At 67.2% G+C, this 113,458-nt stretch carries 102 protein-coding genes, 3 tRNA genes and 1 pseudogene (2 of these 106 cut by a window edge); 54 read left to right on the plus strand and 52 right to left on the minus strand.

The window, feature by feature from the left end; translation table 11 throughout:
• Window positions 1-902, plus strand: partial view of an 8-oxoguanine deaminase gene (locus tag HWX08_RS16715; protein ID WP_069256932.1) — the 3' portion only. It extends 511 nt beyond the left edge of the window; only the last 902 of its 1,413 coding nucleotides appear in the window; its start codon lies beyond the left edge, outside the window; it ends in the stop codon at window positions 900-902.
• Window positions 903-954: 52 nt separating this feature from the next.
• Here the strand turns inward: HWX08_RS16715 and HWX08_RS16720 are convergent, their stop codons facing one another.
• Both HWX08_RS16720 and HWX08_RS16725 read right to left on the minus strand, forming a co-directional pair.
• Entirely contained in the window at window positions 955-1,884 is a 930-nt protein-coding gene (locus HWX08_RS16720) for a LysR substrate-binding domain-containing protein (RefSeq protein WP_006762467.1), read from the minus strand.
• A gap of 232 nt (window positions 1,885-2,116) precedes the next feature.
• Window positions 2,117-2,326, minus strand: a complete 210-nt coding sequence (locus HWX08_RS16725; protein WP_174920501.1) for a dodecin — start codon at window positions 2,324-2,326, stop codon at window positions 2,117-2,119.
• A 135-nt stretch (window positions 2,327-2,461) separates the two neighbouring features.
• Between HWX08_RS16725 and HWX08_RS16730 the strand changes: the two genes are divergently transcribed.
• Window positions 2,462-3,355, plus strand: coding sequence for an NAD(P)-dependent oxidoreductase (locus HWX08_RS16730; RefSeq protein ID WP_174920502.1), 894 nt, complete (start codon window positions 2,462-2,464; stop codon window positions 3,353-3,355).
• Window positions 3,356-3,421: 66 nt separating this feature from the next.
• On the opposite strand, the gene HWX08_RS16735 is transcribed toward HWX08_RS16730, so the two are convergent.
• The 4 genes from HWX08_RS16735 to HWX08_RS16750 form a co-directional block, all read right to left on the minus strand.
• Window positions 3,422-3,868 (minus strand): hypothetical protein, encoded by a 447-nt coding sequence (locus tag HWX08_RS16735; protein ID WP_006488003.1) that lies wholly within the window; start codon window positions 3,866-3,868, stop codon window positions 3,422-3,424.
• Window positions 3,869-4,199: 331 nt separating this feature from the next.
• Window positions 4,200-4,631 (minus strand): large conductance mechanosensitive channel protein MscL, encoded by a 432-nt coding sequence (gene mscL / locus HWX08_RS16740; protein WP_069256930.1) that lies wholly within the window; start codon window positions 4,629-4,631, stop codon window positions 4,200-4,202.
• Between the two features lie 237 nt (window positions 4,632-4,868).
• A complete protein-coding gene (locus tag HWX08_RS16745) occupies window positions 4,869-6,032 on the minus strand; it encodes a tetratricopeptide repeat protein (RefSeq protein WP_069256929.1) in 1,164 nt (387 codons plus the stop codon).
• A gap of 88 nt (window positions 6,033-6,120) precedes the next feature.
• Window positions 6,121-6,801, minus strand: a complete 681-nt coding sequence (locus HWX08_RS16750) for a PspA/IM30 family protein (RefSeq protein ID WP_069256928.1) — start codon at window positions 6,799-6,801, stop codon at window positions 6,121-6,123.
• Between the two features lie 455 nt (window positions 6,802-7,256).
• Between HWX08_RS16750 and HWX08_RS16755 the strand changes: the two genes are divergently transcribed.
• Entirely contained in the window at window positions 7,257-9,773 is a 2,517-nt protein-coding gene (locus HWX08_RS16755; protein WP_174920503.1) for a penicillin-binding protein 1A, read from the plus strand.
• A 292-nt stretch (window positions 9,774-10,065) separates the two neighbouring features.
• On the opposite strand, the gene HWX08_RS16760 is transcribed toward HWX08_RS16755, so the two are convergent.
• Window positions 10,066-10,500, minus strand: a complete 435-nt coding sequence (locus tag HWX08_RS16760) for a DUF3574 domain-containing protein (RefSeq protein ID WP_069258022.1) — start codon at window positions 10,498-10,500, stop codon at window positions 10,066-10,068.
• 304 nt (window positions 10,501-10,804) lie between these two features.
• Between HWX08_RS16760 and HWX08_RS16765 the strand changes: the two genes are divergently transcribed.
• Window positions 10,805-11,812, plus strand: a complete 1,008-nt coding sequence (locus tag HWX08_RS16765; RefSeq protein ID WP_174920504.1) for a hypothetical protein — start codon at window positions 10,805-10,807, stop codon at window positions 11,810-11,812.
• A 143-nt stretch (window positions 11,813-11,955) separates the two neighbouring features.
• On the opposite strand, the gene HWX08_RS16770 is transcribed toward HWX08_RS16765, so the two are convergent.
• From HWX08_RS16770 to mfd, 3 genes are all read right to left on the minus strand, one after another.
• Complete coding sequence (locus HWX08_RS16770; RefSeq protein ID WP_069256925.1) at window positions 11,956-12,975, minus strand: threonine/serine dehydratase family protein; 1,020 nt, start codon at window positions 12,973-12,975, stop codon at window positions 11,956-11,958.
• A gap of 60 nt (window positions 12,976-13,035) precedes the next feature.
• Window positions 13,036-14,256 carry an acetylornithine deacetylase gene (argE, locus tag HWX08_RS16775; RefSeq protein WP_069256924.1) on the minus strand — a complete coding sequence of 407 codons (1,221 nt, stop codon included), beginning with the start codon at window positions 14,254-14,256 and terminating at the stop codon, window positions 13,036-13,038.
• 105 nt (window positions 14,257-14,361) lie between these two features.
• Entirely contained in the window at window positions 14,362-17,832 is a 3,471-nt protein-coding gene (mfd, locus tag HWX08_RS16780) for a transcription-repair coupling factor (RefSeq protein WP_069256923.1), read from the minus strand.
• Window positions 17,833-17,939: 107 nt separating this feature from the next.
• Here mfd and ispD point away from each other — a divergent pair, with 107 nt between their 5' ends.
• Window positions 17,940-18,650 carry a 2-C-methyl-D-erythritol 4-phosphate cytidylyltransferase gene (gene ispD / locus HWX08_RS16785; RefSeq protein ID WP_069256922.1) on the plus strand — a complete coding sequence of 237 codons (711 nt, stop codon included), beginning with the start codon at window positions 17,940-17,942 and terminating at the stop codon, window positions 18,648-18,650.
• A 28-nt stretch (window positions 18,651-18,678) separates the two neighbouring features.
• Window positions 18,679-19,164, plus strand: a complete 486-nt coding sequence (ispF, locus tag HWX08_RS16790) for a 2-C-methyl-D-erythritol 2,4-cyclodiphosphate synthase (RefSeq protein WP_069256921.1) — start codon at window positions 18,679-18,681, stop codon at window positions 19,162-19,164.
• Window positions 19,165-19,289: 125 nt separating this feature from the next.
• Here ispF and HWX08_RS16795 read toward each other — a convergent pair whose 3' ends face one another.
• From HWX08_RS16795 to ompR, 4 genes are all read right to left on the minus strand, one after another.
• Window positions 19,290-19,817, minus strand: coding sequence for a carboxymuconolactone decarboxylase family protein (locus tag HWX08_RS16795; protein WP_174920505.1), 528 nt, complete (start codon window positions 19,815-19,817; stop codon window positions 19,290-19,292).
• A 76-nt stretch (window positions 19,818-19,893) separates the two neighbouring features.
• The gene (locus HWX08_RS16800; protein ID WP_006478563.1) at window positions 19,894-20,442 is read right to left on the minus strand and encodes a peroxiredoxin; all 549 of its coding nucleotides are present in this window, start codon (window positions 20,440-20,442) and stop codon (window positions 19,894-19,896) included.
• 189 nt (window positions 20,443-20,631) lie between these two features.
• Window positions 20,632-21,993, minus strand: coding sequence for an ATP-binding protein (locus HWX08_RS16805; protein WP_174920506.1), 1,362 nt, complete (start codon window positions 21,991-21,993; stop codon window positions 20,632-20,634).
• A 40-nt stretch (window positions 21,994-22,033) separates the two neighbouring features.
• The gene (gene ompR, locus HWX08_RS16810) at window positions 22,034-22,768 is read right to left on the minus strand and encodes an osmolarity response regulator transcription factor OmpR (protein WP_006478565.1); all 735 of its coding nucleotides are present in this window, start codon (window positions 22,766-22,768) and stop codon (window positions 22,034-22,036) included.
• A 258-nt stretch (window positions 22,769-23,026) separates the two neighbouring features.
• Between ompR and HWX08_RS16815 the strand changes: the two genes are divergently transcribed.
• The 3 genes from HWX08_RS16815 to HWX08_RS16825 all read left to right on the plus strand — a co-directional run bounded on the left by HWX08_RS16815 (window position 23,027) and on the right by HWX08_RS16825 (window position 26,192).
• On the plus strand, window positions 23,027-23,305 hold the full coding sequence (locus HWX08_RS16815; protein WP_059729638.1) for a hypothetical protein: 279 nt from the start codon (window positions 23,027-23,029) through the stop codon (window positions 23,303-23,305).
• A 129-nt stretch (window positions 23,306-23,434) separates the two neighbouring features.
• Window positions 23,435-24,904 carry a DUF1800 domain-containing protein gene (locus HWX08_RS16820; RefSeq protein WP_174920507.1) on the plus strand — a complete coding sequence of 490 codons (1,470 nt, stop codon included), beginning with the start codon at window positions 23,435-23,437 and terminating at the stop codon, window positions 24,902-24,904.
• Between the two features lie 67 nt (window positions 24,905-24,971).
• Window positions 24,972-26,192 carry a DUF1501 domain-containing protein gene (locus HWX08_RS16825; RefSeq protein ID WP_174920508.1) on the plus strand — a complete coding sequence of 407 codons (1,221 nt, stop codon included), beginning with the start codon at window positions 24,972-24,974 and terminating at the stop codon, window positions 26,190-26,192.
• Between the two features lie 10 nt (window positions 26,193-26,202).
• On the opposite strand, the gene hpnD is transcribed toward HWX08_RS16825, so the two are convergent.
• Window positions 26,203-27,036 (minus strand): presqualene diphosphate synthase HpnD, encoded by an 834-nt coding sequence (hpnD, locus tag HWX08_RS16830; RefSeq protein WP_069256917.1) that lies wholly within the window; start codon window positions 27,034-27,036, stop codon window positions 26,203-26,205.
• A gap of 236 nt (window positions 27,037-27,272) precedes the next feature.
• Here hpnD and HWX08_RS16835 point away from each other — a divergent pair.
• Window positions 27,273-27,359 (plus strand) — tRNA-Leu (locus tag HWX08_RS16835).
• A gap of 304 nt (window positions 27,360-27,663) precedes the next feature.
• On the plus strand, window positions 27,664-27,957 hold the full coding sequence (locus tag HWX08_RS16840) for a hypothetical protein (RefSeq protein ID WP_174920509.1): 294 nt from the start codon (window positions 27,664-27,666) through the stop codon (window positions 27,955-27,957).
• Window positions 27,958-28,062: 105 nt separating this feature from the next.
• Here HWX08_RS16840 and HWX08_RS16845 read toward each other — a convergent pair whose 3' ends face one another.
• From HWX08_RS16845 to HWX08_RS16860, 4 genes are all read right to left on the minus strand, one after another.
• Window positions 28,063-28,293: a hypothetical protein gene (locus HWX08_RS16845; RefSeq protein WP_107310595.1), complete on the minus strand. Its 231-nt coding sequence runs from the start codon at window positions 28,291-28,293 to the stop codon at window positions 28,063-28,065.
• A gap of 112 nt (window positions 28,294-28,405) precedes the next feature.
• On the minus strand, window positions 28,406-29,515 hold the full coding sequence (locus HWX08_RS16850; RefSeq protein WP_174920510.1) for a class II histone deacetylase: 1,110 nt from the start codon (window positions 29,513-29,515) through the stop codon (window positions 28,406-28,408).
• Window positions 29,516-29,531: 16 nt separating this feature from the next.
• A complete protein-coding gene (locus tag HWX08_RS16855; RefSeq protein ID WP_174920511.1) occupies window positions 29,532-30,740 on the minus strand; it encodes an MFS transporter in 1,209 nt (402 codons plus the stop codon).
• A 34-nt stretch (window positions 30,741-30,774) separates the two neighbouring features.
• Complete coding sequence (locus HWX08_RS16860) at window positions 30,775-31,818, minus strand: porin (protein WP_174920512.1); 1,044 nt, start codon at window positions 31,816-31,818, stop codon at window positions 30,775-30,777.
• A gap of 302 nt (window positions 31,819-32,120) precedes the next feature.
• Between HWX08_RS16860 and HWX08_RS16865 the strand changes: the two genes are divergently transcribed.
• Together HWX08_RS16865 and HWX08_RS16870 are read left to right on the plus strand one after the other, a co-directional pair.
• Window positions 32,121-33,263, plus strand: coding sequence for a helix-turn-helix transcriptional regulator (locus HWX08_RS16865; protein WP_174920513.1), 1,143 nt, complete (start codon window positions 32,121-32,123; stop codon window positions 33,261-33,263).
• A 112-nt stretch (window positions 33,264-33,375) separates the two neighbouring features.
• Entirely contained in the window at window positions 33,376-34,374 is a 999-nt protein-coding gene (locus HWX08_RS16870; RefSeq protein ID WP_174920514.1) for a 2-dehydropantoate 2-reductase, read from the plus strand.
• 171 nt (window positions 34,375-34,545) lie between these two features.
• Here HWX08_RS16870 and HWX08_RS16875 read toward each other — a convergent pair whose 3' ends face one another.
• Together HWX08_RS16875 and HWX08_RS16880 are read right to left on the minus strand one after the other, a co-directional pair.
• Window positions 34,546-34,995 carry a MarR family winged helix-turn-helix transcriptional regulator gene (locus HWX08_RS16875; RefSeq protein ID WP_069256909.1) on the minus strand — a complete coding sequence of 150 codons (450 nt, stop codon included), beginning with the start codon at window positions 34,993-34,995 and terminating at the stop codon, window positions 34,546-34,548.
• Between the two features lie 62 nt (window positions 34,996-35,057).
• Window positions 35,058-36,203: a glycerate kinase gene (locus HWX08_RS16880; protein ID WP_069256908.1), complete on the minus strand. Its 1,146-nt coding sequence runs from the start codon at window positions 36,201-36,203 to the stop codon at window positions 35,058-35,060.
• A gap of 391 nt (window positions 36,204-36,594) precedes the next feature.
• Between HWX08_RS16880 and tig the strand changes: the two genes are divergently transcribed.
• From tig to HWX08_RS16915, 7 genes are all read left to right on the plus strand, one after another.
• The gene (tig, locus tag HWX08_RS16885; RefSeq protein WP_069256907.1) at window positions 36,595-37,941 is read left to right on the plus strand and encodes a trigger factor; all 1,347 of its coding nucleotides are present in this window, start codon (window positions 36,595-36,597) and stop codon (window positions 37,939-37,941) included.
• Window positions 37,942-38,081: 140 nt separating this feature from the next.
• Window positions 38,082-38,735 (plus strand): ATP-dependent Clp endopeptidase proteolytic subunit ClpP, encoded by a 654-nt coding sequence (clpP, locus tag HWX08_RS16890; RefSeq protein WP_006408392.1) that lies wholly within the window; start codon window positions 38,082-38,084, stop codon window positions 38,733-38,735.
• A gap of 163 nt (window positions 38,736-38,898) precedes the next feature.
• Window positions 38,899-40,170 carry an ATP-dependent Clp protease ATP-binding subunit ClpX gene (gene clpX, locus HWX08_RS16895; protein ID WP_006489345.1) on the plus strand — a complete coding sequence of 424 codons (1,272 nt, stop codon included), beginning with the start codon at window positions 38,899-38,901 and terminating at the stop codon, window positions 40,168-40,170.
• A gap of 197 nt (window positions 40,171-40,367) precedes the next feature.
• The gene (gene lon, locus HWX08_RS16900; protein ID WP_039367161.1) at window positions 40,368-42,791 is read left to right on the plus strand and encodes an endopeptidase La; all 2,424 of its coding nucleotides are present in this window, start codon (window positions 40,368-40,370) and stop codon (window positions 42,789-42,791) included.
• A 202-nt stretch (window positions 42,792-42,993) separates the two neighbouring features.
• Window positions 42,994-43,069, plus strand: a tRNA-Val gene (locus tag HWX08_RS16905).
• Window positions 43,070-43,092: 23 nt separating this feature from the next.
• A tRNA-Asp gene (locus HWX08_RS16910) sits at window positions 43,093-43,169 on the plus strand.
• A 353-nt stretch (window positions 43,170-43,522) separates the two neighbouring features.
• Window positions 43,523-45,460: a SurA N-terminal domain-containing protein gene (locus tag HWX08_RS16915; RefSeq protein WP_174920515.1), complete on the plus strand. Its 1,938-nt coding sequence runs from the start codon at window positions 43,523-43,525 to the stop codon at window positions 45,458-45,460.
• 78 nt (window positions 45,461-45,538) lie between these two features.
• Here HWX08_RS16915 and HWX08_RS16920 read toward each other — a convergent pair whose 3' ends face one another.
• Window positions 45,539-46,222, minus strand: a complete 684-nt coding sequence (locus HWX08_RS16920; RefSeq protein ID WP_174920516.1) for an arylesterase — start codon at window positions 46,220-46,222, stop codon at window positions 45,539-45,541.
• On the opposite strand from HWX08_RS16920, the gene HWX08_RS16925 reads away from it, so the two are divergent.
• Window positions 46,221-46,934 carry an ABC transporter ATP-binding protein gene (locus HWX08_RS16925; protein WP_174920517.1) on the plus strand — a complete coding sequence of 238 codons (714 nt, stop codon included), beginning with the start codon at window positions 46,221-46,223 and terminating at the stop codon, window positions 46,932-46,934. The two genes, HWX08_RS16920 and HWX08_RS16925, sit on opposite strands and share 2 nt — an antisense overlap.
• Before the next feature lie 68 nt (window positions 46,935-47,002).
• On the opposite strand, the gene pgi is transcribed toward HWX08_RS16925, so the two are convergent.
• The 3 genes from pgi to HWX08_RS16940 all read right to left on the minus strand — a co-directional run bounded on the left by pgi (window position 47,003) and on the right by HWX08_RS16940 (window position 51,631).
• A complete protein-coding gene (pgi, locus tag HWX08_RS16930; RefSeq protein ID WP_069256903.1) occupies window positions 47,003-48,625 on the minus strand; it encodes a glucose-6-phosphate isomerase in 1,623 nt (540 codons plus the stop codon).
• A gap of 111 nt (window positions 48,626-48,736) precedes the next feature.
• Window positions 48,737-50,278 (minus strand): NAD(P)H-hydrate dehydratase, encoded by a 1,542-nt coding sequence (locus HWX08_RS16935; RefSeq protein ID WP_174920518.1) that lies wholly within the window; start codon window positions 50,276-50,278, stop codon window positions 48,737-48,739.
• 51 nt (window positions 50,279-50,329) lie between these two features.
• A complete protein-coding gene (locus HWX08_RS16940; RefSeq protein WP_174920519.1) occupies window positions 50,330-51,631 on the minus strand; it encodes an FAD-dependent oxidoreductase in 1,302 nt (433 codons plus the stop codon).
• Between the two features lie 332 nt (window positions 51,632-51,963).
• Here HWX08_RS16940 and purL point away from each other — a divergent pair, with 332 nt between their 5' ends.
• Both purL and HWX08_RS16950 read left to right on the plus strand, forming a co-directional pair.
• The gene (gene purL, locus HWX08_RS16945; protein WP_069256900.1) at window positions 51,964-56,028 is read left to right on the plus strand and encodes a phosphoribosylformylglycinamidine synthase; all 4,065 of its coding nucleotides are present in this window, start codon (window positions 51,964-51,966) and stop codon (window positions 56,026-56,028) included.
• 4 nt (window positions 56,029-56,032) lie between these two features.
• Entirely contained in the window at window positions 56,033-56,578 is a 546-nt protein-coding gene (locus tag HWX08_RS16950; protein ID WP_174920520.1) for a GNAT family N-acetyltransferase, read from the plus strand.
• A gap of 176 nt (window positions 56,579-56,754) precedes the next feature.
• On the opposite strand, the gene HWX08_RS16955 is transcribed toward HWX08_RS16950, so the two are convergent.
• The 5 genes from HWX08_RS16955 to HWX08_RS16975 all read right to left on the minus strand — a co-directional run bounded on the left by HWX08_RS16955 (window position 56,755) and on the right by HWX08_RS16975 (window position 60,570).
• On the minus strand, window positions 56,755-57,537 hold the full coding sequence (locus HWX08_RS16955; protein WP_069256899.1) for a peptidylprolyl isomerase: 783 nt from the start codon (window positions 57,535-57,537) through the stop codon (window positions 56,755-56,757).
• Window positions 57,538-57,555: 18 nt separating this feature from the next.
• Window positions 57,556-57,864 (minus strand): BolA family protein, encoded by a 309-nt coding sequence (locus tag HWX08_RS16960; RefSeq protein ID WP_069256898.1) that lies wholly within the window; start codon window positions 57,862-57,864, stop codon window positions 57,556-57,558.
• A gap of 1 nt (window position 57,865) precedes the next feature.
• A complete protein-coding gene (locus HWX08_RS16965) occupies window positions 57,866-58,396 on the minus strand; it encodes a septation protein A (protein WP_069256897.1) in 531 nt (176 codons plus the stop codon).
• A gap of 129 nt (window positions 58,397-58,525) precedes the next feature.
• Window positions 58,526-58,957, minus strand: coding sequence for a peptide-methionine (R)-S-oxide reductase MsrB (gene msrB / locus HWX08_RS16970; RefSeq protein WP_006478590.1), 432 nt, complete (start codon window positions 58,955-58,957; stop codon window positions 58,526-58,528).
• Window positions 58,958-59,001: 44 nt separating this feature from the next.
• The gene (locus tag HWX08_RS16975; RefSeq protein WP_069256896.1) at window positions 59,002-60,570 is read right to left on the minus strand and encodes a protein adenylyltransferase SelO; all 1,569 of its coding nucleotides are present in this window, start codon (window positions 60,568-60,570) and stop codon (window positions 59,002-59,004) included.
• A 147-nt stretch (window positions 60,571-60,717) separates the two neighbouring features.
• Between HWX08_RS16975 and HWX08_RS16980 the strand changes: the two genes are divergently transcribed.
• From HWX08_RS16980 to HWX08_RS17000, 5 genes are all read left to right on the plus strand, one after another.
• The gene (locus HWX08_RS16980) at window positions 60,718-62,361 is read left to right on the plus strand and encodes a 3-(methylthio)propionyl-CoA ligase (protein WP_069256895.1); all 1,644 of its coding nucleotides are present in this window, start codon (window positions 60,718-60,720) and stop codon (window positions 62,359-62,361) included.
• Between the two features lie 190 nt (window positions 62,362-62,551).
• Window positions 62,552-64,636 (plus strand): 3-hydroxyacyl-CoA dehydrogenase NAD-binding domain-containing protein, encoded by a 2,085-nt coding sequence (locus tag HWX08_RS16985; protein WP_069256894.1) that lies wholly within the window; start codon window positions 62,552-62,554, stop codon window positions 64,634-64,636.
• Between the two features lie 43 nt (window positions 64,637-64,679).
• Complete coding sequence (gene pncA, locus HWX08_RS16990) at window positions 64,680-65,312, plus strand: bifunctional nicotinamidase/pyrazinamidase (RefSeq protein WP_174920521.1); 633 nt, start codon at window positions 64,680-64,682, stop codon at window positions 65,310-65,312.
• A 48-nt stretch (window positions 65,313-65,360) separates the two neighbouring features.
• Window positions 65,361-66,539 carry an acetyl-CoA C-acyltransferase gene (locus tag HWX08_RS16995; protein WP_174920522.1) on the plus strand — a complete coding sequence of 393 codons (1,179 nt, stop codon included), beginning with the start codon at window positions 65,361-65,363 and terminating at the stop codon, window positions 66,537-66,539.
• Window positions 66,540-66,800: 261 nt separating this feature from the next.
• Window positions 66,801-68,201, plus strand: coding sequence for a sensor domain-containing diguanylate cyclase (locus HWX08_RS17000; protein ID WP_069256891.1), 1,401 nt, complete (start codon window positions 66,801-66,803; stop codon window positions 68,199-68,201).
• A gap of 166 nt (window positions 68,202-68,367) precedes the next feature.
• On the opposite strand, the gene HWX08_RS17005 is transcribed toward HWX08_RS17000, so the two are convergent.
• Window positions 68,368-70,494: a glucosidase family protein gene (locus HWX08_RS17005; protein WP_174920523.1), complete on the minus strand. Its 2,127-nt coding sequence runs from the start codon at window positions 70,492-70,494 to the stop codon at window positions 68,368-68,370.
• A gap of 779 nt (window positions 70,495-71,273) precedes the next feature.
• Between HWX08_RS17005 and HWX08_RS17010 the strand changes: the two genes are divergently transcribed.
• Window positions 71,274-71,804: an isochorismatase family protein gene (locus HWX08_RS17010; protein WP_174920524.1), complete on the plus strand. Its 531-nt coding sequence runs from the start codon at window positions 71,274-71,276 to the stop codon at window positions 71,802-71,804.
• Window positions 71,805-71,875: 71 nt separating this feature from the next.
• On the opposite strand, the gene HWX08_RS17015 is transcribed toward HWX08_RS17010, so the two are convergent.
• Together HWX08_RS17015 and HWX08_RS34770 are read right to left on the minus strand one after the other, a co-directional pair.
• Window positions 71,876-72,796, minus strand: a complete 921-nt coding sequence (locus HWX08_RS17015; RefSeq protein ID WP_174920525.1) for a recombination-associated protein RdgC — start codon at window positions 72,794-72,796, stop codon at window positions 71,876-71,878.
• 231 nt (window positions 72,797-73,027) lie between these two features.
• Window positions 73,028-73,342, minus strand: a complete 315-nt coding sequence (locus HWX08_RS34770) for an Arm DNA-binding domain-containing protein (RefSeq protein WP_367648826.1) — start codon at window positions 73,340-73,342, stop codon at window positions 73,028-73,030.
• A 117-nt stretch (window positions 73,343-73,459) separates the two neighbouring features.
• Here HWX08_RS34770 and HWX08_RS17020 point away from each other — a divergent pair, with 117 nt between their 5' ends.
• The 4 genes from HWX08_RS17020 to HWX08_RS17035 all read left to right on the plus strand — a co-directional run bounded on the left by HWX08_RS17020 (window position 73,460) and on the right by HWX08_RS17035 (window position 75,902).
• A complete protein-coding gene (locus tag HWX08_RS17020) occupies window positions 73,460-73,774 on the plus strand; it encodes a Dabb family protein (protein ID WP_027787175.1) in 315 nt (104 codons plus the stop codon).
• The gene (locus HWX08_RS17025) at window positions 73,771-74,250 is read left to right on the plus strand and encodes a PaaI family thioesterase (RefSeq protein WP_069256887.1); all 480 of its coding nucleotides are present in this window, start codon (window positions 73,771-73,773) and stop codon (window positions 74,248-74,250) included. Before HWX08_RS17020 ends, HWX08_RS17025 begins: the two co-directional genes overlap by 4 nt.
• Window positions 74,251-74,460: 210 nt before the next feature.
• Window positions 74,461-75,420 (plus strand): alpha/beta hydrolase, encoded by a 960-nt coding sequence (locus HWX08_RS17030; protein ID WP_069256886.1) that lies wholly within the window; start codon window positions 74,461-74,463, stop codon window positions 75,418-75,420.
• 41 nt (window positions 75,421-75,461) lie between these two features.
• A complete protein-coding gene (locus tag HWX08_RS17035; RefSeq protein ID WP_069256885.1) occupies window positions 75,462-75,902 on the plus strand; it encodes a GNAT family N-acetyltransferase in 441 nt (146 codons plus the stop codon).
• Between the two features lie 20 nt (window positions 75,903-75,922).
• On the opposite strand, the gene HWX08_RS17040 is transcribed toward HWX08_RS17035, so the two are convergent.
• Together HWX08_RS17040 and ygfZ are read right to left on the minus strand one after the other, a co-directional pair.
• Window positions 75,923-76,768, minus strand: coding sequence for an NRDE family protein (locus tag HWX08_RS17040; RefSeq protein ID WP_069256884.1), 846 nt, complete (start codon window positions 76,766-76,768; stop codon window positions 75,923-75,925).
• Window positions 76,769-76,844: 76 nt separating this feature from the next.
• Window positions 76,845-77,879, minus strand: coding sequence for a CAF17-like 4Fe-4S cluster assembly/insertion protein YgfZ (ygfZ, locus tag HWX08_RS17045; RefSeq protein WP_174920526.1), 1,035 nt, complete (start codon window positions 77,877-77,879; stop codon window positions 76,845-76,847).
• Between the two features lie 77 nt (window positions 77,880-77,956).
• On the opposite strand from ygfZ, the gene mltG reads away from it, so the two are divergent.
• From mltG to HWX08_RS17090, 9 genes are all read left to right on the plus strand, one after another.
• Entirely contained in the window at window positions 77,957-78,976 is a 1,020-nt protein-coding gene (gene mltG, locus HWX08_RS17050; RefSeq protein ID WP_069256882.1) for an endolytic transglycosylase MltG, read from the plus strand.
• Window positions 78,976-79,596 (plus strand): dTMP kinase, encoded by a 621-nt coding sequence (tmk, locus tag HWX08_RS17055; protein ID WP_039367036.1) that lies wholly within the window; start codon window positions 78,976-78,978, stop codon window positions 79,594-79,596. The genes mltG and tmk overlap by 1 nt, the downstream gene beginning before the upstream one ends.
• Before the next feature lie 19 nt (window positions 79,597-79,615).
• A complete protein-coding gene (locus tag HWX08_RS17060) occupies window positions 79,616-80,644 on the plus strand; it encodes a DNA polymerase III subunit delta' (protein ID WP_069256881.1) in 1,029 nt (342 codons plus the stop codon).
• A gap of 141 nt (window positions 80,645-80,785) precedes the next feature.
• Window positions 80,786-81,565, plus strand: coding sequence for a TatD family hydrolase (locus tag HWX08_RS17065; RefSeq protein ID WP_069256880.1), 780 nt, complete (start codon window positions 80,786-80,788; stop codon window positions 81,563-81,565).
• Between the two features lie 43 nt (window positions 81,566-81,608).
• Entirely contained in the window at window positions 81,609-82,319 is a 711-nt protein-coding gene (locus HWX08_RS17070) for an ankyrin repeat domain-containing protein (RefSeq protein WP_069256879.1), read from the plus strand.
• A 118-nt stretch (window positions 82,320-82,437) separates the two neighbouring features.
• Window positions 82,438-82,794 (plus strand): Rap1a/Tai family immunity protein, encoded by a 357-nt coding sequence (locus tag HWX08_RS17075; protein WP_006485939.1) that lies wholly within the window; start codon window positions 82,438-82,440, stop codon window positions 82,792-82,794.
• Window positions 82,795-82,883: 89 nt separating this feature from the next.
• Entirely contained in the window at window positions 82,884-84,056 is a 1,173-nt protein-coding gene (locus tag HWX08_RS17080; RefSeq protein ID WP_069256878.1) for a mechanosensitive ion channel family protein, read from the plus strand.
• A gap of 30 nt (window positions 84,057-84,086) precedes the next feature.
• Window positions 84,087-85,262 carry an AAA family ATPase gene (locus HWX08_RS17085; protein ID WP_174920527.1) on the plus strand — a complete coding sequence of 392 codons (1,176 nt, stop codon included), beginning with the start codon at window positions 84,087-84,089 and terminating at the stop codon, window positions 85,260-85,262.
• Between the two features lie 273 nt (window positions 85,263-85,535).
• Entirely contained in the window at window positions 85,536-86,600 is a 1,065-nt protein-coding gene (locus tag HWX08_RS17090) for a glycosyltransferase family 4 protein (RefSeq protein WP_069256876.1), read from the plus strand.
• 95 nt (window positions 86,601-86,695) lie between these two features.
• On the opposite strand, the gene HWX08_RS17095 is transcribed toward HWX08_RS17090, so the two are convergent.
• The 3 genes from HWX08_RS17095 to HWX08_RS17105 form a co-directional block, all read right to left on the minus strand.
• A complete protein-coding gene (locus tag HWX08_RS17095) occupies window positions 86,696-87,283 on the minus strand; it encodes a BPSL1445 family SYLF domain-containing lipoprotein (protein ID WP_069256875.1) in 588 nt (195 codons plus the stop codon).
• A 227-nt stretch (window positions 87,284-87,510) separates the two neighbouring features.
• On the minus strand, window positions 87,511-87,960 hold the full coding sequence (locus HWX08_RS17100; RefSeq protein ID WP_107313960.1) for a hypothetical protein: 450 nt from the start codon (window positions 87,958-87,960) through the stop codon (window positions 87,511-87,513).
• A 258-nt stretch (window positions 87,961-88,218) separates the two neighbouring features.
• On the minus strand, window positions 88,219-88,509 hold the full coding sequence (locus tag HWX08_RS17105; RefSeq protein WP_069256873.1) for a PsiF family protein: 291 nt from the start codon (window positions 88,507-88,509) through the stop codon (window positions 88,219-88,221).
• Window positions 88,510-88,749: 240 nt separating this feature from the next.
• On the opposite strand from HWX08_RS17105, the gene HWX08_RS17110 reads away from it, so the two are divergent.
• A complete protein-coding gene (locus HWX08_RS17110; protein WP_174920528.1) occupies window positions 88,750-89,772 on the plus strand; it encodes an asparaginase in 1,023 nt (340 codons plus the stop codon).
• Between the two features lie 99 nt (window positions 89,773-89,871).
• On the opposite strand, the gene lysM is transcribed toward HWX08_RS17110, so the two are convergent.
• From lysM to gcl, 4 genes are all read right to left on the minus strand, one after another.
• Window positions 89,872-90,342, minus strand: a complete 471-nt coding sequence (lysM, locus tag HWX08_RS17115; RefSeq protein ID WP_069256871.1) for a peptidoglycan-binding protein LysM — start codon at window positions 90,340-90,342, stop codon at window positions 89,872-89,874.
• A gap of 485 nt (window positions 90,343-90,827) precedes the next feature.
• Window positions 90,828-91,718 carry a 2-hydroxy-3-oxopropionate reductase gene (locus HWX08_RS17120; protein ID WP_069256870.1) on the minus strand — a complete coding sequence of 297 codons (891 nt, stop codon included), beginning with the start codon at window positions 91,716-91,718 and terminating at the stop codon, window positions 90,828-90,830.
• 71 nt (window positions 91,719-91,789) lie between these two features.
• Window positions 91,790-92,569, minus strand: a complete 780-nt coding sequence (gene hyi / locus HWX08_RS17125; RefSeq protein WP_174920529.1) for a hydroxypyruvate isomerase — start codon at window positions 92,567-92,569, stop codon at window positions 91,790-91,792.
• Window positions 92,570-92,612: 43 nt separating this feature from the next.
• Window positions 92,613-94,388, minus strand: a complete 1,776-nt coding sequence (gene gcl / locus HWX08_RS17130) for a glyoxylate carboligase (protein ID WP_174920530.1) — start codon at window positions 94,386-94,388, stop codon at window positions 92,613-92,615.
• A 172-nt stretch (window positions 94,389-94,560) separates the two neighbouring features.
• Here gcl and HWX08_RS17135 point away from each other — a divergent pair, with 172 nt between their 5' ends.
• The 10 genes from HWX08_RS17135 to HWX08_RS17180 all read left to right on the plus strand — a co-directional run bounded on the left by HWX08_RS17135 (window position 94,561) and on the right by HWX08_RS17180 (window position 102,219).
• Window positions 94,561-95,472: a LysR family transcriptional regulator gene (locus HWX08_RS17135; protein ID WP_069256867.1), complete on the plus strand. Its 912-nt coding sequence runs from the start codon at window positions 94,561-94,563 to the stop codon at window positions 95,470-95,472.
• Between the two features lie 176 nt (window positions 95,473-95,648).
• Complete coding sequence (locus HWX08_RS17140) at window positions 95,649-96,290, plus strand: RNA polymerase sigma factor (RefSeq protein WP_174920531.1); 642 nt, start codon at window positions 95,649-95,651, stop codon at window positions 96,288-96,290.
• Complete coding sequence (locus tag HWX08_RS17145) at window positions 96,280-97,194, plus strand: anti-sigma factor family protein (protein WP_174920532.1); 915 nt, start codon at window positions 96,280-96,282, stop codon at window positions 97,192-97,194. The genes HWX08_RS17140 and HWX08_RS17145 overlap by 11 nt, the downstream gene beginning before the upstream one ends.
• Window positions 97,195-97,436: 242 nt before the next feature.
• Complete coding sequence (gene rpsF, locus HWX08_RS17150) at window positions 97,437-97,811, plus strand: 30S ribosomal protein S6 (RefSeq protein ID WP_006402295.1); 375 nt, start codon at window positions 97,437-97,439, stop codon at window positions 97,809-97,811.
• 40 nt (window positions 97,812-97,851) lie between these two features.
• A complete protein-coding gene (priB, locus tag HWX08_RS17155) occupies window positions 97,852-98,151 on the plus strand; it encodes a primosomal replication protein N (protein ID WP_006486250.1) in 300 nt (99 codons plus the stop codon).
• A gap of 4 nt (window positions 98,152-98,155) precedes the next feature.
• Window positions 98,156-98,431, plus strand: a complete 276-nt coding sequence (rpsR, locus tag HWX08_RS17160; protein WP_006486248.1) for a 30S ribosomal protein S18 — start codon at window positions 98,156-98,158, stop codon at window positions 98,429-98,431.
• Between the two features lie 27 nt (window positions 98,432-98,458).
• A complete protein-coding gene (gene rplI / locus HWX08_RS17165) occupies window positions 98,459-98,911 on the plus strand; it encodes a 50S ribosomal protein L9 (RefSeq protein WP_021156519.1) in 453 nt (150 codons plus the stop codon).
• 139 nt (window positions 98,912-99,050) lie between these two features.
• Window positions 99,051-100,433 (plus strand): replicative DNA helicase, encoded by a 1,383-nt coding sequence (locus tag HWX08_RS17170; protein ID WP_006486249.1) that lies wholly within the window; start codon window positions 99,051-99,053, stop codon window positions 100,431-100,433.
• A gap of 138 nt (window positions 100,434-100,571) precedes the next feature.
• Complete coding sequence (locus HWX08_RS17175; RefSeq protein WP_069256864.1) at window positions 100,572-101,198, plus strand: DUF47 domain-containing protein; 627 nt, start codon at window positions 100,572-100,574, stop codon at window positions 101,196-101,198.
• 10 nt (window positions 101,199-101,208) lie between these two features.
• Entirely contained in the window at window positions 101,209-102,219 is a 1,011-nt protein-coding gene (locus HWX08_RS17180) for an inorganic phosphate transporter (protein WP_069256863.1), read from the plus strand.
• Window positions 102,220-102,372: 153 nt separating this feature from the next.
• Here the strand turns inward: HWX08_RS17180 and HWX08_RS17185 are convergent, their stop codons facing one another.
• Both HWX08_RS17185 and HWX08_RS17190 read right to left on the minus strand, forming a co-directional pair.
• Complete coding sequence (locus tag HWX08_RS17185) at window positions 102,373-103,479, minus strand: C40 family peptidase (RefSeq protein ID WP_174920533.1); 1,107 nt, start codon at window positions 103,477-103,479, stop codon at window positions 102,373-102,375.
• A gap of 237 nt (window positions 103,480-103,716) precedes the next feature.
• Window positions 103,717-105,519: a PhoH family protein gene (locus tag HWX08_RS17190; RefSeq protein ID WP_069256861.1), complete on the minus strand. Its 1,803-nt coding sequence runs from the start codon at window positions 105,517-105,519 to the stop codon at window positions 103,717-103,719.
• Here HWX08_RS17190 and HWX08_RS34390 point away from each other — a divergent pair.
• Window positions 105,415-105,656, plus strand: a pseudogene (locus HWX08_RS34390) (hypothetical protein); the annotation flags it as partial. The gene HWX08_RS17190 and the pseudogene HWX08_RS34390 overlap by 105 nt on opposite strands.
• A gap of 198 nt (window positions 105,657-105,854) precedes the next feature.
• Here the strand turns inward: HWX08_RS34390 and HWX08_RS17195 are convergent.
• The 8 genes from HWX08_RS17195 to HWX08_RS17230 all read right to left on the minus strand — a co-directional run.
• Window positions 105,855-106,316 (minus strand): peroxiredoxin, encoded by a 462-nt coding sequence (locus HWX08_RS17195; protein WP_014896859.1) that lies wholly within the window; start codon window positions 106,314-106,316, stop codon window positions 105,855-105,857.
• Window positions 106,317-106,426: 110 nt separating this feature from the next.
• A complete protein-coding gene (locus HWX08_RS17200) occupies window positions 106,427-107,323 on the minus strand; it encodes a polysaccharide deacetylase family protein (RefSeq protein WP_069256860.1) in 897 nt (298 codons plus the stop codon).
• 13 nt (window positions 107,324-107,336) lie between these two features.
• Window positions 107,337-108,392, minus strand: a complete 1,056-nt coding sequence (locus HWX08_RS17205) for a bifunctional UDP-4-keto-pentose/UDP-xylose synthase (RefSeq protein ID WP_006482864.1) — start codon at window positions 108,390-108,392, stop codon at window positions 107,337-107,339.
• Window positions 108,389-109,336, minus strand: coding sequence for a formyltransferase (locus HWX08_RS17210; RefSeq protein ID WP_069256859.1), 948 nt, complete (start codon window positions 109,334-109,336; stop codon window positions 108,389-108,391). Before HWX08_RS17210 ends, HWX08_RS17205 begins: the two co-directional genes overlap by 4 nt.
• On the minus strand, window positions 109,333-110,355 hold the full coding sequence (locus HWX08_RS17215; RefSeq protein WP_174920534.1) for a glycosyltransferase: 1,023 nt from the start codon (window positions 110,353-110,355) through the stop codon (window positions 109,333-109,335). Before HWX08_RS17215 ends, HWX08_RS17210 begins: the two co-directional genes overlap by 4 nt.
• 6 nt (window positions 110,356-110,361) lie before the next feature.
• Window positions 110,362-111,513: a DegT/DnrJ/EryC1/StrS family aminotransferase gene (locus HWX08_RS17220; protein ID WP_174920535.1), complete on the minus strand. Its 1,152-nt coding sequence runs from the start codon at window positions 111,511-111,513 to the stop codon at window positions 110,362-110,364.
• Window positions 111,514-111,642: 129 nt separating this feature from the next.
• Window positions 111,643-112,014, minus strand: coding sequence for an EamA family transporter (locus tag HWX08_RS17225; protein ID WP_044847242.1), 372 nt, complete (start codon window positions 112,012-112,014; stop codon window positions 111,643-111,645).
• A gap of 17 nt (window positions 112,015-112,031) precedes the next feature.
• On the minus strand, window positions 112,032-113,458 hold the 3' portion of the coding sequence (locus HWX08_RS17230; protein ID WP_174920536.1) for a glycosyltransferase family 39 protein. The gene runs 250 nt beyond the window's last position; the window shows 1,427 of its 1,677 coding nt (coding positions 251-1,677); the start codon falls outside the window, past its right edge — the gene reads right to left on this strand; the stop codon is at window positions 112,032-112,034.

The following is a 113,458-nucleotide window of genomic DNA, read 5'->3' on the forward strand; positions in this document are numbered from 1 at the left end:
GCCGCGGCGCGATGAGCGTCGGCCAGCGCGACGGCGGGCTGCCGCCCGATTCGGTCGTCGAGCGCGAACCCGACATCCTGCGCGACACGCAGCGGCTGATCGAGACCTATCACGACGAAGGCCGCTACGCGATGCTGCGCGTGGTCGTCGCGCCGTGCTCGCCGTTCTCGGTGAGCCGCGACCTGATGCGCGACGCGGCCGTGCTCGCGCGCGAATACGGCGTGTCGCTGCACACGCACCTCGCGGAGAACGTCAACGACATCGCGTACAGCCGCGAGAAGTTCGGGATGACGCCCGCCGAATATGCGGAAGATCTCGGCTGGGTCGGCCACGACGTATGGCATGCGCACTGCGTGCAGCTCGACGATGCGGGCATCGGCCTGTTCGCGCGCACCGGCACGGGCGTCGCGCACTGTCCGTGCTCGAACATGCGGCTCGCGTCGGGCATCGCGCCGGTGAAGAAGATGCGGCTCGCGGGCGTGCCGGTCGGCCTCGGCGTCGACGGTTCCGCGTCCAACGACGGCGCGCAGATGGTTGCGGAAGTGCGTCAGGCGCTGCTGCTGCAGCGGGTCGGCTTCGGGCCCGACGCGATGACCGCGCGCGAAGCGCTCGAGATCGCGACGCTCGGCGGCGCGAAGGTGCTGAACCGCGACGACATCGGTGCGCTGAAGCCCGGCATGGCTGCCGACTTTGCCGCGTTCGACCTGCGCCAGCCGCTGTTCGCGGGCGCGCTGCACGATCCGGTTGCGGCGCTCGTGTTCTGCGCGCCGTCGCAGACGGCGTACACGGTGGTGAACGGGAAGGTGGTGGTGCGGGAAGGGCGGTTGGCAACGCTCGACCTGCCGCCCGTCATCGAGCGTCACAACGCGCTCGCGCACGCGCTGGTCGAGGCGTCGCGCTGAAGGCGGGCCGGCGCTGTCCGGCGGCGGTGTTGCCGCCGGGCGGCGCGAGCCGTTACGCCTCGATCAGCGTGCGGGTCGCTTCGGCGACGAGGCTGCGCAGCCAGCGCACTTCGTCGGAGTAGTGGCAGCGCTCGTGCCACAGCTGGTAGTACTGCATCGGCGGGAAGTCGAGCGGCGCCGGCACGACCGACAGTGGCAGGAACTTCGCGTAATGATCGGCGAACAGGCGCGTGGTCGTGAAGATCAGGTCGGACTTCACGAGCACGTACGGTGCGAGGTTGAAGTACGGCAGCGTGACGACCACGTGGCGCTTGAGGCGTTCGCGCGCGAGATGCACGTCGATCGCGCCGCGCTGGCCGACCGAGTACGGCGTCGGCGCGAGATGCGGCGCGTTCAGGTACTGGTCGAGCGTGAGCCCGCCGCGCTTCGCGAACGGGTGCGTGTTGCTCATCAGGCAGACGATTTCGTCGACGAACAGGTTCGACAGGTGCAGTTGCTCGGGCGGCTCGGGCCAGTTGCCGACGACGATGTCGAGCTTGCCGTCTTCCAGCGCGAGCTCGTAGTCGAACGCGGGGCCGAGCGAATGGAATTCGAGCGTCGCGTTCGGCGCGGCCTGGCGGAAGCGCTCGACCACCGTCGGCACGAACAGCACGTTCAGGTAGTCGGGGCAGCCGATCCGGTAGCAGCGGATCGACGTGGCCGGGTCGAAGTTGTGCTGCTGGAACTTGATGCGCTCGATTTCACGCAGCGCGTTCTGCACCGGCTCGAGCAGGCGCAGCCCATATTCGGTAGGCACCATGCCGGATTTGCCGCGCACCAGCAGCGGATCGCCGGTGATGTCGCGCAGGCGCCGCAGCGCGGCGCTGATCGCCGGTTGCGACTGGTTCAGTTTGACGGCCGCGCGCGTGACGCTGCGCTCCATCAACAAGGTGTGCAAGACGCGCAAGAGGTACGTGTCGATCGCCTCGCGTTGCTGACTCATGATATCTCCGTTTTATATGTCCGGGCTGATCGAGGGGGCAGGGGAATATATCGTTTTTAATATGAAGCCGGGCCAGCGTCAAGAGATGGATACCCGCAGACGTCCGCCGGCCGGGCCGCGGCAAGCGGTCCGAACGGGGTGAATGGCCGTGCGCGCGCGGCGCCGCGCACAAACGCGTTGCACGTGTGCGGTTCGCGGCGCCGCGTGTGAAGCGCGCGATGCGGCGTGCGCGTCAGTCGTCGATGCGCATGCCGACCTTCGGCGTGACCTGCCAGTGCACGACCTGGTCGCCCTCGATGTGGCCGCGCGTTTCGGTCACCTGGAACCAGTGCAGGTTGTGCAGCGTCTTGCCGGCTTTCGAGATCGCGTTGCGGATGGCGTCGTCGCTCGATTGCCGCGACGAACCGGTCAGCTCGATCATCTTGTACACGTGGTCGCTCATGATGCACTCCCTGGGATATCGGTCTGTATCGCCGGTGCAAGACGCGGTCCCGACGCGGCGCCGCGCGTGCCCGGCTTCTTGAGTGATAGGTATGATGGGCGGCAAGTGCAACCCATATCGGAGACGAGGAACATCGTGGAAGTCGGATTTTGCGGACCGGGATTGATGGGCGCGCCGATGATTCGGCATTTGCTGGCGGCCGGGCATCGGGTCAGCGTATGGAATCGCTCGCGCGAGAAGGCCGAGGCGCTCGTGAAGGACGGCGCGCAGGTGGTCGGCACGCCGCGCGAACTGGCCGAGCGCGTCGACACGGTATTCGTGTGCGTGCTCGACGGCCGGGCGGTGGGCGACGTCGTGTTCGGCGAGCACGGGCTGCTCTCCGGCGATGCCGCTGCGCGTCGCCTGCTGCGCATCGTCGATCATTCGAGCATCCCGCCTGCCGCGACGCGTGATTACGCGGCGCGCGCGGCCGCGCTCGGCGCCGGCTGGGTCGATGCGCCCGTGTCGGGCGGCGTGCCGGGCGCACAGGCCGGCACGCTCGCGGTGATGGCCGGCGGCCGCGCGGCCGATCTCGATGCGGTGCGGCCGCTGATCGACACGTACGCGTCGCGCATCACGCACATGGGCGACGCGGGCGCGGGGCAAACGGCGAAGCTGTGCAATCAGGCGATCGTCACCGCGACGGTCACCGCGATCGCCGAGGCCGTCGGTCTTGCGCAGGCAAGCGGCATCGATGCGGCGCGCCTCGCCGAAGCGCTGGCCGGCGGCTGGGCCGATTCGGTATTGCTGCAGACGTTCGTGCCGCGCATGACGTCGGGCGGCCATCCGCCGATCGGTGCGCTCGGCACGTTCCAGAAGGACGTCGATGCGATCGCCGATGCCGCACGCGACACGGGCGCGGTGATGCCCATAGCGGGCACGGTGCAGCAGGTGTTGCGGCTCGGCGCCGCGCAAGGGCTCGCCGGTGCCGATTTCGCTGCGTTCATCGACATCGTGCGGCCCGGCAACGGGCGTCGGCAGGCGTCGTGACAGGCAAGCGGCGCGCGTGAATGGCAGATGGGCCGCCCGGAGGCGGCCCATCGATTGGCAGGCGGATCAGCCGAGGGAGCGGGGTGTCGTGTCGCCGGCGTTCTGGCGGCCGAGCCCGCCGCGCAGGCTCGCTTTCGTGCCTGCACCAAACTCGGGCAGGATGCGTGCGCGCGCACGGCTGGCGAACACGAGGAAGCCGAAGCCGTTCGCTTCGTACCAGTAGCCGCCGTTCTCGAGGCCGTCCAGCGGCTGCTCGAGCGCGTTCGCGATCGATTCGATGCAGCGCTTGCGCAGCTCGGCGATCGCGGGATAGGGCGGCTGGGCGCCGCGTACGCTGCACAGGAGCACGTCGAGGCCGGGCAGCACATGCGCGTACAGGACGGGTTCGTCCTGCGCACGGGCGCGGGCAATCTTGGTGTCGAGCTGGGCGAAAGGTTTCGAGTGGCGCAATACCGCGAGGAATGACTCCTGGCCATCCTGCGGGGCACGCCGACGTTTTTTCGGGAAGGACATAAACACTCGCCTCAAAAACAATTGCAAGAAATGCGGCACTTTCATGCGACCCACTCCCGGCTATGTACGCCGCATGTCGATCCTTTATAGCACACGAAAATGCTGCCTTCGTGCAGTACGACGATCAATGTCTCCCGTCGACCTGCTCGCCATGATCGACACAGTCAGCGTCTCGGCGCCCATACTGTCGTTTAGTCTCCATCATAGACCTGCTTTTCCCGCGCGTGCATTCGCCCGTCACAAAAAAGTGAGATAGGCCGCACGCGGCGCTGCATCGCGCGCAATAAAAAGGCCCGCACGGGGCGGGCCTGACGGGCGGAGCGCTCGGCGATCAGCGCTGTTTCAGCGAATCGCGGATCTCGCGCAGCAGCACGACGTCTTCGGGCGTCGCGGCCGGTGCGGCTTCTTCCGGCTTGCGCAGCTTGTTGATGAATTTCACCATCAGGAAAATGATGAACGCGAGGATGACGAAATTGATCGCCACCGTGATGAACGAACCGTAACCGAACGCGGCCACACCGGCGGCCTGCAGATCCTTGAACGAATCGGGATTACCCTTGAACGTCGGGGGGATGGTGCCGAGCAGAACGAACTTGTTCGAGAAATCCAGACCGCCCGTCAGCACGCCGATGACCGGCATGATCAGGTCTTTCACGACCGAGTCGACGATCTTCGAGAACGCGCCGCCGATGATCACGCCGACGGCGAGATCCATGACGTTGCCCTTGACGGCGAATTCCTTGAATTCCTTGATGATGCTCATGAGCGGCTTTCTCCTGGTTGGGGCGAGAGGAGGCGTGCCGCGACGCGCAGGGATACTGAGCGTCGAATGAGGGTCGGTGGCACGCCGATGGCCGCATGATAGCGAACGCTCCCCATTGCCGGTAGTCCATCTTGAAATGATTGACAAATCCGCGCGTCGGCGCGGCGGGCATGCCGGGGAGCGTGTGCAGGCGTGCCCGGGCGCCGACGCGGACGTCGATGCCCGGTGCGCGGGGACTCAGGTGTTGTCGTCGGTCCAGCCGTCGTCGTTGCTGCCGAGGTCCATGCCGCCGCCGCCGTTGCCGTCGCTCCAGTTCGAATCGTCGCCGCGGCCGAGGTCGAAGCCCGGATCGTTCTCCTGGCGGCGGTGCTCGCCGTCGACGATCACGTCGCGCTCGACCACGCGTTCGCGACCGCCCGACATCGCCTCGCCGAGCAGAACACCCGTCAGCAGCCCGCCCATGCCGCCGCCGAAACCGCCGCCGCCTTGCTGGATCACGACGGGCGGCTGCTGTTGCGGGTAGGGCTGCGGCGGATACGGCTGGCCTTGCGCGCCCGTCATGCGATCGGCTTCCTGCGCATACACGGAGCCGCTGCCGTTCACCGGCGGCGCGGGTTGCGCGGCCGGGTCGGGGCGGCCTTCCACCCGCGCCTTCACGCTCGCCAGGCGTTGTTCCAGTTCGTCGACGCGATACGGCGGTACCGGATTCTTGCCGTTCGACAGCGTTTCGACGAGCGTGCGCGCGTCGGTCTCGATCGTTTCGAGTTCGCCCGTGAGCGCCGCGGCGCCGGGCGCCGTCGACAGCTTCGCGTCGAGCTTCAGCGGGCGGATGTCGTTCAGCACGTCGGTGGCGCGCTTGAGCTGCGTGCGGCGTTCGTCGTCGGCGCGGCCGTCGTCGGCCGTGCGCGCGCGCCGCAGCGTCCAGCGTAGCACCAGCGCGATCACCGCGACGATCAGCCCGAGGCCGATCCACATGCCGGTGGACGGGCCGTGCTTTTCCGCCGGGGCGAGCGCAGGCGCGAGCGACGATTGCAGCGTACCGGCCTGCGTGGCCGACGGCGTGTTGCCGCTTGCGCGCGCGGCGTCGGCGCGAATGCGCGACTCCGTCTGCGCGAAGCGCGACGCGTCGGTGAACTTCAGTTGCGGATCGAGCGACTTCGCGCGCTGCAACTGTACGAGCGCGTCGGACGCGCGGCCCTCGCGGTCGAGCACCTGCGCATACAGGTAGCGCGCGTGCGCGTTGTTCGGATGGGCGTCGATGACTTGCGACAGCTGCGTGTCGGCTTGCTGCCAGTTGCGTTGCGCGATCGACTGCTCGACCTGCTGCAACGACGGGACCGCAAATGCGGCGGACGACAGCAACATCAGCGAGAGGCCGAGTGCGGCGAGAGATTTCTTCATGGTCGAACCGGGCGCACGCGCCCGTCTCCTGACGATCGGTTCGCGCCGCGCCCGGGGCGGGCGGCGGCGCGGTGGCCCGCAGCGGCCGTTACTGCGCGGGCGTGTCGAGCTGCTTCTTCAGCGCGGCGAGGCGATCCTCGACCGACGGGCCCTTGTTCAGCGCGGCGAGCTTGTCGTCGAGCGCCTTGCCGCTCGACGTGTCGGCCGAATTCAGGCGTGCGTCCGAGCGTGCGTTCTGCAGCGCGACCTTGTCTTCGAGCTTCTGGAAGTCTTCGGACAGGTTCTTGCCGCCGATGCCGCCCAGCGCGCTGGCCGCGACGTCCTTCGCCTGCGCGATTTCGTGCTTGGCCTGCAGGATGTTCGAGCGCGCATTCAGGTCGTTGCGGCGCTGGCGCATGTCGGCGATCTGCCCCTTCAGCTTGTCGACCGACGGCTCGAGCGTCGTCAGCTCGGCTGCGAGCGCGTCGCGCTCGGCTTCCGCGTTCGACTGCGCGGCGAGGGCCTCGCGGGCGAGCGCTTCGTCGCCGCCCTGCAGCGCGCGCTTCGCGCCTTCCTCGTACTTCTTCACCTTGTCGTCGGCCGCATCGCGCTTGCTGCGCTGCGTCGCGACCTGTGCCTCGATCTCGATCAGCGAATTCTCGGCACGGCCGATGCTGTCGTCGAGCTCCCGCACGATCTGCCGTGCGTCGCGCGACGGATCCTGTACCGAATCGGCCGCATCGTTCAGCAGGCCTTTGATCGTGCGCGAAATAGAGTCGAAAAGCGACATGAAATCCTCCGTGGTTGAAAGGCGCCGCGTGAGAGCGGCAGTGCCCATGGCGAGCCGGTTGCGGCCCGCACGAGCCGGCGGATATTACACCACCGGTTCACTTAAATACGGCTTAAACAGGCGAGTTCAAGCGGCTCGCGCAGCAGGACGTCGAACCTTTCGCGGCTGAAAGAAATTCGGCGAGGCGCGGCGCGATGCTTGCGCTTTCGCGTGTCCATGATAGGCAGAGGATGCCGACAATACGTTCCTCAAATCACGGCATTGCGGGAATTTTTACAAAAAATCGCGAAGGCCTCCGGTCGATTTCATTAAAATGCGCTGTCACGTCGCGGGAACGGATCGCCGCGCGGCGGGGTCTGTCGACGTGACAGCCGCATCACGCTGCACCCGCTCTGATTCATCCGCTTGCATTTCCGCATGCGTCCGAGGGCGCCACGTACGCCCGCCATTCCGACATGCCAATCATCAAACGACCGCCTTCTTCTTCCGACCGGAACGAACCCCATTACACGCTGCGCCGTTCGCCGTCCGGGGCCTATTACCCCGAGGACGACGGTCGCGACGACGACCACCGCACCCGGCGCAGCGGCGGCGGAGGGGGCCGTCGCTCGTTCGGCTCGCGCGTCGCGCTGTGGTTCGTCGGCCTGTTCGCGACGCTGGCGATCGTCGGCGCGCTGATCGTCGGCTATGCGCTGGTCGTAATGGCGCCGCAGCTGCCGTCGCTCGATGCGCTGACCAACTACCAGCCGAAAGTGCCGCTGCGCGTGTTCACGGCCGATCACGTGCTGATCGGCGAGTTCGGCGAGGAGCGCCGCAGCCTCGTGCGCTTCCAGGAAATTCCGGACGTGATGAAGAAGGCCGTGCTCGCGATCGAGGACTACCGCTTCTACGAGCACGGCGGCGTCGACTTCGTCGGCATCCTGCGTGCGGGCGTCGCCGACCTGATGCACGGCGGCGCGCGCCAGGGCGCGAGCACGATCACGATGCAGGTCGCGCGCAACTTCTTCCTGTCGAGCGAGAAGACCTACACGCGCAAGATCTACGAAATGCTGCTCGCGTACAAGATCGAGAAGGCGCTGACGAAGGATCAGATCCTCGAGCTGTACATGAACCAGATCTACCTCGGCCAGCGCTCGTACGGCTTCGCGGCCGCCGCGCGCGTGTATTTCGGCAAGGACCTGAAGGACATCACGCTCGCGGAAGCGGCGATGCTCGCCGGGCTGCCGAAGGCGCCGTCCGCGTACAACCCGGTCGTCAATCCGAAGCGCGCGAAGGTGCGCCAGGAATACATCCTGAAGCGCATGCTCGAGGTCGGCTACATCACGCAGCCGCAGTACGACGAGGCCGTGAAGGAAGAGATCCACGTGCGCACGCCGGGCAACCAGTACGCGGTGCACGGCGAGTACGTCGCCGAGATGGTGCGGCAGATGATGTACCAGCAGTACAAGGACGAAACCTATACGCGCGGGCTGACCGTCACGACGACGATCAACTCGGCCGACCAGGAAGCCGCATACCAGGCCGTGCGTCGCGGCATTCTCGACTACGAGCGCCGCCACGGCTATCGCGGGCCGGAAGCGTCGATCAAGCTGCCCGCGGCCGGCGACGACCGCGACGAGGCGATCGACGACGCGCTCGCCGATCACCCGGACAACGGCGACCTGCAATCGGCGGTCGTGCTCTCGGCCTCGCCGAATGCGGTCGAGGTGCAGTTCGTCGGCGGCGCGACGACGACGATCGGCCCGGCCGGGCTGCGCTTCGTCGCGGCCGCGCTCGGGCCGCGCGCGAACGACACGCTGCGCATCAAGCCGGGCTCGGTCGTGCGCGTGCTGAAGGACGGCAAGACGGGCTGGCAGGTCGTGCAGTTGCCGCAGGTCGAAGGCGCGCTCGTCGCGATCGCGCCGCAGGACGGCGCGATCCGCTCGCTCGTCGGCGGCTTCGACTTCAACAAGAGCAAGTTCAACCACGTGACGCAGGCATGGCGGCAGCCGGGCTCGTCGTTCAAGCCGTTCATCTACTCGGCCTCGCTCGACAAGGGGCTCGGGCCGGCGACGATGATCAACGACGCACCGCTGTATTTCCCGCCGAGCGTGCCGGGCGGCACCGCGTGGGAGCCGAAGGACGACGACCAGCCGGACGGCCCGATGACGATGCGCACCGGCCTGCAGCGTTCGAAGAACCTCGTGTCGATCCGGATTCTCGCGTCGATCGGCACGCAATACGCGCAGCAGTACGTGACGCAGCGCTTCGGCTTCGATCCGGCGAAGACGCCGCCTTATCTGCCGATGGCGCTCGGCGCGGGCCTCGTGACGCCGCTGCAGCTCGCGACCGGCTATGCGGTGTTCGCGAACGGCGGCTACAAGGTCGATCCGTACCTGATCGCCGAAGTCGACGACGCACGCGGCCAGCCGCTGCAGAAGTCGCAGCCGGTGCTCGCGGGCAGCACGGCGCCGCGCACGATCGAAGGGCGCAACGCGTACGTGATGAACAGCCTGCTGCATTCGGTCGCGACGGCCGGCACGGGTGCGGGCACCAACGCGCTGGGCCGCAGCGACCTGCAGGGCAAGACGGGTACGACGAACGACGCGAAGGACGGCTGGTTCGCCGGCTATCAGCAGTCGCTCGTCGCGGTCGCGTGGATGGGCTTCGACCAGCCGAAGAGCCTCGGCAGCCGCGAATTCGGCGCGCAGCTCGCGCTGCCGATCTGGGTGAACTACATGCGCACCGCGCTGAACGGCGTGCCCGAGCAGCAGATGCCGATGCCGGACGGCCTGACCTCGATCGACGGCGAGCTGTACTACGCCGATCGCACGCCGGGCAACGGCTTCGTCGCGAACGTCGACATCAACCCGGCCGAGAACGCGATCAGCGCGAACGACGCACTCGGCTCGGCCGGTGCGGCGGGGCTTGCACCGCCGCCCGTCACGCCGCAGGAGAAGCAGCAGATCATGGACATGTTCGAGAACAAATAAGCGGCACGCGCGGTTCCGGCATGCGACGGGCGCCTTCGGGCGCCCGTTTTTTTGCCTGCGGGCGATGCGCGGGCGGTGGATGCGCGCCGTATGTCGCACCGTATCGAAGAATTGCTGAGAAACGTTTTCGTGCGGCGCCGTGTGCGGGACACTCGCTTTTTCCCGAACGCCCGGCGGTCACATCCGGTCGAGGGCGTGATGGAAGTGCAGAGGAATCCTATGTACAGGCCGCTGTCCAGCCTACCGTCGAATGCGGCCGCGAGCACGGCTCACCGCACCGAACCGCACACCGTCAGAACGACGCGCAGACCGGCGTGAGCGTGACGCCGACCGATTCCTGGCGGAAGCGCTCGGCGTAGGTGCGCCGGATCGCGGACACGCGATCGACGGTCTCGTGCGTATCGCCGGCAACGATACGCACGACGAAGCTGTGTTCGATCGTGATGCGGCCAGTCGTGCGGTCGCGCCATTGCCCGTGCGTGTCCCATAGCGTGAAGCCGTCGGGAAAGCGCGGCGTGACGACGTCGGCGAGGAACGCGGCGCGTTCCGCGTCGGTGACGGGGCCGCGCCCCGCGATGTCGCGGCCGAACAGCAGGTCGGCCTGCAACTGGCGACTGCCGCCGGCTTGCGTGCAGAACGCGGCATCGCCCGCGACGGGCGCAGACGGGGCCGCGCAGCCGGACAGCACGGCGAGGCCGAATACGAGACCGAGCGACAGCGAGCGCATGGCGGTGCCCTCCATGGGGTGCGCGATGTCCGCGAGTGTGTCATGGCCGGCGGCGGATTCCAAGCGGCGCGCGACGGGCGCCGCGCATGCGCCGCGGCCGGCCGCGGCGCCTGTCTCGCACGCATTGCGTGGCACGCACACAAAACGCTGCGCGCTCAACGACTTGCGCGGTTGTCAGCGCAGTTGTCAACAGGGCTGTCAACACAATCTGTGGATAACCGCGGCGGCCCGTTACCCGCCATTCCCGAAAGCGCCGTTGCGCGAGGTGCGCACGGCTCTCAACCCGGAGTCTTTACGAACGATCATGAAGCATGTCAATCCGAAACCTACCTTCCTGAAGCTGCTGGCCGCTTTCGGCGCCGCGCTGCCCGCGCTGTCGCACGCACACGTCAAATGGTTCGAGGCGTACGACGTCTCCGCGGCGCCGGCGCAGCTCGCGTCGGTGTTCGGCAACCCGCTGTTCCTGATCCTGCTCGCGCTGAGCGCCGTCGCGATCTTTGCGGTCATCGCGATCGACAACCGGCTGGCAACGCCCCGGTTCGTCAGGTCGCTCGACGCGCAGGGGATGCGCCATGTCGGACCGTTCCTGCGCTATGCCGTCGCGCTCTTTTTCGTGCTGCTGCAGATCACGGGCCTGCAGGTGATCCTCACGCCGGAACTCGAAACCGGCTCGACCGCCGTCGTGCTGCTGCAGTACGCGATCGCGGGCTGTGCGCTGTTCAATCGCACCGCGTTCGTGTCCGGGCTCGGCATCCTCGCGCTGTACGCGATCGCGGCGGCCGAATACGGAATGTTTCATCTGCTCGACTACACGATCTTCGTCGGCATCGCGTTGTTCCTGATCGCGGAATCGCTTCGCGCGGGCCGGCTCACGTGCGCGTCGCTGATGGCGCTGCGCGTCACGACCGCATGCACGCTGCTGTGGGGGGCCATCGAGAAGTTCGCCTATCCGGACACGTTCTACCGGCTGCTGGATCAGTACCCGTACCTGTCGTTCGGGCTCGATCGCGAGTTCTTCCTGTTCAGCGCGGGCTTCGTCGAGTTCGTCTGTGCGTACCTGATCGTGTTCGGGCGACTGTCGGCGAAGGCATGCATCGTCGCGCTGCTCGGCTTCTTCGCGGTGGCCGTGATCCCGTTCGGGATGATCGATGCCGTCGGGCACTGGCCGTTCGCTGCCGCGCTGCTGGCGCTGCTCGCCACGCCGAACCGGTTCGAGATCAAGGTACGGCCACGCTTGAACACGGCGCTGTACCTGGGCGGCATGTCGTCGATGTTCGCGTACTGCTACGGTGCGCAGGCGTTGCCGGGCTGATACGCGTGCCGGCGGTGTGCCAAGCGACGCATTTTGCATCGCCGCTGGAAAACGCCGGCCGATCAACGACTTGGCGAGCCTGTCAGACGCTTGTCCACAGGCTCTTCAACACGAACTGGGGATAACCCGTAGCCGCTGCGCGCTCAGTGTTGCAGCGTCGCGTGCGCGAGATGCATGCCGAGCGTGGCGGGGTCGGTATTCGTACCCGATAGCAGCACGCCGACGCGCTTGCCCTGCAGCGTTTCGCGCAGCGGGCCAAGCAGCGCGGCGAGGGCGGCCGCGCACGCCGGTTCGACCGACAGCTTCAGTTGCGAGAACAGGAACAGCATCGCGGCACGCAGCGCGTCGTCGGACACGGTGACGATGCGGTCGACGTGGCGCCGGCACAGCTGGTAGCTGTATTCCTCGGTATGCGGCGCCATCAGCGAATCGGCGATCGTCTGCATCGCGCTCATCTTGATCGTGTGATTGGCCGCGAAGCTGCGGCTCATCGCGTCGGCGCCTTCCGGCTCGACGCCGTACACGTGCACGCGCGGATTCGCGAGCCGCAACGCGGTCGCCATGCCGGCCGCGAGCCCGCCGCCGCCGATCGGCACGATCACCGCATCGAGGTCGGGCGTCTGCGTCGCCCATTCGTAGCCGAGCGTCGCGGTGCCGAGGATCGTGTGATAGCCGTTGAACGGATGAATGAAGAAGCGGCCTTCCTCGGCCTCGATCCGCCGCACGAGATCGAATGCCTGCGATGCGCTGCCCGCGAGCACGACTTCCGCGCGGTACTGCTTGCATTGCGCGATGCGCGTCGGGCTCGCGGTATGGAACATCACGACCTTCGCGCTGCTGCCGAGCCGCATCGCCGCATACGCGACGGCCGCCGCATGATTGCCGGCCGACACGCAGGTGACGCCCGCGTTCTTGCGGGCTTCGTCGAGTGCGAGCAGGTGCGTGAATGCGCCGCGCGCCTTGAAGCTGCCGCTCACCTGCAGCAGTTCGAACTTGAAGTTGACGTGCGTGCCTTCGAGGGACGGCAGGTCGGCGCGTTCGAACACGGGCGTGCGCGCGACCCACGGCGACAACGCGAAATGCTGCGCGGCGATTTCGTCGAGCGTCGGAATCGGCTCGCCGTCGATCGTCGTATGGGCGGAGCCCGGGTGTTCAGTCGACATGACGTGGCGGGTGGCGGAGTGGGCCGGCCCGCACGCGCGGGCCGGCGGGGCGGGAGGCAGTCAGTGCGCGTCGACCGACATGCTGCGGATGAACTTGCGCAGGAACTGCTCGCAGGCGGCGAGCTGCGCGAGCTCGACATATTCGTTCGGCTTGTGCGCCTGCTCGATGTTGCCGGGCCCGCATACGACACTCGGGATGCCCGCGCGTTCGAACAGGCCGGCCTCGGTGCCGTACGCGACCTTGCGCTTGTCCTGGTCGGCCGTCAGCGCGCGCACGAGCTGCGTGATCGCGGCCTGTTCGGTGGCGTCGAGACCGGGCGCCGCGGCGATCTTCGAGAACTCGATCGCGGCATTCGGATGCTCGCGCTGCATCTGCGGCAGCAGCGTATCGCGTGCATACGCCTCGATGCGCGTGAAGATCTGGTCGGGATCGAGCGTCGGCAGGTTGCGGAATTCGAAGTCGAAGCGGCACTCGGCCGGCACCGTGTTGATCGCGTTGCCGCCCTGGATCGTACTCGTCTGCGCGGTCGTGAACGGCACGTCGTACAGCGCGTCGAACGGGCCTTCGGCGCGGAAGCGGTCGGCGATGTCGCGGATGTGGCAGATGAGGCGCGCCGCGTACTCGATCGCGTTCAGCCCCTTCGGCGTCAGCGACGAATGCGCGGCGTGGCCGCGCACGCAGCAGCGGTACGCATTGATGCCCTTGTGCGCGATGATCGGCCGCATGCTGGTCGGCTCGCCGACGATGCAGCCGGACGGTTGCACGCCGCGCTTGACGAGGTCGGCGATCATCAGCGGTGCGCCCGCGCAGCCGATTTCCTCGTCGTAGGACAGTGCGAAATGGATCGGCTTCGCGAGCGTCGTCGCCTGCATCTCGGGCAGCAGCGCGAGCGCGGCGCCGATGAAGCCCTTCATGTCGCAGGTGCCGCGACCGTACAGGCGGCCGTCGCGGATTTCCGGCGCGAACGGGTTGCTGTCCCATTGCTGGCCGTCGACCGGCACGACGTCGGTATGCCCCGACAGCACGATCCCGCCGTTCGTCGAGCCGTCGTGCGCCGGCACGGTCGCGAACAGATTCGCCCAGCCCTCGCGCGGATCGTGCGTGATCGTCGATGCGATGCCTTTCGCCGCGAGCGCGTCGCGCACCGTTTCGATCAGGCCGAGGTTCGGCACGCGGCTCGTCGTGTCCATCGACACCAGTTGCTTGATCCAGGGCAGGCTGACGAGCGACGCGTCGCCTTGATCGGCGGCGGAAGGCGCCGTCGCGTCGAGAGTGGACATGGCAAAACTCCGTCTGAGGAATGGGAAAATCATACTCAAAAACACGTCGGCCCGCCTTTGCCGGGCGCGATGCGGTGCAGCAACACCGCATCCGCCGGTATCGCGTCAGCGTGCGGCGGCCACCGCGCCCTGCGTGGGGGCGAGCGCGCGCAGCGTTTCCTTGATCGTCGACACGCGGATCGCGAGATCGGGCGAGCGCGTCTCGATGCGCAGCTTGTCCTGGCCCGCGAGCTTGATGTGGCGATGCTTCTGCACCATCTCGATGATCCGCATCGGATCGATCGGCGGATTCGGCTCGAACTGCAGCCCGATCGCCACTTCGCTCGCGTCGATCTTCACGATGCCGAGCGGCTTCGCGGCGATCCGCAGCCGGTGCGTCTCGACGAGCGCGTGCGCCTGCGGCGGCAGCTTGCCGAAGCGGTCGATCAGTTCCTCCTGGATGCCGTCGATCGCATCGCCGTGCTCGCAGTTCGCGAGCCGCTTGTACAGCGACAGCCGCTCCTGCACGTCCGCGCAGTAGTCGGCCGGCAGGATCGCCGGGGCATGCAGGTTGATTTCCGTCGTCGCGGCGAGCGGGGCGGTGAGGTCGGGCTCCTTGCCGTTCTTCAGCGCCTTCACCGCGTCGTTGAGCATGTCCGTATAGAGCTGGAAGCCGATCTCGTGGATCTCGCCCGACTGCTTGTCGCCGAGCACCTCGCCGGTGCCGCGGATCTCCAGATCGTGCATCGCGAGATAGAAGCCCGAGCCGAGTTCCTCCATCTGCTGGATCGCTTCCAGCCGGCGCTGCGCCTGCTTGGTCAGCGCCTGCGGATCGTGCACCAGCAGGTACGCGTACGCCTGGTGATGCGAGCGGCCGACGCGCCCGCGCAGCTGGTGAAGCTGCGCGAGGCCGAACTTGTCCGCGCGGTGCATGATGATCGTGTTTGCGCTCGGCACGTCGATGCCGGTCTCGATGATGGTCGTGCACAGCAGCACGTTCGCGCGCTGCGCGACGAAATCGCGCATCACGCGCTCGAGCTCGCGCTCGTGCATCTGGCCGTGCGCGATCACGATGCGCGCTTCCGGCACGAGTTCCTCGAGCATCGCCTTGCGGTTCTCGATCGTCTCGACTTCGTTGTGCAGGAAGTACACCTGGCCGCCGCGCTTGAGCTCGCGCAGCATCGCCTCGCGGATCACGCTTTCTTCCTCGCGGCGCACAAAGGTCTTGATCGCGAGCCGCTTCTGCGGCGCGGTCGCGATCACCGAGAAATCGCGCAGCCCTTCGAGCGCCATCCCGAGCGTACGCGGGATCGGCGTCGCGGTGAGCGTCAGCACGTCGACTTCCGCGCGCAGCGCCTTCAGCGCTTCCTTCTGGCGCACGCCGAAACGGTGCTCCTCGTCGATGATCACGAGGCCGAGGCGCTTGAACTGCACGTCCGACGACAGCAGCTTGTGCGTGCCGATCACGATGTCGACGCTGCCTTCGTTGATCTGCGCGATCGCCGCGTTGATTTCCTTCGCGGTCTTGAAGCGCGACAGCTCGACGATGCGCACCGGCCAGTCCGCGAAGCGGTCGACGAAGGTCTGCGTGTGCTGCTCGGCGAGCAGCGTGGTCGGCGACAGCAGCGCGACCTGCTTGCCGCCCAGCACCGCGATGAATGCGGCGCGCAGCGCGACCTCGGTCTTGCCGAAGCCGACGTCGCCGCACACGAGGCGGTCCATCGGCTTGCCGCTCGTCATGTCGCCGATCACGGCCGCGATCGCGGCCGCCTGGTCGGGCGTTTCCTCGAAGCCGAAGCTTTCCGCGAATTTCACGTAGTCGCGCGGATCGAGCGAGAACGCGTGGCCTTCGCGGGCCGCGCGACGCGCGTACAGGTTCAGCAGCTCGGCGGCCGTGTCGCGGATCTGCTGCGCGGCCTTGCGCTTCGCGCGCTCCCACTGGCCGGAGCCGAGCGCGTGCAGCGGTGCGCTGTCGGGGTCGGCGCCGCTGTAGCGCGAGATCACGTGCAATTGCGCGACGGGCACGTAGAGCTTGCTGTCGCCCGCGTATTCGAGATGCAGGAATTCGGTCTCGCCTTCGCCGAGATCCATCGACACGAGGCCCATGTAGCGGCCGATGCCGTGCTGCGCGTGGACGACCGGGTCGCCCACCTTCAGCTCCGACAGGTCGCGCACCATCGCGTCGACGTTGCTCGCCTGTTCCTGCCGGCGGCGGCCCGTGCGCCGGCCGAGTGCCCCGTACAGCTCGGTTTCGGTGACGACCGCATAGCCTTCGCCCGGCACCGCGAAGCCGTTCGCGAGCGGCGCGACGCCGAGCGCGAAGCGTTCGTCGCTCGCGAGCCAGCCGGCGAAGTGGTCGTTCGACGCGGGGCGCAGATGGTGTTCGGCGAGCAGCTGCAGGATCGTTTCGCGGCGGCCGGCCGATTCGACGGTCAGCAGCACGCGCTTGCCCGACGATTCGACGAACGTGCGCAGCGACGCGAGCGGATCGTCGGCATGGCGATCGACGGTGAGTTCCGGCAGCGCGGTCGCCCAGCCGCCCGCCGGCTGCGCGGGCAGCACGACGCGCGCGAACGGTTTCGCGAACGCGAAGAAGTCCTCGTCGGACAGGAACAGCCGCTGCGGTTCGAGGATCGGCCGCTCGCGATCGTGCGCGAGGAACGCGTGGCGTTGCTTCGTATCGGCGGTGAAGCGGCGGATCGACGCTTCGAGATCGCCGGTGAACACGAGGTGCGCGTCTTGCGGCAGGTAGTGGAACAGCGTAGCCGTTTCGTCGAAGAACAGCGGCAGGTAATACTCGATGCCGGCCGACGGCACGCCGTTGCCGATGTCCTTGTAGATCGGCGCGCGGCTCGGGTCGCCTTCGAAGGTCTCGCGCCAGCGGCTGCGAAAGGCCGTGCGCGCGGCTTCGTCGAACGGAAACTCGCGGCCGGGCAATAGCCGCACGTCGCGCACCGGGTAGAGGCTGCGCTGGGTGTCGGGGTCGAACGCGCGGATCGAGTCGACCTGGTCGTCGAACAGGTCGATCCGGTACGGCAGCGGCGAGCCCATCGGGTACAGGTCGATCAGGGAGCCGCGCACGCAGTATTCGCCGGGCCGCACGACCTGGCTCACGTGCTCGTAGCCGGCCAGCGTGAGCTGTGCCTTCAGCTTCGCCTCGTCGAGCCGCTCGCCCTGCGCGAACGCGAACGTGTACGCGGCCATGAACGACGCGGGCGGCATCCGGTACAGCGCGGTGGTCGCGGGCACGAGCAGGATGTCGCAGCGGCCCTCGCCGAGATCGTGCAGCGTGGCGAGCCGCTCGGAGACGAGGTCCTGGTGCGGCGAGAACGTGTCGTACGGCAGCGTTTCCCAGTCCGGCAGCAGGCGCACGCGCGCGTCGGGCGAGAAGTAGCGGATTTCCTGCGACAGCCGCTGCGCATCGACCGCGTTTGCGCAGATCACCGCGAGGAGCGGCACGTCCTGGCGATTGTCGGCGAGATAACGGGCGATGGCGAGCGCGTCGGCGGAACCGTGCGCGCCGTCGAAGGCGAAACGCTGGCCGGGCTTGACGCGGGCAACGGGCGAGGCGGGCGGGGTAGAAGCGTTATCTGGCATAGGGACGACAGGGGTGGCGTGCACGGGCGCATCGCGGTGCGCCGGTCGAGACGAAAGACCTATTATAAAATCCGCTTCTCGATTTCACCTTTCCGGCGTTTCCTTTCGTGACTCCCCGACTTTTCGCCCTGATTCCCTGTGCCGGCACGGGCAGCCGCTCCGGTTCGGCCGTGCCGAAGCAATACCGCACGCTGGCCGGCCGTGCGCTGCTGCACTACACGCTCGCCGCGTTCGATGCGTGCAGCGAATTCGCGCAGACGCTCGTCGTGCTTGCTCCCGACGATTCCCATTTCGATGCGCGCCGCTTCGCGGGCCTGCGCTTCGCGGTGCGCCGCTGCGGCGGCGGCTCGCGCCAGGCGTCGGTGCTGAACGGGCTGCTCGAGCTGGCCGAATTCGGCGCGACCGACCACGACTGGGTGCTCGTGCACGATGCGGCCCGCCCCGGCATCACGCCGGCGCTGATCCGCACGCTCGTCGCGACGCTGAAGGACGACCCCGTCGGCGGGATCGTCGCGCTGCCGGTGGCCGATACGCTCAAGCGCGTGCCGGCCGGCGGCGACGCGATCGCGCGCACCGAGTCGCGCGACGCGCTGTGGCAGGCGCAGACGCCGCAGATGTTCCGCATCGGCATGCTGCGCGACGCGATCCTGCGCGCGCAGCGCGAAGGGCACGACCTCACCGACGAAGCGAGCGCGATCGAATGGGCCGGCCATACGCCGCGCGTCGTGCAGGGCAGCCTGCGCAACTTCAAGGTCACGTACCCCGAAGATTTCGCGCTCGCGGAAGCGATTCTCGCGCGTCCCGCGAACGCTTCCTGACTTTCACCCCCTCTCAATCGGAACACGCATGGATTTCAGAATCGGACAAGGCTACGACGTGCACCAGCTCGTCGAGGGGCGCCCCCTCATCATCGGCGGCGTGACGATTCCGTACGAACGCGGCCTGCTCGGCCACTCGGACGCGGACGTGCTGCTGCACGCGATCACCGACGCGCTGTTCGGCGCGGCCGCGCTAGGCGACATCGGCCGCCATTTTTCCGACACGGATGCGGCGTTCAAGGGCGCCGACAGCCGCGTACTGCTGCGCGAGTGCGTCGCACGCATCCAGGCCGCCGGCTTCACGATCCAGAACGTCGACAGCACCGTGATCGCGCAGGCGCCGAAGCTGGCACCGCATATCGACGGGATGCGCGCGAACATCGCGGCCGATCTCGGGCTGCCGCTCGAGCGCGTGAACGTGAAGGCGAAGACCAACGAGAAGCTCGGCTATCTCGGCCGCGGCGAGGGCATCGAGGCGCAGGCGGCCGCGCTGCTGGTGAAGCAGGGCGCGTGACGCCCGGCCGGAGCGGTGCGCGGTTGGCGCCGCCGAAATGAAAAATGCCACGCGCGATGCGTGGCATTTTCGTTTGGGGCGCCGCGCCGCTGCCGGCATCGCTGCCGGTCGGGCGGCGCAACCGCTCACTCGCCTTCGGCGGCGATCACCTGCGCGGCGGCGTTGATCACCGACGCGATGCGGCCGACGTCGCGCAGCTGCGTGACGGTCATCCCTTGCTCGTTCTTCAGCAGCGCATAGTGCGACTTCACGCAGAAGTGGCACTTGCCGACGATCGACGCGGCGAGCGCGTACATCTCGAACTTGCGCTTGTCGACGCCGCCGTGCGTCGCGTAAGCGCCCATCCGCAGTTCGGCGCGCTGCGTCTTCAGGTCGACGTCGTCGGCCATCTCGACATACGGATACCAGGTGTTGTTCATCCCCATCAGCGCGGCCGCCGTCAGCACGGCGTTCGTCTCTTCGGGCGACAGGACGCCGGCTTCGCGGATCGTCTTGACGAGCACCGTGCTCTTCGCCGCGATCGCCGCCGCCAGTGCGACGCCGACCGCGTCGGTGCCTTCGAGCGACGAGCGCGAGATCGTGCCGTCGAGGTTCAGGCGAATGTCCTTCGCGTAGTCGGGAATACGTGCCTTAATCGAGTCGATGAATTCCATTGATATCTCCTATGGGTTGGCCGTTAAAAAAGCCCGCAGGCAAGACGTGCGCCGCGGGCTTCGTGCATCGATGCGCTTACAGCGTTGCGCCGCCGACTGCACGGTTGCACGGGCACAGTTCGTCCGTTTGCAGGCCGTCCAGAATCCGCAGGACTTCTTCCGGGCTGCGGCCGACGTTCAGGTTGTTCACCGAAACGTGCTGGATCGTGTTGTCCGGGTCGACGATGAACGTTGCGCGCAGCGCCACGCCGGCTTCCTTGTCGCGCACGCCGAGCTGGTCGATCAGCTCGCCCTTGACGTCGCCGAACGAGTAGTGGTTCAGCTTGTCGAGGTCCTTGTGCTCACGGCGCCATGCGAGCTTGACGAATTCGTTGTCCGAGCTGCCGCCGAGCAGCACGGCGTCGCGCTCTTCGAACTGCTTCGTGAGCTTCGCGAACTCGACGATTTCCGTCGGGCACACGAACGTGAAATCCTTCGGATAGAAGTAGATGATCTTCCACTTGCCCGGGAACGACGCTTCGGTGACGGTCTCGAACGCCGACTGGCCGTTTTCCTCGTGATTGTTGAAGCCCGGCTTCGCGGCTACGACGGTGAAAGCTTCGAGTTTATCGCCCACGGTTTTCATGCGGATACTCCTGTATGAGTTGGGAAGAAGACTGAGTCAAGCTACCTCGGTGCTGCAACGATGGTGTGACAGCATGGGCAAAACTATAACACTATTAGTAAAACACTTCAATAGATTTTGACTAACAACCCTCATAGCTTTTTTCAACCGGATCGATAGTGTGGCGCGCAACCCGCGGGCGCGCGCGTGTCATGCGGTCGCACGCGCCTTGCCGGCGCCGGGGAATTCGAGTGTGACTTCGAGGCCCGCGTCGGGCTGGCGGTTGCGCAGGCGCAGCGCGCCGCGATAGCGGCCGACGAGGCGCAGCACGATCGCCATCCCGAGGCCCGTGCCGTCGGCCTTGGTGCGCGCGGTGTCGACGCGGTAGAACGGCCGCATCACGAGCGGCAGCTGATCCTCGGGGATGCCGGGGCCTTCGTCGCTCACCGACAGCTCCACGCGTGCGTGCGACACGCGCGTCTCGAGCGTGATGCGCGACACGCCGTCCTCCTTGCTCTGGCCGTACTTGCGCGCGTTCTCGACGAGGTTGCCGATCACGCGGCGCATGTCGGTTTCGTCGGCTTCGATGATCGCGCTCGGCGCGAGCCGCGTGCGAATCTCGACGCCGTCCTCGCCCGACACGCGCGCGGCGACTTCCTGCGCGATCGACGACAGGTCGACGGGTTCGGGCTTGCGCTGCGACGGGCGCGCGTAGTCGATGAAGGCGGCGATGATCCGGTCCATCTGTTCGATGTCGTCGACCATCGCGTCCTTGGTCGCCTGGTCGGAAGGGCTCATCTCGGTTTCGAGCCGCAGCCGCGCGAGCGGCGTGCGCAGGTCGTGCGAGATGCCCGCGAGCATCAGCGCGCGGTCGGCCTCGAGCTGTTCGAGGTCGCGCACCATCTGGTTGAAGCTGCGGTTGGTGTCGGCCGCGACGCCCATCCCGCGCTCGGGCAGCGGGTCGGGCGCCTGGCCCGAGCCGACCTGGCGCGCGGCGAGCGCGAGCCTGGAAAACGGCCGGTTCACGAGGCTCGTGATGAACGCGGAGCCGAACAGCGACAACGCGAGCGCGAACAGCCCCCAGCCGGCCCACTGCAGGCCCGTGACGTTGTCGAGCTGGTCGCGGTCGAGCGCGACCCAGTAATCGTCGTCGTCGATCTTGAAGCTGATCCATACGCCGGGGATGTCGTTGACCGACTGCGCGATCACGGTATCGTCGCCGAGGCGGCTGCGGATGTCGTGTTCGATCAGACGATTCAGCGATTCGTCGGGCTGCAGCTTGAACTTGTCGGTTTTCTCGCGCGGGTAGACGCGCACGCCCTCGTTGCTCTCGAGATCCTGCAGCAGCGCGCGCCGCAGGTCGGGATCGGAATAGAGCAGGGCGGTGCGCGTGAGCTTCACGATCGCGACGAGCTGCAGCGCGACACGCTGCGCACGCGGCTCGCGCTCGATCACGCGAAAGCTCTGGAACCACGCGGCGAGACTGACCGAGATCAGCAGCGCGATCAGCAGGAAGGTGCGCCAGAACAGCCCGCCGAACGCGAGCTGCAGGAGGCGCCGGTCGATACGCATGGGACGGGCCGTGGGCGGGCGAAACCGGAAAGGAAAAAGATCAGGCGGCGCCGTCCGGGATGAACACGTAGCCGAGGCCCCAGACGGTCTGGATGAAACGCGGGCTGCCCGGATCCGGTTCGATCAGCTTGCGCAGGCGCGAGATCTGCACGTCGAGGCTGCGGTCGAACACTTCGTATTCACGGCCGCGCGCGAGCTCCATCAGCTTCTCGCGCGACAGCGGCTGGCGCGGATGGCGCGCGAACACCTTCAGCACCGAGAATTCGCCGGTCGTGAGCGGAATTTCCTGGCCGGACTTCGTCAGCGTGCGGGTCGCGAGGTTCAGCGAGAACTCGCCGAACTCGAACACCTCGGTGGTTTCCGACGGCGCGCCCGGCAGTTCGGCCGGCGCCTGGCGGCGCAGCACCGCGTGAATGCGCGCGACGAGTTCGCGCGGGTTGAACGGCTTCGGCAGGTAATCGTCGGCGCCCATCTCGAGGCCGACGATGCGATCGACGTCCTCGCCCTTCGCGGTGAGCATGATGATCGGCGTGCGGTCGTTGCTGCCGCGCAGGCGGCGGCAGATCGACAGGCCGTCTTCGCCCGGCAGCATCAGGTCGAGCACGAGCAGGTCGAAACGCTCGCGTACCCAGAGCTTGTTCATTGCAGTCGCGTTTTCGGCGACGTAGACATTGAAACCCTGCTCGCCGAGATAGCGGCGCAGCAGATCGCGCAAGCGCGGGTCGTCGTCGACGACGAGAATCTTGGAGGGGTTTTTCGTTTCCATGATCGGCATCTTATCGCGAATGGGAATTGACGCACGGCCGCGTATTTTCGTGCGTTACAGTCGGTTACAAAATTTACCCGTAGTGTCGCGCGGAGTAAAGGCAGGCTATAGAGATTCCTTTACTCGAAGCCGAAATTCGGTAGATACTCCCCTGCACTCCATCTTTCATCTTTGTACACCCGAATTCCGCAGGGTTTTTCAAGTACCAGAGGTAACCGGTTGCCGCGTGACGAAGGGAACAAATCGACCAAAGAAGCGAGGACGGTCATGCGATCTGCCCGGATTGCACTGATGCTGACGATCGCGCTTGCCGGTCCGTATGCGTCGAACTTCGCGTATGCGCAGCGCCCCGAGCAGGGCGCATCGTCGCGCAAGCTGCCGCGCGGCAAAGCGCCGCAGTCCGATCGTACCGCCGAGATGACGGCCCGTTCCGCCGTGCCTCCCGATCTCGAGCAGCGCCGCCGCGACGGGCACATGACGCCCGAGGAGCGCCACCTTCTGCGCCAGCACATCGAAGACGCCGTTCGCGAGCTGTACAAGCGCTGACGCGCGGTCCTTCGCGCCGCTCATGCGCGGCGCGGAAAAGATTCGTAGCAATTTTTCCGTCAACTTTCGAACGTCGATTGCCGTTGTACCGGCATCCGCACCGCCGGTGCGTTCCGGGAGTCCTTGACGATGAAAGCGAACGCTGCCGCACCGGCGCCGTCGCCCGCGATGCAGTCGCCGCTCGATGCCGACGATGCATTGTTTTTCCTGACCCGTACCGGTTTTTCTCCCGCGCCCGCCGACGTTGCGCGCATCGTCGGCATGACGCGCGCGCAGGTCGTGGCCGACACGCTCGGCAGCGTGCGCCGCGATCCCGTCACGACATGGCCCGACTGGCTCGCCGAGTTGCCGCCGACGCGCGCGCAGCGCCAGGCGCTGACCGCCGACATGCGGCGCGACGAGCAGCGCGAGCGCAATCTCCGCTACGATGCGCTGCGCGCGGCCTGGATCAACGAGATGATCGTCACGCCGTCGCCGCTGACCGAGCGCATGACGCTGTTCTGGCACGGGCACTTCACGTCGGGGCAGGACAAGGTGCCTTATCCGCAGACGATGGCCGCGCAGAACGCGCTGTTTCGCCGCGAGGCGCTCGGCAACTTCGGCGTGCTGCTGCACGCGGTCGCGAAGGATCCGGCGATGCTGCAGTATCTCGACGGCGCGAGCAATCGCAAGGGGCGCCCGAACGAGAATTTCGCGCGCGAGGTGATGGAGCTGTTCACGCTCGGCGAAGGGCACTACACGCAGGTCGACGTGACCGAAGCCGCGCGCGCGATGACGGGCTGGACGGTCGACCCCGACACGCTGCGCTTCGCGGTGCGGCCGGAATGGCACGATGCGGGCGACAAGACGATCCTCGGCGAAACGGGGCCGTTCGACGGCGACGGCTTTCTCGACATCCTGCTGAAGCAGCCCGGCACCGCGCGCTTCATCGTCGGCAAGCTGTGGCGCGAGTTCGTGTCGGATACGCCCGATCCGGTCGCGCTCGGTGCGCTGGCCGAACGGTTTCGTTCGAGCGGCTACGACATTCGCGCGGCGCTCGCCGCGCTGTGGTCGACCGATGCATTCTGGGATCCGCGCAACCGCGGCGTGCTGGTCAAGTCGCCGGTGGAATTCGTCGTCGGATCGGTGCGGCTGTTCGACGTTTCGTACGGCGATCCGCGGATGCTCGCGAACACCGTGCGCACGCTCGGGCAGAACCTGTTCTACCCGCCGAACGTGAAGGGCTGGCCGGGCGGCGCACTGTGGATCAACAGCACCACGCTGCTCGCGCGCAAGCAGTTCGTCGATCAGCTGTTCCGCGCGACCGAGACGGCCGGCATACATCCGCCGGCGCATGCGATGCCGGTGGTCGATACGGCGTCCGCGGCCGGCCTGCGCGGCGCGTCCGCCAAGCCCGCGCGCGCCGGCCTGCGCTTCGACCTCGAACGCTGGCTGGCGCAATATCGCGCGCGGCCGCAGGCGATCGCGGGTCTGTCGACCGAGCTGCAGTTGCAGCACGCGGTGCTGCCGCTTTCGCCGGTCGCGGCGATCGACACGGATTCGACCGGCGGTGCGTACCTCGAGGCGCTGCTGATGGATCCGGCCTATCAACTGAAATGATGCGAACGACGATGAAGCGGGAAGTCGCTGCGGCAAAGGCGCCGGGCGGCGAACCAAAGGATGTGCGATGAACCGACGTGATTTTCTGACGCTGACGGGCGCCGCGGCCGCGGCCGGCGTATCGATGTGGCAGGCGCCCGCGATGGCGGCTTCCGTGGCGCAGGCGGGGCGCCCACCGGCCGCAGGGTATGCGAACGTGCTGATCCTCGTCGAGCTGAAGGGCGGCAACGACGGCCTCAACACGGTGGTGCCGTATGCGGACCCGCTGTATTACCAGTTCCGACGCAGCATCGGCATCAAGCGCGAGCAGGTGCTTCAACTCGACGCACACACGGGGCTGCATCCGGCGCTTGCGCCGCTGATGCCGCTGTGGCGCGACGGGCAGGTCGCGGTCGTGCAGGGCGTCGGCTATCCGCAGCCGAACCTGTCGCATTTTCGCTCGATCGAGATCTGGGACACCGCGTCGCGCTCGGATCAGTACCTGCACGAAGGCTGGCTCACACGCACGTTCGCGCAGGCGCCCGTGCCGCCCGGTTTCGCGGCCGACGGCGTCGTGCTCGGCAGCGCCGAGATGGGGCCGCTCTCGAACGGTGCGCGCGCGATCGCTCTCGTCAATCCCGCGCAGTTCATTCGTGCGGCCCGGCTCGCCGAGCCGTCGTCGCTGCGTGAACAGAACCCCGCGCTCGCCCACATCATCGACGTCGAGAACGACATCGTGAAGGCGGCCGGCCGGTTGCGCCCGCGCGGCGGGATGCGTGAATTCCGGACGGCCTTTCCGGCCGGCGCGTTCGGCACGTCGGTGAAGACCGCGATGCAGGTGCTGGCCGCGTGCGAAGCGTCCGGGCCCGGCGCGCAGGACGGTGTCGCGGTGCTGCGCCTGACGCTCAACGGCTTCGACACGCACCAGAACCAGCCGGGGCAGCAAGCCGCGCTGCTCAAGCAGTTCGCGGAAGGGATGAGCGCGATGCGCGGCGCGTTGATCGAACTCGGCCGCTGGAACCAGACGCTCGTGATGACCTATGCGGAATTCGGGCGGCGTGTGCGGGAGAACCAGAGCAACGGCACCGACCACGGCACGGCCGCGCCGCATTTCGTGATGGGCGGCCGCGTGGCCGGCGGGCTGTATGGGGCGCCGCCGGCGCTCGGGCGGCTCGACGGCAACGGCAACCTGCCGGTCGCGGTCGATTTCCGCCAGCTCTACGCGACCGTGCTCGGGCCGTGGTGGGGGCTCGACGCGACGCGCGTGCTGCAGCAGCGCTTCGACACGCTGCCGTTGCTGAAGGCGTGAGGGGGCAGGGTCAGCGCCGGCGCGCGGCACGCCACGCGATCCACAGTTTGCGGATCGGTGTGAGCGCGATGCGCTGGTGCAGCACCTGGTAGCCGTCGCGTTCGATTTCGTCGAGCAGCGAGCCGGCCAGTGCGATCTGCGCGCGCAGCGTGCGCTGCGTGCGGCGTTCGGAGGCGGGAATCGCCGCTTCGGCGGCCACGAGCGCTTCGCGCGCGCGGGCCGTCTGGAATTGCAGCAATTCGGTGAACGCCGGGCTGTAGCGGCGGTTCAGCAGATCGGCCGCGGTCACGTTGTAGCGCTGCAGCTCGTCGATCGGCAGGTAGATGCGGCCGTGGCGCGCATCGTTGCCGAGGTCCTGCACGAATTGCGCGAGCATCAGCGCGCGGCCGACGTCCGCGGCCCACGGTTGCGGGTCGGCCGGGTTCGCGGCGCTGGCGCGCGCGACCAGCGACGCGAACGTGCCGCCGACTTGCGCGATGTAGCGCTGCAGGTTCGCGAAATCGAGGTAGCGCGCCTGTTCGAGATCCATCCCGTAACCGTTGACGAGCGTGCGCAATGCGTCGGCCTCGGCGGCGATCGCCGGGTGATGCTGCGCGAGCGCCTTCGTGACCGGGTGCGACGGCTGTCCGTCGGCCAGCGCCGCGAGTTCCTTGTGCCACCACGCGAGTTTCGTGTGTCCGACGGTCGGGTCGCTGGTTTCCTTGACGGTTTCCTCGAGTTCGCGGCGCAGCGCGAACAGCGCGGTCAGGCGCGGCTGCGTGGCGAGCGGTGCCTGACGCAGCGCGTAGTAGACGCTGGAGCCGGCAGGGGCGGCCTTTTGCTGACAGTAGTCGTCGAAGTTCACGGGCGGAATCGTGTGGGGCGGGTTCGGGGGACGCGCGGCGGCGCGCGGCCGAAACGTCGAGCGCGGCATTCTAGCACCGCTGCACGACGGGTGCCGGCAGGGGCGAGACAACGCCGCGCGGATCGGGTAGAATCTCGCGCTCGCCTGATCGGGCGTGCCGGGTTACAGGCCGGCGCGGTGTCCCGGGCGCGTGGAAACGCATCATGCGTGCCGCGTGGTCAGGCGACAGAAAATGCGCGTGAGTGGCGAAATTGGTAGACGCACCAGGTTTAGGTCCTGACGCCCGCAAGGGTGTGCCGGTTCGAGTCCGGCCTCACGCACCAGAAGTCGAATGCGCCTCGCTCAGGGGCCGTTCATCGAAAAGCGCTGCCGGTCGATTGACCGCAGCGCTTTTTCGTTGATGCGTGTCGATTCGGTTACCGTGCTTCGGGTGAGGGCTGGAAGCCAGCGGGCGTTTGTGCCGCTCTGGTTTTCGCCAGGCCAGCGACGGTATCAAAACAATGGTTGAATAGTGTCGATGCCTTTCCGGGCACGCGAGCCTGGACAGTCGGTGGACGAAAACGCGTGCCGCGTGTAGTGTCGTGTTCGCTTCTCATACAAGAAACGCAATAACGCCGAGGACCACCGATGAAAAACACCGTCCGCATTCCGATTTCCGTACTGGCGCTGATGTCGGTCGTGCCGGCTTTTGCCAATACGCCCGCCGAGAACATTGCCTGGAGTACCCGGCCCGCGCAGACGGTCTCATCGTCGTCGGCGTGTTCCGCGTATTCGGGGCGTGTGATGTCGGGCGGCGAGACGTTCTCCACGGAAAACGTACTGAAAGCCATCGGCACGTCGCTGGCTGGTGCCGCGCTCGGCATCGTCACCGACGGATATCAGGGCCCCGTCTCCAATCCGTGCCCGCGCCCGGGTCTGTGACCGTCCCTCAAGCGAACCGCGGTCCGCTCCGCCTGATCTGAAACAAGCCCGGTACCCGGCGCCGCGCGTCGTTCGACCCGCGGCGCTTCGTCATTTCAGGCCGCCTTATTCCCAGAAACTCCGGATCGCGACCGCCACGATCACCGGTACCGAAAACACCAGCGGGATCGCGAAATACTGCGCTTCGCGATCGACTACCCAGCTATAGATGACCCACGCCGCGCCGATCGCGAACGTGACGAGGCCGACCGTCACGGCGGCGATGTTCAGGACCAGCTTCGAAGGCTGGCGGCGCGTCTTGGCATCGTCATGGTTGTCGCGCGGGGACGATTTCATCGGAAGAGTGCGGCTTCGCGCCGGAACGGGGATAAACACACAGGAAACCCCATCCGCACCGATCGCGCAAGAGGGCCGGCGCAGGCCGGCCCTCGTCGCGTCCGCCCGCGCGCTACAACCCGAACGACACCGCAAGTTCATCGAGCAGTGCGCGCTGGAACGCGACGAAGCGCTCGCCGGGCTGCTGCGCGATCGCGAGGTCGAGCATCGGATCGGCGACGTCGGTGCGCATGCCGGCCAGCGTCTCGACGATCGCGAGCCCGCAGAACGGCACATACGCTTCCGAATAGCCGCCTTCGTGAACGATCACGAGCCGCCCGTTGCAGTGGCGCTGCGCGGCATCCTTCACCGCGCGCGTCATGAACCGGTAGCTGTCGGTATGCAGCTGCATGCGCGCGAGCGGGTCGACGGCGCTGGCGTCGAGGCCGCTGGCGACCACGATCAGCTCGGGCCGGAAACGCGCCAGCGCCGGCAGCACGATCCGTTCGAACGCGTAGCGATACGCATCGTCGCCGCTGCCCGCGAGCAACGGCACGTTCAGGTTCGCGCCGACGCCCGCGCCGTCGCCGCGATCGTCCGCGCCGCTGTAGCCGGGCGGGAAGCAGCGGTCCTGATGCAGCGAGATCGTCAGCGTGTCCGGATCGTCGTAGTAGATCGACTGCGTGCCGTTGCCGTGATGCACGTCCCAGTCGATCACCGCGACGCGCTCGATGCCGTGTTTCGCGCGGGCAGCCTCGATCGCGATCGGGATGTTCGCCAGCAGGCAGAAGCCCATCGGGCGATCGCGCAGGCAGTGGTGGCCGGGTGGCCGCGACAGCGAGAACGCGTTCGCCGCCCGCTCGCCGACGACCGCATCGACGGCCGCGATCGCGAGGCCGGCCGACAGCGCGGCGATCTCGTAGCTGCCCTTGCCGAATGGCGCGAGATCGCCGAGGTCGCCGCCGTTCGCGTCGCTGAGTGCGCGGAACGCGTCGAGATAGTGCGCGGGATGAATGCGCAGCAGGTCGGCGTTCGACGCCGGTTCGGCGCCGCGCATGTCGAGCTGGGCGGCCAGGCCCGACGCCTGCACGAGCGACAGGAAACGGCGCTTCGAATCGGGCGATTCCGCGTAGCCCGCGCTCGACGGCGGCTGGACCCAGCCGCCGACCGGGAAGAACAGCGCATGCGTGCCGCCGGTATGCCAGAAAGTGCGTTCGTCGGTGAAGAAGGCAGTGCGATTCATGGGTGTGCGTGACCTGTCACGGTTGGGAGGAAACGGACGCGCGCGTGCGGCGATCGATGTGGCGCAGCGCGGCGAAAGACACGATCGAGACGGCCGTCGCGATCGCGAACAGCACGTGCATCGAGCCGCCGGCGTCGAGCATCAGCCCGGCGAGCAGCGGGCCGGCCGCGAGGCCGGCGCCGATCACGAAATTGAGCGTGGCCACGAGGCGGCCCGACGTGTCGATTTGCGCGACGGTTGCGAGGATGAACGGCAGCACGAACGTCCACGCGAACTTGAACGCGAAGATCGCCGCGCTGTAGCCGCCGGCGTGTCGCATCACCGCGAGCGCGACGAGCGACGCGGCCAGCAGCGCGTAACCGGCCGCGAGCATCGCGCGCCGGGCGAGCCGACCGCCCGTGCACGACGCGAGCGCCGCGCCGGCAATGCCCATCACGCTCGCGATCGCGAGGACGTTGCCGGTCGACTGCGGATCGAGCCCGGCGTCGTTCGCGGCGCGGCTGGCGAACGTCCACACGCTGCCGATCGCGAGATAGAACGTCAGCACCGCGCCGATCGCGAGCACGACGAAACTTTGCGGCGGATGTGCGGCCGCGCCGCGCGCGTTGTGCGCAGGCGCGGTTCGCGCGCCCGGCGATGACGGAAAGCCGCGCGACAGCGGCGCCGCGAGCAGCGCGAGCGCGGCGAGCGCGACATACAGCGCGCGCAGCCCGAACGCGGCGAACACATGCGGCAGCACGAACAGGCCGATCGCACCGGCGATCAACTGGCCGACGACCCACAGGCCGTACACGCGGTCGCTGTTCTCGCTCGTCGCGGCGCTCGTCATGCAAAGCACCATCAGCGATCCGCCGCCGAGCGCGGTGACGGCGCGCAGCGCGAGCAGCGCGGCGAAGCCCGGCATCCACAGCGCGGTCAGCAGGTTGCCCGCGCCGAACAGCGCGACGGCGAACGCGGCGACGCGGCGTGCGTCGATGCGGCCGAGCCACAGGTACGACGGCACGGTCGCGAGGCTGAACGCGCCGAGTTCGACGAAGAAGTAGGTGCCGATCTGCGACGCGGACAGCCCGAGCTGCGTCGCGAGCTGGCCGGCGACGGCGGGCGCCACGAGCAGCAGCAGCGGCGTGATGGCCGCGAACACGACGAGCGCGACGAGCGTCGCGCGCGCGAAGGTCGACTCGCGGCCGTCGGGCGGGAGTGCGGCATCCGGGGAAAGGGTTTTCATGGCGGGATCTCGTCCGGGAAATCAGAACAGGTGGTCAGAACAGGTGGTACATGCCGACCATCGCGCCGAACTGCGATGCGCCGGCGAGCGGCGTCGGGTCGTATTCGTAGACGGTCTGCGAACTCTGGCCGCTGTTGCGTGCGTAGCCGAGGTTCACGTAGGCAACGGTGCGTTTCGACAGCGCGTACGTGGTGCTTGCGATGAACAGCGTCGGGTGGCCGATCGCCGGCGTGCGCGAATCGGTGTGATAGAGGCCGGCGTTCAGGCCGATCTCGCTCGACATCTGGTAACGCGCACCGCCCCAGACGATCGTGCGCGCCGCGTCGAGGTCGCCGGTCAGGCGTTCGACGCCCGCATAGACGGTGAGCGGCAGCGCGGCGAACGCATAGCGCGCGGCGAGCGTGCCGAGTTCACGGCAGCGCGCCGACGTGTCGCCGGCCGCGGAGACGTCGCCGTGCGCCTGATGCAGCACCGCGCTGACCGACAGGCCGTTGCTCGTGTACTGGCCGCCGAGTTCGAGCACGCGTCCGGCGCGCGTGTTGCCGGCGACGCCGGACGTCGCGACGAGCGCCGCCACGTCGAAGCCGGCGAACGTCGGCGACTGGTACTTGACCGAGCGGTCGATGAAGTTCGCATTGAGCGGCACGATGACGCCTTGGCCGCTGTACGACGCGTACCAGAGCGGGTCGTAGAACAGCGTCTTGTCGAACAGCACGCTGAACTGCCGCCCGAGCGTGACGGTGCCGACCGGCCCCGCGATGCCGACGTATGCGCCGCGGAAGAACGCATAGCCGGGCACGGTCGACGTGCCGTCGTTGACGTTGAGGCCCTGTTCGAGCTTGAACAGCGCGCGCCAGCCGCCGCCGAGATCCTCGTGGCCCTTCAGCCCGATCTGCGAAGGCAGGATGCCGTAGTTCTGCAACTGCACGGCCGAGCGGCGCCCGTCGGCATGCGTCAGGTATTGCACGCCGGCATCGAGCGCGCCGTACAGCGTGAGTGCGGACTGCGCGTGCGCGGCGCTGCACGCGGCCAGCGTCGCGACGGCCGCGGCCGTGCGGATGAAGCGGGGTGTCGTCACGTCGGGTTCTCCATACCGTCCTGCGTCGGTTCGTCGTTGGTGTTGTCGCGACGCAGTGTCCGCAGCGGGAAACCCCTCGAACAGTCGTCCAGATGAACGGTGCGGAAAACCCGCGGGGCGCGGCACGTACGCGGTGCACGGCCGTGACGCGGCGTGCTGCGGGGCAGCAACGTGCCGCGCACCGTTCAAATGGATGGGGTTGGCGCCCGTTCCCGCACCGTGGCCCGTCAAAAAAGCCGATCGCTATAATCGGCCGGTGTCGTTGCGGATATCGGCAGCCCGATCGGGCAGGGGAGCGGAAGGTGAGGATCACGACGGATATCGGGCAGGATCTCGATGCGCTGCGCGACGTGCCGGCCGCCATCGTGCTCGACGACTTCGCGTGGCCGCCGCTGCCGTCCCGGCGTGCCGATTTCGACGGCGTGACGCGCGCCGACGCATCGCAGCGCGAACTCGGGCTGATGCTGCTCGACCTGTACGCGGTTGCCGCCCAGTCCGGCATCGGCGAATTCGAATACCGGTTCTTTTCGCTGTTGCAGGCGCTCGTTCCGTTCGACGCCGCATGGACGGGCGTCGCGACCCATCTGCCGACCGGCCCGGTGATGCACAACAGCTTCCTGTACCGTCTGCCGCACGCGTTCTTCAGCGACTGGAAGCGCGTGCGTGATTGCGACCCGCTCGCGCAGCGCACGTTGCGCGGCGCGCACGGCCACGCGGTGCGTCTGTCGGTCGTCGAGCCGGGGCTCGATGCGCGGTTTCGCGACTGGTGCGTGAAGTACGGGCTCGCGCAGCTGATGTGCGTGTGCACGCTCGATCGCCGGTTCGGCCTGACGACGTTCATGTCGATCTACCGCCAGGGGCTGAATCGCCCGTTCAGCGACGACGATGCGCGCCGTTTCGAGGAAGTGATTCCGCATCTCGCGGCGGCGCTGACGATCAATCGCGCCGCGCAGCTCACGCGCGAGCGCGGCGATGCGGTCGCGCCGGCGGCGCGCGCACTGTGCGACAACTTCGGTGTGCTCCACCACGCCGATCACGGGTTCGACGACGTGCTGCGCACCGAATGGCCGGCGTGGGCCGGCGCACGTGTGCCGGAGCCGCTCGTCGCGCACCTGCGGCGCCAGTCGGGCCAGCCGTTCGTCGGCGACGCGCTGCGAATCCAGTGCGTGCCGGTGGCGGGGCTGTTCCAGATCGAGGCGCGGCCGCGCTCGCTGCTCGACCGGCTGAGCCCGCGCGAGCTTGCGGCGATCCGCTATTACGGCGCCGGGCGCTCGCACAAGGAAGTCGCGCAGCAGATGGCAATTTCGCCGACGACCGTGCGCCACTACCTGCGTTGCGCGTACCGCAAGCTCGGCATGCACGACAAGAGCCAGATCGCGGGTGTGCTCGGCGCGACGGGCGGCGCGGCCGACGACGAACCGGTGGAGGCCGGTGGAAGCCGGTGACGAGCGGCGCTGAAGCGCACGATCGACACGCTTTGCACGCGTTCGCGCAAATGGTTGTTCCCGCAACCATTGAGCGTTATGCTCGTCAGCTTCCAGGAGACGGAATGCCATCATGAACGACACGAATACAGGGTCGGTGCGCGCGGCGGTCGTCGGCGTCGGCGCAATCGGCGGGTTGCTCGCGGCCGCGCTGTCGCGGGCCGGCATGACCGTGAGCGCGTACGCGCGCGGCGCGACGCTCGACGCACTGAATGCGCACGGCGTGCGCGTGATCGACGAGACGGGCGACACATCGTCCTGTCCGGTGCGGGCAAGCGACGATGCGGCCGCGCTCGGCGTGCAGGACTACGTGGTGATCGCGCTGAAGGCGCAGGTGCTGCCGGCGCTGGCCGCGCGCATTGCGCCGTTGGTCGGGCCGCACACAGTGATCGTCGCGGCGATGAACGGGCTGCCATGGTGGTTCACGCACGGGCTCGCAGGGGCGCTCGACGGCGTGCCGCTCGATGCGGTCGATCCGGCCGGTGCGGTGTCGGCGGCGTTGCCGCCCGCCCAGGCGATCGGTTGTGTCGTGCACTTGTCGTCGAGTACCGACGCGCCGGGCATCGTGCGGCGCGGGCGCGGCAACCGGCTGATCGTCGGTGCGCCCGATGCGCGGCTCGATGCGGCCACCGCGCGGTTTGCCGCGGCGCTGGCGGCGGGCGGTTTCGACGTCGAGTCGACGCCCGCGATCCGGACCGAGATCTGGGCGAAGCTGTGGGGCAACATGAACATGAATCCGCTGAGCGCGCTGACGGGGTCGACGTCCGAGCAACTGCTCGACGATCCGTTCACGCAGGAACTCGCGCTGCGGATGATGGAGGAGGCGGCCGCGATCGGCGCGAAGCTCGGCCTGTCGACGGGGATGACCGGGCCCCAGCGGATCGCGGTCACGCGCCGGCTCGGCGCGTTCAAGACGTCGATGCTGCAGGACTTCGAAGCGGGGCGCGCGCTCGAGATCGGCCCGATCCTCGGCGTGTTTCCCGAACTCGGGCGCAAGCTCGGCGTGCCGACCCCGTATTGCGAGGCGGTGCTGGGGCTGTTGCGGCAGCGCGCGACGAACAGCGGGCTGTAGCACTTGCCGGGCGGCCGCATGCGCAACGCGGGTAACGAGGGTAACGCGGCGCGCAGCGAGCCGCTCACCATGCGCAACGCAAAGCGGGCCGCTCCGTCGCGGGTGAGGCGACCGGAGCGGCCCGTCGAATTCGTCTGATCAATAAGGCGGGCGTCGTGCCCCTGTTGCCGTTCAGTCGTCCCGTTCGGTGGCGTGCGCGACGACCTTGTCGAGCAGCCGCTCGAACGTCTGGCGTTCGCTGTCGGACAGGCACGCGAGCAGGCCGTCGTTCCACTTGCGCACGATCGGCATGATCTTGCGATGCAGCGCGCGGCCGTCGGCGGTCAGCGCGATCAGCACGATCCGGCCGTCTTCCTCGCTCGCGCTGCGTTCGAGCAGCCCCTGGCGCAGCAGCGCTTCGGCGGCGCGGCTCGCCTGGCTCTTGTCGAGATTGGTGTGGCGTGCGAGATCCATGATCGAGAACGGGCCGAAGGCGCCGACGGCGGCGATGACGCGCGCCTCGGGCAGCGAGATGTCGAGCTTGTGCCGGTACACCTCGCCGATTCCGCGGTCGGAACGCTTCGTGAGCGCGTGGAGGCGATAGGTCAGAAACTGATCGAGCCCGGCTGGACGGCCTTTCATGTCGAATCCTGAAGAAAAAGGGCGGGCCCGATTGTTCCTGTATCGCGCGCTCGGGTCAACGGTCAGTGTGCACCGTACTTCAGGCGTGTCAACTGCTCCGCTTCGTTCGCGAGCAGATTGGCCGCGTCGCGGATCGCGACGTCGAGCGTGATCGGCCCGGGAGCCGGCGAGAAGCAGCCGGAAAAATGTTCGGACAGGCGCGGCAGCGCGGCCGGGTCGACCGCGCCCGACAGCAGCGACGCGGGCACGCCCGCGGCCCGCGCGTGGCGGCACGCGATGAACGGCGCCTTGCCGTGCAGCGTCTGCACGTCGGAGCGGCCTTCGCCGGTGATCAGCCAGTCGGCGCCGGCGAGCGCGGCATCGAGCCCGACCTGCCGCGCGACCACTTCGGCGCCCGCTTCGAACTGCGCGCCGAGCATGTGCAGCGCGAAACCGAGGCCGCCCGCGGCGCCGGCGCCGGGCAGGTCGCGGCCGCGGCGGTCCAGTGCCGTTTCGACGAGATCGGCGAAGCGGGCGAGGGCGGCATCGAGGGTCGCAACCTGTGCGGGTGTCACGCCCTTTTGCGGGCCGAACACGGCGGTCGCGCCGTGGTCGCCCGTCAGCGGGTTGTCGACGTCGGACATGCCGATGAATTCCGTTTCCTTCAGGCGCGCATCGAGCCCCGACGCGTCGATGCGCGCGATGTCGACGAGCCGCGACGGGACGGGCTCGACCGGCTGACCGCCCGCGTCGAAGCACTGCAGCCCGAGGCCGGCGAGCAGCCCGGCGCCCGCATCGTTGGTGCTGCTGCCGCCGAGCGCGACGAAGAAGCGGCGCACGCCTTCGTCGAGCAGCGCACGAATCGCCTCGCCCATCCCGCGCGTGCTGCGCGCGTCGACCGGCACGCTCATGCCGACCGGATCGGTGATGCCGACGATCTCGGCCGTCTCGACGATCGCGGTGCGCGCGTCGATCACGCCGACCGCCGCGTCGCGTGCCGCGAGCGACGCGCCGGCCACCCGCAGCGCGCGCCGCGTGCCGCCGCCCGCCAGCATCGCGTCGAGCGTGCCTTCGCCGCCATCGGCCATCGGGCAGCAGCGCACGACGGCGTCGGGCCGGGCGCGGCGGATGCCGGCGGCGATCGCGTCCGCGACCTGCTCGGCGGAAAGCGAGCCTTTGAACGAATCGGGCGCGATGACGACGACAGGCGCGGACGGGTGTTGCGGCATGGTGTCTCCGGAAGGCGTGATTGGTGTGATCAATGAGGGGGCCACAAGCGTGGCGCACTCTCAATCGGAGCTTACAGGATGGCGGGCACGGGGTGGATACGGCATGCGGCATAGCGGCGATCCGCGCGCATTGCCGTGCAAAGGGCTGCCGACGCGGCGCAGACGCATGTGTGTCGCGGCGATCTGGCGGCGTGACGAAAATTGTTTGCTAGAATAGTCGATTCTTCCGGCCAAAGCCGTGCTCCGAGCCGCTTGCGCTAGCCATTCGGCGCGTGCAGGGATGGCGTGGCGCTCCGGCGCGGCGGGCGCATGTGACACACATCGCGCCGCCGCAGGCAGGCACGGCAAGGAAAACCCGATTCGCTCGAATAATTTTAGGACGATTGAAGCCATGGCTAACGTTGTTGAGAACCTCGGCAAGCTTGAACGCCGCGTGACGATTTCCCTGCCGAAAGACACCGTGCAGAAGGAAATCGACGCCCGTATCCAGAAACTCGCGAAGAACGTGCGCATGCCGGGTTTCCGCCCGGGCAAGGTGCCGCTGAAGATGGTCGCGCAACAGTACGCGGGTCAGGTCGAAGCGGAAGTGCTGAGCGACAAGATCGGCCAGGAATTCTTCACGATCAGCCGCGCGGAAAACCTGCGCGTCGCCGGCCAGCCGAGCTTCGAGCCGAAGCAGGAACAGGCTGAAGACGCATACGCGTTCGACGCGACGTTCGAGGTCTACCCGGAAGTGAAGATCGGCGATCTGGCGACGGCTGAAGTCGAGCGCTCGACGACGTCGATCGGCGACGCCGAAATCGACCGCACGCTGGACATCCTGCGCAAGCAGCGCGTGCACTACCACGCACGCGGCGAAGCCGGCGAGCACGGCGACGGCGGCGCGGATACCGCAGCGAAGAACGGCGACCGCGTGACGGTCGACTTCGTCGGCAAGATCGACGACGTCGCGTTCCCGGGCGGCACGGCCGAAGATTTCCCGTTCGTGCTCGGCGAAGGACGCATGCTGCCGGAATTCGAAACGGCAGCGCTGGGCCTGAAGGCCGGCGAATCGCGCACGTTCGACCTGGCATTCCCCGAGGACTACCACGGCAAGGACGTCGCAGGCAAGACGGCGCAGTTCACGGTCACGATGAAGAAGATCGAATGGCCGCACCTGCCGGAAATCGACGCGGAATTCGCGAAGTCGCTCGGCATCGAAGACGGCGACCTCACGAAGATGCGCGCCGAGATCAAGGAAAACCTCGAGCGTGAAGCGAAGCGCCGCACGCAGTCGATCGTCAAGAACCAGGTGATGGACGCGCTGCTGAAGATTTCCGAACTCGACGTGCCGAAGGCGCTGATCGAGCAGGACCAGCAACGCCTCGTCGAAATGGCTCGCCAGGATCTGGCGCAGCGCGGCGTGCCGAACGCGAAGGACGCCCCGATCCCGGCCGAGATGTTCACCGAGCAGGCGGAACGCCGCGTGAAGCTGGGCCTCGTGCTGGCCGAACTCGTGAAGGCGAACGGCCTCGAAGCGAAGCCGGAACAGATCCGCGCGGAAGTCGACGAGTTCGCGAAGAGCTACGAAGACCCGAAGGAAGTGGTCCGCTGGTATTATTCGAACCAGCAGCGCCTCGCCGAGATGGAAGCGTTCGTCGTTGAAAGCAACGTCGTCGACTTCGTGCTGGGCAAGGCAAAGGTCACGGACAAGGAAGTGAGCTTCGAAGCACTCGCGAGCGCATCGGCGCAAGCGTAAGTGCTGCTCTAGCGGCGTGCCGGCTGTCGGAGCGACGGCCCGCACGCCGTTTTTACGTCAGGCGCACGGTTGCCATTAATATGGCGATTGAGCGGGCGGCTTCCTTCCGTTCAATTTTCCATTCGAACAAGGTTCATTGAATGATCACTCGCGCTGAATTGCTGGACATGCTTGCTTCGAACGCGCCGCAGGGTTTCGAGGCCCAAGCGCTGGGGCTGGTGCCGATCGTCGTCGAAACGAGCGGCCGCGGCGAGCGTTCGTACGATATCTACTCGCGTCTCCTGAAGGAGCGCCTGGTGTTCATGGTCGGCGAAGTGAACGACCAGACCGCCAACCTCGTTGTCGCGCAATTGCTGTTCCTCGAGAGCGAGAATCCCGACAAGGACATCAGCCTCTACATCAACAGCCCGGGCGGCTCGGTGTCGGCCGGGATGGCGATCTACGACACGATGCAGTTCATCAAGCCGGACGTGTCGACCCTGTGCATGGGCCTCGCGGCCAGCATGGGCGCGTTCCTGCTCGCGTCGGGTGCGAAGGGCAAGCGCTTTGCGCTGCCGAATTCGCGCGTGATGATTCACCAGCCGCTCGGCGGCGCGCGCGGCCAGGCTTCCGACATCGAGATCCAGGCACGCGAGATCCTCTACCTGAAGGAACGGTTGAACCACCTGCTCGCGCAGCACACGGGCCAGGACGTCGAGCGCATCGCGCGCGACACCGACCGTGATAACTTCATGTCGAGCGAGGACGCGAAGGCGTACGGGCTGATCGATCAGGTGCTGCTGAAGCGCCCGTGAGCTTAAGTGGGGTGCCGCCCCGATTCGTGCGGCGCTCCTCAACGTCCCGAGTGCCCTGAGCATCTGCGGCAAGCGCATCCAGCCGGCTCCGGTCGCGCCCTAGGCGCGGCGTCCGGAGCAATCGGCGTATCATGTCATTTACCTGTCCGGAGGCTCTACATTCATGGCGGACAAAAAAGGTTCGAACAGCGAGAAGCTGTTGTATTGCTCGTTTTGCGGGAAGAGCCAGCATGAGGTGAAAAAACTCATCGCGGGCCCGTCGGTGTTCATCTGCGATGAGTGCATCGATCTCTGCAACGAAATCATTCGCGACGAGGCGGCTGCCGCCGGCGTCGAGGCCAGCCTGTCCCGGTCGGATCTGCCGAGCCCGCAGGAAATTCGCGACATCCTCGATCAGTACGTGATCGGCCAGGAGCGCGCGAAGAAAATCCTCGCGGTGGCCGTGTACAACCACTACAAGCGCCTGAAGCATCTCGACAAGAAGGACGACGTCGAACTGTCGAAGAGCAACATCCTGCTGATCGGCCCGACGGGCTCCGGCAAGACGCTGCTCGCGCAGACGCTCGCGCGGTTGCTCAACGTGCCGTTCGTGATCGCCGATGCGACGACGCTGACCGAAGCCGGCTACGTCGGCGAGGACGTCGAGAACATCATCCAGAAGCTGTTGCAGAACTGCAACTACGAGGTCGACAAGGCCCAGCGCGGGATCGTCTACATCGACGAAATCGACAAGATCAGCCGCAAGTCGGACAACCCGTCGATCACGCGCGACGTGTCGGGCGAGGGCGTTCAGCAGGCGCTGCTGAAGCTCGTCGAGGGCACGATGGCGTCGGTGCCGCCGCAGGGCGGCCGCAAGCACCCGAACCAGGATTTCATCCAGGTCGACACGACCAACATCCTGTTCATCTGCGGCGGCGCATTCGACGGTCTCGAAAAGGTGATCACCGACCGTACCGAGAAAACCGGTATCGGCTTCGGCGCGACGGTCAAGAGCAAGCAGGAACGCGACGCGGGCGAAGTGCTGCGCGAAACGGAACCGGAAGACCTGATCAAATTCGGTCTGATCCCCGAATTGATCGGCCGCCTGCCGGTGGTCGCGACGCTCGGCAAGCTCGATGAAGCCGCGCTGATGAAGATTCTGGTCGAGCCGAAGAACGCGCTCGTCAAGCAATATCACAAGCTGTTCGCGATGGAGCGCGTCGAGCTGGAGATCCGGCCGGGCGCACTGCAGGCAGTCGCCCGCAAGGCGATCCGCCGCAAGACCGGCGCGCGCGGCTTGCGTTCGATCATCGAACAGGCGTTGCTCGACGTGATGTACGAGCTGCCGACGATGAAAGGGGTCAGCAAGGTCATCATCGACGAGAACGTCATCGATGGGGACGGCAAGCCCTTGCTGATCTACGAGGACACGCCGAAGGTGGCGGGTTCGAACTGACCGGCTTGCCGACGATGTTCTGCGAAAAAGGCCGTTCATGAGACCGTGGGCGGCTTTTTTTCGTTTATCTTGTGGGTAACTCTGACTCGACACGCGGTGGTTACTTTCTTACCGAATATTTCCCGCACTTGAAGGCTTGCAATTCGTTGTGGCGGCCTCAATTACCGAACAATTGATTCCACTCATGGGGAAATGAAATGTCAGGCACCCAACTTCTCCCGCCGGAACGCATCACGCTCCCGCTGCTGCCGCTGCGGGATGTCGTCGTTTTCCCGCACATGGTGATTCCGCTCTTCGTGGGCCGGCCGAAATCGATCAAGGCCCTCGAAGCAGCGATGGAAGGCGGCAAGCACATCATGCTCGTCGCCCAGAAAACCGCGGCCAAGGACGAACCGACCGAAAAGGACATGTACGAGGTCGGTTGTATCGCCAACATCCTGCAGATGCTGAAGCTGCCGGACGGCACCGTGAAGGTGCTCGTCGAGGGGCTGCAGCGCGCGAAGGCGTTGTCGATCGAAGAGCAGGAAACGCAATTCTCCTGCGACGTGATGCCGCTCGAGCCCGATCACGCCGACAGCGCTGAAACGGAAGCGCTGCGCCGCGCGATCGTGTCGCAGTTCGACCAGTACGTGAAGCTGAACAAGAAGATCCCGCCGGAGATCCTCACGTCGCTGTCGGGCATCGACGAAGCGGGCCGCCTCGCCGACATGATCGCCGAGCGCCTGCCGCTGAAGCTCGACCAGAAGCAGCACATCCTCGAGATGTTCCCGGTCATCGAGCGCCTCGAGCACCTGCTCGCGCAGCTCGAAGCCGAGATCGACATCCTGCAGGTCGAAAAGCGCATCCGCGGGCGCGTGAAGCGCCAGATGGAAAAGAGCCAGCGCGAGTACTACCTGAACGAACAGGTCAAGGCGATCCAGAAGGAACTGGGCGAAGGCGAAGAGGGCGCGGATCTCGAGGAACTCGAGAAGCGCATCAACGCCGCGCGCATGCCGAAGGAAGCGAAGAAGAAGGCCGACGCCGAGCTGAAGAAGCTGAAGCTGATGTCGCCGATGTCGGCGGAAGCGACCGTCGTGCGCAACTACATCGACACGCTGATCGGCCTGCCGTGGCGCAAGAAGAGCAAGGTCAACAATGATCTGTCGAACGCCGAGCAGGTGCTCGACGAGGATCATTTCGGCCTCGAGAAAGTGAAGGAACGGATCCTCGAGTATCTCGCGGTGCAACAGCGCGTGGACAAGGTCAAGGCGCCGATCCTGTGCCTCGTCGGGCCTCCGGGCGTCGGCAAGACCTCGCTCGGCCAGTCGATCGCGCGTGCGACGAACCGCAAGTTCGTCCGGATGGCGCTCGGCGGCGTGCGCGACGAAGCCGAGATCCGCGGCCACCGCCGCACGTACATCGGTTCGATGCCGGGCAAGATCCTGCAGAGCCTGACGAAAGTCGGCGTGCGCAATCCGCTCTTCCTGCTCGACGAAGTCGACAAGATGGGCATGGATTTCCGCGGCGATCCGTCGTCGGCGCTGCTCGAAGTGCTCGATCCGGAACAGAACCACACGTTCGCCGACCACTACATCGAAGTCGACTTCGATCTGTCGGACGTGATGTTCGTCGCGACGTCGAACTCGCTGAACATCCCGCCGCCGCTGCTCGACCGGATGGAAGTGATCCGTCTGTCGGGCTACACGGAAGACGAGAAGGTCAGCATCGCCCAGCGTTACCTGCTGCCGAAGCAGAAGAAGAACAACGGGCTGAAGGAAGGCGAGATCGAGGTCACCGAGCAGGCGATCCGCGACATCATCCGCTACTACACGCGCGAAGCCGGTGTACGTTCGCTCGAGCGGGAAGTGTCGAAGATCTGCCGCAAGGTCGTGAAGATGCTGCTGCTGAAGAAGGCATCGGGCGCGATCAAGGTCGACGGCGAGAACCTCGATACGTTCCTCGGCGTGCGCAAGTACGACTTCGGCCTCGCGGCGAAGGAAAACCAGGTCGGTCAGGTGACGGGCCTCGCGTGGACGGAAGTCGGCGGCGATCTGCTGACGATCGAAGCCGCGGTGATGCCTGGCAAGGGCAACGTGATCCGTACCGGTTCGCTCGGCGACGTGATGAAGGAGTCGGTCGAGGCCGCACGTTCGGTCGTGCGCTCGCGTTCGCGACGTCTCGGTATCAAGGACGAAGCGTTCGAGAAGCAGGACATCCACATCCACGTGCCGGAAGGCGCAACGCCGAAGGACGGTCCGTCCGCCGGCGGTGCGATGACGACCGCGCTGGTGTCGGTGCTCACGGGTATCCCGGTGCGGGCCGATGTCGCGATGACGGGCGAAATCACGTTGCGTGGTGAAGTGCTGCCGATCGGTGGTCTGAAGGAGAAGTTGCTCGCGGCGCATCGCGGCGGCATCAAGCTCGTGCTGATCCCGGAAGAGAACGTGAAGGATCTCGCCGAGATTCCGGACAACGTGAAGAACGCGATCGAGATCGTGCCGGTCCGCTGGATCGACAAGGTACTGGAACTCGCGCTCGAGCGTTCACCGACTCCGCTTCCGCCGGAAGAAGAGGCGAAGGCGGCGGCACCGGTCGCCGATGCGGCGAAGGATGCCGGCTCGACGGAATTCGTCAAGCACTGACCCGGAACGCCGTCGTTGCTGACGGTTGTTCACGAAACCCGCGGCATGTCCGCGGGTTTTTTCATGTGCGCTGAAATTGCATGCGAGAACGTTAAAAATTTTTGCGTGCGGGCTTGGCAAAATGATCGGGGATGAATTAAACTTGCGGGCTCGCTGGTTGTTGATGCCGAAACGCAGATCGCAGCCAGAACGGATCGGAAACGGGTGCTTAGCTCAGCTGGTAGAGCGGCGCCCTTACAAGGCGTAGGTCGGGGGTTCGAACCCCTCAGCACCCACCAGTTTCACGATTCAGCCAGACCAAGGAGCGGTAGTTCAGTCGGTTAGAATACCGGCCTGTCACGCCGGGGGTCGCGGGTTCGAGTCCCGTCCGCTCCGCCAGAAAATGAAGAAGCCCGCCTCGTGCGGGCTTTTTCATTTTTATCGTTCGATGCGCCCGCTTCGCGGGCGCGTGGCTGCGGAGTGGAGGAAGCCGCCTGCGCGGCTTCCGGCGGGACTCGAAGGGATGCGCGTGCACGCGCATCCGCGGCCTGCGGGATGTAGGCGAGTCCCGTCCGCTCCGCCAGAAAATGAAGAAGCCCGCCTCGTGCGGGCTTCTTCATTTGTATCGTCGGTGCGAGCGCTTTGCGTGTACCCGGTTGTCGCGTTGCGCTCGCCGACATCACGTCTGCTTTTCTCCCGTCCCAACTTGTATGTTGTAATATCGGTCGTTTTGTCCAATTTTCCCGTCACGCATGCTCGATTTCTTCCGTAATCACCAGCGCCTGATGATGGCGCTCCTGCTCCTGATCGTATTGCCGGGGCTGGGTTTCGTCGGGATCCAAGGCTTCCGCGGCTTCTTCGACGATAGTGCGAACGTCGCGGCAGTCAACGGGCACAAGATCACGCGGGTCGAATTCGACGGCGCGTTCCGCCAGCAGATCGACCAGGCGCGTCAGGCGCTCGGCGGGCAGTTCGACGTCAAGATGTTCGATACGCCCGAGCACCGCAAGCAGGTGCTCGACGGCCTGATCCAGCAACGCGTGCTGGCCGACGAGACCCAGCGTCTGCACCTGACCGCATCCGACAACGCCGTGCGCGAAGCACTGATGAGCGACCCGATGATCGCGTCGCTGAAGAAGCCCGACGGTTCGATCGACGTCGAACGCTATGCGCAGCTGCTCGCGTTCCAGGGGATGACACCCGAGCAGTATCAGGAGCGCGTGCGCTACAGCCTCGCGCTGCAGCAGATTCCGGCCAGCATCGTGTCGAGCGCGTTCACGCCGAAGAGCCTCGCGCAACGCCTGTCCGAACTCGCCGCGCAGCAGCGCGAAGTGCAGTCGCTCGTGCTGAAGACGACCGACTTCGCGGCGAAGGTCCAGCCGACCGACGCGCAGCTCACCGCGTACTACGACGCGCACAAGCAGAGTTTCGCGACGCCCGAAACCGCGACGATCCAGTACCTCGTCTATTCGCCGGCCACGGCCGCCGCGAGCGCGCAGCCGACCGATGCGGACATCAAGAAGTTCTACGACGACAACCCGACGCACTTCCGCACCGAAGCGCAGGTGCGCGTGAGCCACATCTTCATCGCCGCGCCGGGCAGCGCCAGCGCGGCCGACAAGGCAGCCGCAAAGGCGAAGGCCGAGCAACTGCTGGCCGACGTGAAGGCGCATCCCGACCAGTTCGCGCAGATCGCGCAGAAGAACTCGCAGGATGCACCGTCGGCCGCGAAGGGCGGCGACCTCGGCTTCATCACGCGCGGCTCGACGGCGGGCGGCAAGGCGTTCGACGATGCGGCGTTCGCGCTGAAGCAGGGCGACGTGAGTGGCGTCGTGCAGTCGGATCTGGGCTTCCACATCCTGAAGGCAACGGAAGTGAAGCCGGCGGCCGTCAAGCCGTTCGCGGACGTGAAGGATCAGATCGCGGTCGACCTGAAGCAGCAGTACGCGTCGAAGGCATTCACGGACAACGCGGAAGGCTTCACGTCGACCGTGTACGAAAAGGCGAAGACGCTGCAACCGGCCGCGGACAAGTACAAGCTGACGATCCAGACGGCCACCGTCACGCCGACGCCGAATCCGCAACTGCCGCCGACGAGCCCGCTGAACAATCCGAAGTTCCTGGCTGCCGTGTTCGCGAACGACGCGGTGAAGAACCAGAACAACACGCAGGCGATCGACGTCGGCAACAACACGCTGATCTCGGCGCGCGTGACCGACTACAAGCCGGCTGCCGTGCCCGCGCTCGACGCGATCAAGGACGTCGTGCGCCAGAAGGTCGTCGCCGAGCAGGCCGCGGAACTCGCGAAGAAGGACGGTGCGGCGAAGCTCGCCGAACTGCAGAAGTCGAAGTCGACCGACGGGTTTTCGGCTGCGCAGAAGGTGTCGCGCACGCAGTCGCAGGGCCTGACGCCGGCCGCGCTGAGCGCCGTCTACAAGGTCGACGCGAAGACGCTGCCGGCCTACGTCGGCGTCGATCTCGGCGCCGACGGCTATGCGATCTACCGTGTGAACGCGGTGATTCCGGGTTCGGCGGTCGATCCGCAGCAACTGGCGGCCGCGCAGCAGCAGATGGCGCAGGTCGATGCGCAGAGCGAAGGCGAAGCGTATCTCGCCGCGCTGCGCGATCGTTCGAAGGTGAAGCTGTACGGTACGACGACGGCCAGCCAGTCGCAGGACGGCGACAACTGAGCATCGTTTCGCATGCAACGACAAAAAGCCCCGCTTCGTGCGGGGCTTTTTGTTTTCCGATGGCGGCGAGTCGTCAGGTCAGCCGCGCGGCTTGCCGAGCAGCGGTTTCAGCGTGGGCCAGACGTTGTCGAGCAGCATGCCCTGTGCCGGCTGCGCCGGATGCATCTGGTCGGCCTGGAACAGCTCGGGCCTGTTCTCGATGCCGGCGAGCAGGAACGGCACGAGCGGCACGCCGAGATCCTTCGACAGCCGCGTATAGACCGCGTGGAATTTCTGCGTGTAGTCGGGGCCGTAATTGGGCGGCACGTACATGCCGACCAGCAGGACCTTCGCATGCGCCTGCCGCGCGCCGGCGATGATGTCGCGCAGGTTCTGCTCGGTCGTCGCGAGCGGCACGCCGCGCAGCGCATCGTTCGAGCCGAGCTCGACGACGACGATCGACGGCTTGAGCCGTTGCAGCACCGCGGGCAGCCGCGCGCGGCCGCCGCTCGTGGTGTCGCCGCTGACGCTCGCGTTCGCGACGCTATAATCGATTCGCTCGGTCGCGAGCCGTTGCCGCAGCAGCGCCACCCAGCCGGTGTCGCGCGGCAGCCCGTATTCGGCCGACAGGCTGTCGCCGAGCACGACGATCACGGGCCGGCCCGATGTCGCGGATGTCGCGGCCGATGTCGTGGCGGCGCGTGCCGGCACGGTGGCGGCCAGCATGGTGCCCAGCAGCGCGGCAGCCGCCGCGCGTCTCTTCCAGCGAAATGTCGTGTCCATGTTCAAGATTACCGATCCGATCATCGAAGTCCATGACGTATGCAAGCGGGTCGCCGACGCGACGGGCGAGCTGACGATTCTCGACGGCATCACGCTCGCCGTGACGCAGGGCAGCAGCCTCGCGATCGTCGGCGCGTCGGGGTCGGGCAAATCGACGCTGCTCGGCCTGCTTGCCGGGTTGGACAGCGCCACGAGCGGCACGGTTCGCCTGCTCGGTCGCGCGCTCGACCAGCTCGACGAGGATGCGCGCGCGGCGCTGCGCAACGGCGCAGTCGGGTTCGTGTTCCAGTCGTTCCAGTTGATGCCGCATCTGACGGCGCTCGAGAACGTGATGCTGCCGCTCGAACTGCAGGGCGGCGTCAGCGCGCGCGACGCGGCCGAGCGCGCCTGCGCGTTGCTCGTGCAGGTCGGTCTCGGCGAACGCACCGCGCATTATCCGAAGCTGTTGTCCGGGGGCGAGCAGCAGCGTGTCGCGCTGGCGCGCGCGTTCGTCACGCGCCCGGCGATCCTGTTCGCCGACGAACCGACGGGCAGCCTCGACGCGGCCACCGGCCATGCGGTTATCGACCTGATGTTCGAACTGAACCGCACGCACGGCGCCACGCTCGTGCTCGTCACGCACGACGTCGAACTCGCGCGCCGCTGCGCGACGACGGTGACGCTCGACGCCGGACGCATCGTCGAGCCGCAGGCGCAGCGGCGCAGCACCTGAATTCATCGGCCGGCCGTACAGGCAGCGCTGCGCGGCCGGCATCGCCATGACGCCGTCGCGTCAGCGCTTCAACGCTTCAGCGCCGCACGGGCGCGCTCGATCAGCGCCGTGGTCGACGAGTCGTGCTTCGCGGGATCGACCGACTCGGCCGACAGGTCGGCTTCCACGACCTTGCCGAGAATCTTGCCGAGCTCGACGCCCCACTGGTCGAACGGATTGATGTCCCACACCGTTGCCTGCACGAGCACCTTGTGTTCGTACAGCGCGATCAGCGCGCCGAGCGCGCGCGGCGTCAGCGCATCGACGAGCAGCGTCGTCGTCGGCCGGTTGCCCGGGAACGTCAGATGCGGCGCGAGCGCCTCCTTGCCCGGCCCCGCGACCTTGCGCGCTTCGTCGAGCGTGCGGCCGAGCATCAGCGCCTCGCTCTGCGCGAAGCAGTTCGCCAGCAGCTTCGGATGATGGTTCGCGAGCGGATGCTCGGGCGTCAGCACCGCGATGAAGTCGATCGGTACGATCGTCGGCCCCTGGTGCAGCATCTGGAAGAACGCATGCTGGCCGTTGGTGCCCGGCTCGCCCCACGTGACGGCGGACGTCGGGTAGTCGACGAAGGTGCCGTCCAGGCGCGCGGATTTGCCGTTGCTCTCCATTTCGAGCTGCTGCAGGTACGACGGCAGGTAGTGCAGCGCTTCCGAATACGGCGCGACGAGATAGCTCTGCGAGCCGAAGAAGTTCCGGTACCAGATGCCGATCAGGCCGAGCAGCACCGGCAGGTTGCGCTCGAGCGGCGCTTCGCGGAAGTGGCGATCCATGTCGTTCGCGCCGGCGAGCAGCTCGTCGAACTGCTCGGGGCCGATCGCGATCATGATCGACAGGCCGACCGCCGACCACAGCGAGTAGCGGCCGCCGACCCAGTCCCACATTTCGAACACGTTGTCCGCGGCGATGCCGAACTTCACGACTTCGGCCGGGTTCGCCGACACGCCGACGAAGTGCTTCGCGAGCGCATCCTCGGGGCAGCCGCGTGCGACGAACCAGTCGCGCAGCGAGCGTGCGTTCGTCATCGTTTCGAGTGTCGTGAAAGTCTTCGACACGATGATCGCGAGCGTTTCCTCGGGATCGACCTGTTCGAGCACGCGCGCGAGATCGGCGCCGTCGACGTTCGATACGAAGTGCGTGGCGATGTCGGGCGTCGCGACGTGGTGCAGCGCGTGCACGACCATCTTCGGCCCGAGATCGGAGCCGCCGATGCCGATGTTGATCACGTGGCGAATCCGTTTGCCCGTGTAGCCCGTCCACGAGCCGCTGCGCACGGCGCGCGCGAACGTCGCCATCTTCGCGCGCTCGGCGCTGACCTGCGCATGGAACGGTGCTTGCGGATCGGTCGCGCGCAGCGCGGTGTGCAGCGCGGCGCGGCCTTCGGTCGGGTTGACGATCTCGCCCGCGAACATCGCGTCGCGGCGCGCTTCGACGCCCGCGTCGCGCGCGAGCTGCACGAGCAGGCGCAGCGTGTCGTCATTGATGCGGTTCTTCGAGAAATCGGCCGCGAGGCCGCCGCCCGGAATCGTGAAGCGTTCGGCGCGGGTCGGCGCGCGGTCGTTTTCCGGCGCGAACCAGTCGCGCAGCCGGGCGTGGCGGATTTGCTCGAAGTGGGATTGAAGGGCAGTCCAGGCGGGGAGCGAATTCAGCGTCATGGCGGTTCGAGTGAGGCGTGAATCGGGAGGAATGCCGCGCCGGCTCATCGGGATCGGAAGGCCGGCGGACGAGAAGGCCCGCCGTGCGGCGGGGCAGTCAGTATAGCGGCGTTACGTGTCGGCGCGCGGCGACGGGTAAAAAAGGCGATTGATCAGCGTGCGCACCATCGGCGCGAGCTCGCCCGCCGTGAGTCCGGCCGGCCCCGTGCCGTGCGCGGTCAGCGTGTCGGCCGCGAGGCCGTGCAGGTAGACGCCCGCGAGCGCCGCTTCATACGGCGCGACGCGCTGCGCGAGCAACGCGCCGATCAGCCCGCCGAGCACGTCGCCAGTACCGCCGGTGGCGAGCGCCGCGTTGCCGGTCGGATTGATCGTCACGCGGCCGTCGGGCGCTGCAATCACCGTGCCCGAGCCTTTCAGCACGACGTTCGCCGCATAACGCGCGGCGAGCGCCTGCGCGGCCGCGACGCGGTCGCGCTGCACAGCTTCGGTGTCGCTGCCGAGCAGGCGCGCGGCTTCGAGCGGGTGCGGGGTGAGCACGCACGGATTGCCGCGCGCGCCGCGTGCGGCGACGGACGTCGCGAGATCCGCATGGGTGGCGACGAGGTTCAGGGCGTCGGCGTCGAGCAGCGTCGCGGCGTCGTGCGCGAGCGCGTTGCGCACGAGCGTCGCCGCCGCCTCGCGCGTGCCGAGCCCGCAGCCGGCCGCGATCGCGGTCATCGCGCCGAGCTCGACGGTGTCGGCCGGATGCAGCATCAGTTCGGGGAACGGCGGATCGTACGGCGGCGCTCCGGCGCCGAGGAAGCCGACGTGCACCTTGCCGGCACCCGCGAACAGCGCGGCGCGGGCGGCCAGGATCGGCGCGCCGCACATGCCCGTATCGCCGCCGAGCACCGCGACGCTGCCGAACGTGCCCTTGTGGGACGCGAATGCGCGCGCGGGCAGCGCGGCGGCGAACCGCGCGGGCGTGTTCAGCACGATGGCCGGCGTGGCGGGCGGCGCGACGTCGAGCGATGCGACGTCGATCTCGCCGGCGAGGTCGCGGCCTTCGCCGGTATAGAGGCCCGGCTTCGCGCCGATGAACGTGAGGGTATGCGTGGCGACGACGGCCGCACCCGCGCCGACGATCCGGCCCGTATCGCTGTCGAGGCCGCTCGGCACGTCGAGCGCGAGCACGCGGCCGCCGCTGCGCGCATGCGCGGCGATGCGAACCGCCTGCTCGGCGAACACGCCGTCGAGCGCGCGGCCGAGACCGATGCCGAACAGCCCGTCGACGACCCACGCATAGCCGTCCAGCGAGGCCGGCGGCGTGGCCGACAATGGCACGCCGGCGGCGCGCGCGAGTCCGAGCGCCCATTGCGCGTCGTCCGGTTTGACCGGCACCGGCATCCAGGCCTGCGTCGCGACGCCGAGCTGCTGAAGGTGCGCGGCGGCAACGAGCGCGTCGCCGCCGTTGTTGCCGGGGCCGACCGCAAACCAGACGGGGCGGTCGTCGCCGGCGGCGCGCTCGGACAGCCAGCGCGCGGCGGCGGCGCCGGCCCGGCCCATCAGCGTGTGCGGCGGCAGCGCCGCGGCGGCGGCCTCCGCAGCGCGCAGGTCGGCGACGCGCAGCAGCGCGACTGGATCGGAATCGGGAAACGGGAGGGTCACGGTCATCGCGGGTCGTGGCAGCTGGCAAGGAGGCCGCCGCAGACGGGCCCGCGGCGGTCAGGTCGTGAAGCGCGCGGCGCGCAGCGCGGCGAGCGTGTCGGCGGGCCAGTGCTGCACGTCGCCGCCCAGATAGTCGGTCACCACTTTAGCAGACCCGCACGCGAGGCCCCAGCCGGCCGGCCCGTGCCCGAAATTGACGAACACGCGCGGATGCGGGGTCGGACCGACGACCGGCAGGCCGTCCGGCGACAGCAGCTGCGTGCCTTGCCACGACAACGCGGCCGAGATTTTCGCGGCGCCGGGCACCCAGTCGTGGACGGCCTGGCCGAGCAGCGCGAGCGCTGCCTCGGACAGCGGCTCGGCGAGCGGCTTCGCAGTGTCGGGCAGGCTCTGCAGCACGGCGCTGCCGCCGACGCGCAACCGCTGGTGGGTGCGCGTGATCGAGATCCGCTTGATCGAATCGATGACGTTCAGGTGCGGCGAGTGTTCTTCGTAGGCGATCGGCGCGGTGAGCGTATGGACGCGCACCGGGTGCAGCGGCAGGCGCCAGCCGAGCCGGTCGAGCAGCGGGAGGCTGCCGGCGCCGGCGGCGACCACGATCGCGTCGGCGGAAATCACGTCGACCTCGCGGGCATTCGACGCGCGCCGGTCGCCGGTCGGGACGAGTTCGACGGCGGCGCGGCCCGTGTCGACGCGGATCGCGGCGACTTCCGCGCCGAAGCGAAACAGCACGCCATGCTCGTCGAGCGTCTGTTTGAGCAGTTTCGCGAACAGCGGGCAATTCCCGGTGCGTTCGGTCTCGAGCAGCACGCCGCCGGCGAAGCCGGGTTCGGCCGGCACGGACGGCTCGAGCACCGCGCATTCGTCGGCGGAGAGCAGCCGGTACGGCTGGTCGAGCGTGCGCAGCAGGTCGAGCGCCGGCTGCAGCGCGTCCCAGTCGCGCGTTTCGCGCACGACGTGCAGGATGCCGGGCTTCTGCTCGAATTCGAGTGCGAGGCGCGTCTCGATGTCGGCGAGCGTGTCGCGCGACGCGTCGATCAGCGGGCGCAGCCGTGCGTATTGCGCGGCGAACGCGTCGGGCTCGCGCAGCATGCCGAGCTGCTTGACGAAGCGGCGCACGCCGCCGTTGAAGCCCGGCTTGTAGACGATGCCGCTGTCGCGCGACTGGCGCTGGCGCATGAAGGTCGGGCCGAACCAGACGTCGAGCGGGCTCGGCAGCAGCGCGCCGCCGTCGCCGTAGGTCGCGCCCTGCGCGACGGTCGCGTGGCGTTCGACCACGCATACGCGATGGCCGGCCGCGCGCAGCTGGTAGGCGGTGGCGACGCCGCTGATTCCGCCGCCGATGACGATGACATCCATGGATTGCTTCGATGACGGGCGGCGCGCAGGCGCCGCCCGGATGAGAATTCGCTGAGGGCCCCGGCCCGGTGAACCCGGAATGATAGCGCCAAAAGCGCGGGAACCGGCGTCGGGCGAGCGCGGACCGTGCGGCCGCACCACGGCCGCCGGCTGCCGTGCCCGCGCGGGGCGGGCCGGCGGGCGGTCCGTGAACGGCGCGCACCGCGGCACGGTTGCGGTGCACGCGGGCTGCCGATCGGCCGGTCTGGGACGACCGACTTCCGGGTATAATTACGGCCTTCCTTTCGCCCCACGTCGCCACCTCGCGCGACTCATCGACGTCAGTCCAGCCCATGGCTCACTTCTCGTGTTTTCCCGGCGCTTCGGCCCTCTCCGATTTCCGTCAAACCCGTCTGCTCGATACGCTCAGGCAAATCGACGCCAACATCGTCGCGGTGCGCGGGCAGTTCCTGCACTTCGTCAATGCGGCCGAGCCGCTGTCGGCCGACGACAGCGCGCGCATCGATGCGCTGATGCATTACGGCGCGCCGTTCGAGCCGGCGGCCGAGAAGGGCACGGCCGAGACCTTCGTCGTGTTGCCGCGCTTCGGCACGGTCTCGCCGTGGGCGAGCAAGGCGACGGACATCGCGCAGCACTGCGGCCTCACGCACGTGCGCCGCATCGAGCGCGGTGTCGAATTCACGGTCACGCTGAAGTCGGGCCTGCTCGGCGGCAAGAAGGCGCTGTCGGACGATGCGCGCGCAGCCGTCGCGGCCGCGCTGCATGACCGGATGACCGAAAGCGTGGTCGCGTCGCGCGACGACGCGAAGCACCTGTTCGATGAACTGCCGGCCAAGCCGCTGTCGACCGTTGACGTACTGGGCGTCGGCCGCGGTGCGCTCGAGCGCGCGAACGTCGAGCTGGGCCTCGCGCTCGCCGACGACGAAATCGACTACCTGGTCGACGCGTTCCGCAAGCTCGAACGCAACCCGACCGACGTCGAACTGATGATGTTCGCGCAGGCGAACAGCGAACACTGCCGTCACAAGATCTTCAACGCGCAGTGGACGATCGACGGGCAAGCGCAGGACATGTCGCTGTTCGCGATGATCCGCAACACCGAGAAGCTGAGCCCGCAGGGCACGATCGTCGCGTATTCGGACAACTCGTCGATCATGGCCGGCGCCGAAGCCGAACGCTGGTTCCCGCGCAACGCGGGCGCGGCCGGCGAGCCGGGCGAGCGCTACGGCCGCCACACCGAGCTCACGCACACGCTGATGAAGGTCGAGACGCATAACCACCCGACGGCGATCTCGCCGTTCCCGGGTGCGGCGACCGGCGCAGGCGGCGAGATCCGCGACGAAGGCGCGACGGGCCGCGGGGCGCGTCCGAAGGCCGGCCTCACCGGCTTCACGGTGTCGAACCTCGACCTGCCGGACGCCCGCCAGCCGTGGGAAAACGACCGCGACGCGGCGCAGCCGATGGCCGAGCGCAACCCGAACGAGCCGCACGGCCCGTACGGCCGCCCGGATCGCATCGCGTCGCCGCTGCAGATCATGATCGACGGCCCGCTCGGCGGCGCCGCGTTCAACAACGAATTCGGCCGGCCGAACCTCGGCGGCTATTTCCGCGTGTACGAGCAGAACGTCGGCGGCCAGGTGCGCGGCTATCACAAGCCGATCATGATCGCGGGCGGCCTCGGCAACATTGCCGATCAACATACGCACAAGCACGACGTGCCGGCCGGCTCGCTGTTGATCCAGATCGGCGGCCCGGGCATGCGGATCGGCATGGGCGGCGGTGCCGCGAGCTCGATGGCGACCGGCGCGAACACGGCCGAACTCGACTTCGACTCGGTCCAGCGCGGCAACCCGGAAATCGAGCGTCGCGCGCAGGAAGTGATCAACGGCTGCTGGCAGCTCGGCGCGGAAAACCCGATCCTGAGCATCCACGACGTCGGCGCGGGCGGCCTGTCGAACGCGTTCCCGGAAATCGTCGACGGCGCGGGCAAGGGTGCGCGCTTCGAACTGCGCAAGATCGCGCTCGAGGAATCGGGCCTGTCGCCGCGCGAAATCTGGTCGAACGAAGCGCAGGAGCGCTACGTGCTGGCGATCGCGCCGGCCGACCTGCCGCGCTTCGAGGCGATCTGCGCACGCGAGCGCTGCCCGTTCGCGGTGGTCGGCGTCGCGACCGACGAGCGCCAGCTGAAGCTCGTCGACGACGAAGCGACGGGCGCCGACGCATACCCGGTCGACATGCCGATGGAAGTGCTGCTCGGCAAGCCGCCGCGCATGCACCGCGACGTCACGCGCGTGGCGACCGAGCGCGCCCCCGTCGACGTGACGGGCATCGCGCTGTCGGAAGTGGCGCTCGACGTGCTGAAGCACCCGACGGTCGGCAGCAAGTCGTTCCTGATCACGATCGGCGACCGCTCGGTCGGCGGCACGTCGGTGCGCGACCAGATGGTCGGCCCGTGGCAGGTGCCGGTGGCCGATTGCGCGGTCACCGCGCTCGACTACGCGGGCTTCAAGGGCGAGGCGATGACGATGGCCGAGCGCACGCCGCTCGCCGTGATCGACGCGCCGGCTTCGGGCCGCATGGCGGTCGGCGAAGCGATCACGAACATCGCGAGCGCGCCGATCGCGTCGCTCGACAAGCTGAAGCTGTCGGCGAACTGGATGGCCGCATGCGGCACGGCCGGCGAAGACGCCGCGCTGTTCGATACGGTCAAGGCGATCGGCATGGAGCTGTGCCCGGCGCTCGGGATCGGCATCCCGGTCGGCAAGGATTCGCTGTCGATGAAGACGAAGTGGGACGAGCAGGGCGTCGCGAAGGAAGTGGTGTCGCCGGTGTCGCTGATCATCTCCGCGTTCGCGCCGGTGGAAGACGTGCGCCGTCACCTGACGCCGCAACTGCGCCGCATCGCCGACGCGGGCGACAGCGTGCTGATCGCGATCGATCTCGGCCGCGGCAAGAACCGGATGGGCGGCAGCATCTTCGCGCAGGTCACGCAGCAGGTCGGCGACACGACGCCGGACGTCGACGATGCGCAAGACCTGAAGCGCTTCTTCGATGCGATCCAGCAGCTCAATACGCAGGACAAGCTGCTCGCGTACCACGACCGCTCGGACGGCGGCCTGTGGGCGACGGTGTGCGAAATGGCGTTCGCGGGCCACGCGGGTGTGTCGCTGAACGTCGACATGCTGACGCTCGACCCGAATCACGAATCCGACTACGGCGACGCGAAGGACTGGGCGAAGCAGACGAGCGGCCGTCGCGAGGATCGCACGCTGCGCGCGTTGTTCTCCGAAGAGCTCGGCGCCGTCGTGCAGGTGCGCGCGGCCGACCGTGACGCGGTGCTCGGCACGCTGCGCGAGTTCGGCCTGTCGGCGTGCTCGCACGTGATCGGCTCGGTCAACGATCGCGACGTGATCGAGGTGTACCGCGACGCGAAGAAGATCTTCGACGCGCCGCGCGTCGAACTGCATCGCGCGTGGAGCGAAGTGAGCTGGCGCATCGCGCGCCTGCGCGACAACCCCGCCTGCGCGGATGCCGAATACGACGCGCTGCTCGACGCGGCCGATCCGGGCATCTCGCCGGTGCTGAGTTTCGATCCGGCCGACGACATCGCCGCGCCGTTCATCTCGACGGGCGCCCGGCCGCGCGTCGCGATCCTGCGCGAGCAGGGCGTGAACTCGCATCTGGAAACCGCTTATGCGTTCGATCGCGCGGGCTTCGATGCGCACGACGTGCACATGAGCGACCTGCTCGCCGGCCGTGCAACGCTCGCCGATTTCGCGGGTGCGGTCGCCTGCGGCGGCTTCTCGTACGGCGACGTGCTGGGCGCGGGCGAAGGCTGGGCGAAGACGGTCCGCTTCAACGCGAACCTCGCCGACATGTTCTCGGCGTTCTTCGCCCGTCCCGACACGTTCGCGCTCGGCATCTGCAACGGCTGCCAGATGCTGTCGAGCCTCGCGTCGATGATCCCGGGCGCGGAAGCTTGGCCGAAGTTCACGCGCAACAAGTCCGAGCAGTTCGAGGCGCGCTTCTCGTTCGTCGAAGTGCAGAAGTCGCCGTCGATCTTCTTCGCGGGGATGGAAGGCTCGCGGATTCCGGTCGCGGTCGCGCACGGCGAAGGCTATGCGGACTTCTCGCAGCAGGGCGACATCGATCGTGTCGCGGTCGCGATGCGTTACGTCGACCACCGCGGCGAAGCGACCGAGCGCTATCCGTTCAACCCGAACGGCTCGCCGGCCGGCATCACGTCGGTCACGACGGCCGACGGCCGCTTCTCGGTGCTGATGCCGCACATGGAGCGCGTGCACCGTACGGTCACGATGAGCTGGCACCCGGAAAGCTGGGGTGAAGCGAGCCCGTGGATGCGCGTGTTCCGCAACGCGCGCCGCTGGATCGGCTGATCGGATGATGTTCGACCCGCACGCACCGGTCGAGGTCGTCACGCTGCGCGATGCGCGCGCGAGCGAGGCCGACGCGATCGGCCGCGTGATCGTCGCCGCGTTCGCGCTTGCGCCGCAAGGCGGGCAGTTCGAACGGCGGATCGTCGATACGCTGCGTGCGGACGGTGCGCTGGGCGTGTCGCTCGTCGCGGAGCGCGAAGGCCGTCTGATCGGGCATGTCGCGTTCTCGCCGGTGTCGATCGGTGGCGAGCCGTCCGGCAGCCAGCGCTGGTACGGACTGGCGCCGCTCGCGGTGCTGCCCGACTGCCAGCGGCAGAGCGTCGGCGCGGGGCTCGTGCGCACGGGGCTCGACGCGCTGCGTCGGCTCGGCGCGCGCGGCTGCGTGTTGCTCGGGGACCCCGCGTACTATGGGCGCTTCGGCTTTGCGCCGTCCGGCGACATCGTGTTCCCGGGCGTGCCGCCCGCGTATTTCCTCGCGCTGTCGCTCGACGATTCGGCGCCGCGGCCGTCGGGCGACGTTCGCTATCACGACGTGTTCTATCCCGCGTAGCCTGCGCTTGCGGTGCGCGCGAATCCGGCACGGAAAAGGCCGCTCTTTGGAGCGGCCTTTTCTTTTTTGCTGGACTGCAAGCAAGCGCATCGTGACGCACCCGCAGGCAGTGCACGGGAAAAGAAAAAGCCGCTCCGAAGAGCGGCTTTTCGATGCAGTGGCGACGAGCGCCGGCGTTACTGGATCTTTGCCTGCTGACGCAGACCTTCCTCGAACGCCTGCAGCTTCTGCTGCACGAGCTGCTGCGCGATCTGCGCCTTCACCTGGTCGAACGGCGGCGGCGCGATGTCGCGGATGTCGTCGACGCGGATGATGTGCCAGCCGAACTGCGTCTTCACCGGCGTGTCGGTCATCTGGCCTTTCTGCAGCTTCTGCGCGGCCGCCGCGAATTCCGGCACGTACGCCTTCGGATCGGACCAGTCGAGATCGCCGCCGTTCTTGCCCGAACCCGGATCCTTCGAGTATTGCTTCGCGAGATCCTCGAACTTCGCGCCGGCCTTGATCTTCGCGATCAGGTCCTTCGCCTGCTGCTCGTTGTCGACGAGGATGTGGTGCAGATGGTATTCGCGATTGCCGCCTGCGCCCTTGACGAGATCGTCGTAGCGCGCCTTCACTTCGGCGTCGGTCGGCTGGTTCTTCTTCAGGAAGCTCTCGATCATCGAACGCAGCACGACGGTCTGCTGCGCGACGGCGACCTGCGCCTTCACGTCCGGACGGTTCGGGATGCCTTCGCGAATCGCTTCCTGCATCAGGATTTCGCGGTTCACGAGTTCCTGGCGCACGGCCTGCTGCAGTTGCGGGCTGTCGGTCTGGCCTTGCTGGACGAGCTGCGCAACCATCGCGTCGGCGCGCGATTTCGGAATCGGCGTGCCGTTGACGACGGCGATGTTCTGGGCAAATGCCGGTGCCGCTGCAAAGGCAGCCGCCGCGACCCACAGGCGGGGGGATTTCAGGATCATCGGGAATTCCTAATGAGACTAGATTGAAGATTCGTTGAATTCTTCGGGCGTATAAGCCACGATCGCGAGCGCGTGAATGCCGCGCTGCATCGCATCAGCGAGCGCATCATACACCAGCCGGTGCCGCGCGACGCGCGGCTTGCCCGCGAAGGCGGCCGACACGATCGTGACCGTGAAGTGGCCGCCGGCGGACGCGCCGGCGTGGCCCGCGTGCTGCGCGCTGTCGTCGCGCACGGTGAGCGACAGCGGGGCCAGCGAGGCCGTGAGGCGCGCTTCGATCAGCGCGATGCGCTCGTCGGGCGACGCGTGGAGAAAGGCGTCCGTCATGTCACTCGTCCTTCATGTATTTCGTGAGCCACAGGCTCTGCAGGATGATGAATACGACCATCGCGCCCGTCGTGCCGAACAGCTTGAAGTTCACCCACTGCGATTCGGTGAAGTTGTGCACCACGTACAGGTTCGCGACGCCGAGCACCGCGAAGAACAGCGCCCAGGCCACGTTCAGCTTGTCCCACACCGGGTGCGGCAGCGTGAGCTGCTTGCCCATCATCTTCTCGATCAGGTTTTTGCCGAACGCATAGCGCGCGGCGAGCAGCCCGATCGCAAACAGCCAGTACAGCACAGTCGGTTTCCATTGAATGAATTTCTCGTCATGCAGGACGAGGGTGGCGCCGCCGAACACGACGATCACGCCGAGGCTGACCCACAGCATCGTGTCGACCTTCCGGTGCCGGAAGGCCACCCACGCGACCTGGGCCAGCGTCGCGACGATCGCGACGGCAGTGGCGGTAAAGATGCCCCAGACCTTGAAGGCGGCAAAAAACAGGATGATCGGAAACAGATCGAACAGGAATTTCATGGCGCTCGCAGCTGCGTGAAAGGCCGCTTGCGCGGCCGTTCACCGTTGTAGGGACCCGCCAGGCACCGCCGGAGCGAAGCGGGGCGGCCGGCCCGAGGCTGGCTGCCCGGCCGGTCCGCCCGGCGCCGCTCATTCGTTTTCGGGTCGGGACTCGAAGTTTAACGCAGCCGAATTGATGCAGTACCGCAAACCGGTCTTGTCGCGCGGGCCGTCCTCGAAGACGTGGCCGAGATGCGCGCCGCAGTGGTTGCAGCGCACCTCGACGCGCACCATCCCGTGCGAGTAATCGACCTTTTCGTCGATCACCTCGCCGTTGAGCGGCTTGAAATAGCTGGGCCAGCCGCAGCCCGAGTGGAACTTCGCGCCGGATTCGAACAGCGGCGTGCTGCAGACGACGCATTTGTAGATGCCGGCATCCTCGGTGTCGGTGTATTCGCCGGTGAACGCGCGTTCGGTCGCCGCGTGCTGCGTGACCTCGTACTGCATCGGCGTGAGCCGGCGGCGCAGTTCGGCGTCGTCCTTCTGGTACGGGAAGGTCTTGTCGTCGGAATCGTGGGACATGTGGGGTTCTCCTGATCGGTCGGTCGATACGCGCGGGTCGGGGCTCACGACGAGCAGCTCACTTCGAGCGACCCGGCCCAGTCGGGCGGCAACGCCGCATACGCTTCATGCTCCGGTTGTTCGTCGAACGGCCGGCGCAGGATCTGCGCGAGCCGCTCGACTTCCGAAAAATCCTTTTCCTTCGCGCGCCGGATCGCGACTTCGGCCAGATGGTTGCGCAATACGTATTTCGGGTTCGCGCGATTCATCGCGGCCGCACGTGCGGCGTCGTCGCGCGTTTCCTCGGACAGCCGCGCGCGGTAGAGGTTCGCCCAGGCGTCGAACGCGTCGCGGTCGATGAACAGGTCGCGCACGGGCGCGTCGCGGCTCGCATCGTGCTTCGAGATCTGCGCGAGCCGGCGGAACGTCAGCGTGAAATCCGCATGGCTCGCATGCATCGTCTCGAGCAGCTTGTTGGCGAGTTCCGCATCGTTTTCGCGTTCGAGCGCGAGGCCGAGCTTCGCGCGCATCGCGCGTTCGAGCGCGGGGCCGAAGCGCTCCGGGAACTTCGCGAGCACGGCCTGCGCGTCCTCCACCGCACGCTCGGCGCGCGCATCGTCGTCGGCGATGCCGTGCTGCAGCCCGATCAGCGGCAGCAGCGCCTGCGCGAGACAGTAGCAGTTCCAGTGCGCGATGCGCGGCTGCATCCGGTACGCGTAGCGGCCGCCGTTATCGGAGTGGTTGCAGATGTGGTTCGCGTCGAACGCATCGACGAAGCCGAACGGGCCGTAGTCGATCGTCACGCCGAGGATCGACATGTTGTCGGTGTTCATCACGCCGTGGCAGAAGCCGACGGCCTGCCACTGCGCGACGAGGTCGGCCGTGCGCAGCGTCGCGGCTTCGAGCAGCGCGAGGTACGGATCGTCGGCGCGGCGGCAGTCCGGGTAGAAGCGGTCGATCACGTGATCGGCGAGCTGGCGCAGCAGATCGGGGCGATCGTTCGAGAAGAAGTGCTCGAAGTGGCCGAAGCGCACGAAGCTCTCCGACACGCGCGTGACGACTGCCGACGTCTCGATCTCCTCGCGCACCACCGGCTGGTCGGAGCCGATCACGGTCAGCGCGCGCGTGGTCGGAATGCCGAGGTGATGCATCGCTTCCGAACACAGGAATTCGCGGATCGACGAGCGCAGCACCGCGCGGCCGTCGCCCATCCGCGAGTACGGCGTGCGGCCGCTGCCTTTGAGCTGCAGCTCGTAGCGGCGGCCGTCCGTGCCGGTGCGCTCGCCGATCGTCAGCGCGCGGCCGTCGCCGAGCTGGCCGGCCCATACACCGAACTGGTGGCCGGAATACACCGATGCATACGGCATCGCGTGCGCGGGCCAGTCGCGCGTCGGGTTGCCGGCGAACAGCTCGGCGAAGCCGGGCTGCGCGGCGATCGACGGCGGCAGGTCGAGCAGCTGCGCGACTTCGCCGGAAAAGCCGACGACGTACGGCGCGGCGAGCGGCGCGGCCGGCAGTCGCGTATGAAACGCGTCGCCGAGCGCGACGAATGCGCCGGCGGCGGGCGCGCCGAGCGTGGCGGCGAGGTCGGGGAGGGTGTCAGCCGGATCGGCTGCGCTTCGGGAAAACGACATGTTGAGCGCCTCTGGGTAAGCCGATATTGTAAGGCGGCGCCGCGCCGCCCGCATGGCGGCCCGCGCACCGGGCCCGGCGCCCGTCCGGGGCCGCCATGCGGGCGCGCGGCACAGGCACCGATTCGCATCCTCACGGAGAACAAGACGATGGGTAAGCCGTTGCTGGGCCAGATGATGGACATGCCGTTGCTGGTGTCCTCGCTGATTTCGCATGCCGCGCGACACGCCGGCGACACCGAGATCGTGTCGAAGCGCGTGGAAGGCGATCTGCATCGCTACACGTACCGCGATTGCGAACGCCGCGCGAAGCAGCTGGCGCAGGCGCTCGCGCGGCTCGGCGTCGAAACCGGCGATCGCGTCGGCACGCTCGCATGGAACGGCTACCGGCATCTGGAAGCGTATTACGGGATCGGCGGCATGGGTGCCGTGTGCCACACGATCAATCCGCGCCTGTTTCCCGAGCAGATCGCGTACATCGTCAATCACGCGGAAGACCGCTACGTCTTCTTCGACATCAATTTCGCGCCGCTCGTCGATGCCATCGCGCCGCAATGCCCGCACGTGAAAGGCTGGATCGCGATGACGGACGCCGCGCACCTGCCTGCCGGCACGACACCGTTCCTCTGCTACGAAACGCTCGTCGAAGCGGAAGACGGCCGCTACGACTGGCCGCGTCTCGACGAGCAGCAGGCGTCGGGGCTCTGCTACACGTCGGGCACGACCGGCAACCCGAAGGGCGTGCTGTATTCGCACCGCTCGACCGTCCTGCACGCGTACGGCGCCGCGCTGCCCGACGCGATGAACCTGTCCGCGATGGACGCGGTGCTGCCCGTCGTGCCGATGTTCCACGTCAACGCATGGGGGCTGCCGTACGCGGTGCCGCTCACCGGCGGCAAGCTCGTGCTGCCGGGCAAGGATCTCGACGGGAAATCGCTGTACGCGCTGATGGAAGCCGAGCGCGTGACGTTCTCCGCGGGCGTGCCGACCGTGTGGCTCGGCCTGCTCAACTACATGCGCGAAGCCGGCGTGCGTTTCTCGACGCTGAACCGCACGGTGATCGGCGGCTCCGCGTGCCCGCCCGCGATGCTGCGCACCTTCGAGGACGAATACGGCGTGCGCGTGATCCACGCGTGGGGGATGACCGAACTGTCGCCGCTCGGCACGCTTGCGAAGCTCAACTGGGCGCAGTCGCAGCGGCCGCTCGACGCGCAGCGCAAGCTGCTCGAGAAGCAGGGGCGCGTGATCTGCGGTGTCGACATGCGGATCGTCGGCGAGGACGGCCGCGAGCTGCCGTGGGACGGTGTCGCGTTCGGCGAATTGCAGGTGCGCGGCCCGTGGGTGATCGACCACTACTTTCGCGGCGATACGTCGCCGCTGTCGGACGGCTGGTTCCCGACCGGCGACGTCGCGACGATCGACCCCGACGGCTTCCTGCAGATCACCGACCGCAGCAAGGACGTGATCAAGTCCGGCGGCGAGTGGATCAGCTCGATCGACGTCGAGAACGTCGCGATCGCGCACCCGGGTGTCGCCGAGGCCGCCTGCATCGCCTGCGCGCACCCGAAATGGACCGAGCGGCCGCTTCTCGTCGTGGTGCCGCGCGAAGGGGCGAACCTGACCCGCGACGCGCTGCTCGCGTTCTACGAAGGCAAGGTCGCGAAATGGTGGATTCCCGACGACGTCGTGTTCGTCGAATCGCTGCCGCACACCGCGACCGGCAAGCTGCAGAAGCTGAAGCTGCGCGAGACGTTCCGCGATTACGTGTTGCCGACGGCGGTCTGCGAGCCGTAACGTCGTCGTCCGGGCCGGAAGCGGCCCGCGAGCCGGTCGCCCGATCCGACCCCGGATCGGGAATACAAAATCAAATTGAACGACCGTGCTTTTTCGTTGTATGCTGCCTCAGTTCATTTGGACATGCGGCTGTTCGACCGCGCACAATGAAGCGCAGCCACCCCGGCGCGCGATGCATGGAGGCAGGCAGATGGCAGTGGATTACTCGACTCGCGACGGCGTGGCCGTCCTTACGCTCAACAATCCGCCCGTCAACGGGCTCGGCCTGTCGACCCGTCAGGGCGTCATGGACGCGCTCGATCGCGCCGCGCAGGACCCGTCGGTCACGGCCATCGTGCTGACCGGCGCGGGACGCGCATTCTCGGGCGGCGCCGACATCACCGAATTCAACACGCCGAAGGCGCTGCAGGAGCCGACGCTGCACACCGTGATCCGCGCGGTGGAGGCGAGCGCGAAGCCCGTCGTCGCGGCGCTGCACAGCGTCGTGATGGGCGGCGGCCTCGAGCTCGCGCTCGGCGCGCACTACCGCGTCGCGGCGCCCGGCGCGCAGGTCGCGCTGCCCGAGGTGAAGCTCGGCCTGCTGCCGGGCGCGGGCGGCACGCAACGCCTGCCGCGCGCGGTGGGGCTCGAGACCGCGCTGAACATGATCGTGTCGGGCGCGCCGGTGCCGTCCGAGCAACTCGCGAAGAGCGGGCTGTTCGACGAAATGGCCGACGGCGACCTGCTCGACGCGGCCGTCGCGTTTGCGCGCAAGGTCGGGGCGCAGAGCGGCCCGCATCCGCGCGTGCGCGATCGCAAGATCGTCCATGCGAACGCCGCGGGCTTCATCCAGTTCGCGCGCAATTCCGCGAAGGCCGCCGCACCGAATTTCCCCGCGCCGCACAAGTGTATCGACGCGATCGAAGCGGGCGTGCTGCACGGCTTCGACAAGGGCAGCATCGCCGAGCGCGACGGTTTCGTCGCGCTGATGATGACGCCGGAAAGCCGCGCGCTGCGGCACGCGTTCTTCGGCGAGCGCGCGGCGAGCAAGATTCCCGACGTGCCGTCCGATACGCCGCTGCGCGAGATCCGCCGCGTCGGCGTGATCGGCGCGGGCACGATGGGCGGCGGGATCGCGATGAACTTCATCAACGCGGGCCTGCCCGTCACGCTGCTCGAGACGAAGCAGGAGGCGCTCGAGCGCGGCGTCGCGACGATCCGCAAGAACTACGACGCGCAGGTGAAGAAGGGCAAGCTCACGCAGGAGAAGCTCGACGCGCGCATGGCGCTGATCACGCCGACGCTGTCCTACGACGACCTGAAGGACGCCGACCTGATCGTCGAGGCCGTGTTCGAGGAACTCGGCGTGAAGGAGCAGGTGTTCAGGAAGCTCGACGAGGTGGCGAAGGCGGGCGCGATCCTCGCGTCGAACACGTCGACGCTCGACGTCGACAAGATCGCGGCGTTCACGAAGCGCCCGCAGGACGTCGTCGGCATGCACTTCTTCAGCCCGGCGAACGTGATGAAGTTGCTCGAGGTCGTGCGCGGCGCGCAGACCGCGAAGGACGTGCTCGCCACCGTGATGGCGGTTGCGAAGAAGATCCGCAAGACGGCGGTCGTGTCGGGCGTGTGCGACGGCTTCATCGGCAACCGGATGATCGAGCAGTACATCCGCCAGGCACTCTTCATGCTCGAGGAAGGCGCGCTGCCCGCGCAGGTCGATCGCGCGATCGAGAAATTCGGTTTCGCGATGGGGCCGTTCCGAATGAGCGACTTGGCCGGCAACGACATCGGCTGGGCGATCCGCAAGCGCCGCTACGTCGAGCAGCCCGACCTGCACTATTCGAAGATCGCCGACCGCCTGTGCGAGCAGGGCCGCTTCGGCCAGAAGACGGGCGCCGGCTGGTACGACTACGTGCCGGGCGATCGCAAGGCGAAGCCGTCGTCGCTCGTCGACGAGATGGTCGTCGCGTATTCGAAGGAGCGCGGCGTCGAGCGGCGCAAGATCGGCGACGACGAGATCGTCGAGCGGCTCGTGTTCGCGCTCGTGAACGAAGGCGCGAAGATCCTCGAGGAGAAGATCGCGTCGAAGGCGTCCGACATCGACATGGTCTACCTGACCGGCTACGGCTTCCCGCTGTGGCGCGGCGGCCCGATGCTGTATGCGGACACGGTCGGCCTCTACAACGTCGAGCGCGCGATTCGCCGTTATGCGGCCGCACCGAACGGCGACGCGTGGCAGCTCGCGCCGTCGATCGCGGAGCTGGCGAAGGCCGGCCGCGGGTTCAACGGCTGACGCGCCGGATCGCCGCGCGGCCGATCCTGTCTGGAGACACGCAATGAAACGCACCGACGACGTCCTGCTCGTGATCGACGTGCAATACGACTTCATGCCAGGCGGCGCACTCGCGGTGCCGGACGGCGACGCGGTCGTGCCGGTGATCAACGCGCTCGCGCAGCGCTTCGACCAGGTCGTGCTGACGCAGGACTGGCACCCGCACGAGCACGTGTCGTTCGCGGCGAACCATCCGGGACGCGAGCCGTTCTCGACGCTCGCGCTGCCGTACGGCGAGCAGGTGCTGTGGCCCGTGCACTGCGTGCAGGACACCGACGGCGCGGCGCTGCATCGCGATCTCGACGTCCCGCATGCGCGGCTCGTGATCCGCAAGGGCGGCGACGCGCAGGTCGACAGCTATTCCGCGTTCGTCGAAGCCGACCGCACGACGCGCACGGGGCTCGCGGGCTATCTGCGCGAGCTCGGTGCGAAGCGCGTGTGGTGCTGCGGGCTTGCGACCGACTATTGCGTCGCGTGGTCGGCGCTCGATGCGCGTGCGGCCGGTTTCGAAGCCGCGGTGATCAACGATGCGTGCCGTGCGATCGACCTGAACGGGTCGCTCGCCCACGCGTGGCAGCAGATGCAGGCAGCGGGCGTCGCGCATGTGACGTCCGCGGGCGCGCGCCCGGCGGCGTAGCGCATCCCCCCATTCGATTCAGTACAAGCAGGACCGAAGGAGACTCGCATGACCGAAGCCGTAATCGTATCGACCGCCCGCACGCCGCTGGCGAAATCCTGGCGCGGTGCTTTCAACATGACGCACGGCGCGACGCTCGGCGGCCACGTGGTCGCGGCCGCGCTCGAACGCGCGAAGCTCGACCCCGCACGCGTCGAGGACGTGATCATGGGCTGCGCGAACCCCGAAGGCGCGACCGGCGCGAACATCGCGCGGCAGATCGCGCTGCGCGGGGGACTGCCCGTGACGGTGCCGGGGATGACGGTGAACCGCTTCTGTTCGTCGGGGCTGCAAACGATCGCGCTGGCCGCGCAGCGGATCATCGCGGGCGAAGGCGAAGTGTATGTGGCAGGCGGCGTCGAATCGATCTCGTGCGTGCAGAACGAGATGAACCACCACATGATCCAGGAAGGCTGGCTTGCCCAGCACAAGCCCGAGATCTACTGGAACATGCTGCAGACGGCCGAGAATGTCGCGAAGCGCTACGGCATCTCGAAGGCGCGGCAGGACGAGTACGGCGTGCAGTCGCAACTGCGCGCCGCGGCCGCGCAGGAAGCCGGGCGCTTTCGCGACGAGATCGTGCCGATCACGGTGCTCGCGGGTATCGCCGACAAGGCGACGGGCCGGCTGTTCACGAAGGAAGTGACGGTCTCGGCCGACGAAGGGATCCGCCCCGACACGACGCTCGAGGGCGTGTCGAAGATCCGCTCGGCGGTGCCGGGCGGCGTGATCACCGCCGGCAACGCGAGCCAGTTCTCGGACGGCGCGTCGGCGTGCGTCGTGATGCGTGCCGACGCCGCGCAGCGCGAAGGGCTGCAGCCGCTCGGCGTGTTCCGCGGTTTCGCGGTGGCCGGCTGCGAGCCGGACGAGATGGGCATCGGCCCGGTGTTCGCGGTGCCGAAGCTGCTGAAGCAGGCGGGGCTGAAGGTCGACGATATCGGCCTGTGGGAGCTGAACGAAGCGTTCGCGGTGCAGGTGCTGTACTGCCGCGACACGCTGGGGATTCCTGACGACCGCCTGAACGTGAACGGCGGCGCGATCGCAGTCGGCCATCCGTACGGCGTGTCGGGCGCGCGCCTGACGGGCCATGCGCTGATCGAAGGCAAGCGGCGCGGCGTGAAGTACGTGGTCGTCACGATGTGCATCGGCGGCGGCCAGGGTGCGGCCGGCCTGTTCGAAATCCTCTGATCTTCGGCAGGTGGCGGCCGCCGGGGTTCGCTCCCGCGAAGCCGGCGGCCGCGACGCGAATCGGCGCGACCGGCGCCATTCGAAACCATCGGGAAGCAGACGGCATGCGCCCGGCAATGCCGTTTCCCCTTACTTGTCAAACGAATTGCCCCACCTATACTAGCTCTGACATTTGCCTTTCGGCACGATGGGCAGGATCGCGCATTACGCGATCCGTGCCGCGAAGGTTCGAACCAACGCAGCAGACCGACCGGGGACCGAATGAGTACGACCTATGCAGCCGGGGAACCGCCGCGCGTCGTCAGCGCGGCCGCGAGGCTCTACGCGAAATGCCTGCTAGTCGGATTCGCGTTGCTGCCCGCCTATCTGATCGCCTACCTGTGGTTCTTCAGCGACCCGCACGTCGTGTTCGAGAACCACGCATTCCATGAAATCGCGATCGCGGCCGCGACCCTCGAAGGCGCGTTCGTCACCTACGTGACGTGGGTGTGCTACCGGTCGTCCGGCGAGCCGCTGCTGCGCTGGCTGACACTCGGCTTTCTCGGCTTCGCGATGATCTATGCGCTGCACGGTGCGTTCACCGGGATGGCGCATCACAATATCTGGCTGTTCCTGCTGTACGGGCCCGCGTCGCGGCTCGTGATGGCGATCCTGCTGCTCACGGGCCTGCTGTCGTATTCGCGTCCGCCCGATCGGCTCGACAAGCGCACGAGTGCGCGGACGTGGCTGCCGTGGGTCGTGTTCTTCGTGATCGTCAATGGGGTCGTGGCGTTCATCGCGTATTCGCCCGTCGCGGGCGCGCCGGGCACGCGGCTGTCGATGGAAGGCGGCGCGCTCGTGTTCTCGCTGCTGAACGTCGCCGTGCTGCTCGCGCGGCGCATCCGCTCGCCGCTGATGGTGATCTATGGCGTGTCGATCATGGCGTTCGCGCTGTCGTCGCTCGCGTTCATCCTCGGCAAGCCGTGGAATCACATGTGGTGGCTCGCGCACGCGATTTTCGCGTGCGGCTTCTTCCTGCTCAGCTACGGCGTCGTGCAGGCGCTGCAGACGACCCGCTCGTTTTCGGCGATCTACAGCCAGGAAGACCTGATGAGCCGGCTGTCGGAATCGATGGCGCGCACCGAGAGCGCACTGCAGGAGCTGCGGCGCACGAACCAGAAGCTCGAATACATGGCTGCCACCGACCCGATGACGGGCGCGTCGAACCGCCGGCAGTTCATCGCGCAGGTCGAGCGCGAGATGGTGCGGGCCGAGCGCGACGGGACGCCGTTCTGCCTGCTCGCGCTCGATCTCGACAATTTCAAGCACATCAACGATGCGTACGGGCATCAGATCGGCGACGAAGTGCTGCGCGGCGTCGTGCGCCAGTGTCTCGACGCGATCCGCCCGTCCGGCGGGCTCGCGCGGGTCGGCGGCGAGGAGTTCATGGCGCTGCTGCCGGACATGCCGCTCGAAGGCGCGCGGATGACGGCCGAGCGCGTGCGTTCGTCGATCGCGAGTTCGCCGTTCGGGCTCGATTTCAAGCGCGTGCAGGTGACGGTCAGCGTCGGCGTCGCGCAATACGGGGCCGACGGCAGCACGGTCGATGCGCTGCTGCGCGTGGTCGACGAACGGTTGTACCAGGCGAAGCGGGAAGGGCGGAACCGGGTCGTGTCGCGGTGACGCCGGTTGGTGCGGCACGCGGGCACCGGTGACCGGACGCAGGACATTCGGCAACATGGTCGTGCGGAAGCGGCGCCGATCGCTTCAATGTCTGCCAAAGCCCCGGGGGCGGTAACGCTCCCGGGGCTTTGGCATGCACGACGCCCGGCAGGTGGCCGGCGATGCGTCAGCGCGCCGCCAGGGCCGTCGCATCCTGCGTCTGCTGCGACGCCTGCCACCAGAACTTGCCCGCGCGTTGCTGCGGATCGCGGATCGCGAGATACGTCGTACTCCAGAGCTGCGCCGCGTTCGCCTCGGTCGCGTCTGCGCTGCGCGTGCCGAATGCGTCGGTCTGGTATTTGCCGTTCACGTAGGACCACGTCCACATCTCCGACGTCCGCATGTCGCGTCCGTTCGAGATCACCTGCCAGATCGTCTGCCGCGCCTGCGTGAGCAGCGTGCGTGTCGCGGCCGACAGGTCCTGGCGCGCGAGCTGGCGATCGAGCCCGGCCACCCACATCGCCTGCTGCCACGACCAGATCACCGTGCCGTGATACGCGGAGCTCGTGAATTTCGGCCAGAGCGCCTGGTTCGCATACGCCGGGTTCGCGATGAGCATGCCGGCATCGGTCACGAGCCCGGTCGGGAACGGCCGCGTGACGTCGGCGACGATCCGCTGCAGCTCGTCGTCGGGCGGCGTGCCGAACAGCAGCGCGAAGCCGCCGTCCGAATTCATCACCGGAACCGGATTGCCCTGCTGGTCGAGCGACAGTGCGTAGAACGTCAGCGGTGCGCCCGGTGCGGCGCCGGCCGGCACGCCCGCGGACGGCGCATAGGCCGACACGTCGGCGGCTGCCTGCGCGGCCGGCACGCTGACCTGGAACAGCGGCGGCGCCTGGGTTTCCCACGTGGCCGCCTGGCTTGCCGTGTTGGCGAGCGTCGCGCGCTGTCCGGCATCCAGGTACGGATCGAGCAGTCCGCGCGTGAGGAACGCGTTCGCCGCACGCAACGCGGCCGGTACGAGTACCGCGTTCACGTCGTACGGGTACACGCCGCCGCCGAGCCCGTCGGTGCTGTCGCGCCAGTTGCCGACGATCTCGCCGGGCCGCAGGTGGATCAGGTTCGCGACCGACGGCTGCTGCGCGAACGGCTGCGCGGTCGTCGCGACGTGCAGCAGGTTGACGACCAGACGGCTGCCGTTGGTCTGCCCGTCGCTGCCGCGCTGGGCCAGATACGCGGCCGCGCGGGCCTGGCCGCGCGTATCGTCGATCAGCCACGCGGCCGCGATCGGCGCGAGCAGGTAGTCGCTGTCGATCATCTTGTAGTCGTAAGTCGGCGTCGGATCGTTCGTCCGTCCGTTCTTCTGGTTGTCGACGAGCGCGAATTCGCCGATACCTTCCTCGTGCGCGACCTTGCCGTCCGCCGACAGCCGGCTCAGCACCGACGACAGCCCGGCCTCGATCGCCGCGGGCTCCAGCACGGGCATCAGCATGCGCACCGAGATCAGCGTGTCGCGGCCGAAGTAGGTGTCGTATTGCCACGAGCCGGCCAGCAGCTTGTCGTGGAAACTCAGGAATTCGAGCACGTTCTGGCTTACCGGGTCCGGGTTCACCGACGGCGCGAGCAGGTCGGCGCGCGTGATCGGCGACAACGGCGTCTCGCCCGACAGCGCGTCGACGTGCAGCTTCAGCGTGCGCGAGCCCGCCGGTGCGTTCAGCACCAGCTTGCCGCCCGCTGCCGGCGTGATGCTGCCGCCGTCGCGCAATGTGATGCGCAGCGAATAACCTGGTGCGCCGTCGATCCGGTCGCGCTGCCATTGCGCGGCGCTGCCCTGGACAGTCGGCGCGGTGAGGATCTGCTGCGGAATCGGTGCGCCGCCGTTGAAATCGCGCAGGAAGCGCACGTTGCTCAGCACGCTCTGCCGGATCGTCAGCGTGTTGGTATCCACCGACACGTCGGCGCCGATGCCGTACAGCGGACGGCCGTGCGTGTCGGGCGCCGACAGCGCGGACGGCGGCGTGTCGAGGCTCCAGTTCACCGGCTGCGCGGTGTCGTCGAACCACAGCCCGGTGCCGCTGTTGCCGGCGGGGAAGACGACGAGCAGGCGCGGTTTCGTCGACGAACGCACCAGCAGGTGCGCGGCGACCTTGTCCTGCCGGAAGAACGCGTTGATCTGGCCGCCGGTGTCCATGCGGAACGACAGCGCGGCGGTGTTCGACGGCGGGGTGTTCGAATTGAGGTCGTCGCCGTTACAGGCCGCTAGCAGGCCGGCGCAGATGAAACCCGTACACAGCGATTTCGCGAAGCGATGCATATCATGTCCCTCCTGATGACTGGCGATCTTTATGAGAATGATTGAACGAGCGCTGCTCGGTCTGCCTCGTCTGGATTTGCAGCATTCCCGGAGATTATTGAATTAATCCGGGTGTGATTCTGGGGTGAATTGAAGGGGAATAATTGATTGGTAGTTAATTCCGGAATCGAAAACAAAAGGAGATGCTGCCCCGGCTGGGCATGAAGGACTTCTCTGCCGGCGTCTCGGTGCCGTGCCGACACCAGTACGTGCGCGGCGTGGAAAAAGAAACGTAAGTCGTTGCAGGGGATTCTAAAGTTTGGATAAAGTCGAAGTCAATGTTGATTTGATGGAATTCGAATAATGTTCTGAAATGGAGTTGCAATTATTGCTTGCCTGGTCGGTAAAATATGCGAATTAGTGAGCTAATGGAAGGCGCGCCGATTATCAGGTTTATCGGGGGCCGAGTGGTAATCGGTGTCCGTAAGAGTGATTGATTCCGAACCGGCATCGAATCGTGGCGGTTCGCCAGTCGCCGTGTCTCGGGCGGTGTAAATGGAACGCGCGGAATGCGGTGAACTCGGCGATATCGGGCGGGGAGCAAACGACGTTCCTGCGATCGTGCCAACAGTGTCGGCAAGTTTGGTAGGCTCGGGCTTGCCTCTGCTTATCGAATTGACGCAGTCGGCCGTTGATGCGATTCGATATCCGTTTTGGCGGGGCCGACGATTTTGCGACAAAGCGACCCATCATCGATGCTCGATGGCGGTTGACGTCGCGCTCACTCCGGAGAATGCGCCGTGCTGCACGTACCCGACGATTCGGTAGTCGTACTGGTTGATTTTCAGACGCGGCTGATGCCGGTGATTCACGAAGGCGAAGCGGTCGTCATGCAGGCTGTCCGGCTGGCCCGTATTGCACAGATACTCGACGTGCCGGTGATGGGTACCGAGCAGAGCCCCGTTCAGCTGGGCCGGAACGTACCGGACATCAAGGCGCTGTGTTCGAGCACCGTCGTCAAGGACCATTTCGACGCATGCGCGGAGGGTTTGGTCGATGCATTGCCGGCCGGGCGCAATAGCGTCATCGTCGCCGGTTGCGAGGCACACGTGTGCGTGTTGCAGACGGCTTTCGGATTGTTGCGCAGCGGCCGCGAAGTCACGGTGGTCGGCGATGCGGTGGGGTCGCGCAGGACGACCGACCGGGATGCTGGGATTGCCCGGCTCGGGGCGGCGGGGGCGCAAATCGCGACGGTCGAGATGATCGGGTTCGAATGGCTGGGCTCCAGCCGGCATCCGCGTTTTCGCGATGTGCTGCGCCTGATCAAATGAGTGGCGGCGCCGGCGCGGCGGTTCGAAACCTCACCCCGCGTGGGGGCGACGTTTCTCGGCCGCGACGGCGTTCAGGCTGCGGCCTGATGAACCGCGTCGAGCCGCTCGCCACCCAGGATATCGACGAGACTGGTCAACATCCGCCCCAATTCACCGGTCATCAGCGTGACATCCGAGTCGAAGCGTTCCGCGTCGTTCTGTGCGGTCGGATCCGCTGCTTCCTTGATCACGTCGAGCGGCGTCACGCGCTTGATCGTCAGCGACGGCGTCAGCACGAAGGAGATCCGGTTGTCCCAGGTCATCGCCAGGCGCATGCATTGTTTGCCGGCTTCGATGTGCCGGCGCATGTCGTTCGCTTCCAGCGCGTGGCCGACGTATCGCACCGTGGCGCCGCCTTCGCCGCTCGAGCGCAACTCGGCATCCTGGTCCACGCTGAAGCCGCCCGGCGCCTCGCCGGACAACAGCCAGTCCGTCATCGCGGCAACCGGCGAAAGCGCGACCTGAACACCGGCGAGCGGCAATTGGTCGATCGATTTGACGAGCAGGCCGCGAACGTCGTCGGCAAGCGCCTGTGCGGCGGCATCGATGACGAGCCAGCCGTTTGCCGTATCGATCCACACGCGGGTATCGCGGCGAATGGTGAACGCGCGCGGGAGCAGTTCGTCGGTCACCTGCTCCTTGAGTTCGCGCATCTGTTTTCGCCCGACCTTGAAGCCCTGCTGTTCCTCGATTTCAAGTGCCCGGGCCTTGGTCACCTGATTGACGACCGACGCCGGGAGCAGCTTCTTTTCGGCACGGAACGTCAGCAACATCTGCCGGTTGATCGAATACACCAGTGCATCGTCGTAACGCGGCGACGCCCATCCGAAGCGCTGCATCTCGATGCTGCTACCCGGCTGAAACGCGTAAGGCGCCAGCCATTTTTCCATCTGATCGGGGGTGACGGCCCAAGGTGCAGGAAGACGATGAAGCTGAAGGTTCTTGAACCACATAGGAGGACGGGCAAAGCGCTCCATTCTATATGACGGTGATGCTTGCGGTGCGGATTTGGTCGGTCGGGGGATGGGGCGGACTGTTGGTGGTTATCGCGCTGGGTAGGTGGGTGTCGCTCGACAAAATTGCCACGGAAAGGAAGCCATGCGCTTCGCCACGGTCCGTCAAAGGAGGCAGATCGTGTGCGGCGACCGAGCGCATGGGGCGTTTCCTACGGATACGCATCGGCTTCAAATATGGGCGGATTCTCGCCGAAGTGCCGCTCGGTCCACGTCGTCCGCTTCTTCTTCAGCCACTCGTCGCCGAGTGCTCGAAAAGTTTCTTTGCCTTCGTTGATACGCGCCGACAGGACTCGTTCTGTACTTGTGTCGCCAGAGCCGGGAGCCGGACGGCTTCACCCACAGATCCAGTCCATCGAAGTCGACAAGTTTGATAGGCTTGTCGTCCACCTTTGCTTGCCGGATCTTGACGTCGTCAAATGGCACGGTGAGAAAGCAGGTATCGTCTTCGGCTGATCGGAACGATACCCGCTTTATCACCCGCATCTTTCACAGCCGGACCAATTCCCTGCGAATGCAAGCGAACGGCGGAAGGGCGTAAGATCCCCGATTGGCAAGGGTGACAGGCAAGTCGCCGAACCAGAACGAACAGGAGCAACCGAAGTGATCCGACATATCGTCATGTGGAAGTTGAAGGAATCGGCCGAAGGCGCCACACGCGCGCAGAACGCGCTGAAGCTGAAGGAAAAGCTCGAAGGCTGCCGCGACCTCGTGCCGGGCACGCTGCAGATCGACGTCGGCGTGGCGACGCCGGGCCTCGACGCGACCGCCGACATCGTGCTCGTGTCCGATTTCGCGGACAAGGCCGCGCTCGACGCGTACCAGGTGCACCCGGTTCACCAGGAAGTGAAGAAATTCGTCGTCGCGGTGGCCGAATCGCGCGAATGCGTCGACTACATCGTCGACAGCGCACGATGAGCGACGCGGCAACCCCGACGGACGGCCCGTCGATCGAAAGTCCGTTCGTCGACCTGCTCGGCGTGCAGCTCGTGTCGGCGAAGGACGGGGCGAGCGAGATCGTGTTGCCGCTCGAAGACAGGCACATGAACACGTGGAGCATCGCGCACGGCGGCGTGACGATGACGCTCGCGGACATCGCGCTCGCGATGGCGGCGCGCAGCCTGACCGACGACGGCATCGGCGTCGTGACGGTCGAGATGAAGGTGAACTTCATGCAGCCGGGGCGCGGCGAATTGCGCGCTTACGGGCGCGTGATGCACCGGTCGACGACGATGGCCTACTGCGAAGGCGAAGTGCGCGACAGCGACGGCAATTTCGTCGCGAAGGCGCTCGGCACGTTCAAGTACATGCGGCGGCTCGCGGTCGGCCGCGACATCAAGCGGCAACGCTCGCGCACGGCGCCGGACGCCCAGCCCGGCCCGAGCGACGCGTAATCAAGCACTTGGCGCACGGCCTTGCCGCTACATCGGCAGGGCCGTTTCGTTTGTGCGAAGCGCGCGCGTACGCCGAAAAGCGAAAAGCATTTCGCGACGGAGCCGGGGTGGCCGCGCAGGCGCGACACGCATGCCGCGCCTGCGCGGCGTGGGCGTGGCATCATGTGACGCTTGTCCGTTCACGGCGTCGCACCGGCGCCGTCCTTACCGATGCCGCTGAATCCGAAGATCGCCCAGGTGCTCGACATGATCGAGCGCGCGAAACGCCCGTCCTACCACCACCAGTCGCCGCAGCAGGCGCGCGCCGCGTACGAGAAGAGCGCGCCGATCCTCGACGTCGCACCGGCGCCGATGCATTCGGTCGAGGAATGCGTCGTGCCGACGCGCGACGGCCGCACCATCGGGGCGCGGCTGTATCTGCCGGTCGCGCCGAGCCTCGCGGAACCGCTGCCGGCGCTCGTCTACTACCACGGCGGCGGCTTCACGGTGGGCAGCGTCGATACGCACGACGCGCTGTGCCGGATGTTCGCGCACGATGCGCAATGCGCGGTGCTGTCGGTCGGCTACCGGCTGGCACCCGAGCACCGGTTCCCGACCGCGGTGAACGATGCCGACGATGCCCTGCAATGGCTGCATCGCGAGGCCGCGACGTTCGGCATCGATGCCGAACGGCTGGCCGTGGGCGGCGACAGTGCGGGCGGCACGCTCGCGACCGTCTGCGCGGTGCTCGCGCGCGACGCGGGCATTCGTCTTGCGCTGCAGATGCTGATCTACCCGGGCGTGACGGGCTACCAGGACACCGCATCGCATGCGCGGCTCGCGAGCGGCTATTTGCTGACGCAGGACACGATCCAGTGGTTCTTCACGCAGTACGTGCGCGACCGGGCGGACCGCGACGACTGGCGTTTCGCGCCGCTCGACGGCACGCGCGATGCGCCGTCGTTCGCGGGCGTCGCGCCGGCGTGGATCGCGACGGCCGAATACGATCCGCTGAGCGACGAGGGCGCCGCCTATGCGCAGAAGTTGCGCGCGGCCGGCAATGCGGTCACGCTGGTCTGCTATCCGGGGATGATCCACGAATTCTTCAAGATGGGCGGCTACGTACCCGAGGTACGGGCCGCGCATGCCGACGCGGTCGCGGCGCTGAAGGCCGCGTTCGACGACATCTGACGTCGGGTGTTTGACGGCGCACGCGCCGCTTGGGAGTTGCGATGACGAACGGCCTAGTGGAAACGGGTGACTGGACGGTACTGGGCGGCGACGCCGCGCGGATTCGCGACGCGGTGTTCGTGCGCGAGCAGCAGATTCCGCCGGAGTGGGAACTCGACGACGACGATCCGCTGTCGCTGCACGCGGTGGCGTACCGGATCGATGCGTCGACCGGCGCGCGTCGCGCCGTCGCGACGGGGCGGCTGCTGCCGTCGGGCACGATCGGTCGCGTGGCCGTGCTGGCCGACGCACGCGGGCAGGGGGTCGGTTCGGCCGTGCTGAATGCGCTGCTGGATGCGGCGCGGCGCCGCGGCGAAATCGTCGTGCGGCTCTACGCGCAGGATTCGGCCGTGTCGTTCTATCTGCGGCACGGCTTCGCGGCGGTCGGAGAACCGTTCGTCGAAGCCGGCGTACCGCACGTCGAGATGGCGCGCGCGCCGTAGCGCGGCGCACGCTCGCCGGCTCAGCGCGGCGGCGTCGCGTCGAGGTCGAACGTGAACGCGCGTTCGAACGTGCCCGGGCGGACGGTGCGGTGCGAGCCGTCGTCGTCGCAGCGCTCCTTGATTTCCACCGTGAGCCGCACGCCTTCCTTCATCGTGACCCGCAGCGCGGTCGTGCCTCGCGTGCCGTATTCGGGCGTTTCGATGAACGCGGCCGACAGCGCACGCTCGCGCTCGATCGGAATGCCGGTGTGCGGCAGCGCATCGTCGTCCGCGACATGCGGGTCGCGCATCAGCGCGATCAGCTCGTCGAGCGATGGGGTCGGATTGTCGGTGAGCAGCGTGCCGAGTTCGGCGCGCTTGCGTACCACTTTCGGCCAGGGCGTATCGAGCCGCGCATTCGACAGCGCATGCACGCCGGGTGCAATTGCGACGGGCGCCGCGACACTGCTTTCGCCTTCGGGCGCACGGTTGCAGAACCACGCGAGCTCACGCCGCCGCCAGTCGCCGACGAGCAGGTTGAAGCCGTTGTAGACGGCCGCATGCTCGGCGAGCTGCCCGAGATAGTCGAGCGGCGCGACTGACGGGCCGCCGAGGAAATCGGACACGAGCTTGCCGCGGGTCGGCGCGCCCGCGCGGATGTCGAACGGCGCGCGGTAGTTCGTCAGCGCGGCGAAACGGCCGTCGCGCGATACACCGAGCCACGTGCCGCCCGCTTCGAGATCGCGGCCGGCCAGCACGCCCGGTACATCCTCCCACCACGAGAGCGGCGCGCTCGTTCTGCGGAAGAACTCGTCGCGGTTGGCGGTGAGGGTAAAGACGGGACCGGCGGCGGTATCGGGCTGCCAGTCGAAGGCGATCAGACACATCGGGCGAATCTCTCGCAGGAAACATCGGGCGCCGGCTGCGACTTGCGAGCCGGCGCGCGAATGGGTTGTCGGTGCGTCAAACTTCCGTCGGCCATGCGTACGGCAGCGTATCGAACGCGAGCGCCGGGCCGTCGGCCGAGCCGAGGTGCACGGTGCCGCTGTCGAGCGCGGCGAGCTTGATCTCGACGAGCGCGTCGACACCGCCCGCGGGCGCGGCCGCCGCGTTGACGACCATCCCGCACGGCTGGCCGGGGTCCTCGCTGTGGAACAGCTCGACGCCGGCATGCACGGTATCGGTGTCGCCGGCAACGTGCGCGAGCGCGGTGCGGCGCTTGATCGTGCCGCGATACTGGCTGCGCGCGACGACTTCCTGGCCCGGGTAGCACCCCTTGCGAAAGTTGACGGCGCCGATCACGTCGAAGTTGATCATCTGCGGCACGAACTGTTCGACGGCCGGCTGCGTGATGCGCGGCTCGCCCGCGCGGATGTCGAGCCAGTCCCATACCGCCGGCGACACGATCGGCAACGTATTGCCGAGCGCGGCGACGCGCGCGTCGACTTCCGCGCGCGGGCCGATCCACAGATAGCGCTTGCGGCCGGCCGCATCGGGCACGCGGATCAGCGTGCCGGCCGGGCCGTCGACCTTCACGTGCACGCCGTCCGGCAGCGCATCGAAGATGCCCGACAGCGCGTCGCGCACGTCGCCCGCGAAACCGACCACCGCGAGCGTGTCGCTCGCATCCGTCAGCTTCGCTTTTGCGCGCAGCACGAACATCGACAGCCGCTTCTGCACGGCCGGCTGCACGTCCTTCGACACCAGCAGGCGCACGCCGTGGCCCGCGCGCCACGTGAGGAACGACCCGAGGAGGCGGCCCTTCGGCGAGCAATAGCCGGACAGCCGCGCGCTCGCGGCGTCGAGATGCTCGATGTCGTTGGTGAGCTGGCTGTGCAGGAACGTCGCGGCGTCGTCGCCGGCCACGTCGATCACGCCGAACTGCGGCAGCGGCATGCAGGCGGCCGGCGCGTCGAAATCGGCGGCGGACGGGCGGGGGAAAACGGGGAGCGAGGCAGATGCGGCCTGGGCAGCCGGTGAAGCGAACGGTGTGCTCATGGAATGAGGGAACAGTCAACCCTGACTTTGACGGAGGCGAGCAAGTATTATATGGGTCTTACCTGAGTCACGTTTCCATGTCCCTACTGAAGAAATGCGCCGCGACGATCGTGGCGCTGGCCGTCGTTGTGGCCGCTGCCGGCGCGGGCGGCGGATATTACTGGGCGACCCGGCCGCTGCTGCTGGGTTCGGCATCGCTCGACGTCACGATCAAGCCGCGCAGCAGCGTGAAGAGCGTCGCGCTGCAGTTGAAGCGCGGCGGCGTGCCGGTCGCGCCGCTCGGCTTCGTCGCGATGACGCGCGTGCTCGGGCTGTCGAGCCGGCTCAAGTCCGGCAACTACGAATTCAAGACCGGCATTACGCCTTACGAGGTGCTGCAGAAGATCGCGCGCGGCGACGTGAACGAATACGTCGCGACGGTCATCGAAGGCTGGACCTTCAAGCGGATGCGCGCGGAACTCGACGCGAACCCCGATCTCGCGCATTCGACGGCCGGCATGAGCGACGCCGAGCTGCTGCGCGCGATCGGCGCGCCGGACAGCGCGGTGCAGCGCGGTAGCGGCGAGGGGCTGTTCTTCCCCGATACCTATCTGTTCGACAAGGGCACGAGCGACCTGAACATCTACCGGCGCGCATACCATCTGATGCAGACGCGGCTCGACGAGGCATGGGCCGCACGCGTGCCGGGCCTGCCGTACAAGACACCTTACGAAGCGCTGACGATCGCATCGATCGTCGAAAAGGAAACGGGCCACGCGGCCGATCGCGCGTTCGTCGCGGCCGTGTTCGCGAACCGGCTGCGCATCGGCATGCCGCTGCAGACCGATCCGTCGGTGATCTACGGGCTCGGCGACGCGTACGACGGCCGCCTGCGCAAGCGCGACCTGCAGGCCGACACTCCCTACAATACCTACACCCGACGCGGGCTGCCGCCGACGCCGATCGCGCTGCCGGGCGTGGCCGCGCTGCAGGCGGCGATCAACCCGGCACCGACGAGCGCGCTCTATTTCGTCGCGAAAGGCGATGGCACGAGCGTGTTCTCGGACACGCTCGGCGACCACAACAAGGCCGTGGACAAGTACATACGAGGTCAATAATGGCGAGCGGTAAATTCATCACGTTCGAAGGCATCGACGGGGCGGGCAAGACCACCCACCTGCAATGGTTCTGCGAACGTCTCCAGGGCAAGCTGGCCGCGGCCGGCCGGCAGGTCGTCGTGACCCGCGAGCCGGGCGGCACGCAGCTCGGCGAGAAACTGCGCGAAATCCTGCTGAACCAGCCGATGGATCTCGAGACGGAAGCGCTACTGATGTTCGCCGCGCGTCGCGAGCATCTGGCGCTCGTGATCGAGCCGGCGCTCGCGCGCGGCGACTGGGTCGTGTCCGACCGCTTCACCGACGCGACGTTCGCCTATCAGGGCGGCGGCCGCGGGCTGCCGCGCGACAAGCTCGAGACGCTCGAGCGCTGGGTGCAGGGCGGCTTCCAGCCCGATCTCACGGTGCTGTTCGACGTCGCGCCGCAAGTCGCGAGCGAGCGTCGCGGCGCCGCGCGCATGCCCGACAAGTTCGAAAGCGAGTCCGACGCGTTCTTCTCGCGCACGCGCAGCGAATACCTGCGGCGGGCGGAAGAGGCGCCGCACCGCTTCGCGATCGTCGATGCGACGCAGACGATTCCCGAGATCCGCCAGCAGCTCGAACGCGTGCTCGCCGCGCTGTAATTCGCAAGGAGCGCACCCCATGATCTATCCGTGGCAGACCGACGACTGGAACCGCCTGCAGCAACTGCGCGCGCAATGGCCGCATGCGCTGCTGCTGCACGGCCAGGCCGGGATCGGCAAGCTGCAGTTCGCGCAGCATCTCGCGCAGGGCTTCCTGTGCGAATCGCCGCAGCCGAACGGCGAGCCGTGCGGCACCTGCGCGGCCTGCACGTGGTTCTCGCAAGGCAACCATCCTGACTACCGGATCGTGCTGCCCGAGGCGCTGGCCGGCGAGGCGCCGGGCGCCGTGGACGACGCGAAAGCGGCCGACGCGGACGAAGGCGGCAAGAAGACGCGTGCGCCGAGCAAGGAAATCAAGATCGAGCAGGTGCGCGCGCTGCTCGACTTCTGCGGGGTCGGTTCGCACCGCGGTGGCGCGCGCGTCGTCGTGCTGTATCCGGCCGAGGCGCTGAACGTCGCCGCGTCGAACGCGCTGCTGAAGACGCTGGAGGAGCCGCCGTCCGGCGTCGTGTTCCTGCTCGTGTCGGCGCGCATCGACCGCCTGTTGCCGACGATCATCAGCCGCTGCCGGCAGTGGCCGATGACGGTGCCGGCGCCCGACGCGGCGGCGGCCTGGCTCGCCGCGCAGGGCGTCGACCATGCGCCAGCGCTGCTCGCCGAGGCCGGCGGCGCGCCGCTCGCCGCGCTGGCGCTCGCAAGCGACGAGAACCGCCCGCTGCGCGATTACACGCTCGGGCAGCTCGCGGCCGGTGCCGCATGCGACGCGTTCGCGTGCGGCGAGACGCTGCAGAAGCTGCCGGTGCCGCTGGTGCTCGGCTGGCTGCAGCGCTGGCTGTACGATCTGCTCGCGCAACGGATGGCGGGCGCGCCGCGCTACTTCCCGACGCACGCGGCGGCGCTTGCGCGCTGCGCGGAAGCGGTCGATGCGAATGCGTTCGCACGCTTCATGAAGGCCGTGACGCGGCAGCGGACGGTCGAGAACCATCCGCTCAACGCACGGCTCGTATTCGAGGAATTGTTTCTCGGATATCGGGAAATGTTCGTTTGATCCGGCATTGTTTCTCATGGGTTTTGAAACGGTGAACGGATCGCGCCGCGACGCTGCCCGGGCCGGCCGGCCCGCGAACGCCGCCCGTTGCCGCCTGCCGGCGAGCGCCTGAGCGCCCGCCTCACGTATTCAGGAAACACGATGTTCGTCGACTCTCACTGCCACATCAATTTCAAGGGCCTGGCCGACCGCCTGCCGGCCGTTCTCGAGAACATGCGCGAGCACGACGTCACGCATGCGCTGTGCGTGTCCGTCGATTTCGAGACGCTGCCGGAGGTGCTGGCGATCGCGGACGCGCACGAGAACGTCTACGCGTCGGTCGGCGTGCATCCCGACCACGAGGACGCGCGCGAGCCGACGCTCGCGGAACTCGTCGAACTGGCCGCGCACCCGAAGGTCGTCGCGATCGGCGAAACGGGCCTCGACTACTACCGCCTCGAAGGCCGCTCGATCGCCGACATGGAATGGCAGCGCGAGCGCTTTCGCACGCACATCCGCGCGGCGACCGCGACGATGAAGCCGCTGATCATCCATACGCGCGCGTCGTCGGAAGACACGCTGCGGATCATGGCCGAGGAGCGCGCGGACGTGCCGGGCGGCGTGATGCACTGCTTCACCGAGCCGTGGCCGGTGGCCGAGCAGGCGCTCGCGCAGAACTTCCACATCTCGCTGTCGGGCATCGTCACGTTCAAGAACGCGACCGACGTGCAGGACGTCGCGCGGCGCGTGCCGCTCGACCGGCTGCTGATCGAGACAGACTCGCCGTACCTCGCACCTGTGCCGTATCGCGGCAAGCCGAATGAACCTGCGTACGTCAGCCATGTCGGACGCTTTATCGCATCCGAACGCGGGATGGCCGTCGAGGCGCTCGCCGATGCGACGACGCAGAACTTTTTCCGGCTGTTCAAGATCGCCCGCTAACGACGGGCGCACAGCCGACAACCCAGGGAAGGAGCCCACAACAATGACGAAGCCGATCAACCATCTGCCCAAACGCGCACTCGTTGCCGCCGCATTCGTCGCGAGCGGCCTGTTCGCGGCAGCCGGCGCGCATGCCGAATCGCTCGACGCGATCGTCAAGGCCGTCAAATTCGACGACATCGCCGACATCGGCAAGCAGCTCAAGAGCGGCAAGCTCGACCCGAACACGATCGCGCCGAACGGCGACCCGCTGCTCGTGATCGCCGCGCGCGAGAAGTCCGACAAGGTCGCGGCGGCGCTCGCGACGACCCCGAACGTCGATCTCGAGAAGGAAGACAAGGCCGGCGAGAACGCGCTGATGCTCGCGTCGCTGAACGGCGACCTCGGCCTCGCCAAGCTGCTGATCGACAAGGGCGCGGAAGTCAGCAAGAAGGGCTGGGCGCCGCTGCACTACGCGGCCACCAACGGCCAGGACGCGGTCGTGAAGCTGCTGCTCGACCACGACGCGTACATCGACACCGCGTCGCCGAACGGCACGACGCCGCTGATGATGGCCGCGCGCGGCAACCACGCATCGACGGTCACGTTGCTGCTCGACCAGGGCGCCGATCCGCAGGTGAAGAACCAGCTCGGCATCACCGCGCTCGAATTCGCGAAGCACTACAACGCGCCGGACGCGATCGAGATCCTGAGCAAGCGGACGACGCGCATCGGTGCATCGACGCCGGCGGATGCGCAAAAGAGTGCAAAATGACGGTTTTCGGTGCGGCAGACGGTGCCCGCCCGGCCGGATTCCGGCCGGAGCAGGGCGCCCGGCGCCGTGCCGGCCAAGGCAGCAGGCGGCCTCGGGCCGCATTGACATAAGGAACACCATGTTGCGCGCAATGTTTTGTGCCGCGGCGTTTGCCGTGCCGTTGTCGGCGGCGGCTTTCACGGGCGCGGATCTCGACCGGCTGTGCGCGAAGACGGACGTCAAGTCGCGGGCGTCGTGCGCGGCCTACATCGAAGGCGCCGCCGACGGCGTCTACAACACGATCGACGCGATCGGCGGCACTACCGGGCCGCGGGTCGGCCAGTATTTCTGCCTGCCGCCCGACATCCGGGCGCAGCAGATGACCGACGCGGTGCGCAAGTACATCGCGGAAAATCCGAAGCTGGCCGACTACAACGCGAGCACCGCGGTGTCGCTCGGTCTCGGCAAGGCGTTTCCGTGCAGGAGCGGCAACTGATCTGATGCCGTGTCCGGGCCCGTACGCGGCCCGGGCTTCGCCGACGCATCCAGGACGAGGCGTGCGCGCCTCATCACCCAAGGGCGCCGATGATTTCAATCGAGGCAATTCAGCGCATCAGCGATGCGCCGCTGCATTCATGGCTCGGCACGCTGGCCGTGTCGGTCATCGTCGTACTGGTCGTCGCGATCGTGCACCGTCTCGGCGCACGCATCGTCAAGCGCATCGCGCAGCCGTATCCGTTGATGAGCGCGATCCTGCGCTACATCGACAGGCCGTCCCTCGTCGTGCTCGCGCTGCTGGCGCTCGAATTCGTGTGGGTCCAGGCGGACGACGGCATGTCGTTCGTGCGCGGCATGCGCACGGCCGCGGCGGTCGGCTCGATCGTGTCGCTCACGTGGCTGCTGGTGCGGCTCGCGGCCGGCGTCGGCGATGCCATCATCCAGGCCCATCCGATCGATACGGCCGACAACCTCCATGCGCGGCGCATCCATACGCAGGCCAAGGTGCTCGTGCGGACGGTGATGGTGCTGATCGTGATCATCGGCACCGGCGCCGCGCTGATGACGTTCCCGAACGTGCGCCAGGTCGGCGCGAGCCTGCTGGCGTCGGCCGGCGTTGCCGGGCTGGTCGCCGGTATCGCCGCGCGGCCGGTGCTCGGCAACCTGATCGCCGGGCTGCAGATCGCGCTCACGCAGCCGATCCGGCTCGACGACGTGGTCGTGATCCAGGGCGAGTGGGGGCGCATCGAGGAAATCACCGGCTCGTTCGTGTCGGTGCGGCTGTGGGACCAGCGGCGCCTCGTCGTGCCGCTGCAGTGGATCATCGAGAACCCGTTCACGAACTGGACGCGCAGCAGCGCGGAAATCATCGGCACGGTCTACCTGTCGGTCGACTACCGCACGCCGCTCGCGCCGCTGCGCGAGGAGCTCGCGCGGCTCGTCCATGCGGCGCCCGAGTGGGACGGCCGCGTGCAGGTGCTGCAGGTGACCGATGCGACCGAGCGCACGATGCAGTTGCGCGCGCTCGTCAGCGCGGCCGATTCGTCGTCGTGCTGGGACCTGCGTTGCCGCGTGCGGGAAGGGCTGATCGCGTACCTGCAGGACCGCTATCCGCAATGTCTGCCGCGCAGCCGGATGGAGCTGTATCCGCACGAATCGGCGCCGGACGCGCCGAAGCCCGAGCGGCCGCACGCGCGGCAGCCTGCCGCCAGCACGGCGGCCAACACCGCGGCCGACCCGCAGTCCGCCGAAGGCCGCTGAACGCGGCCCGCATGCCCGCCCACGCTCATCATGACCGCGCTGAAAACGCTTGCCATCGCCAATTACCGCTCGCTGCGCGAGCTGATCGTGCCGCTCGCGGCGCTCAACGTCGTCACGGGGCCGAACGGCAGCGGCAAGTCGAGCGTGTACCGCGCGCTGCGGCTGCTCGCCGATACCGCGCAGGGGCGCGTGATCCCGTCGCTTGCCCGCGAAGGCGGTTTGCCGTCGACGCTGTGGGCCGGCCCCGAGCGCTTCTCGCGGGCGATGCTCGACGGCGACATGCCGGTGACGGGCACGGTGCGCAAGGGGCCCGTGAGCCTGAAGCTCGGTTTCGCGTGCGACGATTTCGGTTATGCGATCGATCTCGGCATGCCGATCCCGAGCCGCTCGGAGTTCTCGCTCGATCCGGTCGTCAAGCGCGAATGCATCTGGGGCGGCGCGCTGCTGCGCCCGTCGACGCTGCTGGTCGACCGGCAGGGTGCGCAGATCCGCGCGCGCACCGCGTCGGGCGACTGGCGGACGATCCCGCAGCCGGTGGCCAGCTTCGACAGCATGATGACCGAGTTCGCCGATCCGACCGGTGCGCCCGAGATGATCGCGGTGCGCGAGCGGATCCGCTCGTGGCGCTTCTACGACCACTTCCGGACCGATGCGCAGGCGCCGGCGCGGCAGTCGCACATCGGCACCCATACGCCGGTGCTCGCGGACGACGGCGCCGACCTCGCCGCCGCGCTGCAGACGATCCGCGAAATCGGCGACGGCGCGGCCCTCGATGCGGCGATCGACGACGCGTTTCCCGGCGCGTCGGTCGAGATCGACAATCCGGGCGGCCGCGGCCGCTTCGACGTGCTGATGCGCCAGCCGGGGCTGCTGCGGCCGCTCGCGGCGGCCGAGCTGTCCGACGGGACGCTGCGCTACCTGCTGCTCGCGGCCGCGCTGCTGACGCCGCGCCCGCCCGCGCTGATGGTGCTCAACGAACCGGAAACGAGTCTGCACCCCGATCTGCTGCCGGCGCTGGGCCGCCTGATCGCGCAGGCGGCCCAGCGCTCGCAGGTGCTCGTCGTGTCGCATGCGGCGCGGCTCATCGCGACGCTCGAGCGCGAGGCCGGCTGCGAATCGCTGGTGCTCGACAAGCAGCTCGGCGCGACTGCGCTCGTCGATGCCGATACGCGCGACCTGCCGCCATGGAAGTGGCCGTCGCGCTGACGGGGCAGGTGGTGAAGTGGGGTGGCGGGGCGGCGTGCGTGCGGGCGCGCTCGTCGCGTCGGGGCCGGATCGGTCCGGCAGGCGGAATGTATCGTGTCTGTAACAACACCCATAAAATGCAAGACCGGCGGTTCCAGGCCGCCGGATCGCGAATAATAATGAGATATCCGGCCGGCGCGATGCCGGCCGACGCAGCATGGGGGCGAGCGGGGCGCGAGCGCGCGCCGGCGCGCCTGCCGTGCCGCAACGGACAGGACACAGGAGACGTGGACCATGAGAATTGCCCAGATCGCCCCGCTGACCGAATCCGTGCCGCCGAAGCTATACGGCGGCACGGAGCGCGTCGTGTCCTACATCACCGAGGCGCTCGTCGAGCTCGGTCACGACGTGACGCTGTTCGCGAGCGGCGATTCGACGACGCGGGCGAAGCTCGAGCCCGTCTGGCCGCGCGCGCTGCGGCTCGATTCGTCGATTCGCGACCGGGTCGCGCCGCACATGCTGCTGATGGAGACCGTCGCGCGCCGCGCGAAGGACTTCGACGTGCTCCATTTCCACATGGACTACTACTCGTTCTCGATCTTCAACCGGCAGGAAACGCCTTACGTGACGACGCTGCACGGCCGGCTCGACCTGCCCGAGCAGCAGCCGGTGTTCGATACGTTCAACACGGCGCCGGTGATCTCGATTTCGAACTCGCAGCGCCAGCCGCTGCCGCAGGCGAAGTGGCTGACGACCGTCTACCACGGGCTGCCCGATACGATGTACCTGCCGCAGCCGGTCGAGCCGCGCTATCTCGCGTTCCTCGGCCGCATTTCGCCGGAAAAGCGCGTCGACACGGCGATCCGCATTGCCCGCCAGTGCGGGCTGCCGATCAAGATCGCCGCGAAGATAGACGCGGCCGACCAGGAATACTTCGAGCGCGAGATCAAGCCGCTCTTCGCGTTGCCGCACGTCGAATTCATCGGCGAGATCGCGGATCACCAGAAGGCCGAATTCCTGTCGGGCGCGCATGCGCTGCTGTTTCCGATCGACTGGCCGGAGCCGTTCGGACTGGTGATGATCGAGGCGATGTCGTGTGGCACGCCGGTGATCGCGTTCAATCGCGGTGCCGTGCCCGAAGTGGTGGACGAGGGTGTGTCGGGTTTCATCGTCGAGGACGAAATCAGCGCGGTGGCCGCCGTGAACCGGCTGCACCTGCTGCCGCGTGCGCGCGTACGGCAGCGCTTCGAGGCGCGCTTCACGTCGCGCCGGATGGCGCAGCAATACGTCGACGTGTATCAGTCGGTGATCCGCGCGCAGAAGCGTTCGCGCTTCAAGGTGATCGACTCGACGACCTGACTTGATCCGACCGGCCCGGCGCGGCGCGCGTACGGATAAAAAAACGGCGATGCCCGCGAAGGCATCGCCGTTTGCGCATGGGTGGTGCGCGAGCGTCAGATCTTCAGCTTCGAGACCTTCGTGCCGTTGATCGACACGTCGCCCATCAGGCCCGCGTTCGTCAGCACGACGACCTGGACCGGTGCGGTGGCCGTGGTCGTGTCGACCGCGCCGTTCGCGCCCATCTTCACGAGCGCGACCGACGCGCCGGCGCCGGCTGCCCAGCCGTCCGAGCCGCGGAATTCGTCGAGCGCTTGCTGCGTCATGAACAGGAACACGATCGCCTTCGACTGGGCGCCGGCTTGCAGGCCGACCGACAGCGACGACGTGTTGTAGTAGCCGACCGTGCTGCCGCCGACGCGCAGTGCGCCGTTGCCGGACTGGCCGCCGACGATGAAGCCGGCCTGGATCACGTCCGGAAAGACGAGCACGCCGCGCGACTTCGCGACGAGTTCGCGCGAACCCTTGACCGTGGAGTACATGCGCGACAGCGTGGCGTCGACGCTCGAGTCGATTGCCTGGCGCTTCGACGCGTTGGTGGCGGCGTTGTCCGGCTTGTCCGGGGTGGTGGTACAACCGGTGAGCGCGAGGCTACCGACGATGAGCGCAGCGGCGGCTTTCAGCACAAGATTCCGTTTTTGCATCGTTCTTCTCCATCGGATGACGTTCGGAGTGAGTCTCGCTCATGGAGCGGATCACGTCGGCAGTTATATCACAGCGGCTTACAGCGTCTTTTCGTTGGGACGTGAAAAAGCGTCAAATCGCGCGGGGATGTCGCGGCGCGCCAACGGACGAACCGGCGCGCGCGCCGACGCGGGTCGGCGGGCGGGTAATACGACGGTCGAACGGAGGGCGGCGCCTGCCGCGCGCATCAGTGCGTGACGGGCGGAACGGGCGGCTTGATCGGCGGGCGGCGCAGCGCGCGGCGGATCAGCGCGATCACGACGCCGCAGGCGAACAGGAACGCGGCCGGCACGACCCAGTAGCCGACGAATGCGTGCCACAGGTAGCCCGCGAGCGTGTTGCGGCGCACCACGTATTCGTCGCGGGCGGCCTGCTGGCGCGGCGCATTGGCGGCGAGCACGTCGGCCGGGCAACCGGCCGCCCGCGCCTCGTCGGGGTCGCCATGACACTTCGCGGCGGCGCCGGCTGCCCGCTGCGCGTCGGTGAGCTGCCAGCTGGTCAGCGCGAGTTGCAGGTCCGCCTTGTTGTAGGCCATTTCCTCGCGGATCTCGCGCACGGCGACGATCGCGACGGGCACGGCCCAGAACACGATCACGATCAGCCAGCGGCGGAACCAGCGGTGTTGTCTCCATGCCATCCAAGCCTCCGTTTGACGCGCATGCGCGTCCGTCTCGAGGGCGGCCCGATGGCGCTTCTTGTACTTGGATGGGCCGCGTTGCAGCCATCATAGAAGAAAACGCGGCGAATTGCCGCACCATGTGGCGGCGCCGGGACGGCGGCCGGGAAAGCGGGGGCGAAAGCGGCAGGGCAGCGCGCGTCGATGCGCGTGCAACGAAAACAAAAATGCCGCGCCCGCCGAAGCGGTGCGCGGCATTCGATACGGGAGCGCCGGAACTCAGGCGGCCGGCTGGTTGCTCAGGCAGCTCTTCATGAACGCCTTGCGGTCGTCGCCTTTCTTGCCGGTGGCCTGCGTGTTGCACGCCTTCATCTTTTCCTGTTGCGACATTGCCTTCGCGGGCTTCGCCGACAGGCAGTCCTTCATGAACGCCTTGCGTTCGTCGCCCGTCTTGCCGGCTGCCTGGGTGTTGCAGGCCTTCATCTTGTCCTGCTGGCTGTTCGCCGCGAACGCGGGGGAAGCCAGCATGCCGCCGAGAAGCACTGCGGCTACGAGCGATTGGATTTTCATTTCGACACTCCCATGGGTGAATTGCGTGTTATCGACGCCGTCACGAAGCACCGCACGATGAGGATAGGGCCGCATCGCGCCGCGCGCTCCGATTATGGCAAATCAATGTGAAAACACCAAAACGGCACTTCCTATAACGTTGCGGACACGATGGCCGTTGACGGCGCGCCCGGCCGCGCGATCGGGACAAACCATGATGCGCGGCGGCCGGCTGCGGCCGCAAGCCTTTACAATCGCGCCATGAATACTTCGAATCCCGCATCTCCTTCGTCCGCGGCGGCCCTGCCGCGCATCGCCGTGCTCGCCACCGGCGGCACGATCGCCGGCGCCGCGCCCGACGCGGCCAGCACGGCCGGCTATCAGGCCGGCGCGCTCGGTGTCAGTTTCCTGGTCGACGCGGTGCCGGCGCTCGCGTCGGTCGCGCGCGTCGACGCCGAGCAGGTCGCGAGCATCGACAGCAAGGATCTCGCGCTGCCGCTGTGGAACACGCTCGCCGCGCGGATCGACGCGCTGATGGCCGACCCGGCGATCGACGGCATCGTGATCACCCACGGCACCGACACGCTCGAGGAAACCGCGTATGCGCTGCATCTGGTCGTGAAGGGCGACAAGCCGGTCGTGCTGACGGCCGCGATGCGCCCGGCGACCGCGCTGTCGTCCGACGGTCCGCTGAACCTGCTGAACGCGGTGACGGTGGCCGCGCATCCGTCCGCGCGCGGGCAGGGCGTGCTGGTCGCGTTCAACAACCGGATCCACGGCGCACGCGACGTCGTGAAGACGAGCACCTATGCGGTCGACGCGTTCCAGTCGCCGGAACTCGGCGCGCTCGGCTGGGTGCAGGACGGCCGGGTCGAATTCGCGCGCCGCGTCACGCGCTCGCGCGACATGCAGTTGACGATCGCCGCGACGTGGCCGCCCGTCGAAGTCGTCGCCAGCTATGCGGGCGTGACGCGCACGGCCGTCGACGCGCTGGTCGCGGCCGGCGTACGCGGCCTCGTCGTCGCGGGCACGGGCAACGGCTCGATCCATGCGACGCTGCAGGCGGCGCTCGCCGATGCGGTGAACGCGGGTGTGGCGGTGGTGCGCGCGTCGCGCGTCGGGTCGGGGCACGTGATGCGCAACGGCGCCGCGAGCGACGATGCGCTCGGCTTCGTGAGCGCGGGTTCGCTGAACCCGTTCAAGGCGCGCGTGCTGCTGATGCTCGCGCTCGCGAACGGCATCCAGGGTCGCGACGCACTGCAGCGCGCGTTCGATACGGTGTGACCGGATGACCGACCCGCGCGGCTCGGGCCGCGCACGTCACGCAGCATGAAAAAAAGCAGGCCAATGGCCTGCTTTTTCGTTTCGGTCCGGCGGGAATGCTCAGGACTGCGGCGGAATCACGAGCTTCTGGCCCGGGTAGATCTTGTCCGGGCTCGACAGCATCGGCTTGTTCGCCTCGAAGATCACCGGGTACTTGTTCGCGTCGCCGTACACTTCCTTGGCGATCGCCGACAGCGTGTCGCCCGGCTTGACGTCGTGGTACTGCACTTCCGGATCGTCCGGCTGCAGGTCGTCGTCGTTGACGCCCGCGACGCCCTGTACGTTGCCGGCCGCGACCTTGACCTTCGCCTTCGTGTCGAGGTCGGCCACGCTGCCCGACAGCGTCACGGTGCGCGATGCGCCGTCGAACGCCACGGTCAGGTTCGACGTATCGAGACCCTGCGTGTTGATGTAGTTCTTGATCGCATCGGCCGCGGTCTGGTTTGCGGCATTCGGATCTTCCGCTGCTTGCGCATCGGCATGACCCAGCAGTTTTTCACCCGCCTCTTTGATAAACGAAAGAAGACCCATCGTTGCACTCCTCAGGTGGTTGAAAAGAAAAAACGCGCCGTGAAGTGGCGAAAAAAACACCGCGCTGGGCGCGGTCACCGGAGGGAACGCTAGCGCGGCGGTTTTCTCGAAAGGCGTGGCGAAAGTGTAGGCGTTCATGACGACGATTGCATGAAAAATCGTACGCCCGAACGTAAAGAAATGTAATACGCGAAATCCGACAGGCGGACACCCGACGACGACGTCTGACCGACCAAGGCTTCCCCGGCGTCGCCGGGTGCCGCTGCGGACCCCACCACGCCGCTCTCAGCCCAGAGCGGCGTTTTTCGCCCCGTCGCGCACGCGGTTAGCGATGCGCGGCGGGGCGCCCCACCGTGATGCGCGCGTGCTGCGCGCATCGGCGCGACCGGCCGGGCCGGTCGCGTGTGTCATTCGCGTGTCCGTCATCGCGACGGAGCGCGCGTTGCTGCATCTGCGGAAAGCCGGCCGCGCGACGCGGCCCGCGCTCAGCCCGCGGTCTTCTCGATCTCGAAGTTCGACATGATCTCGAGCGCGCGCACGAGGGCCGAGTGATCCCACGCCTTGCCGCCGTGCGACGCGCATACGCTGAACAGCTGCTGCGCGCTGGCCGTGTGCGGCAGTGCGAGGCCGAGCTTGCGGGCGCCGTCGAGCGCGAGGTTCAGGTCCTTCTGGTGCAGCTCGATGCGGAAGCCCGGATCGAACGTTCGCCGGGTCATCCGCGCGCCGTGCACTTCGAGGATGCGCGATGCGGCGAAGCCGCCCATCAGCGCCTGGCGCACGCGTTCCGGATCGGCGCCCGAACGCGCGGCGAACAGCAGCGCTTCGCCCACCGCTTCGATGTTCAGCGCGACGATGATCTGGTTCGCGACCTTGCAGGTCTGGCCCGCGCCGTTGTCGCCGACGAGCGTGATGTTCTTGCCCATCTTCTCGAACAGCGGCTTCGCGCGCTCGAACGCCTGCTCCGGGCCGCCGACCATGATCGTCAGCGTCGCTTCGCGTGCGCCGACTTCGCCGCCGGACACCGGCGCGTCGAGGTAGTCGCAGCCGAGCGCGTTGATCTGCTTCGCGAATTCCTGCGTGTCGAGCGGCGAGATCGAGCTCATGTCGATCACGAGCTTGCCGGCCGAGAGGCCCTTCGCGACGCCGTCGTCGGCGAACAGCACGTTACGCACGTCCGGCGTATCCGGCACCATCGAGATGATGATGTCCGCGTTACGTGCGACTTCGGTCGAGTTCGCGACGACCTTCGCGCTCGCGCGCAGATCGTCCGGGACCGGGAACGCGCCGTTCACGACGAGCTGGTGGTCGCCCTTGAGCAGGTTGCGCGCCATGTGCGCGCCCATGATGCCGAGGCCGATGAAACCGATGGTTGCCATGTGAAAGTCTCCTATAGGGCTGAAAACGGGAAGGGCGGTGCTCAGGCGGCGCGGCGCGCCGAACCGGCTGCTCAGCCGGCGACGCGTTGCAGCCAGCCGAGGCCTTCCGTCGTGGTGGTACGGGGCTTGTATTCGCAGCCGACGTAGCCCGCATAGCCGAGCCGGTCGAGCAGGGCGAACAGGAACGCGTAGTTGATCTCGCCCGTGCCGGGCTCGTTGCGGCCCGGGTTGTCCGCGAGCTGGACGTGGCCGATCGATGCGAGGTTGCGCTCGATCGTCGCGGCCAGTTCGCCTTCCATGCGCTGCATGTGATAGATGTCGTATTGCAGGAACAGGTTGTCCGAGCCGACCGCGCGGATCACGTCGAGCCCCTCGGACGAGCGGTTCAGCGCGAAGCCCGGAATGTCGAAGCTGTTGCACGGCTCGACGAGCAGGCGGATGCCTTCGCGCTTGAGCGCGTCGGCGGCGAAGCGCAGGTTGTCGACGATCGTCACGAACGTCGTGTCGCGCGCGGTGCTCGCCGACGGAATGCCGACGAGGCAGTTCAACTGCGGCACCTTCAGCGCCTTCGCGTACTCGATCGCACGGCCGACACCTTCCTGGAATTCGCCGACGCGATCGGGCAGGCACGCGATGCCGCGCTCGCCCTGATCCCAGTTGCCGGCAGGCAGGTTGTGCAGCACGAGGCGCAGGCGGTGCGTCTCGAGCCGTTCGGCGAGTTCCTCTTTCGCGTACGGATACGGGAACAGGAACTCGACGGCGTCGAAGCCCGCGTCGGCGGCCGCCTTGAAGCGGTCGAGGAACGGCACTTCGTTGAACAGCATGGTCAGGTTTGCGGCAAACTTCGGCATGAGCTAAGCCTCTTCGGTCGGTCAGTCAAAAATGTCGTGCGGGTCAGTCGAGCATCGAGATCGCGGTCGGCGCGTGCTCGGCCTTCTCGGCGAGATCCTCGAATTCGTTGATCGCGTCGATTTCGGTGCCCATCGAGATGTTCGTCACGCGCTCGAGGATCACTTCGACGACCACCGGCACGCTGAACTCCGCCGCGATCGACTGCGCCTGGCGCAGCGCCGGCTCGATCTCTTCCGGCTTGAACACGCGCAGCGCCTTGCAGCCGAGGCCTTCCGCAACCGCCACGTGGTCGACGCCATAGCCGTTCAGTTCCGGCGCGTTCACGTTGTCGAACGCGAGCTGCACGCAGTAGTCCATGTCGAACGCGCGCTGCGCCTGGCGGATCAGCCCGAGGTACGAGTTGTTCACGACGACGTGCACGTACGGCAGCTTGAATTGCGCGCCGGCCGCCAGCTCCTCGATCATGAACTGGAAGTCGTAGTCGCCGGACAGCGCGACGATCGGGCGGCTCGGGTCGGCGGCACGCACGCCGAGCGCGGCGGGAATCGTCCAGCCGAGCGGGCCGGCCTGGCCGCAGTTGATCCAGTTGCGTGCCTTGAACACGTGCAGGAACTGCGCGGCGGCGATCTGCGACAGGCCGATCGTGCTGACGTAGCACGTATCGCGGCCGAACACCTTGTTCATCTCTTCGTACACGCGCTGCGGCTTGACCGGCACGTTGTCGAAGTGCGTCTTGCGCTGCAGCGTGCGCTTGCGTTCCTGGCATTCCGACACCCATGCGCTGCGGTCCTTCAGCTTGCCGGCGGCCTTCCATTCCCGTGCGATCGCGACGAACAGCTCGAGTGCCGCCTTCGCGTCGGACACGATGCCGAGATCCGGGCCGAACACGCGGCCGATCTGCGTCGGCTCGATGTCGACGTGCACGAACTTGCGGCCCTTCGTGTAGACCTCGACGCTGCCCGTGTGGCGGTTCGCCCAGCGGTTGCCGATGCCGAGCACGAAGTCCGACGCGAGCATCGTGGCGTTGCCGTAGCGGTGCGACGTCTGCAGACCGACCATGCCGGCCATCAACGGGTGGTCATCCGGAATCGCGCCCCACGACATCAGCGTCGGGATCACCGGCACGCCGATCGTTTCGGCGAACTGCACGAGCAGGTCTTCGGCAGCCGCGTTGAGCACGCCGCCGCCCGACACGATCAGCGGCTTGTCCGCGTCGTTGAGCATCGCGAGCGCCTTCTCGATCTGCGCGCGGGTGGCCGCGGGCTTGTAGACCGGCAGCGGTTCGTACGTGTCGATGTCGAATTCGATTTCGGCGAGCTGCACGTCGATCGGCAGGTCGACCAGCACCGGGCCCGGGCGGCCCGAGCGCATCAGGTGGAATGCCTGCTGGAACACGCGCGGCACGAGCGCCGGCTCGCGCACGGTGACGGCCCACTTCGTGACGGGCTTCGCGATCGACTCGATGTCGACGGCCTGAAAATCTTCCTTGTACAAGCGTGCGCGCGGCGCCTGGCCCGTGATCGCGAGGATCGGAATCGAGTCGGCGGACGCGGAGTAGAGGCCGGTGATCATGTCGGTGCCGGCGGGGCCCGACGTGCCGATGCACACGCCGATGTTGCCCGGCGCCGCACGCGTGAAGCCTTCCGCCATGTGCGATGCGCCTTCCACGTGGCGCGCCAGCACGTGGCTGATGCCGCCCGACTTGCGCATGGCCGAGTAGAACGGGTTGATCGCTGCACCCGGCACGCCGAACGCGGTCTGGATGCCTTCCTTCTCGAGCACGAGCACTGCCGCGTCGACGGCTCTCATCTTGGCCATGAATGTCTCCTTGAATGTGGCGGATCTTGCGAATGGGTCTGTTGGGGACACTTTAGGGATGCAGGAAAGGTTTGATAAGATCCGCTGAAGTCGCTTTTTTCGAAACTAAAAGTATGGAATGACGGCCGGGCGGGGCTTTCCGCCGGTGCCGGCACAGAGACGGAGACGGGAGATGGATCGCTTCAAGCAGATCGAGACGTTCGTGCGGGTGGCCGATGCCGGCAGCCTCGCGGCGGCGGCGCTCGAGGAAGGCGTGTCGCCGGTGGTGCTCGGGCGGCGCATCGACGCGCTCGAAAAGCGTCTCGGCGTGAAGCTGATGTACCGCTCGACGCGGCGGCTGGTGGTCAGCGAGGAGGGCGCCGCGTTCCTCGAGCGTTGCCGCGGGCTGCTCACCGAATGGGACCAGGCCGAGAACGAACTGGCCGCCGGGCGGCGCGCGGTCAGCGGCCACCTGATCGTGTCGGCGCCGGCCGCGTTCGGACGCAAGCACGTCGCGCCGCACGCGCCGGGCTTTCTGGCCGACAAGCCGGAGATGCAGCTGTCGTTCAACCTGACCGACCGCGTCGTCGATCTCGTGCGCGAGGGCTACGACCTGTCGATCCGGATCGGCGGCGCCGTCGATCCGAACTTCGTCGCGGTGAAGCTCGCGTCGAACCGGCGCGTCGTGTGCGGCACGCCCGACTATTTCCGCCGGCACGGCCGTCCGAAGTCGCTCGACGACCTGCTCAAGCACAACTGTCTCGCGTTTAACCTGCAGGGCGGGCAGAACCGCGGCTGGTATTTCCAGCGCCACGGCAAGATCGCGACGATGCGCGTGACCGGCAATCTCGACTGCAACGACGGCGAACTGCTGCACCGCTGGGTGGCCGAGGGCCTCGGGCTCGGCTGGCGCTCGACGTGGGAAATCGCCGCGCAGCTCGAGACGGGCGAGCTCGAAACCGTGCTCGACGAATATGCGCTGCCCGACTACGACATCCTCGCCGTCTACCCGCAGCAGCGCTACGTGCCGGCGCGCGTGCGCTACTTCATCGACTACCTGCGTGCCGCTTACGCGCGCCCCGGCTACTGGAACACCACCCCATAACCGGCGCGGCCGGCCCGGCCACGGCGGCGCCGGCCATTTTTTTACGCGTCGGGCGCGCGGCGCGGGAATAAACTCGACGCAACGACGGTAAGGTCATCGAGTGCGCGCGTTGCCGGTCTGCCCGGGCACCGGGCGCGGAACGGGCGCGGCTTCGGCCGCCGGAACCAGGAGGCGATGTGGGGCAAGCCGGACAGGCGGTCGATGAGCGGTCGGCGGACGACGCGCTCGCGCGCGGCGAGCGGTTTCGCGCGCTGGTGCTGCCGCATCTCGACGCCGCGTACAACCTCGCGCGCTGGCTGAGCGGCAACGCCGGCGATGCGGACGACGTCGTCCAGGACGCATGCATGCGCGCGCTGCGCTTCGTCGACTCGTGTCGCGGCGACAACGCGCGGCCGTGGCTGCTGACGATCGTGCGCCACACCTGGTACACGGAGTGGCGTCGCCGCACGCATGCACACGAGGTCGCGCTGCCCGACACGCTCGACGACACCGACGTGCCCGACGACTGGCAGCCGGCGACCGAGGATCCGCTCGCGCATCTGCTGCGCGGCGAGAACGTGCGGCTTGTGAACGCGGCGCTCGCGAAGCTGCCGCCCGAATACCGCGAGGTGCTCGTGCTGCGCGAGATGGAAGACCTGAGTTATCGCGAGATCGCGGCGATCGCGGACGTGCCGGTCGGCACGGTGATGTCGCGGCTCTCGCGCGGCCGGCGCAGGCTCGCCGCGCTGCTCGGCGACATGCCGGCAGCGGCGGCCGAAGGCAGGCCGGGCCGTACGCCGGCCGGCGGAACCGCATCGGAGGCTATCGATGGACTGTAACGAAGCGCGCGCGTTGCTGGACGCGGACGTCGACCGCGAGCTGTCGGCGCCCGATGCGTTGCGGGTCCAGCAGCATGTCGAAGGGTGTGAAGCGTGCCGCCGCGAACGCGCGCGGATCGTCACGCTGACGCAGGCCGTGCGGCAGGCCGACTACCACCGTGCGCCGGATGCGCTGCGGGCCGGCATTCTCGCGAGCCTGCCGACAGCGGCCCCCGCCGCGGCCGATGCGCCCGCGCGCGAGCAGGCGCGAGCGGCGCCGCGGCCCGAGCGCGAGCCCGAGTCTAGGCCACAGTCGCGCCCGCGCGGCCGCCGCTGGTTCTCGTGGCTGACGGACCCCGCCGGCGCGGCGCGCCCGGCGTCTGCAGGCACGGGGCCGCGCGTCGCCGCCTTGCCCGGGCTGGGCTGGGGTGTCGCGCTGCTGGTGGCGCTGGCCGCGGCGGGCACCATGACGTGGTCGGCACGCCACGCCGACACCGACCGCACGGTCGACGAACTCGTGTCGAGCCACGTGCGGGCCGACCTGTCGGCGCGCGACATCGACGTGATCTCGACCGACCGGCATACGGTCAAGCCGTGGTTCAACGGCCGGCTCGACTATGCGCCGCCGGTCGAGGATCTTGCGGCGGACGGCTTCGCGCTGGTCGGCGGCCGGCTCGACTACGTCGGGCGCCGCCGCGTCGCGGTGCTCGTCTACCGTTACCGGCAGCACGTGATCGACGTCTACGTGCGGCCGGCCGGGGAGGGGCCGGGGTCGCCGTACGCGACGGTGTCGCAGGGCTATGCGCTCGACCGCTGGGACGCGGCCGGGATGACGTGGTGGGCCGTGACCGACGCCGAGCCGTCGGCGCTCGCGGCATTCCGGACCGCGCTCGATGCGCGGCTCGGCGGCACGCGCAGCGAGTGACGGCGCGGCGGTGTGCGGCCGCCGCGCCGCATACGTCTGTTTCGACCCTGACCACAGAAAAGGCGGAAGGACGACCCGTTGGCCGGCGCGTGGCCCGTCAAGTCGTTGAAAACATGGCCGAATCCGCCCGCGAATCGCCGATTGGCCTTGCAGGCGCCCTTTATCCGGGTTAGAATCTTCGGCTTCTCACTTGCCACACCGGTACAGACGCCCGGGTGGCTTTAATCCACAAGGAGTGTGTAATGCGTCATTACGAAATCGTATTCATCGTGCACCCCGATCAGAGCGAGCAAGTGCCCGCGATGATCGAGCGTTACAAGACCACGATCACGTCGCACGGCGGTCAGATCCACCGTGTCGAGGACTGGGGCCGTCGCCAACTGGCCTACATGATCGAGAAACTCGCGAAGGCTCACTACGTCTGCATGAACATCGAGTGCGACCAGACGACGCTCGACGAACTCGAACACGCGTTCAAGTTCAACGACGCCGTGCTGCGCCACCTCATCGTCAAGATGAAGAAGGCCGAAACCGGCCCGTCGCCGATGATGAAGGAAGTTCAGCGCGAAGAAGCCAAGAAGGCGGCTGCAGCTCAGCCGACCGAAGCGCAGGCTTAAGTTCGTCATTCATTAAGCCATCAAGGAGCGCGTCACTCACGTGAACAGGTTGCAATTGACGGCGAGCGTCGTCGAACGCGCCCCGGTGCGATATACGCCGGCGGGTGTTCCGATCGCAAGCGCCACGTTGCACCACCGCACGGAAGTCGTCGAAGCAGGCATTCCCCGCCAGGTCGAAATGACGATCGAGGCGGTGGCGGCCGGTGAGGCGAGCGGCAAGCTGGAAAGTCGTGAAATGGGCGTCGAAACGCTGTTCACGGGCTTCCTGGCCAAGAAAAGCCGCAACGCGAGAACCTTGGTGTTTCACATCACAGCATTGCAGGACATTGGAAAGGACTGAAATCATGCCCCGCCCGACTGGTAAGAAATTCGACAAGCGTCGTCAGCAACAAAACCCGCTCTTCAAGCGCAAGAAGTTCTGCCGTTTCACGGCTGCAGGCGTCGAGCAGATCGACTACAAGGACACGGAAACGCTGAAGGACTTCATCGGCGAAAACGGCAAGATCACGCCGGCTCGTCTGACGGGTACGAAGGCGCACTATCAGCGTCAGCTGGATACGGCCATCAAGCGTGCGCGTTTCCTCGCGCTGCTGCCGTACACCGATCAGCACAAGGCGTAATCAGGCGACGCAATAAGGAGAATTCGAATGCAAATCATTCTGTTGGAAAAAGTCGCCAATCTGGGTAACCTCGGCGACATCGTCAAGGTCAAGGACGGTTACGCTCGCAACTTCCTGATCCCGAACCGCAAGGCTCGCCGTGCAACGAAGGAAGCGATCGCCGAATTCGAAGTGCGCCGCGCGGAACTCGAAAAGATCGCCGCTGAAAAGCTGGCGGCATCGCAGGCAGTCGGCGAGAAGCTGAACGGCCAGTCGTTCGAAATCACGCAGAAGTCGGGCGTCGACGGCCGTCTGTTCGGTTCGGTCACGAACGGCGACGTCGCGGAACTGCTGAAGAAGGCAGGTTTCGAAGTCGAGAAGCTGCAGGTTCGCATGCCGGAAGGCCCGCTGAAGATGATCGGCGAGCACAACGTCCAGGTCGCGCTGCACACGGACGTCGTTGTCGACGTCACGATCAACGTGATCGGCGACCACGCGTAAGCGTACGCAAGCTTTCCGGGCGGCTTCCGTCGTCCGGACAAGGGCAGGCGTCCGGGCAACCGGGGCCTGCCTTTTTTATTGCCGCTTCGCCGGGACGCTCTCTGGCGTCGTCGTAGGTTATTCGCGATAATCCCAACCCATGAACGCGCCGCAAGATCCCCAAATCGAATCGCTGAAAGTCCCGCCGCACTCGGTCGAAGCCGAACAATCCGTGCTCGGCGGCCTGTTGCTCGACAACGCGGCCTGGGACCGGATTGCCGACTTCCTGTCGCAAGGCGACTTCTACCGTTACGACCACCGGATCATCTACGAGCACATCGGTCGCCTGATCGCGTCGACGCGCCCGGCCGACGTCGTGACCGTGTACGAAGCGCTGACCACGTCCGGCAAGGCCGACGACGTCGGCGGCCTCGCGTACCTCAACGCCCTTGCGCAGAACACGCCGAGCGCCGCGAACATCCGCCGCTACGCGGAAATCGTGCGCGACCGGGCGGTGCTGCGCCGGCTCGTGTCGGTCGCCGACGAAATCTCGGCCGATGCGTTCAACCCGCAGGGCAAGGAAGTCCGCCAGCTGCTCGACGAAGCCGAATCGAAGGTGTTCTCGATCGCCGAAGAGGGCGCGCGCGGCAACCAGGGCTTTCTGGAGATCGGGCCGCTGCTCACGCAGGTGGTCGAGCGTATCGACACGCTGTATCACACCGCGAATCCGAGCGACGTCACGGGCACGCCCACCGGCTTCGTTGACCTCGACCGGATGACGTCCGGGATGCACGGCGGCGAGCTGATCATCGTCGCGGGGCGCCCGTCGATGGGCAAGACCGCCTTCTCGATGAACATCGGCGAATACGTCGCGGTCGAGTACGGGCTGCCGGTCGCGGTGTTCTCGATGGAAATGCCGGGCACCCAGCTCGTGATGCGTATGCTCGGCTCGATCGGCCGGCTCGATCAGCACCGGATGCGTACGGGCCGCCTGACCGACGAGGATTGGCCGAAGCTGACGCACGCGGTGCAGAAGATGAGCGAGGCGCAGCTCTTCATCGACGAAACGGGCGGCCTGAATCCGATGGAATTGCGCTCGCGCGCGCGGCGTCTGGCGCGCCAGTGCGGCAAGCTCGGCCTGATCATCGTCGACTACCTGCAGCTGATGTCGGGCTCGTCGCAGGGCGAGAACCGCGCGACCGAAATCTCGGAAATCTCGCGATCGCTGAAGAGTCTCGCGAAGGAGCTCGACGTGCCGGTGATCGCGCTGTCGCAGCTGAACCGTGGCCTCGAGCAGCGTCCGAACAAGCGTCCGGTGATGTCGGATTTGCGCGAATCGGGCGCAATCGAACAGGACGCGGACGTGATCCTGTTCATTTATCGCGATGAAGTCTACAATCCCGACAGCCCTGACAAGGGGACGGCCGAGATCATCATCGGCAAGCAGCGTAACGGGCCGATCGGCCCCGTTCGGCTCACGTTCCTGGGGCAATACACGAAGTTCGACAACTTTGCAGGGGCGCAGACCTTCTACGGCGAGTAACGCCGGTTGTAAACCCTTATTTCGCCAAACGTTGTATCCAATCCCGGCGCGCGTATATGCGCGCGTCGCGGCGCGACCGAAACCGGTACAATGTCGCCCGTTTTCGTGACAGTAGTTTGACAATCTCTCAGGAATCCCATGTTCGGTCGATTCATGCCCACGGAGGGCAAGTTCTTTGAACTCTTCAACGCGCACGCGAAGCACATCGTTTCCGGTGGCCGCGAACTCGAACTGCTGATCGACAATCTCGCCGACGCCGAGATTCACAAGCAAAACGTGCAGACCGCCGAGAAGGCCGCCGACAAGCTCACGCACGAGGCGATCGATCTTCTGCACAAGACGTTCATCACGCCGCTCGATCGCGACGAGATCCACAAGCTGATCACGACGATGGACGACATCCTCGACCTGATGGAAGACGTCGCGACGGCCGTGTCGCTGTACGACGTGCGTTCCGTCACGTCCGAGGCGAGCCAGCTCGCGCACATCGTCACGCAGTCGGCCCAGCACGTGCAGCAGGCGGTCGGGTTGCTGTCCGACATGAAGCAGTCGGCGCAGATCCTCAAGCAGTGCGAGGAGATCGACCGCTGGGAGTCGGAAGCCGATCGCGTGCTGCGCTCGGCGATGTCGAAGCTGTTCCGCGAAGAAGACGACGTGAAGACGCTCATCAAGCTGAAGGCGATCTACGAACTGCTCGAAGAGATCACCGACAAGTGCGAGGACGTCGCGAACATCATCGAAGGCATCGTGCTGGAAAACGCCTGAGCGGACCACGATGCATTCGATACAACTCGCCCTCTGGATGGTCGCGACGCTCGTGCTCGTCGCGCTCGTATTCGATTTCATGAACGGCTTTCACGACGCGGCGAACTCGATCGCCACCGTCGTGTCGACCGGGGTGCTGAAACCCCAGCAGGCCGTCGTGTTCGCGGCGGCGTTCAACGTCATCGCCTATTTCATCTTCCACCTGAAGGTCGCGCAGACCGTCGGTAAAGGCACGATCGATCCTGAAATCGTCGATCACTACGTCGTGTTCGGCGCGCTGGTCGGTGCGATCGGCTGGAACGTGATCACGTGGTACTACGGGATTCCGTCGAGCTCGTCGCACGCACTGATCGGCGGGCTCGTCGGCGCGGCGCTCGCGAAGTCGGGCTGGAGCTCGCTGAACATCGACGGGCTGCTGAAGACGGTTGCGTTCATCTTCATTTCGCCGCTGCTCGGTTTCATCCTCGGCTCGCTGTTCATGCTCGGCGTGTCGTGGCTGTACTTCCGTACCGCGCCCAGCAAGGTCGACCGGCGCTTCCGCCGGCTGCAGCTGCTGTCGGCCGGGCTGTACAGCCTCGGCCACGGCGGCAACGACGCGCAGAAAACGATCGGCATCATCTGGATGCTGCTGATCGCGTCGGGCTATGCGTCGGCGACCGCCGATGCGCCGCCGGCGTGGGTGATCGGCGCGTGCTACCTGTCGATGGGCCTCGGCACGCTGTTCGGCGGCTGGCGCATCGTGCGCACGATGGGTCAGAAGATCACGAAGCTCAAGCCGGTCGGCGGTTTCTGTGCGGAAACCGGCGGCGCGATGACGCTGTTCCTCGCGTCGTTCCTCGGCATTCCGGTGTCGACCACGCACACGATCACCGGCGCGATCGTCGGCGTCGGCGCGACGCAGAAGCTGTCGGCCGTGCGCTGGGGCGTAGCCGGCAATATCGTGTGGGCGTGGGTGCTGACGCTGCCGGCGGCCGCGCTGTTCGCAGCCGGCGGATGGTGGCTCGGGCATCAGATTTTCTGATCGCCGCTACCGTCGAACGGGCACTCGATGCGCCGCAAGCCGAAAGGCTGCGGCGCATTTTCTTTGGGGCGGCGCGAATGTGCGGCGCATGGCGGGTGCCGTCGCGGGTGGCCGCAGGCGACGGCGAAACGGGTGAGCGCGGAGGGAAGCGGGCTAGTAACTTCCGCTCGCGAACCGGGCAATCGGATCGTCCGCGGTCGCGGTGCGCGGGCTGACCGGCGCGGACTGCGTCGATGCGCGCAATACCTGCACGGGAGCCGGTTCGGGGCTGCGCGGTGACGTCGCTGCGACGGCCGGCGGCGGCTCCGCGTCGAAAGCGGCTGCCTCGGCGGCCGTCAGCGCGGTGGTCGGAATCTGCGTGCCGACCTCGGCCGGGGCGGCCGATGTAGCCGGCGCGGCATTCGACGTCATGGTGGCGATGCCCGCGCCGTCATTCACGGACGTTGCCTGCTGCCGGGCCGCCTGCATGCGCGGCGGCGGCGGTTCGTACGGATCGGCCGCCGCAGCCGCGGAGGGGGCCGCTGCGGTCGATGCGACCTGCGCGGCCGGCATGACCGGTGCGGGTGTCCGGGTAGCGGCAGCTTGCGGCGACGCATAGGCCGGCTGCAGCGGCGCGGCGGCGGCGGTCACGACCACCGGAGCGGGCGAGACGACCGGCGCGCTGCGCGGCTCGTCACGCTTTGCCTCGTAGGTCGGCGCATCGAACGGCGTAGGCGCGCCGCGCGGCGGCGCGACGCGGCGAATGCCGTCGAAGCGCTTCGCCCAGTATGGATTCGTCAGGTAGTCGAGCCGCACGGTGCCGCCCGTCGACGGCGCATTGACGAAGCGCAGCTTGCCGACATAGATGCCGACGTGCGAATGCGGCCGCCCGGTCGTATTGAAGAAGATCAGGTCGCCCGGCGCGATCTGGTCGGGCTCGACCGACACGCCGCGGCCGCTCATGTCGGCGGTCGTGCGCGGCAGGTTCACGTCGGCCGCACGGCCGATCACGTAGCGCACGAGCCCGCTGCAGTCGAAGCCGCTCGTCGGCGTGTTGCCGCCCCAGCGATACGGGACGCCGACGAGGCTCATCGCCTGGATCGAGATTTCTTCCTGGCCGACGCTGTGATCGACGAAATTCGGGAAATTGGCGGGGGCGGGGAAGGCGCGCGGCGTCGTGATCTTCATGCCGGACGCGGGGCGCGATGCCGACTGCGGCGGCACGCTGGAGCAGGCCGCAAGCAGTGAAACGACAGCAACGGGAACCCAGATTCGAAGCATGGCAAGGCGGGCGAGCACGGTGCGCTCGCGAATCGTATGACAACAGACAGACCCGATGGTAGACGCACCGGCGGGGCTTAAGCAACCATTCTTGAGAATTTACTTGAAGTTTCGCGCGTAAACTGCGTTGTTGCGCGACGAAGTGTTACTTTTGTCTTCGACCCCAAATAAAAACGGCGCTCCGGAAACGGAGCGCCGCGTGGCGTCGAAAGCCGGCCGCCAGGGCGGCCGGTGTCGTCAGAGGATGTCCGACGCGTAGTCGGCGAGTCGCGAGCGTTCGCCGCGTGCGAGCGTCACGTGGCCGCTGTGGCCCCAGCCCTTGAAGCGGTCGACGACGTAGGTCAGGCCCGAGCTGCCTTCGGTCAGGTAAGGCGTGTCGATCTGCGCGATGTTGCCGAGGCACACGATCTTCGTGCCGGGGCCCGCGCGCGTGACGAGCGTCTTGATCTGCTTCGGCGTCAGGTTCTGCGCCTCGTCGATGATCAGGTACTTGTCGACGAACGTGCGGCCGCGCATGAAGTTCATGCTCTTCACTTTCAGGCGCGAACGGATCAGCTCCTGCGTCGCGGCACGACCCCATTCGCCGGCCGCGTCGTCGGTCTTCTGCAGCACTTCGAGGTTGTCGTCGAATGCACCCATCCACGGCTGCATCTTCTCTTCCTCGGTGCCGGGCAGGAAACCGATGTCCTCGCCGACGGGCACGGTCGCGCGCGTCACGATGATCTCGTTGTAGCGCTTGTCGTCGAGCACCTGGGCGAGACCGGCCGCGAGCGCGACGAGCGTCTTGCCGGTGCCGGCCTGGCCGAGCAGCGTGACGAAGTCGATCTCGGGGTTCATCAGCAGGTTCAGCGCGAAGTTCTGCTCGCGGTTGCGCGCGGTGATGCCCCACACGTTGTTCTTGTGGTGGCTGTAGTCGCGCAGCGTCTGCAGCAGCGCCGTCTTGCCGTTCAGTTCGCGCACGATCGCGTGGAAGGTCGGCTCGCCGTTCTGCGGCTCGAGATAGACGAACTCGTTGACGAGCATCGACGCGACGAGCGGGCCCGTCACGCGGTAGTACGTGGTGCCCGTCTTCGTGTCCTGCCAGCTCTCCATCCCCTTCGCGTGCTTGGTCCAGAAGTCCTGCGGCAGCTCGCGCACGCCGGTGTAGAGCAGGTCCGAATCCTCGAGCACCTGGTCGTTGAAGTAGTCTTCCGCGGGCAGGCCGAGCGCGTGCGCCTTGATCCGCATGTTGATGTCTTTCGACACCAGCACGACCTGGCGATCCGGCCGGTCGCGCTGCAGCGCGCGCACGACGCCGAGGATCTGGTTGTCGGCCTTGCCTTCGGGCAGGCCTTCGACGGGCGCGATGTCCGCGAGCTTCGTCTGGAAGTACAGGCGGCCGAGCGCCTCGCGGCTGCCGAGCCGCGACAGCGGGATGCCGGCCGAGATCGGGCCGCCGTCGGCGACGAGCGCGTCGAGCGTGCGGCTGACCTGGCGTGCGTTGCGCGCGACTTCGGACATCCCCTTCTTGTGGTTGTCGAGTTCCTCGAGCGTCATCATCGGCAGATAGACGTCGTGTTCCTCGAAGCGGAAGAGGCTGCTCGGGTCGTGCATCAGCACGTTGGTGTCGAGCACGAAAAGTTTCTGCAGTTCGGCTTCGGCGGGCTTGCGGCCGCGCGACTTCGTCGCGGCGCCGGTATTGCGCGCGGGGGCGGCCGCCGGTTTGTCGGCGGCCGGCTTGTCGTTGCGCGCAACGGCCGGTGCCGCGGGTTCGGCGGGTGCCCGCATCGGCTGCAGCAGGGCGGCCGTCTGTTTCGTCTTGCGGCCGCGTGCGGGTGCGCCCGCGGCATCCGGCGCCGGCGAGGCGACGGCGCGCAGCGGCGCGGCCGTGTTCGCGGCTTCGGTCATCGGTTGGGCCACGCTCGCCGGACCATAGTCACCGGCTGTGGATGCGTCCCCTTCGGCGGATTTCTTCGCGGCTTTCGCGGGCCGCGCTTTCGCCTTGTATTCGTCGGGCGGCAGCAGGCTGCCGAGCTTGCTGGGGGGAGTAGGCAAAGGCATGGTGTCCCTCGGGAGGAATCGTGTCGCATGGCATGCGCCGCTGATCGCATCCTGCGTGACGTAGACGCATGCAGTTTGCGCGCGGTGGCGCACAGGAAGTTCGTCTAGCCGGTTCGCCTAAGTGTCGATCAGCTCCTCGATGCGTTAAGGGCCGGACCGGGGAAGGCCGGCGCGCAAACCATAAAAAAAGCCGCTGCCCCGTCGACAGGGACATGCGGCTCGGCTGATACCGTCGTGATCCGCGTCAGGTGCCGGGAAGCATCGCAACGGGCACCGGCGCAGCTACGAGAAATATGGGGCGAACTGGCATTCATTGCGGCCCAATATAACGCGCCTCAAAGCGCTTGTACAGCACTTAGCACGTCGTCCACGTGGCCTGGCACCTTGATGCCGCGCCATGCGTGGCGAAGCACGCCGTCGGCGTCGATCAGGAACGTCGAGCGCTCGATTCCGCGCACTTCCTTGCCATACATTTTCTTCATCTTGATGACGTCGAACAGCGCGCACAGCGCTTCGTCGGCATCGGAAATCAGCGGGAACGGCAGTTCGAGCTTTGCCTTGAAATTGTCATGCGAGCGCAGGCTGTCGCGCGACACGCCGATGACTTCCGCACCGGCTTTCTTGAACTTCGGATAGAGGTCGCGGAACTGCAGCCCTTCGGTCGTGCAGCCCGGCGTGTTGTCCTTCGGATAGAAGTACAGCACGAGTTTCTTGCCCTTCAGGTCGGACAGCGAAATGTCGCCGCCCGTGGCCGGTGCGGTGAAATCGGGAACTTGACGGTCAACTTCGACGGACACGTGTTTCTCCTGTTGTTATGCAAAGGCGCCGCTGCGGCGGCGCGGTTCGGCAGTGCGTCGCCGCGGCACGCGCCCCAGGGGCGGCGCGGGCGACGCCGGCTCGTGCGAACTCAGTCGGGCTGGACGATCAGTTCGCCGGAGCGGCCGGGGATTTCGCCCCACGTGACAGGGTACGATGGTAGCGAGTCGCGGTCCAGCGCTGCATGGTAGTCGCCCATCGTCGCAAACGTATGGCCTTGCGCGCGCCAGCCGGCGAGCAGTTGCTCGAACACGGGCGCGAGCTTCTGGCCTTCCAGCTCCGCATGCAGCGTGAACACTTGGTCGTGCGGATTGGTTTCGGTGAACTTGAGGATGTGCGCGGCGACGTTGTGCGTGTCGACGCCGTCGATGCCGAGCACTTCGTCGAGCGTCGGCAGCGTGGTGGGCATCTGCACGTGCGACAGCGTGCGGCCGTTGACGACCGGCAGGTACGGCGAATGGCCGCGGCCGTCGGATGCGTAGCGCATCCCCCATGCATCGATCTGCTCGAACGCGGAATCGTTCATCTGCCAGCCGGCCGCGCCGTGCGTAACGGGCGGCGCGCCGAAGATGTCGATGAAGCGCGCGTGGCTCTTCTGCATTTCACGCGCGGTCCAGTCGCGATCGCGCACGCGGACGTTGTCCTGCCAGTACACGTGATCCCACGTGTGGATTCCGCATTCGAAGCCGGCCTCGTGAATCGCGCGCATGTCGGCGATCGCACGGCGGCCGATGTCGGGGCCCGGCAGCAGCACGCCGTACATCAGCTGCTTCACGCCGTAGTGTTCGACCACCGACGTGCGCGACACCTTCTTCAGGAAGCCGGGGCGGAACACGCGCCGCAGCGCCCAGCCCGTGTGATCGGGCCCGAGGCTGAAGAGGAAGGTCGCGCGCGCACTGAAGCGGTCGAAGATGCGCGCGAGGTTCGGCACGCCTTCGCGCGTGCCGCGCAGCGTGTCGACGTCGATCTTGAGGACGATGCGAGCCAAGCGAACGTCCCGCTCAGCCTTGCTGTTCGACGAGCGCGCGTGCGTCGGCGACGTGGCCGCGATACGCTTCGAAGATGTTGCGCAGCGCGTCGTCGAACGTCGCTTGCGGCGCCCAGCCGAGCTCCTGCATCGTGTTGTCGATCTTCGGGACGCGGTTCTGCACGTCCTGATAGCCGTTGCCGTAGTAGGCGCCGGACGTCGTCTCGACGAGCTTCACCTGCTTGGCCGAATCGGCGTACTCGGGGAATTCCGCGGCCAGTTCGAGCATCTTGTGCGCGAGTTCGCGAACCGAGAAGTTGTTCTTCGGATTCCCGATGTTGTAGATCTTGCCCGACGCGACGCCGTCCTTGTTCTCGATGATCTTCATCAGTGCGCTGATGCCGTCGCCGATATCGGTGAACGCGCGCTTCTGCGAGCCGCCGTCGACGAGGCTGATGTTCTCGCCGCGCACGATGTGGCCGAGGAACTGCGTGACCACGCGCGAGCTGCCTTCCTTCGGCGTGTAGATCGAGTCGAGGCCCGGGCCGATCCAGTTGAACGGACGGAACAGCGTGAAGTTCAGGCCTTCCATCCCGTAGCCCCAGATCACGCGGTCCATCAGCTGCTTCGAGCACGCGTAGATCCAGCGCGGCTTGTTGATCGGGCCGTAGGTGAGGGCCGATGCATCCGGGTCGAACTGCTCGTCCGAGCACATGCCGTAGACCTCGGAGGTCGACGGGAACACGAGGTGCTTGCCGTACTTGACGGCCGAACGCACGATCGGCAGGTTCGCCTCGAAGTCGAGTTCGAACACGCGCAGCGGCTGCTGGACGTAGGTGGCGGGCGTCGCGATCGCGACGAGCGGCAGGATCACGTCGCACTTCTTCACGTGATACTCGACCCACTCCTTGTTGATCGTGATGTCGCCTTCGAAGAAATGCATCCGCTCGTGGTTGACGAGGTCGCCAAGCCGGTCGGTCTGCATGTCCATGCCGAACACTTCCCAATCGGTGGTTTCAAGAATGCGCTTCGACAGGTGATGGCCGATGAAGCCGTTCACACCCAGGATCAGGACTTTTTTTGCTTTCATGAATGACGGGAAGAATGAATGAACTGCGCGAATTCCGCGGGCGTCACAGCGGTTTCGCTGCCGTCGCGCTGCTGCCACAGCTCGAGAATGGATAGGGCGCGGCTGTCGCCGCAGACGCCGAATAGCGCATTATCGCTTACGTGCAGGCCGGGCGGCAAATCTGCCGCGGCCGCTGCCGCCGCGCTGCCGGGCGCCGCGAGGCGCGCACGCGCGATCACGAAGCGGGTGCCGTCGAGGTCCGTGAACGCGCCCGGATACGGGGGCGCGACCGCGCGCACCAGGTTGTAGACCTGCGCGGCCGGCTTCGACCAGTCGATGCGGCCGTCCTCGGGCTTGCGCCCGCCGTAGTAGCTGCCGGTCGCGAGATCGTTCGGCAGGTGCGGCGCCTCGCCCGCGAGCAGCGCGGGCAGCACGCGCCAGAGCGTCTGCTCGGCGGCCACCGTGACCTTGTCGAACACTTGCGCGGCCGTGTCGTCCGGCAGGATCGGCACCGCGGTCTGGCCGATGATCGCGCCCGCGTCGGGCTTGGCGGCCATCTCGTGCAGCGTCGCGCCGGTTTCGGTTTCGCCGTTCAGCACCGCCCAGTTGGTCGGTACCCGACCCCGGTATTTCGGCAGCAGCGAACCGTGCATGTTGTACGCACCCTTCGGCGCGATCGCGAGCAGGTCGACCGGCAGCATGTGCCGGTAGTAGAACGAGAAGATGAAGTCGGGCTGCGCATCGAGCACGGCGCGGCGCAGCGCCGGATCCGCGGGATCGGCCGGCGTGAGCACCGCAATGCCGTGTTCGGCCGCGACGGACGCGACGCTGCCGAACCAGATGTTCTCGTTCGGGTTGTCCTCGTGCGTGACGACGAGCGCGACGTCGACGCCGCGCGCGAGCAGCACCTGCAGGCAGCGCACGCCGACGTTGTGATACGCGAAGACGACTGCGCGCGGCTTCATTGCGCGGCCCTCGAACGGTCCGCGCCGGCCGGCACCGCCGGCATGCCGTCGTGCTGCTCGAGCACGGCCTGGATCAGATAGCGCGGGCGGGCGCGCACCTGCTGGTAGATGCGGCCGACGTATTCGCCGAGCAGGCCGAGCGCGAAGATGATCACGCCGAGCAGGAAGAACGTGATCGCGAACAGTGTGAACACGCCTTGCACTTCCGCGCCGACGATGAAGCGGCGCACGAGCAGCAGCAAGAACAGCGCGGCGGAGCCGAGCGACAGGATCACGCCGATGAACGACAGCCACTGCAGCGGCACGACCGAGAAGCCCGTCACGAGGTCGAAGTTCAGCCGGATCAGGCTGTACAGCGAGTATTTCGACTCGCCGGCGAAGCGCTCCTCGTGCGCGACCTCGATTTCGGTCGGGTTCTGCGCGAACGTGTACGCGAGGGCCGGGATGAACGTGTTGACTTCGCCGCACACGTTGATCGTGTCGATGATGCGGCGGCTGTACGCGCGCAGCATGCAGCCCTGGTCGGTCATCTTGATGCGCGTGATGCGCTCGCGCAGGCGGTTCATCATCTGCGACGCCTTGCGCCGCCACAGGCTGTCCTGGCGCTGCTTGCGGATCGAGCCGACGTAGTCGTAGCCGTCGCGCATCTTCGCGATCAGCTTGCCGATTTCCTCGGGCGGATTCTGCAGGTCTGCATCGAGCGTGATCACGATGTCGCCGCGCGATTGCGCGAAACCGGCGAGGATCGCCATGTGCTGGCCGTAGTTGCCGTTGAGCAGCACGACGCGCGTCGTGTCGGGACGTACGTGGAACTGATCGGCGAGCATCGCGGCCGAGCGGTCGCGGCTGCCGTCGTTGATCAGGATCACTTCGTATGACGTGTCGAGTGCGTCGAGCGCCGGATACAGCCGCGCGAACAGCGCGGTGAGGCCGTCTTCCTCGTTGTACACGGGGATGATGACCGAAACTTCGGGTTGTCCGGCGACCGGATGACCGGCGCGTGCTTCAAGGTGACTCATGTACGCTTATTTTCCGTATTGTTCGCAAATCTGGTTGATGGCGTCGACCACGCGACGCACGTCGTCTTCCGTCATCTGCGTGAACAGCGGCAGCGTGACGGTCGACGCGCCGTACCGTTCGGCGTGGGGGAACATGCCCTCCTTGAAGCCGCGCGCACGGTACAGCGTGAAAAGATGGATCGCCGGGTAGTGGATGCCCGTTCCGATCCCGCGTTCCTTCATCTGCGCCATGAACTCGGCGCGCGAGATCGTCAGCCGCTCGAGCGGCAGCGTGACCAGGAACATGTGCCAGTTGCCGTTCTCGAATTCGGCGACCGGCAGGCCGACGCCGAGCTTCACGGCCGCGCTGCCGTCGAACGCGGCGAAATACGCACGGGCGAGCGCGCGGCGCTGCGCGGTGAAGCGCTCGAGGTGCGGCAACTGGCCCAGGCCGACACGCGCGGCGACGTCGGTCAGGTTGTACTTGCCGCCGAGCACGTCGCAATCCATCCCGTCGAAGCCGGTGCGCGTGATGCCCTGCAACCGGTACTTCTGCGCGAGCGTCGCTTCTTCGTCGTTGTTCAGCACGAGGGCGCCGCCTTCGATCGTCGTCAGGTTCTTGTTCGCGTGGAAGCTGAACGAAACCAGGTCGCCGATCGCGCCGATGCGCTTGCCGTTCCAGGTCGAGCCGAACGCCTGCGCCGCATCCTCGATCACGCGCAGCTTGTGCGCGCGAGCGATCGCGTACAGGCGGTCCATGTCGACCGGCAGGCCGGACAGGTACACGGGGATGATCGCCTTCGTGCGCGGCGTGATCGCCTGCTCGAGCTTGTCGAGGTCGATGTTGCGCGTGACGGGATCGATGTCCGCGAACACGGGCGTCGCGCCCGTCTCGATGATCACGTTGCTGGTCGAGACCCACGACGCCGGCGTCGTGATCACCTCGTCGCCGGCGCCGACGCCCGCGATGCGCAGGCCGATCTCGAGCGTGCAGGTGCCGGAGTTGAACACGCGGACCGGACGGCCGCCGCAGTACTCCGACAGCGCCGCTTCGAACTTCTGGCACTGCGGGCCGGTGGTGATCCAGCCCGAGCGCAGCACGTCGACGACGCCCTGGATGGTTTCCTCATCGATCTCGGGGCGGGTGAACGGCAGAAACGGAGCGGTAGTCTGGCTCATGAGCGCGTTGGGCTGTAATGGCGTGTAATAAAAGGGTCGGGCGATCCCGGCCGAAACCGGCATTAAACACCGGTTGGCGCAATCGCACCGTGATTTTTTGTAGGCGGACGCTTAACGCGGCGGACAGGCTCAGCTTCGTGCGAGCACCAGCACGCCGATCAGGATGATGCCGATGCCGACCAGGCGCTGGACCGACAGCACTTCGCCGAACAGGTACCAGGCCGCGAACGCGTTGACGACGTAGCCGAGCGACAGCATCGGGTACGCGATCGACACGTCGACCCGCGACAGCCCGACGATCCAGACCACGACGCTCAGCACGTAGCAGCCGAGGCCGCCGATGATCGGCAACTGGGTCGCGATCTTCAGGCCGACCGGGAGGATGTTCGCACGGCTGAATTCGAAGTGTCCAACGGCGTTGACGCCGGCTTTCAGCAGCAGTTGCGCACAGGCGTTGAGCATCACCCCGGTGATGATGCAGACGAACGAGACGGGATTCATGCGGCGGGCGTCCTTGCTTACGATTGCGGTTTCTCGACGATCACGCGGCGGTTGTCGCGCGCGATCACGCGCATCGGCACGCCTTGCTTGACCAGCGTGTCGTACTGACCGGGCGGCATGATCGCGAGCGCATGGGTTTCCTGCTTCCAGCGCGTGATCCACGCGTCGACGGTCGGAATCCACTTGTTCGGCTCCATCGAGATCCCGAACGCGAGCTCGTCCTGGCGCTGGACCATGATCGTCGTGTGGCCCATGTAGAACGGGAACGTGTGGTCGAGCATCTCGATCGAGTAGAACGGCGTGTCGGGCGGCAGTTTCGCCAGTTCGGCGCGCACGGCCGGCGCGAGCAGCGCGCCCGAGCTGTAGCGGCCGAACTCGTCGTGCCCGGTGCCGCCGATCGTGCCGAACGCGAGCCATGCGGCGCCGAACGCGGCGAGCGCGGCGGCCACGCCCGCGCGGCGATTCAGCCACGCGGCCGCGAGCGTCAGCGCGGCCGCGACCGCGAGGCCCGCGTACAGCCACATCTGGAATGCGCGGTACAGCGCGTTCGGCGTGCGGGCGTCGCCCTGGTACGCGAGGAAGATGATCCCGAACGCGGCGACGACGAAGAACACGAGGTAGCCGAGCAGGTGGCGGCGGAACCGGTCGGCGCTCATCAGCGGCAGGTACGCGCCGATGATCAGCGCGAGCGCCGGCGCGACCGGCAGCACGTACGAGATCAGCTTCGAATGCGACGCGCTGAAAAACAGGAAGATGAATGCGCTCCAGATCAGCAGCACGAGCATCGGCGCGAAGCCGTTCGGCTGGCGCGGCATCCGCAGCGCATGGCGGATGCTCTGCCACGCGACCGACAGCCACGGCAGGAAACCGACCAGCAGCACGGGCACGAAGTAGTAGAGGGGCCCCGGGCGGTTCTGTTCCGGGGTCAGATACCGGCGGAACTGCTGGACGATGAAGAAGAAGTTGAAGAACTCGGGGTTGCGCTGCTGCACGAGCACGAACCATGGCGTGACGATCGCGAAGAAGATCACGAGGCCGCTCACCAGGTACAGGCGCTTCCACAGCGCCCAGTCGCGCGCGATCAGCGTATAGAGCACGAGCACCGCGCCGGGCAGGATCAGGCCGACGAGGCCCTTGGACAGCACCGCGAACGCCATCGCGGCCCAGCACGCCCACATCCAGCCGCGCGCGGCGGCCGGGCGCAGCCCGGGCCGCTGCGCGAGCAGCAGCGAGCAGAGCGACAGCGACATCCAGAACGCGAGCCCCATGTCGAGCGCGTTGAAGTGGCCCATCAGGTTCCAGTACGGCGCGCTGGCAAGCACGACGGCGGCGAGGAAGCCGGACAGCGGATTGAACAGGCGCGCGCCGGTGTAGCCGACCAGCAGCACGCCGGCGAAGCTCGCGACGGCCGTGTACAGGCGCGCCTGCCATTCGCCGATGCCGA

This window comes from Burkholderia metallica (assembly GCF_902832845.1).
Lineage (GTDB): Bacteria > Pseudomonadota > Gammaproteobacteria > Burkholderiales > Burkholderiaceae > Burkholderia > Burkholderia metallica.

Excerpts from the sequence above, each read along its gene's own strand:
- HWX08_RS17000 (WP_069256891.1), top strand. The coding sequence starts at position 66,801 with ATGAGTACGACCTATGCAGCCGGGGAACCGCCGCGCGTCGTCAGCGCG.
- HWX08_RS16845 (WP_107310595.1), bottom strand. The coding sequence starts at position 28,293 with ATGAAATCGTCCCCGCGCGACAACCATGACGATGCCAAGACGCGCCGC.
- HWX08_RS16935 (WP_174920518.1), bottom strand. The coding sequence starts at position 50,278 with ATGACCGTGACCCTCCCGTTTCCCGATTCCGATCCAGTCGCGCTGCTG.
- HWX08_RS17040 (WP_069256884.1), bottom strand. The coding sequence starts at position 76,768 with ATGTGTCTGATCGCCTTCGACTGGCAGCCCGATACCGCCGCCGGTCCC.
- HWX08_RS17105 (WP_069256873.1), bottom strand. The coding sequence starts at position 88,509 with ATGAAAATCCAATCGCTCGTAGCCGCAGTGCTTCTCGGCGGCATGCTG.
- purL (WP_069256900.1), top strand. The coding sequence starts at position 51,964 with ATGGCTCACTTCTCGTGTTTTCCCGGCGCTTCGGCCCTCTCCGATTTC.
- mfd (WP_069256923.1), bottom strand. The coding sequence starts at position 17,832 with ATGCCAGATAACGCTTCTACCCCGCCCGCCTCGCCCGTTGCCCGCGTC.
- rpsF (WP_006402295.1), top strand. The coding sequence starts at position 97,437 with ATGCGTCATTACGAAATCGTATTCATCGTGCACCCCGATCAGAGCGAG.
- HWX08_RS16875 (WP_069256909.1), bottom strand. The coding sequence starts at position 34,995 with ATGAAAGGCCGTCCAGCCGGGCTCGATCAGTTTCTGACCTATCGCCTC.
- HWX08_RS17015 (WP_174920525.1), bottom strand. The coding sequence starts at position 72,796 with ATGTGGTTCAAGAACCTTCAGCTTCATCGTCTTCCTGCACCTTGGGCC.
- HWX08_RS16855 (WP_174920511.1), bottom strand. The coding sequence starts at position 30,740 with ATGAAAACCCTTTCCCCGGATGCCGCACTCCCGCCCGACGGCCGCGAG.
- HWX08_RS17220 (WP_174920535.1), bottom strand. The coding sequence starts at position 111,513 with ATGAGCCAGACTACCGCTCCGTTTCTGCCGTTCACCCGCCCCGAGATC.
- HWX08_RS16720 (WP_006762467.1), bottom strand. The coding sequence starts at position 1,884 with ATGAGTCAGCAACGCGAGGCGATCGACACGTACCTCTTGCGCGTCTTG.
- HWX08_RS17095 (WP_069256875.1), bottom strand. The coding sequence starts at position 87,283 with ATGCAAAAACGGAATCTTGTGCTGAAAGCCGCCGCTGCGCTCATCGTC.
- lysM (WP_069256871.1), bottom strand. The coding sequence starts at position 90,342 with ATGGGTCTTCTTTCGTTTATCAAAGAGGCGGGTGAAAAACTGCTGGGT.
- ispF (WP_069256921.1), top strand. The coding sequence starts at position 18,679 with ATGGATTTCAGAATCGGACAAGGCTACGACGTGCACCAGCTCGTCGAG.
- HWX08_RS17030 (WP_069256886.1), top strand. The coding sequence starts at position 74,461 with ATGCCGCTGAATCCGAAGATCGCCCAGGTGCTCGACATGATCGAGCGC.
- msrB (WP_006478590.1), bottom strand. The coding sequence starts at position 58,957 with ATGTCCCACGATTCCGACGACAAGACCTTCCCGTACCAGAAGGACGAC.
- HWX08_RS16805 (WP_174920506.1), bottom strand. The coding sequence starts at position 21,993 with ATGCGTATCGACCGGCGCCTCCTGCAGCTCGCGTTCGGCGGGCTGTTC.
- HWX08_RS17060 (WP_069256881.1), top strand. The coding sequence starts at position 79,616 with ATGATCTATCCGTGGCAGACCGACGACTGGAACCGCCTGCAGCAACTG.
- HWX08_RS17070 (WP_069256879.1), top strand. The coding sequence starts at position 81,609 with ATGACGAAGCCGATCAACCATCTGCCCAAACGCGCACTCGTTGCCGCC.
- HWX08_RS17145 (WP_174920532.1), top strand. The coding sequence starts at position 96,280 with ATGGACTGTAACGAAGCGCGCGCGTTGCTGGACGCGGACGTCGACCGC.
- HWX08_RS17175 (WP_069256864.1), top strand. The coding sequence starts at position 100,572 with ATGTTCGGTCGATTCATGCCCACGGAGGGCAAGTTCTTTGAACTCTTC.
- HWX08_RS17110 (WP_174920528.1), top strand. The coding sequence starts at position 88,750 with ATGAATACTTCGAATCCCGCATCTCCTTCGTCCGCGGCGGCCCTGCCG.
- HWX08_RS16995 (WP_174920522.1), top strand. The coding sequence starts at position 65,361 with ATGACCGAAGCCGTAATCGTATCGACCGCCCGCACGCCGCTGGCGAAA.
- HWX08_RS17100 (WP_107313960.1), bottom strand. The coding sequence starts at position 87,960 with ATGGCATGGAGACAACACCGCTGGTTCCGCCGCTGGCTGATCGTGATC.
- HWX08_RS17135 (WP_069256867.1), top strand. The coding sequence starts at position 94,561 with ATGGATCGCTTCAAGCAGATCGAGACGTTCGTGCGGGTGGCCGATGCC.
- HWX08_RS17215 (WP_174920534.1), bottom strand. The coding sequence starts at position 110,355 with ATGAGTCACCTTGAAGCACGCGCCGGTCATCCGGTCGCCGGACAACCC.
- HWX08_RS17225 (WP_044847242.1), bottom strand. The coding sequence starts at position 112,014 with ATGAATCCCGTCTCGTTCGTCTGCATCATCACCGGGGTGATGCTCAAC.
- HWX08_RS16745 (WP_069256929.1), bottom strand. The coding sequence starts at position 6,032 with ATGAAGAAATCTCTCGCCGCACTCGGCCTCTCGCTGATGTTGCTGTCG.
- pncA (WP_174920521.1), top strand. The coding sequence starts at position 64,680 with ATGAAACGCACCGACGACGTCCTGCTCGTGATCGACGTGCAATACGAC.
- HWX08_RS16940 (WP_174920519.1), bottom strand. The coding sequence starts at position 51,631 with ATGGATGTCATCGTCATCGGCGGCGGAATCAGCGGCGTCGCCACCGCC.
- ompR (WP_006478565.1), bottom strand. The coding sequence starts at position 22,768 with ATGCCGATCATGGAAACGAAAAACCCCTCCAAGATTCTCGTCGTCGAC.
- HWX08_RS17085 (WP_174920527.1), top strand. The coding sequence starts at position 84,087 with ATGACCGCGCTGAAAACGCTTGCCATCGCCAATTACCGCTCGCTGCGC.
- HWX08_RS16755 (WP_174920503.1), top strand. The coding sequence starts at position 7,257 with ATGCCAATCATCAAACGACCGCCTTCTTCTTCCGACCGGAACGAACCC.
- HWX08_RS16850 (WP_174920510.1), bottom strand. The coding sequence starts at position 29,515 with ATGAATCGCACTGCCTTCTTCACCGACGAACGCACTTTCTGGCATACC.
- HWX08_RS16980 (WP_069256895.1), top strand. The coding sequence starts at position 60,718 with ATGGGTAAGCCGTTGCTGGGCCAGATGATGGACATGCCGTTGCTGGTG.
- HWX08_RS17210 (WP_069256859.1), bottom strand. The coding sequence starts at position 109,336 with ATGAAGCCGCGCGCAGTCGTCTTCGCGTATCACAACGTCGGCGTGCGC.
- HWX08_RS16985 (WP_069256894.1), top strand. The coding sequence starts at position 62,552 with ATGGCAGTGGATTACTCGACTCGCGACGGCGTGGCCGTCCTTACGCTC.
- HWX08_RS17065 (WP_069256880.1), top strand. The coding sequence starts at position 80,786 with ATGTTCGTCGACTCTCACTGCCACATCAATTTCAAGGGCCTGGCCGAC.
- HWX08_RS17170 (WP_006486249.1), top strand. The coding sequence starts at position 99,051 with ATGAACGCGCCGCAAGATCCCCAAATCGAATCGCTGAAAGTCCCGCCG.
- HWX08_RS17005 (WP_174920523.1), bottom strand. The coding sequence starts at position 70,494 with ATGCATCGCTTCGCGAAATCGCTGTGTACGGGTTTCATCTGCGCCGGC.
- HWX08_RS16960 (WP_069256898.1), bottom strand. The coding sequence starts at position 57,864 with ATGACGGACGCCTTTCTCCACGCGTCGCCCGACGAGCGCATCGCGCTG.
- HWX08_RS16880 (WP_069256908.1), bottom strand. The coding sequence starts at position 36,203 with ATGCCGCAACACCCGTCCGCGCCTGTCGTCGTCATCGCGCCCGATTCG.
- tmk (WP_039367036.1), top strand. The coding sequence starts at position 78,976 with ATGGCGAGCGGTAAATTCATCACGTTCGAAGGCATCGACGGGGCGGGC.
- HWX08_RS16760 (WP_069258022.1), bottom strand. The coding sequence starts at position 10,500 with ATGCGCTCGCTGTCGCTCGGTCTCGTATTCGGCCTCGCCGTGCTGTCC.
- pgi (WP_069256903.1), bottom strand. The coding sequence starts at position 48,625 with ATGACGCTGAATTCGCTCCCCGCCTGGACTGCCCTTCAATCCCACTTC.
- HWX08_RS17075 (WP_006485939.1), top strand. The coding sequence starts at position 82,438 with ATGTTGCGCGCAATGTTTTGTGCCGCGGCGTTTGCCGTGCCGTTGTCG.
- HWX08_RS16920 (WP_174920516.1), bottom strand. The coding sequence starts at position 46,222 with ATGGACACGACATTTCGCTGGAAGAGACGCGCGGCGGCTGCCGCGCTG.
- HWX08_RS16800 (WP_006478563.1), bottom strand. The coding sequence starts at position 20,442 with ATGAAAACCGTGGGCGATAAACTCGAAGCTTTCACCGTCGTAGCCGCG.
- HWX08_RS17205 (WP_006482864.1), bottom strand. The coding sequence starts at position 108,392 with ATGAAAGCAAAAAAAGTCCTGATCCTGGGTGTGAACGGCTTCATCGGC.
- HWX08_RS17025 (WP_069256887.1), top strand. The coding sequence starts at position 73,771 with ATGAGCGACGCGGCAACCCCGACGGACGGCCCGTCGATCGAAAGTCCG.
- rpsR (WP_006486248.1), top strand. The coding sequence starts at position 98,156 with ATGCCCCGCCCGACTGGTAAGAAATTCGACAAGCGTCGTCAGCAACAA.
- rplI (WP_021156519.1), top strand. The coding sequence starts at position 98,459 with ATGCAAATCATTCTGTTGGAAAAAGTCGCCAATCTGGGTAACCTCGGC.
- HWX08_RS16915 (WP_174920515.1), top strand. The coding sequence starts at position 43,523 with ATGCTCGATTTCTTCCGTAATCACCAGCGCCTGATGATGGCGCTCCTG.
- HWX08_RS16725 (WP_174920501.1), bottom strand. The coding sequence starts at position 2,326 with ATGAGCGACCACGTGTACAAGATGATCGAGCTGACCGGTTCGTCGCGG.
- HWX08_RS16955 (WP_069256899.1), bottom strand. The coding sequence starts at position 57,537 with ATGATCCTGAAATCCCCCCGCCTGTGGGTCGCGGCGGCTGCCTTTGCA.
- HWX08_RS17080 (WP_069256878.1), top strand. The coding sequence starts at position 82,884 with ATGATTTCAATCGAGGCAATTCAGCGCATCAGCGATGCGCCGCTGCAT.
- HWX08_RS16735 (WP_006488003.1), bottom strand. The coding sequence starts at position 3,868 with ATGTCCTTCCCGAAAAAACGTCGGCGTGCCCCGCAGGATGGCCAGGAG.
- HWX08_RS16770 (WP_069256925.1), bottom strand. The coding sequence starts at position 12,975 with ATGTCGACTGAACACCCGGGCTCCGCCCATACGACGATCGACGGCGAG.
- mltG (WP_069256882.1), top strand. The coding sequence starts at position 77,957 with ATGTCCCTACTGAAGAAATGCGCCGCGACGATCGTGGCGCTGGCCGTC.
- ygfZ (WP_174920526.1), bottom strand. The coding sequence starts at position 77,879 with ATGAGCACACCGTTCGCTTCACCGGCTGCCCAGGCCGCATCTGCCTCG.
- HWX08_RS16820 (WP_174920507.1), top strand. The coding sequence starts at position 23,435 with ATGAAAGCGAACGCTGCCGCACCGGCGCCGTCGCCCGCGATGCAGTCG.
- mscL (WP_069256930.1), bottom strand. The coding sequence starts at position 4,631 with ATGAGCATCATCAAGGAATTCAAGGAATTCGCCGTCAAGGGCAACGTC.
- HWX08_RS16750 (WP_069256928.1), bottom strand. The coding sequence starts at position 6,801 with ATGTCGCTTTTCGACTCTATTTCGCGCACGATCAAAGGCCTGCTGAAC.
- argE (WP_069256924.1), bottom strand. The coding sequence starts at position 14,256 with ATGTCCACTCTCGACGCGACGGCGCCTTCCGCCGCCGATCAAGGCGAC.
- HWX08_RS17120 (WP_069256870.1), bottom strand. The coding sequence starts at position 91,718 with ATGGCAACCATCGGTTTCATCGGCCTCGGCATCATGGGCGCGCACATG.
- HWX08_RS16765 (WP_174920504.1), top strand. The coding sequence starts at position 10,805 with ATGAAGCATGTCAATCCGAAACCTACCTTCCTGAAGCTGCTGGCCGCT.
- HWX08_RS16950 (WP_174920520.1), top strand. The coding sequence starts at position 56,033 with ATGATGTTCGACCCGCACGCACCGGTCGAGGTCGTCACGCTGCGCGAT.
- HWX08_RS17035 (WP_069256885.1), top strand. The coding sequence starts at position 75,462 with ATGACGAACGGCCTAGTGGAAACGGGTGACTGGACGGTACTGGGCGGC.
- hyi (WP_174920529.1), bottom strand. The coding sequence starts at position 92,569 with ATGCCGAAGTTTGCCGCAAACCTGACCATGCTGTTCAACGAAGTGCCG.
- HWX08_RS16975 (WP_069256896.1), bottom strand. The coding sequence starts at position 60,570 with ATGTCGTTTTCCCGAAGCGCAGCCGATCCGGCTGACACCCTCCCCGAC.
- clpX (WP_006489345.1), top strand. The coding sequence starts at position 38,899 with ATGGCGGACAAAAAAGGTTCGAACAGCGAGAAGCTGTTGTATTGCTCG.
- HWX08_RS17190 (WP_069256861.1), bottom strand. The coding sequence starts at position 105,519 with ATGCCTTTGCCTACTCCCCCCAGCAAGCTCGGCAGCCTGCTGCCGCCC.
- HWX08_RS17090 (WP_069256876.1), top strand. The coding sequence starts at position 85,536 with ATGAGAATTGCCCAGATCGCCCCGCTGACCGAATCCGTGCCGCCGAAG.
- HWX08_RS34770 (WP_367648826.1), bottom strand. The coding sequence starts at position 73,342 with ATGCGGGTGATAAAGCGGGTATCGTTCCGATCAGCCGAAGACGATACC.
- lon (WP_039367161.1), top strand. The coding sequence starts at position 40,368 with ATGTCAGGCACCCAACTTCTCCCGCCGGAACGCATCACGCTCCCGCTG.
- HWX08_RS16925 (WP_174920517.1), top strand. The coding sequence starts at position 46,221 with ATGTTCAAGATTACCGATCCGATCATCGAAGTCCATGACGTATGCAAG.
- HWX08_RS17180 (WP_069256863.1), top strand. The coding sequence starts at position 101,209 with ATGCATTCGATACAACTCGCCCTCTGGATGGTCGCGACGCTCGTGCTC.
- HWX08_RS16965 (WP_069256897.1), bottom strand. The coding sequence starts at position 58,396 with ATGAAATTCCTGTTCGATCTGTTTCCGATCATCCTGTTTTTTGCCGCC.
- HWX08_RS16840 (WP_174920509.1), top strand. The coding sequence starts at position 27,664 with ATGAAAAACACCGTCCGCATTCCGATTTCCGTACTGGCGCTGATGTCG.
- HWX08_RS16795 (WP_174920505.1), bottom strand. The coding sequence starts at position 19,817 with ATGGAATTCATCGACTCGATTAAGGCACGTATTCCCGACTACGCGAAG.
- clpP (WP_006408392.1), top strand. The coding sequence starts at position 38,082 with ATGATCACTCGCGCTGAATTGCTGGACATGCTTGCTTCGAACGCGCCG.
- HWX08_RS17185 (WP_174920533.1), bottom strand. The coding sequence starts at position 103,479 with ATGCTTCGAATCTGGGTTCCCGTTGCTGTCGTTTCACTGCTTGCGGCC.
- HWX08_RS16825 (WP_174920508.1), top strand. The coding sequence starts at position 24,972 with ATGAACCGACGTGATTTTCTGACGCTGACGGGCGCCGCGGCCGCGGCC.
- tig (WP_069256907.1), top strand. The coding sequence starts at position 36,595 with ATGGCTAACGTTGTTGAGAACCTCGGCAAGCTTGAACGCCGCGTGACG.
- HWX08_RS16815 (WP_059729638.1), top strand. The coding sequence starts at position 23,027 with ATGCGATCTGCCCGGATTGCACTGATGCTGACGATCGCGCTTGCCGGT.
- gcl (WP_174920530.1), bottom strand. The coding sequence starts at position 94,388 with ATGGCCAAGATGAGAGCCGTCGACGCGGCAGTGCTCGTGCTCGAGAAG.
- HWX08_RS16870 (WP_174920514.1), top strand. The coding sequence starts at position 33,376 with ATGAACGACACGAATACAGGGTCGGTGCGCGCGGCGGTCGTCGGCGTC.